Below are 113,950 nucleotides of genomic sequence, written 5' to 3'. Positions count from 1 at the left end.
CAGGTCCGCCGTATTCCTTTAATTGAATAGCTTTCATTTTCTTCTCCTCACTTCCCCTGGAAGACTGGTTTTCTTTTTTCTTTAAAAGCTGCTACACCTTCACGATGATCAGCCGTTTCAATCATCATCGCCTGTGTCAGTCTTTCCTGCTCAAGGATATCCTCCAGCGTGGAACTGAACGCTTGCTCCATGATGCGCTTCATATGCCCAAATGCCTGGACCGGGCCTTGGGCAAGCCGGAATGCATAGGAACGTGCCTCATCTTCCAGTTGGGCGAGGGGAACCGTTTTGTTTACGATTCCATAGGAGCTGGCGGTAACGGCGTCAATTGGTTCGCCGCTGAAGAAAAGTTCCTTTGCCCGCTGTGGCCCGATTAACCTCGGAAGGCAGTAAAGCCCTCCGCCGTCTGAAATGAGACCGACCTGCGCGAAGCTCATAACAAATTGGCTGTCGTCCGCAGCAATAATCATGTCGCAGGCGAGAGCGAGGTTAAAGGCAGCTCCTGCAGCAAAGCCATGGACAGCGGCAATAACAGGCTTAGAGAGATTTTTCATCGTAATCACACACTCGTTCAACTTCCCCAGGTGATCATAAAGCTGCCGGCCCGTCACCTGTCCCATCATTTTTACATCTCCGCCTGCACTGAATGACCGGCCTGCTCCTGATAGGACAATCGCTTTAATTTCTTCATTCGCTTCAGCGTTTTTCAGTGCGTCTGTCAAGCCGAGAATCATTTCCGGACTGAATGAGTTTAAGGATTCAGGGCGGTTTAAGGTTAAGAAAAGCACCGGTCCGTTTTGTTCAGCTAATAAGTGAGTCATTGTGTTCCTCCCTCTATTTATTTTCATCCGTGCTTTGCGTGTCCTATTTAATCAGCCATCCGCCGTCTGCAAGCAAATCCGACCCTGTCATATAAGATGCTTTCTCTGAGGCGGCAAATGCAATGACGTGAGCAATCTCCTCCGCCTTCCCGACGCGTTTCAATGCGGTATTTCTTTCAATGGATGCTGTGAACTGGGGATTCTGCAGCCCTTCTGCGGTTAAGGGGGTTTCGGTAAAACCCGGAGAAACAGAGTTCACCCTGATCCCATAAGGTGCAAGCTCGAGTGCGAGCGCCTTTGTAAAATTAATCACACCAGCCTTCGCTGCACTGTAATGAGGGATGCGGGCTCCCGCCTTGTAGCCGGATAGGGAGGCAACATTAACGATGGCTCTGTCCCTGCTTGTTTCTTTGCTGAAATCAGCCATTAATCCGCCCAGAATTTTACTTGCAAGAAAAACACTTCTCAAGTTAAGGGACAGGACTGAATCCCAATCCTCAAGGGCTGTTTCAAGAATTTTTGAGTGCCCGGAGCCTCCGGCATTGTTCACAAGGACATCGAGACTGCCCAGCCTTTTGGCAAATTCAGCAAGCTTCAGCAAATCGTTTTCATCCGTTACGTCCGCCTGGCAAATGACCGCATTTTCATTCAGTGTTTGTTTATTAATATAGTCAGCGGCTCTTATTAATTTTTCTTCGGTTCGCCCTGCGAGAACGACTTTTGCCCCGCCTTGGGCAAGCTTACAGGCTGTTTCCATCCCAATACCGCTTCCAGCTCCGGTGACGATTGCGGTTTTCCCGTAAAAATCCATATTGCTCCCCCCTTTTCAGTTCACAGTATAAGAGCCCTTCGTCAAAATCGTTTGGGCGATCGAACGGTTGCGCTCCACGGTGTCCAATGTTCCGAGCTGCAGAAAGGCCTCGCTGACTTTTCTCAGCAGATCTGTTTTTCTTTCATCTTGAATGAGCTGGTGAATCAATTGTTTAATTAAGGCTTCTCCTTCTATTAAGGCTTCTCCGGCAGCGGTTTTACACAGTCGGATCATCATTTCAGAGTTCGCTTCACCCTTTTCATTTATTTTTTTCAAGGTGCGCAGGAGCGAGGACTCAGCTGCGAATAGAGCGGCAGCCAAATCCGATAATTTCATGATCGTTTCCTGTTCTTCCGCTAATTTTTCTCCGTACCTTTCATAGGCCAGTCCAAAACAGACAAGCATAGAATTCCGGAGATTTTCAACGATCCTCTCTTCGTTGCCGAGCGGGGTGTCATCCGTTTTCCGGATGTCCTGCAATGCCTGATAGGCCCGGCTGTATATGCTTTTCAAATCAAGCTCTCCTTTTGCCGCTTTTCTGAGAAAATGGGTCGGCAGAAGCAGCCGGTTGATTTCGTTCGTCCCTTCAAAAATCCGGTTAATTCTGGAATCCCTGTACATCTGCTCTATCGGGTATTCCTGAATAAACCCTGCTCCTCCATGGAGCTGAAGGGATTCATCTGCAGCAAAGTCAAGAGTTTCTGATCCATAGACTTTGCAGACGGCACATTCGGCTGCATACTCCATCATTCTGCTTCCAATCTGTTTGTGATCCTCCGAATCGTACAGGTCACCAAGCGCAGCTTCAATCAGTCCAGCCGTTCTGTACTGAATCGACTCCGCTGCAAAAATTCTCGCTGCCATTAGAGCAAGCTTCTCTTTTACTGCCGGAAATTCCGAGATGCTCCGGCCGAACTGGATACGCCCTTTCGTAAATTCAAGAGCCAGCTTTAGAGCATGCTTTGATGCCCCCATACAGGCGGAGCCAAGATTAAACCGCCCCAGGTTCAGGACATTTAATGCAATAACATGGCCTTTCCCTGCCTCGCCAAGAAGATTCTCCTTTGGAATGAGGCAGTCCTCTAATAGAACAGATCTTGTGGAAGAGCCTTTGATCCCCATTTTCTTTTCTTCTGGGCCCAGCGATAATCCAGGAAAGTCCCTCTCTGCAATAAAAGCGGAAAAATACTTCCCGTCAATTTTCGCGTAAATAATGAAGGTGTCTGAAAAAACGGCATTCGTGATGTAAAGTTTAGAGCCGTTCAGCTTATAGTGGGTGCCTTCCTCATTCAAAACCGCAGTCGTTTTCGCTGCTAAAGCATCAGATCCTGAGCCCGGCTCTGTCAGACAATAGGCTCCAATGTATTCCCCAGAGGCAAGCTTTGGGAGGTACTTTTCTTTTTGTTCCCTCGTTCCGAAGTAAGTGATTGGGAGGGTTGCAATGCACGTGTGATTGGAATGGGCAACTCCATAGCCGCTTGTTCTCCCGATCACTTCTCCGACAATTCCTTTCGTCACCTTATCCAGTCCGAGCCCTCCGTATTTTTCGGGGATGCTGTGGGCTAACAGGCCCAGCTCCCCGGCCTTGCGCAGCCGTTCAACGACCAGGCCGAAGTTCTGTTCCTCGATTGCCTCCCGGTACGGATCGATTTCCCGTTCAACAAAAGCGCGCGCAGTCTGGGCCATCATTTTATGTTCACTTGTAAAATCTTCAGGAGTGAATGTACTTTTATAACCCGATGATTCATATAGAAAGCTTCCGCCTTTAATTTTCACTGGTGTCTTTTGCAAATTTCTCACTCTCCCTTCATACAAGTCATGGAACGGCCGTTTAATACAGGCAGTACATGATAAACACTTCTCCTGGCCGCATACTCTGCTTCCTTTTCAAACCCGTATTTCTTAAGCATTTTCCCCACGCGGGAGGACTTGAGAATGTCCGCCTGCTGATCACTATAGCTGCTGTAAAAAAGCTTGGCCGCCAATGCTGCATCCGTTAATTCCCATTGCCCATCCCCTGTCATCAGATGAATAAGACACCCCGCGCCAAGAAAATCTTCAATACAGAACTGGCCGGATGAACCTGAGCAGATAAAAATCAAGGTATCGGCTGAATGCCGCCGTAAGAAATGCCGGGCGGCGGCTTCCGCATTAAGCAGACTCGCTGCATAAACAGCTTTGGCAGGAGCAGAACTGCGAATAGCCACCGTTCCATTCGTTGTTGAAAGCACCGCTGTTTTTCCGGAAACCTGGTCTTTTAATCCAGATGGACCCGGGTCGAGAAAGCCATCAATCGTTCTGCCCTCGTATTCTCCGATCAGCACATACGAACCCTCTTCAAGCCCGGCGGCTGTTTCACGCGCCTCCTGTTCATTCAGTACAGGGATGACTTCTTTTGCTCCATTGTATAAAACACTTGAAATGGTGGTGGTTGCGAGCAGCACATCAAACACAACAGCTGTTTTCCCGGCTATCTTCCCAGGCTCAATGTCTTCTTTTTTCATTAGAACATGAATTTTACCCATGCCTGATGCCTTTAGCGGTGAGCAAGGACTGTTCAATTAACGTGCGGACAAAGGGGGCAAACCTTGCAAACCGTTCATCCTTTGTCTGTCCCTTCTTATAGCGGGAGTAAATTTGCTGGCAGATTACCGCAAGCTTGAAATAGGCAAAGGACAAATAGTAAGGAAATGCGGAAACATCACGTCCGCTTTTTTCAGCATATCGCTGCACAAACTGCTGTCTAGAATAAAACTCAGGCTGAACCGTGATCGAAGGTTTTCCGAAGCCATATTTCAGATCTCCCGGATCGTCCTCCTCCACCCAGTAGCTCATCGCGGCCCCAAGATCAGCGAGCGGATCCCCGATTGTCGCCATTTCCCAGTCAAACAGCCCGGCCATATCTGTTAAATCTTCTGTAAAAAGCGCGTTGTTGAGCTTGTAATCGTAATGGATTACAGAAGGGGCTCCAGACTTAGGCAGATTCTTCTCCAGCCAGTCCGTTACCTCATCTATTTGCGGGATTTCGTCCGTTTTAGAGCGGTGATACCTCTCAATCCAGCCGCTCACCTGGCGTTCAAGAAAGCCCTCCGGCTTACTGAGCTTAATCAGACCGGACGTTTCATACTCAATGGAGTGAAGCTGGACAAGCTTATCTGCCATAAGCTCAGATAAAATCCGCCCTCGCTCCTCTGTTAACTCCATGCCTTCTGGAAGAGAAGAATCAGCCATCACACCTTTTCTTCTCTCCATAAGAAAAAACGGACCGCCTGTGATCGAAGGGTTTTCCTCATATAAATAAGGCTTTGGAGCCTCCGGAAACAGTGGATGCAAAGCTTCCAAAAAGCTGCACTCCCTTTTCATATCATGGGCTTTAGGTGCCACTGGTCCGAGCGGCGGTCTTCTCAGCACCGCTTCCCAGTCTCCCGCTTGCAAAGCATACGTAAGGTTCGAAGCACCTGTGCCGAATTGTTCTATATGCAAAGGCTGTTCCGGAAACCCTGTAAATCTCTCTTTTAAATAATCTTCCAGTCTTTGAACATTTAATTCTTCCCCTTCCCGAACAGGAATGGTATAAGCCATAGGCCATCCTCCTTTCTTATGCGTGAGCTAAACAGGCTTCAAGCTGCCTCCTGAGTTCGTCTGGAATATCTTCGCTTTTTTGGTGAGTAAAGTTATAAAAAACAATCGAGGCTTTTCCTTTTGCAACTGCCTTGCCGTCCTTTGCATCCTCTACCAGGTGTTCAAGGCTGAAGCTTTTTCCGCCCACCTTTGAAATGGTCGTTGCAATCACCAGCTCCTGATTAAAATACGCCTGGCTTAGAAAGTCGCAGGAGGCTGAAGCGAGGATGAATGGCCAGCTGTCGGAGTTCATGGATTGCCCCATTTTTTCAAAAAACTGAACCCTCGCTTCTTCAAAATAAATAAAATAACTTGTATTGTTCACATGCCCCAGTGCATCTGTTTCGCAAAACCTGACTTTGACTTTGATGGTCTCCTCCATTTCATGACCTCCTTTAGCGATGAGTAAATTCCGGTTTTCTTTTTTCAATAAAGGCCTGTACTCCTTCTTTAATGTCTTCCGTCTGAAACACTTCTTCAAAAAGCCCGGCTTCATGCTCAAGACCCTCTTTTAAAGAAACCCCAAGGCCTTCATTCACAGAACGCTTGATTCTTGAAAGAGCGGGCAGCGAATAACGGCTGATTTTTGATGCAAGCTTTACCCCATACTGAAGCCCTTCCCCTTTTGGCACTACTTCATTGACCAGCCCGATGGCTTTCGCCTTTACTGCGTCCACCGGCTCACCCGTAAACATCATTTCTTTTGCCCTTGCTTCGCCAACCGCTCTTGGTAGCCGCTGAGTTCCGCCGCCGCCTGGAAATAACCCCAGTTTTATTTCCGGAAGCCCAATCTGCACATGGTCTTCTGCAATTCTTAAGTCGCACGCCAGGGCCAGCTCGCAGCCGCCGCCAAACGTCAATCCGTTCAGTACGGCAATGACCGGTTTCGGGAAATCATCCAGCTTATTTAATACAGCGTGGGATTCCATGAATTGGGATTTAATCCCTTTTTTCCCGATTAGCTCGGGGAACTCTTTAATATCGGCTCCCGCCATGAATGCGCGGTCCCCGGCTCCTGTAATGATTACACAGATAGTTTCTTCATCTGTTTTCAGCTCGTTAAGGACCTCATCCAGCTCCCGCAGAACGGCCTGGCTCATTACATTTAATGGGGGGTTTTCTATGACCAGAATGGTATATGCCCCCTGTTTTTCCTTTTTAATTACACCCATTACTGCCTCACCTCTTCTTTCGTATAGTCATACCATCCTTTGCCGGTTTTCCTGCCTAAATTTCCTTGTTCCACCTTTTCTTTTATACAGTCGAAAGGCTGATCAGCCGGATCTTTAGTCTCTGCAAATCTCTGCTGCATTACATAATAGCCGACATCAATTCCTGATAAATCCATCAGTTCAAAAGGTCCGGCCGGATGATTCAGCGCCTTTCGGCAAATGGTATCAATATCTTTAAAATCAGCGTAGCCATTTTCATATAAAAACACCGCTTCTTTTTGAAGAGCACCGAGTATCCGGTTTGCAATAAAACCTGATATTTCCTTATTCAACAGCACAGCAGTACGGTTTATCCGTTCGCAAACCTCCATCGTAATCTGCGCCGTTTCATCCGATGTACGGCTGCTTGTGACCACTTCTACACAATCCATAACCAGCGCGGGGTAAAAGAAGTGCATATTAATGATTTTGTCCGGCCTGCTGGCAGCGTCTGCAATTGAAGAATTCATAATCGTGGAGGAATTAGTAGCCAGAATGGCATGAGGCTGAGCATATTCTTCAAGCTGGGCAAAAACCTCACGTTTTACTTCAAGCTTTTCCACTACCGCCTCAATGATAAAGTCCGCTTCACTTGCCGCCTCTTTCAAACTTTCAGTTAACGTCAGATTCGCAAATGCTTTATTCACCTCTTCTTTTGAAAGCCTCCGCTTTTGAACGCGTCTTTCCATCAGCTTTTGAAGGGTATCCTCCGCTTTAGATAAAGCGCTTCCATTGACATCCTGCAAAATTGTACGGTAGCCGCCGAGTGCACAAAGCATCGCAATCTGGTGTCCCATTTGGCCTGCGCCGATAACGGCAATTGTTTGAATCTCATGATTGTTCATCTTCAGCTCTCCTTTTTACTTACTGACCGGTTGGTATGTGCTGCCTTACGGAAGGCTCAACGGCTTTCTGCCAGGCCCTCCAGAAGAATTTTCAAAAAGATTTCAGATACCTTTGAATCGGTTTCCCGCCCTGCCGGATCAAACCAGAAATAACTCCAGTTCGCCATTCCAAGAATTCCGAGAGCCGTTATATCCACCGGCAAATCATTTCTAAATTCACGCCTCTCCATACCTTTTTGAATGATTTCCTCAATTTGTTTCCGGAATAAATCCCGTTTTGAGGCAATCAGGCTAAGGTGAGGCTCGCTTAAATTCCTCATTTCCCTAAAGTAGACTTTAGCACTTAGCCCTTCTTTTTCAATGTCATGAATAAGAAGGTATACGACTTCATACAATTTTTCTTTATATGACTTCTCTGAATCTTCCAAAATGGCTTTTTGCTTTTCCAGCAAGCTGTCGATATAGGATAAATGAATATCCATGAGCAGCTGTTCTTTGCTGGTAAAATAATAGTAAAAGGTCCCTTTTGTCACTTGAAGAGTATTGACGATATCCTGTATGGATGTCTCTTTGAATCCTTTTTCTGCAAAAAGCTGAATACTTGTTTGTCTTATGCGCTCTTTCATTCGTATGTCCTCTCCATCTAGCCGGTTTTGCTCGATTATAGCATAGCCGGTAAAGAATTAGACGTTCTTCGCTGCTTCCTCTCTTAGAGCCCGTCTCAAAATTTTCCCCACATTTGTTTTAGGGAGCTCTGAACGGAATTCCACTTCACGCGGAACTTTAAAGGCTGCCATCTGGTCCCGGCAAAATTCGATAATTTCCTCTGCAGAAGCACTCATTCCCTCTTTGCATACAATAACCGCCTTAACCGTTTCTCCCCTGTATGCATCCGGTACTCCAATAACAACCGCTTCTCTTACGGCTGGATGCTCATAGAGCGCTTCTTCTACATCGCGAGGATAAATGTTGTAGCCGCTCGCAATAATCAAGTCCTTTTTCCGGTCAACGATGGAAAGATAGCCATCCTCGTCCATCCTGGCAAGGTCTCCGGTAAACAGCCAGCCATCCCTTAGTGCAGCAGCCGTCTCTTCCGGCATGTTCCAGTACCCCTTCATAATCTGCGGTCCGGCAATGATCACCTCACCCAATTCACCTCTTGGCAATTCTTCCATTCCTGTTGCAACATCGACAATTTTGTAGGCAGTCTGCGGAAAGCCAATTCCGACACTTCCCGGTTTCCGCTCACCAAAGCTCGGGTTGCAATGGGTGCAGGGTGAAGCCTCTGAAAGGCCATAGCCTTCAAGGATCCTCGCTCCTGTTTTCCGCTCGAATTCTTTAAGCAGTTCAACCGGCATCGGAGCACTGCCGCTGTTGCAGATCCTGATGCTGCTGATTCCGTACTCTTCAGCCCGCGGATGGCTTGTCAGCGCTACGTACATGGTAGGGACTCCAGGGAAAATGGTCGGCTGCTCCTGCTTGATCGTTTGAAGCACTTCTTCAAGATCGAACCTCGGAAGCAGCACCATACAAGAGGCGGTCAGGATGGAAAGGTTCATACAGGAGGTCATGCCAAACACATGAAAAAACGGGATAACCGATAAGCACTTTTCTTCTCCAGGCACAATGTCTTCTTTAAAAAATTCGTAGGATTGATAGACGTTTGCCACAAGATTTTTGTGGGAAAGCATCGCTCCCTTTGAGCGTCCGGTCGTTCCCCCGGTATATTGAAGAACAGCGATGTCATGCTCTGGCTCGATGCTCTCCGGCGTAAGTTTTCCGGCCGTTCCAGACAAAAAAGATTCAAAACTGAAGTCCGCTCCTTCCGGGACGTCGGTATGGCCCGGAGTAAGGGTGACCGTTATAATCTTCTTAAGCTTCGTCTCACTTTTGATGGCCTCTGCTTTTGGATAGAGCATGTCATAGACAATCAGCGTTTCAGCCCCGGAATCTGTCAGGATGTAAGAAAGCTCCCGTTCCATCAGCATCGGATTAATTTGGGTAACCATCCCGCCGGCTGTTAGTGTGCCATAATAAGAAACGACATACTGCGGACAATTCGGCAGCATAATGGCCACCCGGTCTCCCTTTTTCACTCCGCTTTCCTGAAGGGCAGCAGCAAAACGCTCCGCCATTCCGGCAAGTTCCTTATAGGAAACCGTTTTTTGATAAAAAGTGATGGCTGTTTTTTCTCCATGCTCATGAGCCGTTTTTCGGAGCAACTCGTGCACGGGGATGTCAGGGATGTCGCATTGGTGGCTGATCTGTGATGGGTAGTTTGCAAACCATTGGCTATTTTTCTCCATTTTTATCCCTCCTGATATCAGTACGTCAATGTTCCTCCGTCTACAAGCAATGTGCTCGCGGTAACAAAAGAAGCGTCCTCACTTGCTAAGAAGAGGGCTGCCTTCGCTACTTCATCCGCGCTTCCGGGTCTGCCAAGTGCATTTGCTCCAGATATAACCGGCCAGTTTTTCGTATCTTCCTTCCAGTCTTTGATCATATCTGTATCAATGACTCCCGGTGCAATGGCATTAACCCGGACATTTTTCTTCCCATACTCCAGAGCCGCATTTTTAGTGAGCATAATGACGCCGGCTTTGGATGCGTTATAAGGAGCCAGCAGCTTTTTCCCCTTCAAGCCAAGAATGCTGGATGTATTGATTACACTTCCGCCTCCGCTTTCAAGCAATTTTGGAATCCCGTACTTCATGCCGAGGAAGACCCCGGTGAGATTGATGTCAATAACCCTTTGCCATTCCTCGAGAGTCATATCTGCAAGCCTTACACTCTCGTTTCCAACGCCAGCATTATTGAACACGATATGAAGCGAGCCAAAAGCTTCTGAAGCTTCATCCATAAGATTTTGCATCCCTGGTTCAGAAGCGACGCTGGTTTTGATAAAGATGGCTTCACCTCCTTGACTGTGAATGAGGGAGACAGTCTCTTTCCCGCTTTCCTCATTTATATCTGCTACTGCTACCTTCGCCCCTTCCTTTGCAAAAAGCAGTGCGGCAGCCCTTCCAATTCCGGCAGCTCCTCCTGTGATGACCGCCGCTTTCCCTTCTAATCTCATCCCTTCCCCCCGCTTTCTTTATAAAACGTGCGTTCCTCCGTCCACAATCAAGACATCGCCAGTTACGTAATCCGAAGCCTTTGAGGCAAGAAACAGGGCAGCACCTTTTAAATCCTGATCTGTCCCGAACCGCCCAAGCGGCGTTCCCTGCAGAAGGGAGTCCTTGCCCTTTTCTATAATGACCTTAGACATTTTTGTCGGGAAGAAGCCCGGGGCAATCGCGTTAACATTGATGCCGTGCTGGCCCCATTTTGCAGCAAGGTCTTTTGTGAATGTGATGACTGCCCCTTTACTCGTGTTATAGCCGATCGTATCCATAAACCTTGGATCCGCTCCCCCAAGTCCTGCTACAGATGACACGTTAATGATCTTCCCGCTTCTTTGCCGGATCATATAACGGCCCGCTTCCTGTGACATTAAAAACGTTCCTGTTACATTTACGTTCATCACCTTCTGCCAGGCATCAAGGGGCATTTCCTCCGCCGGTGCCCCCCAGGTGGCTCCACTGTTATTGACCAGGATGTCAATAGCCCCGAATCTTTCATAGGCAAGCTGCACCGTTCTTTTTACATCTTCCTGGGAAGTTATATCGCATTCAAGAGCAAGTGCCTGGCAGCCTGTTTCTTTTTCAAGACGAAGCGCCGTCTGTTCGCACGCTTCCTTTTTCCTTGAGCAAAGCACAACATTCGCACCTGCCTCAGCCAATCCTTCCGCAATCTGTTCACCTAAGCCTCTGCCGCCTCCCGTGATGATGGCCGTTTTTCCCTTCAGGTTAAATAATTCATGTACATGCACGCGCTTCACCTCAAACCGTCTGTAAAGAGACGCCGTATTTTTTCAGTTCCATTCTCGCAAGCTGAGCCTTATGCACTTCATCCGGACCGTCAGCAAGTCTTAACGTTCTGGCGTTTGCCCATTGTGCGGCAAGCGGAACGTCCTCTGAAACGCCGGCTGCGCCAAATGCTTGAATGGCACGGTCAATAACCCTTAATGCCATATTAGGAGCCACCACCTTAATCATGGCAATTTCCGGTTTCGCCACCTTGTTCCCGACTGTATCCATCATGTACGCGGCTTTCAGTGTCAAAAGTCTTGCCTGTTCGATATCAATGCGGGATTCGGCAATCCAATCCTGGACAACCCCTTGCTTGGATAATGGCTTCCCAAAGGCTTCCCGCTTTTGTACACGCTTACATAATTCTTCAAGTGAACGCTCTGCTGCCCCAATCAGCCTCATGCAATGGTGAATTCTGCCTGGTCCAAGCCTTCCCTGTGCAATTGCAAATCCTTTTCCTTCTCCCCAAATCATATTGGTGGCTGGAACTCGGACGTTTGTAAAGGAAATTTCCGCGTGTCCGTGCGGGGCATGATCATACCCGAATACAGGAAGGGTCCTCTCCTTTTTCACCCCTGCTGTATCCAGCGGAACAAGAATCATTGACTGCTGCTCATATTTCGGAGCATCCGGATCGTTCTTTCCCATAACAATTGCAATTGTGCAGCGCGGATCTCCAGCACCCGACGACCACCACTTTCTGCCGTTCACAACATACTCATCGCCATCTTTTGTAATGCTGCAGGAAATATTCGTAGCATCAGAGGACGCAGCTTCCGGTTCGGTCATGGAAAAGCAGGAGCGTATCTTTCCTGACAGCAGCGGTTCAAGCCACTGTTTCTTCTGCTCTTCCGTTCCATAGCGCACAAGCACCTCCATATTCCCTGTATCCGGGGCTCCGCAATTAAAGATTTCCGGAGCGATGAGCGATCTTCCCATAATCTCGCATAACGGAGCGTATTCAAGATTTGTAAGACCAGCACCGTATTCGCTGTCTGGCAGAAATAAATTCCACAAATCCCGCTTCTGTGCTTCTTTTTTAAGCATTTCCATCACTTCCGGCACCCTCGTCCAGCGCGATTCCTGCTCATTCAATTGCTCTTCATACCGTTTTTCGTTCGGATAAACCCATTCATCCATAAAATCATTCAGCTTTTTCTGCAAATCCTGGACCTTTTCTGAGTAGGAAAAATTCATAGTGCTGTTCCTCCTTTATTTCCGCTAACTGACCGGTTGGTATGTAACTCCCTCTATCATATACTAAATATTCTAAAATTTACAATAGCAGTTTTGCAGAATCTCATTGAATGGTTTTAAAGCATTGATTTAAAGGACCTTAAAGCTAACGTTTAAAAACCATCATACATACTCCATCTTTAAAAATTCATATGTACCGCCATTTGTATTCTGCGCAAACGTCCCAGAATCCTTAAATCCAACTTTTCTGTAAACTTTTATCGCTCTTTGATTAAAGGCAGCCACTGATAATGTTAATTTCTCGGGATCATAGTTATTTTTCACAAACTCTATGCCGGATTTTAGAAAAGCCACTCCCTCACCTTTGCCGGTAAAGTCCGGTCTCAATCCTAGGCTTATATCAAAAATGTGATCGTTTACTTTATTCAAGCTAAAAAACCCGATCAATTCATTGCAAATAGTAACAGAATACGTGTATTTCCCACGCGTTTCCGCGTTTACAAATCCCTCCAAATCCTCTTTATCCGCTTCCATATCATAAAAAGAATAATCTCCATCATAATGCCAGTTAAAAGCGATTTCCTCTGCTTGTTCCTGGGTCATTATTTCAAACGTATAAGACATCAGTATCCCCTCTAACCCTGCTTCTTTTTGGAAACCTATATTAGATTTCATCTCTTTACAATGGACACACTCGCTATCTTCTTCTGCGCTAAAAGCGCCAGCATCAGACAAGTATAGGCTTGCGGGAAACCGCTGGGTTCCTGCAAGCCTTCATTAAAGAGTTCGTTCAATTCTGTTTCAAATACTCGCTCATCGCACTTTTCACCTTAGGGACAACATAATGGCTGCCGCCCCGCTCCTTAACATCCTCAATCATCATTGCAACGAGCAATCTCGGATTCTCTGTGTTTGAGGCAACAAACCATCCATTTTCCTTTCCTTCTTCCCCTTTTGCCAATTTCAGCTCGGCGGTTCCGGTTTTACCGGCAAGCTCAATCCCTTTCGCCTCGGGTTTATGCCCCGTTCCATAAGGATCGCTGATAACAGCCTTTAAATCTTCCATTATTAGAGCGGCATTTTCAGGCGTTGCGCTTTCTTTTTTCCAATAAGACGGTTCAGCTTTTTCTCTTTTTTCCAAATACGGCTGAATCATGTCTCCCTGATTATGAAAAACTGTATAGGAGGCTGCCGCATGCAGCGGGCTCATCAGCACTTCTCCCTGTCCAAATCCAGAATCTGCCAGCTGGCCTTCGGACTGGATTCCGTTATTGGATACGGATGAGGGCTCGGTCGGAAACGGATAGAAATCAAGCTCTTCTCCAAAGGCAAACCGTTCTTCAAGCTCTGATTCAAAGGTTTCTGCACCGATGGAAAGGGATGCTCTTGCAAAATAAATATTATCTGAAGTGACCAGGGCATCCTTTAAGTTCACCTTTGATAGGCGTTCAGAAACACGCGTCACTTCATAGCTTCCCCAGCCATCCTTAGACCAGGTCAAACCGCTGATGTCTTCCTGCTTTACAGGATCCAGCTTGCCTGTTTCCAGCCCAATCACAGCCGTCAGAGGCTTTATTGCAGATCCAGGTGAATAGAGCTTGTTAAAACGGGCCACAGCCGCTCCCTGTTCTCCATTGTTATAGGCGTCCCATTCTTCTTTCGTCCAGCCAAAAAGAAAGTTGTTCGGGTTATAGGAGGGCATACTGACAAGCGCAAGTGTCTCCCCTGTAAGCGGGTGAATAGCTGCAGCTGTTCCTTTATCCTTTTTCAGTTGGCTGGAAAGGCTTGTCTGCAGGGTGCTATCAATCGTTACGTGCAGATCACGGCCATCCTTTGCAGGTTTTTCTGCAATGACTTCCTCCCCTTCGCTTGTCTGGATCCTCCAGCCTGCTTCCCCGCGCAGTTCATTCTCATACACTTGTTCAAGCCCTCTCGTTCCAATCATTGAGTTAGCGGAGTATCCATCACCCTTTTGCTCTTCCAGCTGTTCAGCCGTTATAGGGCGAACATATCCCACTAAATGCGCTGCATGTTCGCCCAGCGGATAATAGCGCGATTGGACCTCTCTTTTTTGAACCCCGGGCAGTGCCAATAATTCTTTGAGCACTTCTTTATTCGCAGGATCGACTTTAGCAATTGGAACAAAATCGCTTTCCCTGACCCAATCCGCTCCCAGAGCCTGTTCAACATTTTCCTTTGAAACAGGAAGCAGCTCTGTCACTTTTGACAGGACCTCCTCTTTCTTGTCCTTTATTCCCTGCGGAACTATGCCTATTTCATTAACGGCTGCGTTCACTGCCAGACCTTCTCCATTACGGTCAAACAGCTGGCCCCGCTTTGGAGACGAAGAAATGACCCGTACTTCTTCCCCTTCTTTCAGCTGTGGAAAGATAAAAGAAGGGTCCCATTGCACGAACCAATCTTTGCCCTTCTCCTTCTCCTCCTGGACAAGCGATGCTTCATGCTCAAATTCAACCGGGCCCGCCAACGTTTCCATTGAAGCGGAAAATGAGAGCTTTACAGGCTCGCCTTCTTTAACCTCCACTTTTTCCTTCGTTTTATTAACGCTTATTTTCAGCTTTTCCACTCCAAGATCCTCATAAATGGTTTTATACCGCTTTACAAATTCTTCTTCAGAAATTTTTTCTTTGCTGTCAGCTGTCAGCTGATCATACATTTCATTAAATTCCTTATCATTCCACTTTTTTATGTACTGGCTCATTCGTTCTTCAGGTGCCGGCTCGTTTGAACAGCCAGCCAGCAAGAGAAAGAACAAGGTAATCATCCACGCAGCCAATCTCAAGAAAAAAGCCCCCCTGTTATTATTTACCTCATCCATTGTATCATATGGAACGTTTTTACAATGACATTTCGCTTTACCCCTTTGCTGCCGTTTGCAACAAAAAGAAGAGGATGGGACATAACTAAATTAACCATGCTTAAAGACGAATATTATGCTGGTATTTTTTAATTCGTCAGCAATAAAAACAAGATCGTTTCATTGCGCTACGGCCACTCGCTTTCCACGGGGAGGAAGCTGAGCCTCCTCGGCTTCGCCTGCGGGGTCTCAGCCTTTCCTCTATTTCCCGTAGGAGTCGAGTGTCCTCCGCTCCATTCCACTAGTTTTTAAAGAATATGTGTAAGTTCCACAAATCTATTAACAACAAATAAAGACCCGAACTTTTAGACGAAAGATTTTGTAAAAATCTCAGCTAATAGTTCGGGTTTACCTTTAGCTAAAATACTTTTGTCCCAGCCTCTTCTTTCCAATGATTATTTCGCCAGCTCATAAATGGCCTGAGCGTATATGGCTGTAGCCCGAATCAGATCTTCAATTTCAATGTACTCGTCCTTTTGATGAGCAATGTCTGGCCTTCCCGGGAAAAGCGGACCGAACGCGACTCCTGCTTTTAATGAACGGGCATATGTGCCGCCGCCAATCGAGATCAGGCTTGCCTTTTCTCCTGTCTGTTCTTCATAGACACCTGCTAACGTTTTGATAAGCGGGTGGTCGGCTTCCACATAGTGGGACGGCGAGTCGCTGAACAGTGTCAGCTCAGCCCCATCGATGGATTCAAGTGCATTCCTAACCGGTTCCGGGCTGCAAGTGACAGGATAACGCACATTGACTCCGAGCTCGCCCGTCCCTTCCCCGTATTGCATCGTGCCAAGGTTGACGGTCAAGTCTCCGCTTACCTCATCGTTTGTTTCAATGCGGAGCGCTTTGCCTCTAGTATCTTGGTAGAAGTGTTCTTTAATAAAGGCGGCAAATTTTTTCCCGGCACCATCAAGATTAATTGAAGCAAGGAAGGCTGCAAGACTTACACCGGCATTCTTCCCGTTATTTGGCTCCATTGCATGTGCAGAGACCCCCTCAATCTGAAGCTTCGTTACCCCGCTGCCTCTCTTTATGCTGCCCTGTACTCCATCTTTCTTTAGCCAGGCATTGAACTGAGCCTCCAGTTCATCTGCCCCCTTTAGTTCTGCTTCAGCGAAATCAGGGACCATATTAAAGCGGCGTCCGGAAGAGAAAGTTGTAAGCGTCATTGAGGCATCTTCAGCTGAATGCGGGGTTTTGAACCGAAGTTTCGCATCAATAATCCCCTTTTCAGCATGAATGATCGGAAAATCAGCATCTGGAGCAAAGCCAATGTCCGGCATTTTTTCATGTTTGAAATAGTGGTCCACACAGCGCCAGTCGCTCTCTTCATCGGTTCCAATGATCATGCGCACTGTCTTATTCAGGCTGACCCCTGAATCCTTCACGAGCTTCATTGCATGATACGCAGCCATCGTCGGCCCTTTATCATCCAGTGCTCCGCGTGCAAAGATTTTTCCGTCGCGGATTTCCGCCCCGTAAGGATCCGAACTCCATCCGTCTCCTTCCGGAACAACATCTATATGACAAAGAATTCCGACAATCTCATCCCCGCTGCCCATTTCGAGATGACCGGCATACCCATCCAGATTTTTCGAATCAAAGCCATCCTGCTCCCCTTTATTTAAAAGATGCTCGAACGCTTGTTGAATGCCTTCACCAAACGGAGCCCCCTTTTTTCCCCCTTCTTCATCCAATACACTTTTGATTTTCAAAAATTCCTGGGTATCCTGAATAATCTGGTCGCGTCTTTTCTCTGTTTCTTCAATCCAATTAACCATCATAATCCCTCTCTTCTCAGATATGTATGAAAAACCTGTATATATGTTAAGATACCAAACGGGATGCTTGTATGAAAGAATTGCAGAAAAAAACAATCAGACCGCTTGCATTTTTAGCTAAAAACGAATATTATTAATAAGGTTTTGAAATAATGTTCGTATTATTTGGAGGTTTCTCATGTTTAAATTAAAAGAAAACCAGACCACTTTAAAAACAGAAATCATTGCTGGCTTTACGACCTTTCTTACCATGGTTTATATTGTGGTAGTTAATCCGCAAATACTTTCTGCTGCAGGAGTCCCTCCCCAGCAAGTATTTGTCGCAACCATCATCGCATCGATTATCGGAACGCTGTGGATGGCACTATTCGCTAATTATCCGATTGCCATTGCACCGGGGATGGGCCTGAATGCTTACTTTGCTTTCTCCGTTGTAGGAGGACAAGCGAACATCTCTTATGAAGTAGCCTTCGCTTCTGTATTTGTGGCCGGTATCATATTTGTAATTCTGTCTCTTACGCCATTTCGAAAACAGCTTATCGAGGCCATTCCATCAAATTTAAAAAACGGAATCACCGCTGGAATTGGATTGTTTATCGCATTTATCGGACTTCGTACGTCAGGAATCGTCGCAGATCACCCTGAAAACCTTGTATCCCTGGGCGACCTTCACTCCGCACCCGTTGTTTTGACACTTATCGGCCTTGCCATCACACTTGTCCTTATGTCACTGAACGTGAACGGAGCGATTTTCATCGGGATGATCGTTACCGGCCTGATCGCTTATTTCACCGGCCAGCTTGACATTAAAGAGGTGGTAGCTGCCCCTCACCTTCCTGAGGGAATCATCATTAATCCGATAACAGCTTTTGCTGACGTCATTCACTATGGTTTATATGCGGTTGTCTTCTCCTTCCTTCTCGTTACTATTTTTGATACGACCGGAACCATGATTGGAGTAGCGCAGCAGGCAGGTTTAATGAAGGGGAAAGAGCTTCCTAATGCGAGAAAAGCGCTTCTGGCTGATTCATCCGCTACAACAGTTGGAGCCATGTTCGGAACAAGTCCGACGACGGCTTACATCGAGTCTTCTGCCGGTGTGGCAGCCGGAGGGAGAACCGGACTTACAGCATTGGTTGTCGCCATTCTGTTCGCCATATCCTCCTTTTTCTTCCCGCTCGTCAGCGCCGTTTCCGGCATACCAGCCATTACGGCCCCAGCTTTAATCATCGTCGGAAGCTTAATGATGGGCGCAATCGCCAACATCAATTGGGGCGAACTGGACGAAGCTTTTCCAGCCTTTCTCGTGGTCCTGAGCATGCCTCTTACATCAAGCATCGCAACCGGAATTGCGCTCGGATTCATATCCTATCCGCTGATGAAAGCAGCTAAAGGAAAATGGAAAGAGGTTCATCCATTTGTATACATCTTTGCTGTCCTGTTCTTTATTCATCTTGTCGTGATTGGTTCACATTAACTGTAAAAATCATCCTTACAAAAGCCAGCATCTGCTGGCTTTTTATGTTTCTAAAGAACTATCAGCAAGTCGAAAAATAGCAGGTATGAATTCCTTGTTTATTACAGTCATAATTTTCTGAATTCAATACATATAGTAAAGCAAAACCGTGATTTTTATAAGGCAATATGTTAATATTGTGTAAATTCAAGGCTCAAGGTAGAATCTTCTCGCTTGTTTCGTGTAAAATATGATTGTAGCTTCAACTATACCAATTAAATAGGCTAACACAGGGACATCATTAGTGGTTGACATCCTAGATTGCTGCAGGTCTTTAGACCTGTTCGATCAAAAAATAAGGAGTGGTTTTTTGAAACCTTCAACTAACCGTATGCTAAACCGTATCAAATCTGTTTACATGTTCATCATGGAAAGAGGTACCGTTACAACTCAGCAGCTTGTCGACGAATTTGGTATTACACCAAGAACGATTCAGCGTGATTTAAATGTGTTAGCATACAACGAGCTTGTCAAAAGCCCTGCAAGAGGTAAGTGGACGACTACAAAGAAGAAAGTAAAACTCACATCATAAGCAAGAATGGTTGAACACCTATACATAAAAAGGAACCTGTTCTGAACAGGTTCTTTTTTTTACAGCTCTTATCCGTTTTTTTCAGAAAGCAAGCTTTCCGGATCCCCGGCCGTTTATAAAAAATCAGCAGGCTTGCTGTTTCGCAGCACCTCTACCTCTTCATCCGTCAAATCACGGTACTCCCCAGGTTCGAGATCCGCATCCAGCTCTAAATCACCCATCGTCAGCCTTTTTAAAAATGTGACTTTTTTTCCGACCGCCTCAAACATCCTTTTCACCTGATGAAACTTGCCTTCTGTAATGGACACCTTAATTTCAGAAGGATCCCCTCCAGTCAGAATCTCCAGTTTTGCGGGCTTTGTCAGATAGTCATCATCAAGGGTAACTCCTTTTTTAAAGGCAGCCACATCCTCGTCCGTAACGGTTCCATCTATAATCGCAAAATATGTTTTCGCTACATGCTTTTTCGGCGACAGCAGCTGATGGGACAACTGGCCGTCATTTGTAATGACAAGCAGCCCTTCCGTATCTTTATCCAGTCTGCCTACCGGAAACGGATCCCGAACAGCATCCTCCGGCGTTAAAAGATCAATGACCGTCGGCTGGGACAGATCCTCTGTTGCGGAAAGGACACCTGGCGGCTTGTTCATCATCAGATAAATAAACTCTCGGTATTCGATCTTTTCTCCATGAACGGTCACCTCCTGTGTTTCAGGATCTACATGGGTCTTTCCATCCTTAATTACCACTCCGTCTGCAAGAACAGCACCGGTTTTCAGGAGCTGCTTTACCTCTTTCCGGCTGCCATAGCCGATCGTGGAGAGCAATTTATCCATTCTCATGACCATTCACCTCATACTGAAAGGAAAGGCTGTCACGCCTTCCCTTTCTTCCTTCTGTTTAAAAATGAAAAACGCGAGCCAAGGAGCTTTTCCAGCAAATGCGTCTTATGCGAGGTGTAAAGATAAACCGCAGCCCCGCCCCCGACCGTCAAAACAAGCATAAGTGCCGATGAAATTTTGCCCTCTTTAAAATGAATAAAGATCTCAGCGATCGATTGAATACCCGATACAAACACACTCATGACCACCGTAAGCATAAGGATCAGGATCGTCCTCTTGAAAAACTGCCTGAAATGGAAGTGTGCATGCCTCTTTATCATCGCAAAACCGTAAATGATCGAGACAATGAACCCTAGTGCTGTGGCGATGATTGACCCTTGCGCACCTAACCATACGATGAGCGGATAATTCACCGCTGCCTTAATAATAAGTCCTATTGCAAGGCTGATCACTGCGAGCTTTTGCTTGTTGACCCCCTGCAGGATGGCCGCATTCACTGTAAAGTAGCAAAACAGCAATGCAGACGGAGCCTGCCATTGCAGAAGAAGTGCCGCCTCTGAAGAATATCCGAAAAAGAATTCATAAATTGGACCAGCGAGCACCATCATGCCGGCAGCAGCGGGCATAACCAGAAACATGATAATCTGGAATGCCTGGTTAATCTGGCGGTGTACCTGGCGCATTCCCCCTGTTGAAAATGCCCTTGTTATGGATGGAACTAAAGTCAATCCGAACGCGGTCGCAAGTGAAACTAGAATCATTATTAGGGAGCGCCCTTCAAACTGAACGTGGGAAAAGAGAGCTTTTGCTTCCTCATCAGTCTTTCCGATTTCTCTTAAAGCCCCGTACATCGTTCCTTGATCAATAAGCTGATATAGCGGAATCGCTAAGCCGATAAAAATAAATGGCAAGGAATAGGTGAGAAGCTCTTTAAAAAGCTTTCTCATTTTCACATCTGAGGGCGGTACGGTATTTTCCTGCATGGCTTCAAGGCGGTTTTTATACTTTTGCCAATAAACATACAGAACGAGCAGCCCGCCAACTGCACCCACTGCAGCGGCCAAAGTTGCGTATCCTATCGCTTCTACTAAAGGACCTTCAAATTCGATGTAGACAAGGTATACAGATGCAAGCAGAAAAACGATTCGGAAGAGCTGTTCAACCACCTGTGAAACTGAGGTTGGCGCCATCATCTGATGGCCCTGAAAAAAGCCGCGCAAAAGCGCCATAATTGGCACAACAATAAGGGCCACACTCAGCATTTTTATCACGTATTCCACTTCTGCAATAGAACTGGATGGGGTATCTTCTGACCTAAGAGACCATGCTGCAAGCTCAGGAGCGAGCAAATACATCGCAGCAAATGAAGCAAGTCCGGTTAAAAGCATGACGATCATTCCATTGCGGAACATTCTCAGGCTTGTCTGATAATCTCCCATCGCATTGTACTTCGCTACAAATTTTGATACAGCCATTGGAAAACCGGCCGTGGCTATACTTAAGAATATAACGTAAGGGGTATAGCCCATCTGATAGAGTGCCGTCCCCTGAGTGCCTACCAATGCTGTAAACGGAATGATATAAATCATACCGAGCAGCCTGGAAATGTATGTACCAAGCGTTAAAATAAACGTGCCTTTTAGCATTTTATCTGACATATCTTTTATCACCGTTCTTGTGAAATTAGGTTCAACTTTATTAGTTTAACATAAGCAGGCATGGAGAGGAAAAAGTTGTGGAATTTAGCAGTTTTTCTTGAATGCAGATTTCGGCTATAATGAATGAAGGTTAAAAAGAAGGTTGTGACACAATGAAGTACGATGTAATTGTAATTGGGGGCGGTCCTTCGGGACTGATGGCAGCCATCTCGGCCGGAAGCAGGGGTGCGCGCGTACTCCTGCTTGATAAAGGGAGCAAGCTTGGACGTAAGCTCGCCATATCAGGCGGAGGCCGCTGCAATGTAACGAACCGCCTTCCCGTTGAAGAAATCATCAAACACATTCCCGGCAACGGCCGATTTTTATACAGTGCCTTTTCTGAGTTCAGCAACGAGGATATCATCTCTTTCTTCGAGGGACTTGGTGTTGGACTGAAGGAAGAAGATCACGGAAGAATGTTTCCGGTTTCCGACAAAGCCCAGTCAGTTGTCGAATCTCTCCTGAACGAGCTGAAAAGACTGAACGTGCAAATCCGTGTGAACGAGCCGGTTAAACGGATTGACTATGAAAACCAGCAGGTTAAAGGCATCACACTTAAAACTGGTGAATGCATTGAAGCAGACGCTGTTGTAGCTGCGGTAGGAGGGAAGAGCGTCCCCCACACAGGCAGCACCGGGGATGGCTATGCATGGGCGGAAGCTGCGGGCCATACCATTACCGACCTTTTCCCGACTGAGGTTCCTGTTACATCCAGCGAACCATTCATAAAAAACAAATCTCTTCAGGGTCTGGCACTGAGAAGTGTGGCACTAAGTGTCCTGAATCCCAAGGGCAAGACCGTAATCACCCACAAAATGGACATGCTCTTTACCCATTTTGGCATCTCCGGTCCTGCTGTACTGCGGTGCAGCCAATATATCGTGAAAACGATGAAGAAATACAACGCTCAATATGTAAGAGTCACCATCGATGCCCTTCCCGGCCGCAAGGAAGAAGAATTGTTCCAGGAATTGATTAAAGCTGGAAAAGAAGAGCCGAGGAAAGCATTAAAGAACCTGTATAAAGGGCTGCTGCCGGAAAGATACTTGCTTTTCCTCCTTGAGCAGCAGGAAATCGATCCAAGTGAGCCTTATTCACAGACCTCCCATGAAAAACTGAGGGGATTCGCAAGATCATGCAAACAATTTGAATGTAAGGTGGACGGCACCCTTCCGCTGGACAAAGCCTTTGTAACCGGAGGAGGAGTTTCTGTTAAAGAAATCCACCCTAAAGAAATGGCTTCAAAATTTATGCCTGGCCTGTACTTTTGCGGGGAAATTCTGGATATTCACGGTTATACCGGTGGATATAATATTACAGCCGCCCTCATTACAGGGAGGCTTGCTGGCGGTAATGCCGCTGAATACGCATTGTCCAAAGAAGAAAACCCGGTTTAACCTAGACCGGGTTTTTTAGAATCATCCTCTCTCACTCCCCTTGAGAATTGAAAAGCAGGCATGCTGCTCTTCAGGACCGGTATAAAACCATGGCCGAAAAACAGTAGACCTGCTCACCTTCTGCATCACATGAAGCAGCGACGGAGAATTTAATATCCACAAGCTGCTCATCATCCAACTCGGCCAGAAAACAGTTGATTTCTTTTTCTAAATCCTTTTCATGCTCTTCATCAAACAGCACAACTTTCATTCAATCAGCACCACCCTAAATCGCAGGCCTCCCCGTATTGCTGCTGCCCGCCGTTTCGTTCATATAATTTATAGATCCGTCCATTCTCGATGACAAATCCTTCAATTAAATCATATTGCTTGCCCTCTTCGTTTATGACAAGCCAGCCGATGGAATTCTTTCCGCAAAACAATTCAATGAGGTCGTCACTAACCTTCGCTGTTACGCGCCTTGTGATATCGAGCCTATGAAAATCCTCCATCGCCCATCCCCTCCTTAACACAATGTATGAGAGCAGGGGTTATTTATGTTAACGCTTTCATAATTGGCGACTGACTCTTTTTTATAAGGAGACGCTGAGTTTCTCCAAGTACGTTCTAAAATACAGGAATGCAGGTGGTTATAACATAGGATCGCTGTTTACGTATAGCGGATAGATCGTTCATTTGCTTACCTTTTATCAGCGAAAACAGAAACTTGAGAACATCGTATTCAGCGGACATAGAATCTTAAGGGAATATTGACATTCCTCAGCATGCTCCCTTACTTTTTCTTCTTTTTGGACTGGTCTGCTGCCGCTTTACTTTTACTGACACTCTCAAAGGCAACAAGGATTCGGGCATTTTTTTCATCGATGGAGACAATTTCTAAAACTTTTCCTATTCGGCCTTTAATTTTTATATCTTCTCCAATGGCTGGAACTCTTTTCACCATCTGGCTCAGTACGATGCTTTTCCCATCAAAAAAATGAACGGTCATCACCATGATATCACCTGTTTCTTATGAAATGGATACAGAGAAAGCATCTCTGCCTCTCATAAAAATTATCGGTTTGCTGCAGTGTTTAGAACGAAATATTTTGGATTTATGTGTATGCAGCAAAAAGACCATGCACCTGTCACGATGCATGGTCTTTTACCGGTTATTGCTTCGGTACGGTCTCGCCCTTCCATTCAAGCATTCCGCCTGTCATATTGACGACTTTGTAGCCCTGCTCCTGAAGATAGGCCGCCACATTTTCGCTGCGGCGTCCTGAGCGGCAAATAAAGATGTACTCTTTATCCTTATCCAGTTCGCCGGCTCTTGCAGGAATGTCACCCATTTTTATATGTTTTGCTTTTGAGATCATCCCTTCTTCGACTTCTTCATCTTCGCGTACATCAACAAGCTCAATATTCTCTCCATTTTTAAGCTTTTGCTCTACTTCTTCTGCTGAAATTTCTTTAATCATCGTTTAATCAGCTCCCTGTTTTCATCATACTTTTATTATATCAGGCGGGCAGGCGGGTTGCGAATCGCAGGATTATGCAGGAATCCTGCAGGTTACTGGTGAATAGACGTTCTATACAGGAGGGGATGATGTGAGAGAAATAGACAAACGAAACCGTTTGGATAAAAAGCCCTTCAGCTTTCAGATTGCAAAAAATCAGTCAGTTTTTCTATTGTACAAAGGAAAGCAGGTGAAAATAGTAAAGGACGGAGAGGCGGAGAAGTTTTTAGCAAGAATAAATCTAGCTAAGGATGAGCATGAGATTCAGCTGATTCTGGCAAAAGCTACAGGTAACTTTAAACGGGGAAACGAACGCAGGCAATAATATCTATAGTAAAAAAAGCTTGCAGAAGTATCTCTGCAAGCTTCTATCAGGTTATTCAGTTCGCCACAATATTAATCAACTTCCCAGGAACTGCAATCACTTTGCGGATGGTTTTCCCATCAAGCTGTTCTTTCACTTTCTCATCTTGAAGCGCAATCTGTTCCATCTCTTCTTTTGAGGCTTCGGCCGGAACAAGAAGTTTTGCTTTTACCTTGCCGTTAAATTGAACGACTACTTCCACTTCATCTTCCACAAGCTTGGACTCATCATACTGCGGCCATTTTTCGTAGGCAATGGTATCAGAGTGACCAAGTTTTTCCCAAAGCTCTTCTGCAAGGTGGGGAGCGATTGGAGAAAGAAGCTTTACAAAGCCCTCCAAGTATTCTTTAGGAAGCTCCGTCGCTTTATATGCTTCGTTAATGAACACCATCAGCTGGGAAATCGCGGTGTTGAAGCGCAGCCCTTCGATGTTTTCAGTTACTTTCTTCACAGTTTCATGGTAGACCTTCTCTAAAGACGGATTTCCGCTGTTTGTAACCTTCGAAGTCAAGTTTCCGTCATCTTCAATCAGCAATCTCCATACGCGGTCAAGGAAGCGTCTTGCTCCATCCAGCCCTTTTTCAGACCAGGCGATGGAAGCTTCAAGCGGTCCCATGAACATTTCGTAAAGACGAAGCGTATCAGCACCATGGCTTTCCACAACTTCATCCGGATTCACAACGTTGCCCTTTGATTTACTCATTTTTTCATTATTTTCACCAAGGATCATTCCTTGGTTAAACAGCTTTTGAAACGGCTCTTTCGTTGGAACCACGCCGATATCATAAAGAAACTTGTGCCAGAAACGTGCGTATAGAAGGTGGAGCACCGCATGCTCGGCCCCTCCGATGTACGTATCAACCGGCAGCCATTGTTTGATTTTTTCCGGATCCGCTAAATGGTTTTCGTTCGCTGGATCGATGTAGCGCAGGTAATACCAGCAGCTTCCCGCCCATTGCGGCATCGTGTTCGTTTCTCTGCGTCCTTTTTTGCCCGTTTCAGGATCTGTTACATTCACCCATTCTGAAATATTGGCAAGCGGCGATTCACCCGTACCGGATGGTTTGATTTCTGTCGTTTTCGGAAGGACAAGCGGAAGCTGATCTTCAGGAACTGCAGACATGGTGCCGTCCTCCCAATGAATGATTGGAATCGGCTCACCCCAGTAGCGCTGGCGGCTGAATAGCCAGTCACGCAGGCGGTACGTTACCTTCTTTTCGCCTTTGCTGTTTTCTTCCAGCCATTCAATCATTTTTTGAATCGCTTCTTCTTTTCCTAATCCGTTCAGGAATTCCGAGTTTACGTGCTCTCCGTCACCGGAGTAAGCCTCTTTCGATACATCGCCGCCTTGAACGACTTCTTTAATCGGAAGCTCGAATTTCACAGCGAATTCATAATCGCGTTCATCATGGGCAGGCACCGCCATAATCGCCCCGGTACCGTAGCTGATTAGGACGTAATCTGCCACCCAGATCGGCATTTTTTCGCCGCTCACAGGGTTAATGGCATATGCACCCGTGAAGACACCGGTTTTATCCTTTGCGAGATCTGTTCTTTCCAGGTCAGACTTGGATTTCACTTGATTGATATAAGCATCTGCCGCTTCTTTTTGATCCGCTGTTACAATCTTGCTCACCAGCTCATGCTCAGGAGCAAACACCGCATACGTTGCACCGAAAAGAGTGTCCGGTCTTGTCGTGAAAACGGTGAAGCTCTCCTCGTGTCCATCTACTTCAAAATGAACGTGAGCTCCCTCTGAACGGCCAATCCAGTTGCGCTGCATTTCTTTAATGCTTTCCGGCCAGTCTACTTCATCCAAATCTTCTATCAGACGATCTGCATAGGCTGTAATTTTCAGCATCCATTGCTTCATCGGACGGCGTTCGACCGGATGTCCGCCCCGCTCGCTTTTCCCGTCAATGACCTCTTCATTGGCAAGAACGGTTCCAAGTGCCGGACACCAGTTCACGGCTACCTCATCAATATAGGCTAAGCCTTTTTCATAAAGCTTGAGGAAAATCCATTGTGTCCATTTATAGTAGTGAGGATCGGTTGTGTTGACCTCGCGATCCCAGTCATAAGAAAAGCCAAGTGCCTGAATTTGGCGCCTGAAATTGTTAATGTTCTTTTCCGTAAATTCTGCCGGGTCATTTCCTGTATCCAGGGCAAACTGCTCAGCAGGAAGTCCGAATGCATCCCATCCCATCGGATGAAGCACATTGTATCCCTGCATCCGTTTCATCCGGGAAAGAATGTCTGTCGCTGTAAATCCTTCCGGGTGCCCGACATGAAGACCTGCTCCTGACGGATACGGGAACATATCAAGCGCATAAAATTTAGGGCGGTTCGGTTCCTCACCTGTTTTAAATGTCTTGCTGGCAAGCCAATGCTTCTGCCATTTCTGTTCGATTTTCTTATGACTGAAACTCATAAACATCCTCCTTGTTTTCGCTGAACGGACATCGAGTACGCGGCCGTGAAATATAAAAAAAGCTCCGTCCCTGTAAAAAGGGACGAGAGCTTTCTCCCGCGGTACCACCCAAATTAGTGTACACAAACTACACTCGCTTGACATTCGTAACGTGAATGCACGGCAGACACTACTGTTTTCTTTCGCATCTGCAAACTCAAAGGCGAGTTCATGAACATTTGCTGCTGACTTGCACCTTCCGTCAGCTCTCTATGGTGCATCCTGTTCACTACTGCTCCTTATCACCGTTCGACTATTTTCTTCTAAAACCATTTTATAAAAAATTTGAGGGATATGCAAGCTGGTTGCAGCGATTTAGGGAAAGCTTCAATGAGGCACTTCTTATGGTAGAGGCGGCTTGTGACTTGGACAATTTTTGGAAGAGGGAACTTCAGGCTGGTCTTGCTGGGTGGAGAAGGTAAAGCTTCGCAGGACAGCTTCACCGCTGTAGCCGGCGATAATCGATAACAGAATGAGCTGCAGTGACGATTGAGGCTCTGAAGAGATGACGAGCATAATCGCTGCAATGGTTCCGATCACAAGGTCTTCATAAAAACCAAGGTAAATAAACCGTTTCGTCATTCTCGGTTTTTCCAGTCGCCCCCTTTTATTCATGTGGCTTACAATCCCCATTAAACCTCCGATGATACTGGCTACCAAAATTTGAGCTGTCATCACACCACCGATCCTTCTTTTTTATTCTGGCAAAGCAGATAAATAAAAAATACAGATTGGCAGTCCCACGGGGATGGGTAAGGCTTTTTATTTTTATTATATATAACCGGTGGACAAGCCGCCTGATTATTTAGAATTATTTTCCATAAATGCCAAACGAACCAATTTCCCAAAGAAAAAGCCTGAGATGGCAGGATCTCAGGCTTTTTATCCTTCTGCTGTTTTGGAGGATAATTCTTCCTCCACCGGTAAGTTGATTGAGCGGTCGTAGAATAGTGTCAGGAAGAAACTGACAAACAGCAAACCGATCAGAACGGCAAACATCATGGACATGTTGAACGCATCCACCAGGAATCCTCCCAGTAAGGGACCAATCATTCTCCCTGCAGTTGCCATACTGTTTACAAACCCCTGATAAAAGCCTTCTCTCCCCTTTGGAGCCAGCTGATTGGCAATTGTGGGAACAGCAGGCCAAACCAGCATTTCACCGATGGTCAAAATGACCATCGCTGTTAAAAACCCGGTGAATTCCCCGGCAGCTGCCGCTATGGCAAATGAAAACATAAAGATTCCCATTCCAATGAGCATTTGCGCTTTCAGTGATTTGGCAAAACGTTTAACGAATGCCGAAATGAACGGCTGTCCCAGCACAATCATCAATCCGTTGACCGTCCACAGCAGACTGTATTGCTTCAGGTCAATATTCAGCGTTTGCGTATGTGCAGCAATGGTGGACTGCCATTGAACATACGCGACCCAGCATAGGAGGTAGCCTCCTGACAAAACCGACAAGGCTGCAAATTTCGTCCGGTCTTTTTTTTGAGGCTTCTTTGACACAATGGCTGAAGGATGAACGGTTTCGCCTTGAATATTTCGGTAGCCGAGAAATGCCACGAAAAAGAAGACAGCATACAGTAGACCGTTCGCCATGAAAATCCACTGAAACGAAATCGATGCAACCAGCCCACCCAAAGCGGAACCGATGGCTACCCCGGCGTTTTGTGCTACATAAATCGCGTTGAATGACTTTCTTCCGCCTTCAGGCCAGACACTTCCTGCCATAGCATACGTAGCCGGAAATACAATCCCTGATCCAAAACCGACAATCGTAAGCAGGATCACATAGTAAGGCCATCCATGGAAAAACACCATCAGAAGCAATGCAGCGAGCGTGATGGTAATTCCAAGAAGAATCGAACGGTATCCTCCAATCTTGTCAAAAAGGACGCCCCCAGCCAAATTCCCAATTACACTTGCTCCGGCATTCAGCATGAGCACCAGCCCTGCAACCGTCAGCGATTTCCCTAATTCATCGTGAATATATATGGTGTTAAGAGGCCATAAAAAAGAAGCCCCGGTTACATTAATGATCATCCCAATAATGAGAAGCCAAAGGGAACGCGGCATACGAACCCCTCCTTTTACACTGACTTTCGTTCCACTAGAGTAGTTTATGGAATTTCACGATGTTTTTCAACTGCAGAATACTGGTTTTACAAATAGATAATAGTTCTGACAATTGTTTTCGCTTCAAAGCATTATGGCTTGGGATGAATGACAGCTTGGAATACAAAGAGATTACACAATACCCTACTCCTTTATTCCAAGAAAAAAACCCCGTCAATAACGGGGGATAACACCTTATATCTCTCTCCTCAATGCGGATAGAACATCAATGTTAGTCGCCTTAACAGCTGGACGAAGGCCTGATAGAATGGCTACTCCGATGCTGATGGCAGATGCGATCAGGACAAGCGAAAGCGGAATGTAGGAAATCTGCATTTCCAAAGGAGCTCCCCCGCCAGCAGTTGATTGAAGAATCATTGGAACAATCTGATTAGCTGCCCAGCCTATGCCGTAGGAAATCACGACACCGATGATAGAGCCTGCTACTCCAATCCAGGCACTCTCCATTAAAAACAGCCTTCTAATCATCTTCGGCTGCGCTCCGATTGCTTTCATAATTCCAATCTGCTGTGTCCGTTCCGTTACGGCCATCGTCATCGTGTTGAAAATTCCGATGGAAGCAATGAGAACCGCTATGGTACCAACAAAAATCAATCCGATCTTAAAGGCATTGAAAAATAAATTCATGCTTTCAAGCTCTTCCGTAATGGAGTAAACAAGGTAGCCTTTTTCTTTTAATGCCTTTGTAAGGCCGTCTACTTGATCAATGGAAGACGCATAAGCCATCACATTCGAATACGTTATTTCATTCGGGTCGAATTCCGGGTCAACGAGCGGAGCAAGCTCCTTCAGCATATTTTGTCCGATCATCACATTAGTGTCTTCCATGAAATCTCTGGCTGGTTTTTTGGAAACACCTGTTACCGTAAATTCATAGGCCTGTTCTTTTTCATTTTCATCAGTATATACAAACGTTACCTTTTTGTTTAAAAGATCTTCCTTATATCCCTCAGGCTTTTTTGCTCCGTCTTCAGGATTCGAGTTGAATTGCTCAAGCTGGGCCTGTTCCTTTTCAGTATAGAGCTGTGATCCGAAATGATAGCCGACCACAATTTCATTTGGTTTTTCCGGCATCCTTCCCCTGTCCAGTGACAAGCTGGCTTTTTTCTCCTGCTCCATGTCTGTGATAATGGAAAGAAAATTCTGGCCTGTCCTTCCTTCAAACTCTGCTCTGGCCGGAACATTTATGACATTTCTCGTAACAACTGCTTTAACATTTTCAGTATTTTTAATATCATTGATCTGCTTGCTCGTAACTGGCCGAGCCTCTTCATCCTTCTTTTGCAGCCCATTTATCGTTACCTCTGTCAACACTTGCTGCTTTTGAATTTCTTCCGTTACACTGCGCTGAAAACCGAACCCGACGGAAGCGAGAACAATCAGAAACGAGCATCCCATTGTTGTGGCAAGAACCGTCGTAAATACCCGCAGACGGTTTTTCTTAATGTTTTGTCTGACAAAATTGATCTGATCCTTAAGCTTCAACCGGAACACCTCCATTCATTAATACGCCGTCGTGAAGATTGAAGCGTTTACGGCTGATGCCCGCCACTTCATCATCATGCGTAATGATAAAAAACGTAATGCCTTTTTCGCGGTTTAATTCCTGAATGAGTTCAAGAATTTCTTTTTCCGTCTCTGAATCAAGACTGCCTGTCGGTTCGTCTGCCAGGATAATTTGAGGATTCAAAATTAATGCTCTTGCGATACTGACCCGCTGCTGCTGTCCTCCTGAAAGCTCATTCGGATAATGATTCGACTGGTCAAGCAGACCGACACGGCTGAGCATCTCGTTCACCCTGATCTTCCGCTGAGAGGCACTGACCCCTTTTAAAGTAAGAGGCAATGCAATATTTTCGAAGGTTGAGAGACTCGGTATTAGCTGAAAATTTTGAAAAATAAAACCAAAATGGTCAAGTCTGAATTCCGCCCATTTTTTTTCGTTAAATTTGGCCACATCCTGCCCTTGGATAAGGATCTCACCTTCTACCGGCTTCATAAAGCCTGAAATTAAATTGAGCAAAGTTGATTTTCCAGATCCGCTTCGGCCGACAATGGTTGCAATATCGCCTTTTTCAATATCCAGGGAGATCCGGCTGAGCACCGGAATCTCCCGCTCTTTTCCCTTTTTTCCGACAAAAAATGAATGTGAAAGCTCTTTAATACGAATCATAATTCAATTCCTCTCTTATTTCGCTTTTTTATAAATCGTTACATATCCTATTGCTGCGCCAGTTCCTGCCCCTATTAAAATTCCTGTGATATAGCCTGGAATGGATTCCCCGCCGATTGAGTACCCGAATCCTCCAAACCCAAACATTCCGAGCAGAAGCACAATCAGGAAAACAGGCAAGTTGAACGATTTCCATAGAAAGAAATAGCCGTTTCTTTCAGCGGGATGACGCAAAAATGCAGCGTACCCGATTGCCGTGTAAAGGATGGTCAGACAAAGCGGCGTAATGATCCTTTCAATCATAGTCGTGTCATCATACCAAACGATGTTCAATCCGGAAAAATTGATCAGGATATCCGCAAAGCCTTGATTATAAAGAGCAGAGGCATCCATAAACACGTCCAAATTCATGATGCTCACGGATACGATCAATACCGGCAGCAAAAGCATGCTTCCGCCAACCATGCCCTGCGCGAAAGAAGTACCTGTCAGGCATCCGGCTGCAAAAAGAAGAGAATAGATCATTACAGCTGACAAAGTCAGGTATAAATAATACTGAACCGTGCTCTCTAAAACAAAAGCTCCCGTAATATTGAGAGTAACTGAACTCACACAGAATGAAACAATCAAACTTATCACAATTGTAATTGTGCCGACCAGCCACTTGACCCAAAAAATGGCACTTCGTTTAAAAGGCAGAGCCAGTGTGAAATCCATACTGCCTCTTTGTTTTTCTGACCCAAGCATTCCAATTGCCAGAATGAACGGCATAAGCAGGGTCACTCCATTAAAACTTGATTCAAACATGCTAAACTCAAATTTCCCGTTGCCATACTCTAAATAAGAGGAGTACGCATTCATAATCATCCACGGCAAATAAACAATCAACACAGCTGATGCTGTAATCAGGCCGATATATGCCTGCCTGATTTCCTTTAGTATTAGTCCCTTAGCTACCATCTGCGCTTCCCTCCAAACTTTGCAATAAAGACTTCTTCAAGGCTCACAGGGAGTTCATTCCAAATTTTTGGTTCAAGGGATTGAAGCCACGCCCGCTGCTCTTCATTTTTCTTTTCCAGCAAAACGGTATAAAAGACGCCCGTATGATCCAAAACCGGCAATCCCCTCTCTCTGATCTGCAGGTGGCGATCATGCTCGAAAGCAAGCTGAAGCTTCAAATAATCTCCTTTAATATCTTCCATATCCACTAAATCAGACAGCGTATTTCCCTCCAGAAAAGCAATTCGGCTGCATATCCGCTCGATGTCTTCCAACCGGTGGGAAGTAATCACTATGGCTGTATTTCTATGCGCAACTTCATCGATCATCAGCTCGAGCACATCATGGCGTGTCACTGCATCAATCCCATCCGTCGGTTCATCAAGCAAAATGACTTCCGGCCTCATCGCAAACGCGATAATAAGCGAAAACTGCTTTTTCAGCCCCGTAGACAAATCCCGATATTTTTTCGTCTCCGACAAATTATACCGGTTCATCAGCTCATTGGCATAAGTCACATCAAAGTCCGGATACAGCGGCTTTAGAATCCGGATCAGCTGTTTATACGTATAGCGCTCATAAAATCCATTGTGAATCGGAACGTACACAACCTTCTGCTTCACATCCGGATGCTTACTGATCAGCTTTCCGTCATATAGAATTTCTCCTTCATCCGGCAGCAGGATCTGTTCAATTAAACGCAGAAGAGTCGTCTTACCAGACCCATTTCGCCCAAGCAATCCGAAAATCTCTCCGGCTCTAAGAGAAAAAGATACACTCTGCAGGATGCTCTCTCCATTCATCTTCTTAGATAAATTCCGCACTTCAAGCATCTTTATTTCCTCCAACCTCTTTCTTAATCTCATCCAGCCAATCGTGGAGCTGACTCACATCAATTCCTGCATAAGCTGCATCAATAATCAGTGTCTTCAGCTGCTCCTTAAGCATCTCCATCTTCCCCTCATCCAGTTTGATTTTCACATTCTCTGAGACAAAGGTTCCTCTGCCTCTGAGAGTCTCAATAATGCCTTCACGCTCAAGCTCTTTATATGCCTTGCTCACCGTATTCGGATTCGCAATAATGATCGTGGCCAACTCCCGGACCGAGGGAAGTTTATCTCCGGGCTTCAAAGCCCCTTTCAAGCACAGCTCCTTCATACTCTGAACAACCTGTTCATAAATAGGCGTCGAGCTGCGAGGATCAATTTGTATCATGATCTCCCTACTTTCTCCAATTAAATGAACTGTATCTTGTGTACTACACCAACTAATACACTTATTACAATAAACAGATGTGCTGGGATTGTCAATGGCGGGAAGGTATTTTTTCAAAAAAAGGGGGGTGGGCAAGTGGCTTATCCGCTGTATGGATGGTTTTAGGGGTGTAAGTACGCAATCACGGCGGGTTGCAGGTGCCATACGTTTAGTGGCGGTGGGTGCGATTGGGCTCTTTTCTATTTCTTCCTGATATTCTTTGTTTTACCCCCGCTCGCTTTTCTTGGGTTTCCACGCATCCTTGCCTGTCACTGGAGTCCTCACTCTTCTTGTCCGACATTCCACATTCCCCCCTTGTCTGTTTCCGGTTAAAATCGATTTCCCATCAAAAAACAAAATGCCTAACCAAAATGTTTCTTTCAGCTCAAACACGACGCTCTTCCTCCGGCCTCAACAAAAAAACACCCTCAAAATCGGGTGCTTTCCGTCTTTCTCCATCTCTATTCTACTCACGATCCTGCAGGATATCATTTTCGCTTTCAACCAGGACATCTAGATGACCTTTTTCTTCAAGTTCTCTTTGCATTTCCATGGCTTCCGCTTCGCTTCCGAAAGCCGGGCCGTCAAAAACACGTTCCCCTGTTTCCTTGTCCGTGTATTGCACAATGTATGTTCTCATTCAACTCGCCTCCTGGTTTTCTTTTTTCCCTTTTTGAAGGATTAAAAACGCAGAAGAGAATCAGTTTTCAGGATGCTGTTTGGACTTGATGGGCTGGCCTTTTTCGGCATATTTTTGCTTTGCTTTCTTTACTGGGTCCAATTCTTTTGAGAACTCCATTTTGCTTTGTTCCGGAGTTTTCGTTTTTTGCTCGGGATTGTTCTGGTCAGATTTAGTCGCCATCGTGTACCCTCCTTAGTGCCGTTGCAGAATCATTTCATTTTGCAGCTGCTGAAGCTGGAGTCTCATTCTGTACAGCTGCTCTTTTTGCTGGTCGTCGCAGCTTAATGTCAGCTTATTCAGATCATTAACTGCGTTTTCAAGCAAGGATTGCGCTTCGGTGTACTCCAGATCATGGTAGTGCTCTTGCTTTGCACCGCTTTCAAATTGTGCTTTTGCATAGTTGTAAGCTTCTGTGCATTTTTGCATATAATCTTCTACGGATTCCCGAGTAGCCATGTAGATGCCCCTTTCTTCACGTTATTTCGCCTTTATAGGATTTGCCTAAAAAGCAGGTTTAACCCCTAAAAAATTTGTCATTCAAAAAAACGGCATGATAAAATGGCATAATGACAATATTTCTATCAGGAGGCTCATCTGATTTGGTTCAGTCCAACCCTTTTCCGTTTGCAGCGGATACAAAAAGGTATCATACATGGAATTATCATTTGAAAAATACATTTGGCCATAAGGTGTTTAAAGTGGCTTTGGATGGTGGATTTGATTGTCCAAACCGGGATGGAACGGTTGCTTACGGAGGCTGCACGTTCTGCAGTGCTGCAGGTTCCGGTGATTTTGCCGGAAACCGGGCGGATGATTTGAATACACAATTTACAGAAGGTAAATCGAAGATGCATCAAAAGTGGAAAGACGGCAAATATATCGCTTATTTCCAAGCCTATACCAATACTCATGCCCCGCTTGATGTACTCAAAGAAAAATTTGAAACCGTGCTTGGTTTTGATGATGTGGCAGGGTTATCCATTGCTACGAGGCCTGATTGCCTTCCGGATGATGTGGTCGATTATCTTGCTGAATTGAACCAGCGGACGTATTTGTGGGTGGAGCTCGGTCTTCAGACCGTACACGAACGGACTGCTATGCTTATAAACCGCGCCCATGATTACCCTGCTTATGTGGAAGGTGTGAACAAGCTTCGAAAGCATGGGATCCGTGTTTGTACCCATATTATCAACGGACTTCCTCTGGAGGATACCGGGATGATGATGCAGACTGCCCGTGAAGTGGCAAAGCTTGACGTGCAGGGGATTAAAATCCACCTGCTCCACCTGCTGAAAGGGACCCCGATGGTCAAGCAGTTTGAAAAAGGCCTGGTTGAATTTTTATCATTTGATGATTATGTTAAGCTTGTCTGCGATCAGCTTGAGGTGCTTCCGCCGGAAATGATTGTGCACCGGATTACAGGGGACGGTCCAATTGATTTAATGATTGGACCGATGTGGAGTGTGAATAAATGGTCGGTTCTGAATGCGATCGACAGGGAATTGGAGAGGCGCGGAAGCTATCAGGGGAATTTCTTCAATGGGGAAGGAGCAGGCTTGTTATGAAGCTGGCGCGAATCCTTCCATTTTGCCGCGAGCTGCTTGCTTCTGCTGTAGGACCTGGAGATGCAGCTGTTGACGCAACAGCTGGAAATGGCCATGACACTGCCCTTTTAGCTGACTTAGCTGGTGAAAGCGGCAAGGTGTTCAGTTTTGATATACAGGCTGAAGCGATTGCCGCAACTTCAAAGCGGCTTCAGGAACTAAATCTTCATAACCGGGTCACATTGTTTCATAAAGGGCATGAGCATGCGGAACGCTCCATTCCGGAAGTATATCACGGCACCATTGCCGGAGCCGTCTTTAACCTAGGCTATCTGCCGGGAGGAGATAAATCCATTGTTACTTCACCTACCTTTACTATAGAAAGCATTAAACAGCTTCTCAGAATCATGAAACCTGAAGGGATAATCGTTCTTGTGATTTATCACGGTCATCCTGAAGGGAAATTGGAAAAAGAAGAAGTAATGGATTTTGTAAAGAACCTCCCTCAGGATGAGGCTCATGTACTGCAATACCAATTTATAAACCAGAAAAACGATCCCCCCTTCATATGTGCCATTGAAAAACGATGAATAAGAAAGAACTTGCAGATATTTTGGGATAAGACGCTCGAAAGTCTGATTGGTCTTATGAACAGAAAAAAAGTGCTCAGAGCATGCTCCGGGCACTTTTTTCTATTGGTTTTACTGGTATGAGCTATTCAGTCTTTTGAACGGCCTCCTTACGTATTCTGCGCCGTCATTTTTTGAAATGTCCGGTAGGCCCTTCCGTTCAGGTAAAAAAACAGGGAGGTGCCTCCTCCTCTTTTTAACAGGGCTCTCGCCAGTTTGTTCAGCTCTTTTCTGGACGTTACCTTTTGATCGGATAAGTAAACACCGAGCAATCCCCTGTTAATCAGCCTGTGAAATCCTTCATGCGGAATCCCTTCTAAACTGCTGTCAGCTTTTTCAATAAAATGCTTAAGACGGCTCATCATGCTTTCTTCCGTCGGATAATAGCTGCAGAAATTCAAATCTCCTCCTGCCCGGTCTTCTTCCTGATCGATTAAATAATCAAGCAGAATGTGGAGACCTTGGACATAGGGGAAATAGCTATCGCGAATCTGTTTAGCCAGCCCCTGGTCAAATGAGTGCTGAAAGCCGTATGCAGTGAGGCAAAAAATGCCGAGTGTCGATCCGCTGCACGCGGAAAACTCATACCATTCCATTTCAGGCAAGGTGCTCCGATGATGTTCAAACCACGTTTCAAGCCGGGGCACCCGCTCATCTTTTTTAACGTGTTTATGTACCTGAAGGTCACAATAATAGCCGGACAGTTCAAGCAGGGTTTCTTTAATGTTCGGGTAGTCTTCAATCCTGCTGAGAATCCGCTGGCAGGTTTGGACGAGTTCATGCAAATATCCGCCATCATCCTGATCTTCACGGTATGCGTAATAATTTTTCAGCTCTGCTCCGCATGTCAAAGCGTCCGGCATCGATTGATGCAGCATTCTGAAATCGTCCGGATCCAGTGACGTGCTTCTGTCGCACAAATTATCCAAATAATCGCTGATCGTCTGATAAGCTACAATAAATTCAATGCATTCTTTCATCCTGGGACCTGCCAGAATCGCTAAAATGCTCCCGCCTTCACAGTGGAAGGACTTATCATTAATGCTTGCCAGTGCCTGGCTTCTTAGCTCCTTATTTGGAATAGCTTCCGCTTTTGTCTTCCACTCTCCCAAATAGGCATGAACAATGGGAAATACATTCTTATATACTCTTTTCATAAGGGAAAAAGGGGATTTAGGGATGGTCATGTCAATTCACTCCAATTTTCGTTAGGCTGCTCCGGCAGATGATACTCCGTAAAGGACAGGGCCATTCTGAATACTTGATCACGCTCGGGTTCATTGAAAATTTCGTGATAAAATCCTTTCCACTCCTTAAAGGACTTTTCGGAAACGTCCAGACGGTTAAACCAGGATTTCACAGCGAGCTTATCCACTATTTTATCATCACCGCCCTGCATAACAAGAAGCGGAACATCGGGAAACACGTGCTGTTTATTATTTGCCTGAATAACGGCATGGACGAGCTCTCTGTACCACCGGACTGAGACCCTGGTTACATACAGTGAGTCATTTTCATCGATTTCAATAACAGATTTGTTTCGGGTCGCCATTTCAATGCTTAAATTCGATTTCAGCAGAAGAGAGGGCGATACAATATTCAGGCCCCTTGAAACCACATCCAATGCCCGGTTTGGTTTATGCATCAACCCGAGGCAAGGGGAAGACAGAATGACACCGGCCAATTTATGTTCTTTTTCCTGAAGAGCTCTGATCGCAATCAGTCCACCCATACTGTGGCCAAGAAGAAAGAGTGGAAGGCCGTATTTGTCCGCTTCCGTCAGCCAGCTGTTCAGTTCAGCGATATACTCATCAAAGGACTGGATGTGCCCGCGCCTTCTCGTTGAAGTCCCCTGTCCGGGCAGATCTCCCATAATGACGTTGTAGCCGGCACATCTCCACATTTCAATCAGCCATTTATAGCGGCGGTGATGCTCTGCAGCCCCATGGATCATCACAATCGCAGCTTTCGGACGGTCAGCTTCCCATTTCCACATGTGAATTCCTCCATTAATCTCAAATCTTATCCTAGAGTCCTTACAACCCGGTTTCAATTTTATTATAATGTACTTAGATTCCCCTAATTACAGGAAAGGATGTTTAGCAATTGATCTATCCCTACAAAGATTCTATCCCTCAAATAGCCGATTCTGCGTTTATAGCCGATTATGTGACCATTACGGGAGACGTAACGATCGGTAAGCAGTCCAGCGTCTGGTACAACACTGTCATACGGGGGGATGTCGCCCCAACGGTCATTGGAGACCGGGTGAATATCCAGGATCAGTGCTGTCTCCATCAAAGTCCAAATCGTCCGCTTATAATTGAGGATGATGTAACGGTTGGACATCAGGTTATACTCCACAGCTCCATTATCAGAAAAAACGCTCTGATTGGCATGGGCTCCCTGATTTTGGACGGAGCAGAAATCGGCGAGGGGGCTTTTATTGGTGCAGGCAGCCTCGTCCCGCCGGGTAAAAAGATCCCCCCTCATACTCTTGCCTTTGGCAGGCCGGCAAAAATCATACGGCCCCTAGAGGAAGCTGATGTAAAAGATATGGAGAGGATCCGCAGAGAGTATACGGAAAAAGCCCAAATTTACAAGCAGGCTGTCCCGTTAAAAAAATAAGGTAATTCATTTTATCATGGCAGGGCGGCAAGGCAAAAGCCATACCTGCCTGCCATGCTGCAAACGCTGGCCGGAATGGCAGCCGGCTTGGCTGATTGGATAAAAAGCTTTGCTTAGTTTACTAAAAAATTCTGGCTGCTGCTGAAGAACTGGAAGAATTTTTTACTGAACTTAAAGGAAATGAAAAAAAAAGATTGAATTTCTTTACAAATTCTTATTATTAACTAAATATTTCTAAATTAGAATAGTATAAAAGGCGTTTGTAAAGGAGCATCTGTTTATATGAAAACCAAGCTGATTGCAAACATGTATGATTTTGAGTGCAAGCTTTTCCGAAGCCTCAACCGGCACTTCGACAGAAAGTTTCTCAACATGTATTTTCGGAACATCACGCACGCCGGAGGAGCGACTCTGACCATCGTCATGTGCTTAGCTATAATTTTCTTTACTCAGGGTCCGGTCAGGTGGGTAGCCATCGCCAGTGCCGCTTCCCTTGCGATAAGCCATATACCTGTCGCCATTGTTAAAAAAATGTACCCAAGAAAACGCCCTTACATTGCACTGCTCGAAACGAAGGTTCCGGCTAATCCGCTGGAAGATCATTCTTTTCCATCCGGCCATACGACAGCGATATTCTCAGTCATCATTCCATTTCTTCTATTTATGCCGAGTCTTGCACTGGTCCTGATCCCTTTAGGAATCAGCGTGGGACTGTCACGCATTTACCTTGGGCTTCACTATCCTTCTGACGTGCTGGCAGGCTGTCTGCTCGGCACCTCGACCAGCATCATGACCTTTATGCTGGTCAGCAAGTGGTTTCCGAATTTTCTGCAGTTAACCTAATTGATTCGGTTCGACTTTAATGTCTGGAGGGATTCGATGAAAATCGCATTGTTTACCGATACGTATGCCCCCGATGTAAACGGGGTTGCCCGTACATTAAAACGGTTTACAGACTACCTTGAAGCCAATGGCCATGAATATCGTGTGTTTGCACCCGAAAGCACGAAGGAAAGCCTTTTTTCCAGTCACATTCACCGATTTGCGAGCTTTCCTTTTTTCCTGTATCCAGAGTGCCGCGTAGCGTGGCCGAACATGCTCCAGGTAAAAGGTGAGCTTCAAAAATTCCAGCCTGATCTCGTCCATATTGCTACCCCCTTCAATATCGGGTTCTGCGGCATGCATTATGCAAAAAAGCTGAACATACCCATCGTCGGCTCCTATCATACAGATTTTGATCAATACCTCGAATACTATGATCTGCAATTCCTGTCTAAAATTTTGTGGAAGTATATGCACTGGTTTCACAGGCCCTTTAAAAAACTGTTTGTTCCATCCCCCGCTACATTAGATCAGCTTAAATTACAAGGCTTTCCCAATTTGAAGATCTGGGGAAGAGGAGTGGATTGCTCTATGTTTTCTCCAAGCCTTGAAGGCTTTGATGTCCATGAGGAATATGGGATTAAAGAGCCTTTCATTCTCTCCTATGCGGGCCGGCTTGCTCCGGAGAAGGACATCGAAACGCTGATGAAAGTCGCCAAGACACTGCCGGCACACTTGAAAGAAAAGGTCCACTTTTTAATCGTCGGCGATGGCCCTTCTAAGCTTGAAATGATGAAGGATGCACCGGACAACATGACATTTGCGGGATATGTAAGCGGTCGAAACCTGGCAAAGATCTATGCGTCCTCTGATTTATTTGTTTTCCCATCCCCGACTGAGACATTCGGCAATGTTGTATTGGAGTCCCTTGCTTGCGGAACCCCGGTCATTGGAGCGAATTCCGGCGGTGTGAAGAACATTATTTCTGAAGGTAAAAATGGACTGCTTTGCGAGCCCCGGAATCCTGAAGCTTTCATCGGGGCGATTACAAGCCTGCTTGAGAACCATAGTCTGCGAGAGCAAATGTCCAGACACGCCAGGGCTTATGCACTTACTCAAACCTGGAGCCAAATCTTTGACGGATTGCTGAACGAGTATGAAGAAGTGGCTGTTCAGCGTGATGAAGTCCGCTACGCATAATCTCCTCAGCCGTGCTTAAACGGCTGATTTTTTTATATTTATATAGTATGGGGGTGGTTTTCAGTACAAAAGTACAGCTGAAAATGTGCACCCTCATTCCTCAAGGATTTTCTATGCCAAATCAAGTTTTTTACAGACAAAAAAAGGGCTGGATACCAGCCCATCCTTTTACCTGAACCACTTAATATAACGTCCTGCCCATTTCTTCAGCGCTCCATCAAACAGCTTTTCTCTCCAGTAAAGGTCAGCTGCTGATTGGATAGCAGCAGCACGGTTTGGATAGGGGTAGACCATTCCTGAGAGGCTTCTCAGCTTTTTCCCGCTGCTTTTCGCAAAAACGACGGTTTGCATCCAGTCTCCTGCCCCTTGTCCGACTGCATGTGCCCCGAGAATATTCCCTTTTTTGTCCATGATCAATTTAACAAAACCGGTCTCTTCTTCTGTTACGAACCGGTCTACTTCCTCCAGTTTCTTTTTGTAGACGGTTATTTCCTCCCCCTGTTCTTTGGCCTCTTTTTCTGTTAATCCGAGGTGGAACACTTCGGGGCGCGTGTATACATTCCATGGCATGTTTTCATAGGAAATTTTGCTCTTCACTCCAAAGACGGCATTTTGGACAATGGTTTTGCCTTCCTGACCAGCTGCATGAGTGAAGATGTATTCCCCGGTCACGTCGCCAGCTGCGAATATATGCTTTTTGCTTGTCTGAAGGTAGTCATTTACTTTAACATGCCCTTTTTCATTCAGCTCAACTCCTGCGCGTTCCGCATGTAAGCTCTTTGTATTCGGCACGCGGCCCATAGCAAGAAGGATGTCGTCCACTTCAAGCATTTCTTCCCGCCCGCCGCTTTTCAGATGGAGAACCTTGCCCTCACCCGAAAGTGTAACCTTTGCAACCTCTGTGCTCGAAAGGATGTCCAATTCCTTTGACAGCTCCTCAGTCATAAAGTCCCTCACATCATCATCTTCTTTTGAGAGGATTTTACCGGAGCGGTCAATGATTGTAACCCGGCTTCCCATTCTTGCAAAGGCTTGCCCCATTTCCACACCGATTGGCCCGCCTCCGATAATCGCTAATCTATTCGGGAACGCATCCATTGTAAAAATGGTTTCATTTGTCTGAAAACCTGCCTCCTTCAGTCCTTCAATGTCAGGAGAAAGCGGGCTTGAACCAACGGCAATTACGATCCGTTTTCCTTTGAGAATTTGTCCATTTACCTTAACCTTATGAGCCCCGGTAAATTCAGCCTGGCCATGGAAAATATGAACGCCAAGCTCTTCAAAGCGTTCATCTGAATCATGATGCTGGATGGTTTCAACTGCCTTTTGAACAGATTGTTTTATCCCATCAAAATCTACATTCAGTTCAGTCCCGTATTTTAGAGCTGTTTTCTTCCCTGTATAAAATTCATTCGCCTGGTGAATAAGGGCTTTGGATGGGACACAGCCGACATGCAGACAATCGCCTCCCAGTGTTTCACGCTTATCGATTAAAGCGACTTTTGCTCCGAAAGATGCTGCACCGGCTGCAGCCGTAAGTCCTCCTGATCCTCCGCCAATCACAATCAAATCATATTTCATCGTCTCTTCCTCCTATTTCAGTATTCGCTTTGCTTCAAATAAACGCTGAAAAGCGGTGAACATCTCAAGTAAAAAGAAGAGCAAGGTGAACCAGATAAGCTGGCCGCTGAGCAGAATCATCAGCGAAAAAAGGATAAATCCTTCTGTCCTCTCTGCGACTCCAGCTTGATAATAAAAGGACTTGACTCCTTGTTTTTCACTCAGCGCACCAACCGTCAAAAAGATCGTCATGGAGATGATAATGGAGCAGCTTAAGAGAAGCAGCGCCCATTGAGCCTCCGGAAAAGCTGCGGCAAGCCCGAGAATGACACTGATTTCTACGACTCTGTCAAAGGTGATATCAAGAACCGTTCCCCATGCAGAAGGCTTCGTTTTCCTTGCCATCGTTCCGTCCACTGCATCCAAAAAGCCTGACAGCCATAGCACCAGTACTGCAAGCAGAGGCTGACTTAAATAAATAAAAAGACCGGAGGAAACACCAATTAAAAAAGCGATTCCCGTTACCTGATTTGCAGAAAGCTTCCACTTTAGCAGAATGGAAGCTGTTCCTTCGATTACCGGCTGGACATATTTCCTGCCATGCGTATCAAGCATCCTTTTCCACCTCTTCATCCTGACCGGGAAACAGCCGCTTTTTTACTCTCTTTCTAAATAAAAGAGGAAGAAGGGCCATTACCGCAAATATTGCAATCGCGATATAGAGCGTTGACCGATTATCCGCTGTAAAGCTTGAACCCAGAAAGTTATAAGCGAACGTTCCAGGTATAATTCCAAGGATGGTAGCCATTAAAAAGGAAAACCAGCGAATGGAAGCAAGTCCTGCTACATAGCTGATTAAATCAAAATTCACAATGGGAAGAAGGCGAAGAAGGAGAACATATAAAAATCCATTCTTCTCTATTGCTTTTTTCACTGTATCGATTCGGCCGGAATCAGGTATGATTTTTCTTCCAAACTGCTTTGAAAGGAAATAGGCCAGCATGGCTCCGCCAGAAGCGCCGGCGAGCGTATATAGGAAGCCGGATACCGGTCCGAATGCAAGCCCCCCCGCCAGCGAGAGGATGGAGGCAGGGAAAAGAATTACCGGCCGGACGGTGTAGATAAGAATGTAAACAACCGGTCCCGCGGCCCCTAATGATTGAATCCAGTTCTTGATCATTTCCGGGTTCAACTTTAAATAGGTCTGATTAAACCAGAGGAGGAAACTGGCTGCTGCTGCAAGGATCAGCAGTCTTACTGTTTTTTTCAATGTCTGGTGTGCTCCTCTCCTGTTTTGCTTACATACACCGTTTGGCCCTCTGTCAGGGGCTCAGCACTATACAAGGTAATTTGCTGACTTTCAACAGAAATTCTGTAGAAAACGCGGCCGTATTTATACACCTCATTCAAAACGGTTCCTTTCCACCCATCTACCGCAGGCTGCTTTAGGATGTCAAGTTTCAATGAGGGAATAAACTCATGATTGATAATCAATCCGTCGCCGTAAAACGCGGCAGCTGTTTCATTAGCCGGATTCAAATAAATATCGCGCGCTTTCCCTTTTTGAAGAATCTCCCCGCCGTGGAGAATGGCCAGCTCGTCTCCTATCATCGCCGCTTCCTCCATATCATGTGTAACAAAAATCGACGTTATGTTTTGTTCCTTGAGCAGGCTCTTGACCCAAATCCGAAGCTTATCTCTAAGGAGTGGATCCAAACTTGCAAACGGTTCATCAAGGAGGAGGAGCTTTGGATCCATGACAAGGGCCCGTGCCAGCGCAGCCCGCTGCTGTTCACCGCCTGAAAGCTGGTCGGGATAACGGTTTGCAGCGTGCAGCATTTCTGTTTTATCAAGCATTGCCTGCACCTTTTTTCTTCGGGTTTCCTTGTTGATTTTTTTCAGTTTTAATCCATATTCTGCGTTTTCAAAGACCGTCATATGCGGAAACAGAAGGGCCTGCTGAAAAACGAGGACGACCTCTCTTCTTCTTGCCGGAACTGCTGTCACGTTCTTGCCGTTTAAAAAAATCTGTCCGGAATCGAGATGTTCCAATCCCGCCAGGCATTTCAGCAAAGTGGACTTTCCAGTACCCGAAGGGCCGATAAGGGAGAGGATTTCACCTTTTTCCATTGTAAATTGTGTCCGTTCCAGGACTGGCTGAGATTTATATTGCTTTGTCCCGTCAAATGTTAGATAGGGCATTCCATCACCTTCCTTTATAAGCAGCGGTCAACCGGAATAAAGCCTCGAAAACCAGCCAGACTCCAATTGGAATAAGGGCGAACAGGAACGAGAAGGCTGCCATTACAGCTGTATCTGCCTGTTCAAAATAAGGGAAATAAACGAGCGCTAAAGTGAGTACATTTCCCCCGCCTATTAAGCTGGTTAAGATATACTGTCCGAGAGAAATAACAAAAACTAAAAACGCAGATGCTCTAAACGATGATATCAGCAGCGGCAAATGAATGGACCGAAAGATTCTCCACTTTGACGCACCAAGTGTTGCTGCTTGTTCCTCCCAGCTCCGGCCCATCTGCTCGAAGCCTGCCCTGAACATTTTAATTGTATAGGGAAGGGTTGGAAGCAGCTGAATCAGCACCACCCCGCTCCATTCATTTGCAAGTCCGAGGCGGATCAGTGAAATATGGAGTCCCATCGCAACCAGCAGCGCAGGAACTAAGAGCGGTGCAAGCAGGACTGTCTCTGCAATTGCTTTGCCCCTGAAATCTTTAAATGCCAGAGCTTTCGCTGCAGGAATGGCAAGCAGAAAATTCAGCAGCACAACTATGACGCCAATGGCAACCGAAGTCCAGACAGACTGAATCAGCAACGGGTCCTCTGCCAGCACACTCCATGCCCTTAGCGACCAAGCGGATTGAAGCAGATTCTGAGGGTCCCTGTTCAGTATACTGCTCGCTAATAAGGCGGCAATCGGCATAAACACCAATGCTAAATAAATGGTTAAAACAGGTGCCGAGCCTTTCTTTTTAAAAGGCGTTCCGCGAAAGGAGTCATTGCGGATCCTTCTCGTTCTTCCCCATAGAATGTAAAACAGGATCGTCAGAAGCAAAATGAGCACGGTGATAGAAAGCATTGCAGTATAAGCAAGCGGTCGCTGAGACCAGTCACCGTTATAAAACCAGTCGAAAGCAAGGACTGAGATCATTTTTGGATAGGTGATCCCGAGCAGCGCAGGTACTTCATAGGCCGTCAGAATAAAGGCAAATAAGATTAGAAAGATTTCACTTATAACCGGAAAAATCACCGGCCATTCTACTGTTGTAAACACATCCCGCTTTGAACCGCCAAGCGTAATAACCAAGTCACGTCTGCGGCCGTCCATATCCAGGTAGACAGGCAGCAGCATCAGAATGACAAATGGAATTTCTTTCGTCACATACGTAAGAATAATTCCAATTCCCCATTCATCCCGGATCAGGACAGGAAACTGTTCCTTCTCAAGCCAGCCAATCTGCTGAAGAATCTGCGGAATCCATCCTGTCTGGTCAAGCAGCAAAAGAAGCATGTAGCCCCATACAAAATGGGGGAACAGCAGCGGAGACCAGGCAAGCAGCTTAAAAAGAGGGCGCCGCAAAAACGGGGCTATCTTTCTTGTAATCCATAATCCTATGAAAATTGAAAGCAAGGACGAGAAAAAAGCAATGAATAAACTGTAAATAAATGACATTGTAAAGCTTTTATCTCTCCAAACTTCAGCATAAGCATGAAAAGAAAAGGTGGTTTCCTCCCTCAGGCTCTCCAAAACAGCAAAGAGAAGGCCTGAGAGGATCATGATGCCCGCTACAAGCAGTGCGGGCATCACGCCGCCTGGAATTCGTTTATTTTTGAACCACTTCATTCGTCCAGTTCTCCTTTAGCCAGTTCACATATTGTGAATCAATCTCAGGCAGGAATGCATCCTCCAGCTCCTCAGGAGACAATACACTTTTCCCCCGATCGATTTCATCGAAGCTTTCTCTCTGTTCCTCTGTCAGCTTTGAGTAATCAAGCGCTGGACTTTCGCCCCAATATTCAGGGGAAAGCTTTTTAATCTGGGCTTCAGGAGAGAGAAGAAAATCAATGGATACTAAAGCTGCTTCTTTATTCGCGCTGTTTGCCGGGACAGCCAGGAAATGCGTGTTTCCAATAGAACCGGATTCGAGGACAAAGGATCGGGTGGTTTCCGGAAAAACCCCTTTCTCTATTAAGCTTTCTGCTCTCGCCTCATTGTACCCCATGGTCATGGCAACTTCCCCATTTGCATACAGTTTATCCAGCTCGGTTAAATCATTTGGATAAAGCTTTCCTTTTTTCCAAAGATGAGGCTCAAGCTTATTCAAGCTTTCCCATAGCTCCTTGCTTCCTGAATTGGCATATTCCTCATCAAATCCCTTATCAAGAAGCGTTTTTGCGCCCCCTGCCGACTCATAAAACAGATGGCGGATGAAAGCATTCCCGGTAAAGTCCTTCGGATCGGGATAAGTAAACTGTCCTGGATTGTCCTTCGCCCATGACAGCAAATCCTCTATTGTTTCGGGAGGATCCTGCACTTTTTCAGAGTCGTAATGAAACACAAATTGAACCTTCCCCCATGGTGCTTCGTAGCCATCCGTTTTAAGGCCGAAGTCATAGCGGTTTTCGAGGGATTTTGTATCGTAGTATTGTTGATAGTTTGGCAGTTTTTCAGTGATTGGTCCAAAAAGCAGATCATTTTGTTTGGCATTTTTAAAGTTTTCTCCGTTTAGCCAGACAAGATCAATTGTTCCCTCTGCCTGTCCTGCACGCTTTTCCGTTTCAAGCTTCTGTAAAATTTCCGGGGTATCCATTGGGATACGCTCCAGAAGTATGTTTTTCTTTTCTTTCAAGACAGGCTTCACATATTCATCGATATAAGCATTGATCCCGGGGTCTCCCCCCCACATATGGAGCCTGATTTTTTTCCCGCCGGCTGCTTTTTCAATATCCGCCCATCCGGCATTGAGAATATCTGTATTTGCTTTTTCCACATTCGCATTAGAAGAACAGCCTGCCAGCAGCATAATTGATAAAAATAATAACAGGAATCGCTTCATCATATATCCCCTTTTTTGTTCATTTCGACCATGATATGTACCCCAAAAGTCCTACTCCGAATCAAATGATTGCACACGCGTTATTATTAACCGGGCTGGCCCTTCCAGAGCCAGCCTCTAAATCCTACTCAAAATCCTGTATGAATTCTTCATATCCTTCTTTTTCTAAATCTTCTTTCGGTACAAATTTTAAAGCCGCGGAATTCATGCAATAACGCAGTCCTGTCGGCTTCGGTCCATCAGTGAATACATGGCCAAGGTGAGAATCGGCATATTTGCTGCGTATTTCCGTCCTTTTCATGAAGAGAGTGTTATCTTCTTTCTCAATTATATTTTCAGGAACAAGCGGTTTTGTAAAGCTTGGCCAGCCCGTGCCGGAATCGTATTTGTCCTTAGAGCTGAAAAGCGGCTCTCCGGAAACAATGTCGACATAGATTCCTTCGTCTTTTAGATCATGGTATATATTATTAAATGCTCTCTCTGTTCCGTCCTTCTGAGTCACTTTGTATTGCTCAGCTGACAGCGTTTTTTTCAGCTCTGCATCTGAGGGCTTCTTGAAGTCCGCGTAATCAGCTGTTTCATTCGATTCTTTTGAAGCCTGCTCTATTTTTACTTCACGGTCCCCTCCCCATACTTTATCAAGAAACTGATCCCGTCCAGAGTTGCTGCGATAAAATTTGTACTGAACGGAGCTTTTTTTGTAGTAGTCCTGATGGTAATCCTCAGCTTGATAAAACGTGCCTGCTTCTCTGATTTCTGTTACGAGCTTCGAGTCAAACCTTTCCGATTGTTCAAGTTCAGTTTTTGATTTTTCAGCAGCCGCTTTCTGCTCTTCACTATGGTAGAAAACGGCGGATAAATACTGATCCCCTCTGTCTACAAACTGCCCGCCGTCATCTGTAGGATCAATCTGTCTCCAAAATACCTGCAAAAGCTCTTCATATGTGACGAGCGACGGATCATACACGACCTGTACTGCCTCTATGTGTCCAGTTGAACCGGAAGATACATCTTTATAGGAAGGATTTTTTGTTTCTCCACCGGTATACCCGGAGATAACCTCGCTTACCCCTTCAAGCTTTTCAAAAGGGGGTTCCATGCACCAAAAACATCCGCCGGCAAATGTCGCAACCGCCTTTTTCCCATCCGTTCCTTTTTCATCGGTTCCGGCTGCTGCAACCGGCTGTGTTTCATGAGAGCGCTTCGTAAAATATTCACCAATATTCGGCATGACCGCAAATAAAATGGCAGCTGCTCCCGCAATGATCAGAATAGGCATCCACATCTTCATTTTTCATTCTCCTTCCAGTATTAAAGGGATGGTGAACCAAAATTCACTTCCCTTGCCTTCTCTGCTGATAACACCGATTTCTCCACGGTGAAGTCCAATAAATTCCTTTGCAATCGCAAGCCCCAGCCCTGAGCCTCCTAATGCCTGGTTTCTGGATTTTTCAGCCCGGTAGAACCGTTCGAAAATCCTTAACTGGTCGGCTTGCCTGATTCCAGGACCCTCGTCCTTGACCGAAAAAAGGATTTGATCCGCTTTTTTTTCTGCTTTTAAGAGGATTAAGCCCTGGTCCGGCGAATGGCTGACTGCATTTTGAATCAGGTTGGAAAGGACTCTCATGATCTGTTCCCGCACCATGAATACCGGGGGCAACCCTTCTTCAAGCTGGAGTTCCAAGCGAAGCTGCTTTTCCTTTAAAATGAGTTCCAATGGCTGAAGAACGTCCAAAATGAGCTGGTCGGCATACACTGGCTCCGGAAGAAACGGAATCATCTGACTGTCCAGCTGAGACAATTCGAATAGCTCCTGAATCAGCTTGCTTAAACGGACAGCCTCTTTCTTTATGGTGGATAGATACTCTTCCTTCTCCCGCTCATCCCTCACCACTCCGTCTTCCAGCGCTTCAACATAGGAGAGAATGGAAGCTATTGGGGTACGCAAATCGTGAGAAACGTTAGCAATCAGCTCTGTCTTATAAGCCTCGGACTTTTTCACTTCCATAAACATCCGATCCAGTTTTTCAGCCATTTCATTAAAATGACTTCCGAGCTCCTTAATTTCGGCCGGTCCCTTTTCGGAAATCCGGACATTAAAATGACCGTCTGACATTTTCTTTGATTCCGATTTTATTTGGTTGACCGCCTTCATGAGCGGTTCTGTCAGGAAAAAGTGGGCCAGAGAAGAAAGAACCCCTGCTGCAAACGTCATAATTGTTAAAATCAGGATGGAATCATTTGGAATCGACATCTCCACAAAACTGATCAGCAAAAAAATCAAAATCAAGGATGTGCAAAGAAAATTTGCTAAAATCAACAGCGTTCTGATTCTCATAAGATGGAACGCTCCAGCTTGTAGCCAATTCCCCAAACCGTCTTAATAAATTGCGGTTCTGCCGGATTTTTTTCCAGTTTTTCTCTCAGTCTTCTGATGTGAACATTCACCGTGTTCCCATCTCCTGAGAAATCGTATCCCCACACCTTCTGAAGCAGCTGGGATCTTGAAAACACTTGGGAGGGATGACTCGCCAGCAGCCATAGGACATCAAATTCCTTAGCAGTCATTTCCACAAGAACCTCACCTGACTTTACTTCTCTTGCAGATGAATCAATGGTAATCGTTCCGAACGTAATAAAATTCGTTTCAGGCCTCTTACCTTTTGAAACCCGTCTAAGCATGTTCTTTACCCGTAAAACAAGTTCTCTCGGACTGAAGGGCTTTGTCAGATAATCATCTGCTCCCAACGTGAGGCCCAGAATTCGGTCTCTTTCCTGACCAAGGGCTGTCAGCATGATAATTGGGACATCCTCATCCTCCGCCCTGATTTCTTCTGCTGCAATCCACCCGTCTTTTCCGGGCATCATCAGATCCAGAATGATTAAGTCCGGCCGGCCCGAACGCCACTTTTCTACCGCTTCATATCCATTTACTGCTGATTCCACCATGTATCCTTCCCGCTCCAAATACCGTCTGCATACATCAAGGATGGATGGTTCATCATCAACAAGCAAAACCTTCTGCATCAATCCCGGCTCCTTTTACGATCTTTCCTATAACTATATCCCAGCATCGGCATTATGGGTACTAATCATGCTCTCGGCTGTATGAATAGAGTACCCGCTGAAAATTATAAAAGAATAAGCAAAAGATTAAATTTCTATGAATTAATTTTCGAAAAGATCCGCTCCCTAAGAAAACGGATGAAAGCGTAAAAAAGATCAATGCAAAAATTGGCAGCAAAAAGGCCCGAAACCAATTGGTTCCGGGCCTTGCTTTTCGGTTCAGGATCAATGAAGCACTATATCAGATGCAGGCCCATTTATACCTTCTATGAAAGAATGGTACGAAGCGCTTCTGCTTTGTCTGTCTGCTCCCAAGGCAGTTCTACATCTGTACGTCCAAAGTGACCGTAAGCTGCAGTTTGTTTGTAGATTGGACGGCGAAGATCAAGCATTTTGATAATCCCTGCCGGCCGAAGATCAAAGTTTTGGCGCACTGCGTCAACTAGAGCTTCTTCACTTGCTTTGCCTGTGCTGAATGTATTGATCGAAATGGACACAGGCTGGGCAACACCGATCGCATAGGCAAGCTGGACTTCACATTTCTCTGCAAGGCCTGCTGCTACAATGTTTTTAGCCACATAACGGGCAGCATAAGCAGCAGAGCGGTCAACCTTCGTCGCGTCCTTACCGGAAAACGCACCGCCGCCGTGGCGTGCATAACCGCCATACGTATCAACAATGATTTTACGTCCAGTCAAACCAGCATCACCTTGAGGTCCGCCAATAACAAAACGGCCTGTCGGATTTATGAAGTATTTGGTGTTTTCATCGATAAGTTCAGCAGGAACCACCGGCTTAATCACATGCTCTTTCAGGTTGCGCTGAATCTGCTCCAAAGAAATTTCCGGGTGATGCTGGGTGGAAATAACAATGGTATCAACGCGAACCGGTTTATCGTTCTCGTCATACTCAACTGTTACTTGCGTCTTTCCATCCGGGCGAAGGTAAGGCAGAATTTCTTCCTTACGCACTTCTGCCAGTCGGCGGGAAAGCTTATGTGCAAGAGAGATTGGAAGAGGCATAAGTTCTTTTGTCTCATTGCACGCAAATCCGAACATCAAACCCTGGTCCCCAGCACCAATTGCATCAATTTCCTCATCTGTCATGGTTCCTTCACGGGCTTCAAGTGCCTGATCGACACCCATTGCAATATCTGCAGACTGCTCATCAATGGATGTAAGCACTGCACACGTTTCAGCATCAAAACCATACTTGGCCCGTGTATAGCCGATGTCTTTAACTGTTTCACGGACAATTTTCGGAATATCGACGTAAGTTGAAGTTGTAATTTCTCCAGCAACCAGGACAAGACCGGTTGTTACGGATGTTTCGCAGGCAACACGTGCATTCGGATCGTTAGCAAGAATCGCATCCAGGATTGAATCGGAGATTTGGTCACAAATTTTATCCGGGTGTCCCTCCGTTACGGATTCTGAAGTGAATAGATGGCGTTTAACTGACAATGTAATTCCTCCTCTGAATTTTCGGCTGTTCTATTGGCAAGGTTCAGTTATGTACTTCCCCTCTTTGTTTGAGACGGAACTCGTTCCCTTTTCTTATCTTTAGCTTTATGTTAAGAATCTTTCCCTATAAAATCGGAAAAAGATTCCAGACTGCATAAAAAAACCCTTCCTTCTTAATAGAGGAAAGGAGTTATTATTCAGCCTTTCACTCTTATCGCTCAAGGACTACAGCCTTGCGTCAGGTTAGCACCTTTGCATGAGAGAAAACCGAAGTCTTCCGACCTTGCAGGTTGCTGGGCTTCATAGGGCCTGTCCCTCCGCCAGCTCGGGATAAGAGAATCCGTTCAAGGACATATAATACCTCAATTTTCCCGTAAATGTCAACAAAAACTGAAAGGATGTTTTTGAACGAAAAAGCATTTTTGTATGCGCTCTCCCTTAAAACAGAGGTATAATGTTGGTAGAGCTGGACATGGTATGGAATTGAGAGCCATTTCCCGCCTTATCCGGGAGGACTGGCTGCGGATGCCGGCCCGCGAACCTCCGTCCAACAGTTTGACTGGATTTCGGCATATTTTTGCAAACGCATTCAATACCCGGCTGGCGGTACAGGCTTTAAGCGGGTAAATGCCCTTGTCGAAGCGCTCCGCCGGATTTACGGACGCTGCAATCAGCTTCATCTTGTTTACGGGCGGGGACGGCACGGTTTCGAGCGGTTCCTTAATCTATTTTTTCATGACCATACAAGTTCAGCCAGCTCCGCTAAACATTCATTTTTCAGCTGAGCACTGGCAATTCGTAAGGTGGAGCGTAAAATACATTAATTAGTATAGACTATTACCTTAAATGTGTTATACTAATTATAGAAATGACTTTATTACGAGCAAAGGAAGGTATGGGGATGAATTCACTTGCCGCAACAAACGAGCTTTCGCTTTTACTTGAAGGGGAAAATGTTTCATTAAACTTATCAGTACCGCAGCTAGTTGAAAAAATTCTGTCAAGGAACGAAGCCGTTTTAACATCAACCGGTGCCATCCGCGCAACGACCGGTGCCTATACAGGCCGTTCGCCTAAAGATAAATTTATTGTTAAGGAAACGAGCGTTGAAAACAAAATTGATTGGGGCGCTGTTAATCAGCCTATTTCAAGCGATGCTTTTGAAAAGCTTTACCAGAAGGTCCTTTCATACTTAAAACAGCAGAATGAATTGTTTGTTTTTGATGGATATGCCGGAGCCGATGAAAGATACCGTCTGCCCATCAAAGTGGTGAACGAATATGCATGGCATAATCTTTTTGCGAATCAGCTTTTCATAAGACCGGATGGTAAACCGGATCACTCGGGCACGGAGCCCTTCACCATTGTATCTGCTCCAAATTTCAAAGCGGATCCGGCTTTAGACGGCACCAATTCAGAAACCTTCATCATCATTTCCTTCGAAAAAAGAACCATCTTAATTGGTGGAACGGAATATGCCGGAGAAATGAAAAAATCAATTTTTTCCATTATGAATTACTTGCTCCCTGAGTCTGGAATTTTCCCGATGCACTGTTCTGCTAATGTTGGCAGGGAAGGGGACGTAGCATTGTTTTTCGGACTTTCCGGAACAGGCAAAACGACTTTGTCAGCGGATCCGAAACGGAAGCTTATTGGAGATGATGAGCATGGCTGGTCTTCTAGCGGAGTATTTAATATCGAAGGCGGATGCTATGCAAAATGCATTAATCTCTCAGAGGAAAAAGAGCCGCAGATCTTTAATGCGATTCGTTTTGGGTCGGTTCTTGAAAACGTAGTGGTCGATGAAACGACGAGAGAGCCTGATTACGATCATGCTTTTTATACTGAGAATACGAGAGCCGCATATTCACTGGATGCAATGGAGAACATTATTCTCCCAAGTATTGCAGGTCATCCGGATACCATTGTTTTCCTGACAGCGGATGCCTTTGGAGTACTGCCTCCGATCAGCAAGCTGACGAAAGAACAAGCCATGTACCATTTCTTAAGCGGATACACAAGCAAGCTGGCAGGCACGGAACGCGGCATTACCTCGCCGCAGGCAACTTTCTCAACCTGTTTCGGATCACCTTTTCTCCCGCTTCCTGCTCAAGCTTATGCGGAAATGCTCGGACAGAAAATTGAAGCGCACAATGCGGACGTGTATTTAGTCAACACAGGATGGACGGGTGGCGAGTATGGTACCGGCAAAAGAATGAAGCTTGAATATACTAGAGCAATGGTTCAGGCGGCGCTGGAAGGAGAACTGGCTTCCTCTGAAATGTTGATGGATGACATTTTTGGGCTGCGCATTCCGGCTCATGTTCCAGGCGTACCGGATGAGGTACTCATTCCTTCCAGAACGTGGTCAGACAAAGAAGCTTATAAAATGAAAGCAAGACAGCTCGCAGAGAAGTTCAAGCATAATTTCACGAAATTCACTTCCGTCAGACAGGAGATCTCTGATCTGGGAGGTCCTCTCGTTTAAAAATTGATAAGTGATTCCCCTTGTACGCTTCACAGCGTTTAGAGGGGAATTTTTTTTAGGGGCAGATTAATCCCTGCATGCGTCTAAGTCGGCTGCAGCATAGCATCCTGCTTTAACATATGACTCAAGGAAAATTTGCCTTTCCAGCCATACATAAGCTTCGTCATTAAATTCTGCAATAATAAATTTTGAAATTTCTCTTAAAATTTGAGACAATCTGTGGTATCTTATTATTATCTTCTTTAGACGCACACTTGTATATATAAGGAGGACACTATGAAAATACGTCTAGGACTTCTCCCGAAGATTGCGGCAGCGATTATTCTCGGTATTCTGGCAGGAAAAATTATGCCGGAAGAAGTAATCCGTTTTTTCGCAACGTTTAATGGCATTTTCGGGAACTTTATTAATTTTGTAATTCCGCTCATTATTATAGGTTTTATCGCACCTGGAATCGGACAGATAGGGAAAGGTGCGGGACGGCTGCTGGGTCTGTCTGCCGGAGTAGCTTATGGTTCCACCGTAGCTGCGGGTCTCCTTGCTTACTTTGCAGCGTCCATGCTGCTGCCGGGATTCACAGAGGGGTATACCTTAAATAAGATGGGAAACCCTGAGGAATTTCTTCAAAAGCCATTTTTCACAGTGGAAATGCCGCCGTTTATTGATATTGTAGGCGCCCTGTTGCTCGCTTTCACACTTGGAATTGGCATGGCCTCTATTAAAGGAAATGCTCTGAACCATGTCATGGAGGATTTTCGGCAAATCGTTGAAAAGGTAATTGCCGTCGTTATCATTCCCCTTCTCCCATTCCATATTTTCGGAATTTTTTCCAATATGACGTTTGGCGGTCAGGTTGAATCCATTATCTCTGTCTTCGCAAAAGTATTTGCGATGATTATTGCATTGCACCTGATTATGCTCGTCCTGCAGTATTTGGCGGCAGGTGCTGTTTCAAAAGCAAATCCGTTCAGGCTTCTAAAATCCATGATGCCCGCTTATTTTACGGCACTTGGAACGCAATCCTCGGCTGCAACGATTCCGGTTACGCTGGAACATGTAAAGAAAACCGGAAAAGCGGATGATAAAGTAGCGGACTTTACAATTCCGCTTTTTGCAACAATTCATCTTTCGGGGAGCACGATTACTCTCGTAAGCTGCGCGATGGGGGTCATGCTGCTAAGCGGAGCAGAGATCTCTTTTCAAACACTCTTTCCATTTATTCTGATGCTGGGCGTAACCATGATTGCAGCACCCGGTGTTCCTGGAGGTGCTGTAATGGCAGCGCTTGGACCCCTAAAGTCTATACTCGGGTTCGATGCTACCATGGTTTCCCTCATCATCGCGCTATACCTCGCTCAGGACAGCTTTGGAACAGCTGCCAACGTAACAGGAGACGGTGCTTTAGCCATCTTCCTGAGCAAAATCGGAGTGAAAAAGAAAAAGCCCGCTTCAGCGAAGCAAGCTTCTTAATAAGATTTCCGCTCCAGCTTTTAAACAGTGCCATTCACCTAAAACCCCCGGCAAGCACGGGGGTTTTTTCAGATGGTAAAAGGTATAGCATTCAAGAGCATCCTGTTATTAATGAAAGCAGCCAGATACGATTACGTTCAAGTGAGTTAACGGGGGATTAGCGAACTTTGTCGAAAAGTCATTATATCGAAAGTACGGACAATAAAATAAAAGTTAGGACAATAAAAAGAGAGTTAGGACAATAAATCTAAAATTAGGACAATAAATCAGAAGTTCGGACAATATCCTGACCAACCGGCTCCGATTCAGCTTTAAAAACTTCTTATACAGCCATAAGAGTGCCCTTCCAGGAAAGGTTGACTGGTGGATGCGCTCCAATCAGCCCTCCAAGGTGAAAATGAAGCGCTTCCAAGCGCATTTTCCCTTCTATTTATTCACGTTAAGGCTTACCTGGTCCGGCCCACTGACCCATACCCACTCGATCCTTTGTTAATGAAAATAAAAAAAGGCTGCACAAGAAAGCAGCCTTCCCCCATTCTAATTGTTCCCCCTCAGGACTTTCTGGCAGCAGCCCCTTCTTTATCCTTATTCCGGCTGATAAGCAAGAATGTACGTTCCCTGAATAGCTGTTTTCCATTTCACTCCGTTTACAGAAACTGATTCAGCTTGGCCTCTATTAAGCACAATGGTTATACCTTTTAGATGGCCGGCGTTTTTCATGGTGACATTTATGGTTTTTCCCTGTACTTTGCCTGCTGTCACATTCTCTCCAAAATCATAATCCGATCGAACATTTGAAGAAGCCTTAGCTGCTGCGAGCACCCCTTCTGTTTTCTGCTGATGATTTTGGAAAAAATGGTAGGTGCCTGTTTGGCTGTCAGCACGTAAACCGAACTGCCCCACTCTTTTTCCCGTGACGGCAGGAGCATTTTGATCGGTATAAGGCTGAAGGATGGTCACAAATTGTGCTTCCTTTCCTGTCACCCGCTGAAGCATGACTGGAGTCAGCTCTGATGGGCTGCTGGAAGGACCCGGTCCATCCGCAGCAAACACTGAAGATTTTTGAAAAGGAATGGAATAGGTCCGAAGCCCTTTTCCATTTTGATCCCACCTGCTGCTCCATCCAGAATCAATTCCCCCGGCTCCTTTCGGATTTTTCAAATGCTCATACCCATTTCCGTTTCCAATCGCGCTGGAAAGCCGCTGAAGATGTAAGTCTGTCTGATACGCTCCTAATCCGTGAAGGGCAAGATCATATTGATGGGTTCTTGAATCATCTTTTACATAAAACCAGTCCAGCATAAATTCATCTTCCATCCAGTAGCTTCTTTCATAAGCCACTCCTGGATACGCACCGTTTGCCTTGGCATACATGTATTTGAATGCAGGATTACTTGAAAAAATCGGCATTTCTCCCTTTGTTTCACTCTGGGATTTGCCATCAACTGTTACTGTATTATGAGAAACTGTGTGCTTGTACCAGCCCCTGTATAGCGGATGGGTATAACCCGGCGTTCCAAAGTCCGGAGCAAGCAGGGTCCCCGCTCCGTACAGGTCGATGTTCAGCTTATCATAGTGTCCGTGCGAGCCGCCATGATCACCGTAATCCAGCAGAACATACGACTGCTGATCTCTTGAATCAGGATGTCTTAAAATCGCCTGTCCAATGCTTGTCAGATGCAGGCTTTTTGTAGGAATCCCGGCTGCTTCTTCAATGCTGTCACTTCCAAAGAAAAGCGCAAAATCCCCTGTCCGGCTCAGCTTTTCATATTTTGTATGGAGAAACCACGCATATCCCGGATCTTTATATTTCGTATAAGCCAGCTCATAGTCGTTGTAGCCTCGGGATGATGTATAGCCGGTAATGCTGCTGCCATATTTTCCTCCGTCATTATTCGTCGGCTGAATGAAATTCGGGTAGCTGTAAAGCAGCGGAATATCAAACATTTTTTTAAACTTTTCATGGCTGTATAAATCATAGCCCCAGTGGGAGGCTGTTTGAGCCAAAATGCTGAGCGGGGCAAGGGCATAGGTGTGATACGCCATTGACCCTTCCCACCAGAACCCATCCTCCAGAACAGCCTCATCCATTAAATAATAGAAACCTCTTTGCCCATTTACAGCAAATTCGAGCAGCTCCTTCTTGTCTGCTGCTGCTCCAATCATTCCAATGGCGGCATTGTGCCATGCCTGCCAGTTTGATTTACTGTATGGGTTCTGCTTCAAAGTCTCCGCAATCGGAGCAAGTAAATCATCCTCTATTTTCTTTTTTTCTGCCTGCGTAAACGAGGGGCTGCTGTATAGAAGGTCATAGCTTGAAGCAAGATCGACCGCGCTTACAGCTTCATCCAATGACTGATAGTACCATTTTCCGCCTTTCGTTTGCTTTGAAAATCCTTTATACATATCTGCATATTGGAGCAGCAGACCCCGTGCAGCCTTGGAATAGGTTTCGCTGCCGTTTAAGGCATAGGCTGTCGAAAGAATCCGGATTTGGCGGACCCGTTCATTATGCTCGTAGGCAAGCCAGCCGGCTTCAATTTTTTCGCCGTTGTAATTTTTCTTATCACTTGGACAATAGTGCTCTCCATTCTTGTTCTGAAGCGGTGTGCCATCGCTGCACACATACCATGAGGCATAGCCTGCAGGCTTTTTCGGAATCGTTTGATCTAACTTAAGAAATGAGTTTGCTTCGCTTTCCAATCGCTTTAAATAGTTTTTAGCCCATGGCTCTCGAACAGTTCTCGATTTTGCTTTTTGAAGTTCCTGTACCCCGATGAACGAATGCGGTCTTGGTTTGGATAGCTGATTATTCATATTTGGAGTATACCCCGGGGCTGGTGAAGTTGAACCGGTCCGTTTTACTGATTTTATGCGCTCCTCCGGCATGAATTTGTAAGGATTTGCTCTGGACTCTACTAAAGACTTATAAGCGGAAGATTGCAGGAAGGGTTCATTCAGACGTTTCATTGATGGGCTGGAAGCACTGGAAACGGACGTCAGCGGGAGCAGAAGAAGGACAAAAAGAAGAACACCCTTAATGGGATGGGAATTCAATGTGATAACCTCCGAAATTTTTATAAGTATTTCTCACTAGTACTTATCGACTAATACCCTCTAATGTTTCACCAATTTCTAAAAAAATATTAAAAAAAGAAGCCCTGCCAGGACTTCTTAATTTGTGGAATTCAGTTTAATCAGCTTGTATGTAAGAATCGTCTTGCTGGTCTGCCATTCGACTTTCGTAATTACCGCTCTTCCGCTTACATCCCCGTCCTTCGTTTTTTTCACTTCAACCGGAAGATCAAGCGGGTACAGGCGATAACCGTCTTTCTGAAGAACAAATACATTTTCTTCAAGCCTCTTTTCGTTGCCCTTTGTTACAATCATCGTATTCAGCTCAAGGGGCATTCCCATCGCCATCTCTCCTTTATCAAAATCCCATTCCGCCCGGGCACCGCCACGCCCGGCCAATGGAGTTTTCCTTTATTTTAGCATATCAGCCGGACTGCCGCTTCATCCAACTGGTCAGTCTCTGCACCGTTTCCCTGTTTACATGTGGAGGGAAGTAATGGGTGTACTCTTCAAAAAACCATGATTCAACATTAAGGCCAAGCTCTTTTGCCCGCGCTTCAAGCTTAAGTGAATGCTCCAGGGAAACGTTCTGATCCTTCGCTCCATGAATAATGAGAAGGGGAGCTTTCATTTTATCCAGCTCATGAAGCGGAGTCCTCCAGCTGTATTGGTCCGGGTATTTATTCGGACTTCCTCCGATTACTCTTTTCATCATTCTGCGTAAATCCTCCCGTTCTTCATACGTCAGGACCATGTCAGAAACCCCTCCCCATGTAACGACCGAGCATAAATCATTCCGCTCATTTCCAGCAATAAGCGCCATCACCCCGCCTCTGGAAAAGCCAAATGCATGGATTTTCCCTGAATCCGTTTTCGGGTGGCTGGACAGAAGATCAATGGCTGACAAAGCATCCTCGCGATCTTCACCAGCAAAATCTTCATTTCCTTCACCGCCTTGATTTCCTCTATAAAAAGGAGCCATTACGACGAACCCTTCAGAAGCGAATTGAACAATTCTTCCGGGACGGACCATTCCCACCCCTTTAATGCCTCCGCGAAGATACAAAAATCCATCATAGGTCCCTTCTTTTTTAGGCTCTGCAAGAAGCCCTTTTACCTTAAGCCCTGCAGAAATGTAAGTAACAAGCTGCAAATCAATATCAGGGTGGGGAGAAGGGTACTTTTGCCGTTCAATAATTTGTCCGTTACTCATTAAAATCCCTCTTTCATCTTTCATTCAAATTGGGCATTCACACATTTTTCCCGATTTTCATACGTTACTGTTAGAGCAGAAATTTCCGGTATGCGGCCTGTCTGTTCCGCATCCGATCACGAAGGAGGACCCGCTCATGAAAAAATGGTTCATCAGCTTCATGGTGCTTATTTTATTAGCCATACCACTTTCGGCATGTAATCAAAACGCAGTTACGAAGATTCGTGTAGCAGAAGTCACCCGCTCCATCTTTTATGCTCCTCTTTATGTTGCCCTTTCGAAAGGGTTTTTTAAGGAAGAGGGCCTTGAGGTCGACTTGAAGACCACCTTTGGAGGGGATAAAACAATGACGGCCCTTCTATCCGGAGGGACAGATGTTGCGCTTGTGGGCTCTGAAACCTCCATTTATGTTGAGGCTCAAGGCTCAAAGGATTCGGTTATCAACTTCGCCCAGCTTACCCAGACAGACGGCACCTTCCTTGTAGCAAGAGAGAAAACGGATTCATTTGACTGGGAGGATCTTAAGGGAAGCACGTTTCTTGGCCAGCGCAAGGGCGGCATGCCTCAGATGGCCGGTGAGTTTGTATTGAAAAAGCATGGCATTGACCCTCAAAAGGATTTGGAGTTAATTCAGAACATTGACTTTGCGAATATCGCCAACGCCTTTGCATCTGGAACAGGTGATTACGTTCAGCTCTTTGAACCGACAGCCAGTATCTTTGAAAAAGAGGGAAAGGGCACAATTGTTGCATCCTTTGGAACAGAGTCCGGAATGATCCCCTATACAACGTTCATGTCAAAGGAAAGCTATATTAACCAAAACGGGGAGACCGTCCAAAAATTCACCAATGCCATTCAAAAAGCACAAACCTGGGTGGAAGAGCATTCAGCAGCAGAAATTGCTGAATCGATCACCTCTTATTTTGAGGATACAGATCCGTCTTTAATTGAGACGGTTGTAGACCGGTATAAAGAGCAGGGCTCCTTCGCAGTAAACCCGGTCCTTGATGAAGCGGAATGGAAGAATCTCCAGAACATTATGGATGAAGCGGGTGAACTCCCTGAACGCATTGAACATAGCCGTCTTGTAAATACCGAATTCGCCGAAAAGGCTTCGGAAAACTAAGGAGTGTCAACAATGGCTTTCCTTTCCATACAAAACCTGTCGCATTCTTATTTCACAAAAGAAACGATTACTAATGCGTTAGAAGGCGTCAGCCTGACCGTTGAGGAAGGGGAGTTCATCTCCTTCCTTGGCCCAAGCGGATGCGGGAAAACGACTTTATTATCCATTACGGCCGGTTTGCTTTCACCTGCAGAAGGAACGGTATTAATCCGGGGAGAGCCGATTGAGCAGATGCGGAAAAAAATCGGCTATATGCTGCAGCAGGATTATCTTTTCCCATGGAAAACAATAAAAGACAACGTACTGATTGGCTTGAAGACGTTAAACAAACTCACTCCGGACTCAGAAAAAAAAACCATGCATCTGCTGGAGGAAATGGGTCTTAAAGGGGTAGAAGAAAAATACCCCCGTCAGCTGTCAGGCGGTATGCGCCAGCGCGCTGCATTAGTCAGAACCTTGTCAGCAGACCCTGAATTGCTGCTATTGGATGAGCCTTTTTCAGCATTGGACTACCAAACAAAGCTGAGACTCGAAGACCTTGTCCACCAGACCCTTCACGACTTTGGCAAAACTGCATTGCTTGTTACCCATGATATCGGCGAGGCCATTGCAATGAGCGACCGGGTTTTTCTTTTTTCAGCTGGTCCGGGGAAAATCGCCAAATTATTTCCTATTCCCCGGGAAATTCGAGAGCTCTCTCCTTTTGATGCAAGACAGCATCCATTATTTAATGAGCTGTTTCAAACGATATGGAAGGAGCTCGATCAGCTTGAGCAAGAAAAATAAAACCCATTTAGAAGAGCTTCATCACCATTACCTTGACCGGATCAAAAGGGAAAAAATGATTGTCTTGCTTTACCAGCTCCTTATTTTCGCTGCTTTCTTCAGTTTGTGGGAAATCGCCAGCAAGAATGGCTGGATTGATCCGCTGATTTTTAGTGCCCCCTCAAAAATATGGGCCCTGTTCCTGGATAAATGGAGCGATGGGACACTGGCGGCTAATGCGGGTGTAACCATTTTTGAAACGGTGCTCGGATTTATTCTTGGAACGCTGGCCGGGATCATGCTTGCCGCCATTCTTTGGTGGTCTCCAAGATTATCAAGAATCCTTGACCCTTACCTCGTTATTTTAAATGCCATGCCAAAGGTTGCACTTGGCCCCATTTTAATCGTTGCAATAGGACCCGGGTTTTTCTCCATTGTAGCGATGGGAGCCATCATCTCTGTTATCATCACCACAATTGTTGTTTATACTTCCTTTAAAAGCATAGATCCGAATTATTTAAAAGTCATGCAAACCTTCGGAGCAACAAGGTTTCAGCTCTTTAGAGAAGCCGTTCTTCCCTCTTCATTTCCCGTCATGATTTCTACACTTAAAGTAAACGTCGGGCTTTCATGGGTCGGAGTGATCGTGGGAGAATTTCTTGTTTCCTCAAAAGGCTTTGGGTACATGATCATATATGGCTTCCAAGTATTCAACTTTACCCTTGTGTTCTTGAGTCTCTTTCTCATTGCCGTTTTCGCCACAATTATGTACCAGCTCGTAGACTGGCTGGAACGAAAAATCATCAAACACTCTGATTAAAAAGGCTTGCCTCAAACGGCAAGCCTTTTTAATCCTGTATATGCTCCATAATCCGCTTCAGGGACTGCTGCAGCACTTCATCCTTCATAATAAAGCTGAATCGCCTGTCCTGCTGGATATTATCAGGTATTTCGTCCAAAAGAACAGGTCCTTTTGTTTCCATGTAATCATCCAGCTGAATCATTTCGTTTACCGCTGCAAAATAAATGTTTTTAATAATGATTTTCTCTTTACCGGAAACACGGTATTGCCCCATATACTTAAGGGAAGTTACAATCCCGCCCGTTTCCTCTTTTACTTCTCGGATGGCAGCTTCATCTGCTGTTTCATTCATTTCCACCTTGCCTCCGGGAAATTCATACCCCCGGTCTCCATGATCGGTCAGCAGCCATTTGTCCTGGTAGCGGCAGACGACCCAAACATGCTTTGGAAAGTTTGAAAATGGATTTTTTTCAAATGAAAGCTGCACCTGATTATGATAATAATCTTTAAAACGATACATGTGATCCCTCTATTTTCGACTTTTCCAATCCTATCTTATCACAATGGGATTACATTGTATAAGTTCAACTATGTTTGATCTTCAATATTATTCAGAATCTTCTGGTCTTCTATATGCTGTTTCGCTTCAGCATCTCCCAGCTCATGGATCATTTTATAAATGTTTAGATTCGCCTGATCGACTGCATCGTTAGGGTGGTCAAAATGATAAGGCAAGTAAGGAACATGCGTCCTGAAAAATCCTTTCCAATCGGAAGCATACTGCTCATCAAAATAGGATCTTAATTCCACAATCTGATCATCCGTGGCCTCAATCCGGTAATCCCAGACAGATGCATCAGCCAGCTTGGAAATTTCCCCGCTGCCGACGGTCACATAGTAGGTTTTCTTATCTTGATTTTCCATATTCGTCACACCCTCAGGCTTTTCTGCTTATTTTGCAGCCCGCAGCCAGTATTTATGCGGATATTACTTTTTAATTCTGTTTTTCAGCTCATTAAGCGCATCCCGGATAAATTGCGGAACCGGAAGTCCGGAATTGGAAACGTGCGTAATAATGGAGAGCAATTCGAAGAAAATATAAAAAACAACCGTAAAATCTCTGATAGATAACCCTAATGGTATAATCTTGTCCAATAAATTGGCAACAGCAACCATTATTAATACGAGCAGCTTTTTTAAGAGCTCAATTATGATGTCCCGCAATGTTACCTGACCGGTGATTGCTTTGGAGATCGCAAAACTAACGAATCCAATTACCATTAATGCAAAAAGAACATACAGCATTTCCTCCATTTCCCCAAGTAAAAAGGTCAGTACGGTCATACTAAGTGAATAGAGGGCCATAGCATCTGCATCCTTGCTTATGTTAATCATCCTTTCTTAGAAGGTATAGATTATGCTATGGGACGCAGAATCAAAATGTATGGACAGTCATACAGTCCAGTAATAAAAAGGCTAATCTGCAAAAAATCAGGAGGCTTGCAGCATGAATTGGAAGGAATATTTTACAAATGATATTGAAATGAACTTCAGAACGGATACTGTGGACCTGGAGGCAGCCATCGAAAGTTACGTAAACTCGCTGTCAGAGGAGGAGGTACTCCAGCTAACGAAAAGAATAGATGCTGAGGAGCTGCGCGAGGTATTAGCGGAAGCGATGTTAAAAAAACTGGAAAACTTCGAATAAGGCTTTTGTGTTTCTGCGTCAAAAAATAGACAACCGGTGTAAGGAACGAAAGAAAAAACGGAGCCAGCAGGCTCCGCTTCCCCATCATTTTCCGAGATAGGCTTTAAGCATCCAATTATGCTTTTCCAGACTCTGATGAATGGCCAGGAGCATGTCGCCGGTTGTTTCATCCCCAACCTCAGCTGCCAGATCCATGCCTTCCTTCAGCTCATCTGCCACTGTTGTAAAATCGGTGTGCAGCTGCTGCACCATTTGCTCAGCTGTTTCTCCGCCATCTGCTTCCTGTATGGAAGAGAGCTCCAGGCAGCCTTTCATCGTAGCTACTGGTTTTCCTTCCAGGGCAAGCAGTCTTTCAGCCAGCTCATCGACATTGGTTCCTGCCTCATTGTAAAATTCCTCAAATTTTTCGTGAAGGGTGAAAAAGTCTTTTCCGGTTACATACCAATGGTAACTATGTAGCTTCACATACAATACGGTCCAATTTGCTACCTGCTTATTAACTGTGTCTAATAATTTTTGAGACATTGAAATCCTCCTCTAATGATAAGTTAAAATTAAAATTCCCTTTTTATGTTGTCTTCAAACTTGATTCAATATCCGTCTTCAGTGTTAAAATAGAAGAAAGCGCTATACATACACCAAAAGGGGGCTATCCCGTGTACTGGTGGATCCTTGCCATCTGTATTGCCATTGTCTTGATCGTTTTAGCTTTAAGTGTCATTACGACTAACAAAGCCTATAAATTCAAACATACGGTTGACCGGCTTGAGGAAGATCCTTGTACCAAAAGCAAACATCAAAACCCTGATGAATAGCAGGCATCCTCTTCAAACATCGCTGATTAGAACAGGACTCTTCAGCCTGAATTTTTCCAATCAAGTCACCTCTCGGTACGGTTGGTCCATATCCTGGTCCATATCCCTGTCCTGAAAACCTCCGGGCACGCTGATTGCCATCGTTGCCGCAGCCTGCCTGCGGGAGCTCCATGTCCGGCTCCCACCACCTCTTATATCCATTTATCGAAATCAACCATCCTTAAGAAAAGAACGTATTGAAACATTTTGCCTTAAGTAGGCTCCATCAGGTTTTATTTTTAGCAGTCCGGGGAATCTTATCTATACAGTAAGGTGACAAAGGAGAATGCATGATGCTTTGGACCATTATTTCAATACTGTTAGTTGTATGGCTGGTCGGATTAATATTTAAACTGGCAGGCGGAGCAATCAATTTGATTCTTATTATTGTAGCAGCATTGTTTGTCGTTAAATTTGTAAAGCGAAAAAGACTTTAGCTGCCATTGCAAACGGGGGCACTTATTCAACTGGCGCAGCTTCGGGGCTGCAAGGGTGTTTGAGAGGAAGGGCTAACACTGTATAGGTGCTACATAATTGATTTTTATTCTCAGAACCGGCTCAGATCGGTTCTTTCTTCGTTAAATAGACGAAAGGTTTGAAGCCAGAATCCTGCGAGATTTTGCTTTTTATTCTTGATGTAGTACAGAATTTAAATAAACAGCCAATAAGGCTGGTGCCAGCTTAAAATTAGCCGCACCTTAAAAAAATCCTATTTACATAAAAACCGGCAGATTCAATTGGAATCTGCCGGTTTTTGCTTAGCTGTTTGTGCTGCTTAAGGTTTCCGTTAAGATCGGTACAATTTGTTTCTTGCGGGAAACAACCCCTTTTAGAAGGGCTCTGCTGTCTTCCATTTTTACGTTATAGGCAAGCTCAACAGCCGCCGTATCTCTTCCTGCTGCAAGAGCAATCGAATCACTTTCCAGAATATCTGTCACAACAAACAGAAACAGATCCAATCCTTTTTCAGAAACGGCGTTCGCAATGGCCGCTTCTATCTCTTTTTGACGCACAAGGATATCATTAGGATCGACAGCATTGACTTGTGCGATTTCCACACGGCGTGTTCCCATTTGAAATTCTTTAGCATCCAGAGAAATCAGCTCATCCACTGTTTTGCTGCTTAAATCTGCACCTGCTTTAAGCATGTCCAAACCGTAGCTTTCCAGATCTACACCGGCGATTTCAGCAAGTTCTTTCGCTGCTGCAATATCCTGTTCCGTGCAGGTAGGCGATTTGAAAAGAAGAGAATCTGAGATGATTGCTGAAAGCATCAAACCAGCAGTATTCTTTTCAATCTGTATTCCATTCTCTTTATACATCTTATTTAAAATCGTTGTCGTGCATCCAACCGGCTCTGCCCGGTAGTACAAAGGATCGCTTGTTTCAAAGTTGGCAATACGGTGATGATCGATTACTTCAATAACCGTTACTTCCGTAATATCATCAGCGCTTTGCTGACGCTCGTTATGGTCAACAAGGATGACTTCGTTTGCCTCCGCTGAAACCTTTTCCACTAAACGGGGAGCCTGCGTATGAAACGCATCCAGAGCAAATTGAGTCTCACCGTTGATCGCACCCAGACGCACCGGCTCAGCATTCATACCTAGCTTGTTTTTAAGCTCTGCATATGCAATGCTTGAACAAATCGTATCTGTGTCTGGATTTTTATGACCGAATACCAATACTTTTTCCATCGTATCCTGCTCCTTGCTATAAATAGAATTGTTGCAGAGTCAGCTGTTCCTCCCTGCTTTCGAACTCTATTTTATCATATTCCGAACATTTTAACGGCAAAATCAAAAGACCTTAGCTATAGAGACATCTTACAGAAGAAAATAGAGCAGCTAAACTCCCTGTTCACTGCGCTTTAGGTACAATTGCTGTAGGATTTACAGCTTTTTACACATATCCTATAAAGGAAGAGATAAGAAAGGACGATTCAGTTATGAGTTTTGAAAAAATGCTATATTTCATGGTCCATTTAGCCGGCCCGCTCATCTATCTTATTTCAAATTTAGTGTGGGGAATCTTTGGGCTTTCGAAGAACTGGTGGGAGGTTCTTTCCGATCACCTCTCAATCCTAGGGATTTACTATTTAGGGGTAAGCATCCTTTGGATAACCAATTTGGACGCAATCAAAAAGACTGGCAAAGATATAAAAAAAACAGATGGGTAACCGAACCCGCTATTGCAGTTTGAACTAACTAAATCACTCAAATCTGCATCCTGTTTTTTCTAGCGTTTCTTCTTTATTCGAGCATTTCTTTTACGAGCAGTGGACCAGAAAACAATGAGGCTTTATTTTCTAATGGTGTATGAACTAATACAGCGAATCCTATCAGCTGAAAAAGCGCTGCTATATGCATCATCAACGATTTGTGATTTGCTTTGTTTGGATTTTTTGATATTTATGTTATTCCTCAATGTTTAGGACCCGCACGACTCGTCAGAGACCCCACAGCAGATTAAGAATAATTAAGCAGTTGCAGCCCGGAAGCTTACAACTGCTAATATTGGCAGCGTTAATAATTTTCGTACACATAGGGTGTGTCAGGCTGCTTGATTTTTTGAATGTTCGTGATGCTTATGACAGGCAGTTCTTTTCCATTAAAGTCAGCATGAGAAAGAATGCCTTCCACTTCGATCCATTCATCTTTTTTAAATTTTTCCGCTTCCTCATATTCTCCAATCATTCCATAAACCGTGGCATCCGCCACACAGCATGATATGCCAAAGCGGGCAATGGCAAGCTGATGATCAGAAAAACCCGGCTCGCGATACACAAATCCTTTCAGCTTTACTTTCTTGCCTTTATACATTTGGGGATTCTCATCGAGGATGTTGGTCATTTGAATAAAATCATCATCCTTGAACGAAAGAAGCTCTTGCTTTCTCATTTCTTTTTCTTTTTTACTGTAAGCTTTTTCAATCACTTCATCCTCAACGATGACTCCATCAGGATTTGCCTGAAGCATTTCCTCACGGGCTTTTTTCGTTTCTTCCTCCGTGGCTTTTGTTCTTTCTTCCAATTGCTTCATGTAGCCTTCCGGATCCTCCATATATGCCTCTGCAAGGCTTGTATCCTTGCCCTCCTCCGGTTGGCTATTACTTGAAGCTGCTCTTGCAATACCTGATTTAAATCCTCTTTTTTCGGCTACTGAACTGTCAAGGATGACCTCCGGGAACATAAAGCCGGTTAAGACCGGAAAGATAAAAATAAGATAGATGGCGACAGACACCCAAGGCTTTTTAGGGGGACTATGGTCCACTCCGCATCCGCAGGCACTCTTTTCCTGCTTCTTGGAACCGCTCCTCCACATCTGCATCATGCCAAGTATGAGAAACACAAGCATAGCAAAATACATAAACGGGATCATTCGGGGTGCAATAAAGTTCTGGATGTTTCCAGTAATCATCAATTTAAAAATCAGCATAGAAAACCCTGTTAAAATCGTTCCTCTTACAAACAGATGAAATTTAAAATCCTTTTCCTCCATGAGTGCACCTCCTTAAACCATCAATACTTGATAAATTAAAATAACTCCATACACGACCGCTGTAATGACCAGCAACAGGACGAATACAAACTTTGTGCGAAAATAAGCAAGGAGCATGATTGTATTTTTCAAATCAATCATGGGTCCGTAAACTAGAAACGAGAGAATGGCTCCTGCAGAGAACATTCCGCCGAAGGAAGCGGCCACGAAGGCATCTGCTTCGGAGCATAAGGAAAGGATATAGGCAAATGCCATCATAATTACCGGAGACTGCAAGTCATTGGAACCGATTGACTCCAAAACAGACCGGTCAAGGAAGGTCTGAAATAAACTTGCAATCGCAGCTCCGAAGATTAAATATTTTCCCATATCAAAAAACTCGTCGGCTGCATGATATAGAGTTGCTTTAAATCTGCTTGGTTCTACTTCTGAATGATCCCCATGCTCATCAGCAGCAGGGACTGACCTTTTAAGCTGATCTGAGTTCCTGAACACCAAATAAATAATGAGCCCTATCAGCAGGGCTGATATGAATGCCAGTCCCATTCTTCCATAAGCAATTTGAGGGTTGGATTGAAATGCGTAATAGGTAGAAGCAAATACAACAGGATTCAATACAGGCCCGGCCGCCAGAAAGACCATCCCTGTGTGCAGCGGCATCCCTTTTTTAATCAGCCTTCTGACAACGGGCACAATGGCACACTCGCAGACTGGAAAAATAATGCCGAGCAAGGAAGCGGGAAAAAGAGCCAGCAGTGGGTTTTTCGGGATTAGCCGCTGTACGGTTTCCTCGGACACAAAAACTTGAATCAGGGCGGAAACAAATACTCCGAGAATAATAAACGGGATAGCTTCAAGGATAATGCTTAGAAAAATCGTATTGATCGTGAGCATATAGGATGGAATATTCCATGTATCCATATGCACATCCGCAAACAGGAATAAGTAAAGAAAAATTGCAATTAAAATATACGAAGCTAAATCTCTTATCCATGATTTTTTTTGTAGGTTCATTCTATTAATCTCCTAAATCAGTTCTTAGATAAATGATATGAGCATTGTCCACCGGATATGATTGAGCATATACAGTTTAACAAGGATTGTTGAAAAACGGAATAGAATCCGTTAATATAAATCGTAATAATTTCGTTTTATTTCAGGAGGAAGATAGTATGCTAGAATGGACGATTATTGGAGGCGGTATTCAGGGAATTGCAGCCGCGTCGTTTTTAATTGAAAGCAGGAAAGCCTCAGTAGAGGACATCCGGATTATTGACCCTAATTCTGAACCGCTCGCCCATTGGAAAAAATGCACATCGCTCATTTCCATGCCCTTTCTCAGGTCTCCATCTGTTCATCACCTAGAGTGCGATCCATTTGGACTGCTGAAATACGCTAAAGAAAAGGAGAGCTCCGGTTTATTCTACGGCCGCTACAAGAGGCCTGCGTTAAATTTATTTAATGAGCATTCTGATCAGCTAATTGAATCAGCCGGACTGCAATCCAGCTGGATTCAAGATCGGGCGAAGTCAATTGTCCGTGATGGCCAAAAATGGCGAATCACTGTCGAATCCGGTCAGTTTTATGACTCTAAAAATGTGATTCTGGCTATTGGGATTGGAGAACAGCCCGCACTGCCGAAATGGGCTGAAGACTATGCCTGTAGCTGCACAGAGCAGGTGTATCACATCTTTAACGATCATCTGCCCCCTCTCCATCAACTAAAGGGTCCCATTACAGTGATTGGCGGAGGGATTACCGCAGCCCACCTCCTAATTAAGCTTGCCGGGCTTTACCCGGGGAACATTCATCAAATCATCCGGCATAAGCACCGGATCATGGATTTCGACAGTGATCCAGCCTGGATCGGGGAAAAAAACCAAGCCCCTTTCCGAAAAATCCGCTGCTATTCAGAGCGCCGCAGAAAAATTAAAGAGGCGAGACACAAGGGCTCGATGTCAAGAGAACTCTCACTGAAGCTGCGCCGGCTCGAAGCGGAAAAGAAACTAAGCGTTGCTTACGGAAATCCTTCTTCTATCGATAAAGTGAACAGCCACTTATACAGGATTAGCTTTTTTGATCAGGAACCTTCCGTTCAGGCAGGGACAATATTGTTCGCTACTGGCTTTGAGAACAAAATTCCAGGAGCGGATTTACTGGCTCCGTTAATAAAGAATGAAAACCTCCCATGCGCAGAATGCGGCTTTCCGATCGTCACAGAGAAGCTCGAATGGGCTCCCTCCCTCTATGTCATGGGCGCGCTTGCTGAGCTTGAAATTGGTCCTATCTCAAGAAACATAGCCGGTGCAAGGCAGGCAGCAGAGAGAATTATTTCGAGTAACTAAAAGAAATTGCCGGGGAGATAGATGGAGCTTTACTATGTTAAACAGACGAGGAAACTTATATATGATTGACCGTTAGGGAAGGTGTGGAAGCATTAGTAGGGCAGTAAAAACATGGACAGGTGCAATGCCAGTCTCCTGCCTTTTTAACGCGAAGCGGGTCAGCCTCTATTAAAAAGTGCTCAGAGCATAGTTAGCTCTGAGCACTTTTTTCCGTGTTCCGTTCCCCATAGAGTTCCCGTTTTTCATCTATCCATTTGGAACGGCTTTTATATCCAGCAGAGAAACTGCAGTTTTGAAGGAGTATTCTCCAAATTGGAATAATCAATCCATTTATAGGATTGTCTCTTTTCTTCCATCCGCTCCGTTATTTTATCCTCAATCATATGCATCAGTTTAAGAGTATCCTCTATGCTCATGTTGAAATGAGCAGCAGCCTGATGATGCGGTGAATAGCGAGTCAGAAGGCCCATAAACTCTTCCTTTGTGTGACTTTGCCGTGCAAGCTCGTCTTCAGCCCTTACAATATATTGATAGACATCCTTTTCTTTCTCTGGAAGTGACGCAACAATGGTGCGGACGAGAATCTCCATTACGTGTTCATTCATCCAATGCTTCCTCTCCTTACCAGCTGGCTTTTTTAACACCCGGAATCTGGCCTTTATGGGCGAGCTCACGGAAGGCAATCCTCGACATATCGAATTTTCTCATGTATCCCCTTGGCCTTCCTGTCAACTCGCAGCGGTTGTGCAGCCTGGAAGGTGAAGAGTCTCTCGGCAGCTTGCGCAGACCCTCGGTGTCTCCCTTTTCCTTCAGCTCTTTTCTGATCTCTGCATACTTAGCCACCATTGCTTCCCGTTTCTTTTCTTTCACTACTTTTGATTTTTTCGCCATAGCAGATCTTTCCTCCTGTTTTTAAATCGTAATAATTACGTTTTATTATTAAAACATATTCCCTAGATCTTATCAAGCAAAGGAAAGAATCTAAATCGTCATATTGCAGAATGTAAGGGACAATTAAAATTTCAGCCAGCGCAGAAAAAGAAAAACCCCGCAAATGCGGAGTCAATGATGGTGATGGTGTTCTGATTCTGTCTGCTCTTCCTCATGTTCTTCTGCCTGTCCAATTGTAAACGACGCTTTGGGCATAACATGCATGTCTTTAGCTGTCACATGAGTTTGCACATAATATGTACCATCGTGGTCAAACGTTTTATCGATTTTATAAATCCCTTTCCCGTCATGCGGCGCCTTAATCATTTCACTATCTTCTTTTGACCCGGACTCCCAGATTTCAAATTCCACGATGCTCGCATCCTGTACGATATCCCCACCTTGTGTGACCCTTACCTTAAGTTCATGGGATTCTCCTGCTTCCATCTTCTCAGGAATCATAATCTCAGCTTCCACCATTTCAGGAACATCTGACGCTTTGCCTCCCTGACAGCCTGTAAAAAAAATAACGGCCGCCGCAATTACGAAAAAATGAGTTAGCTTCTTCAAGGCCATCACATCCTTATATTCATTTTCTTCTATTATAAAGGACATTGTAAGCGGTTTCTATATCATATAAAAAAAACTGACAGCACGATGCTGTCAGCAGGATTACCCAAATACCTTTTCTAGCTCTTTTTTATCCTGATCCAGCCAGAATTTCATTAAGCGCTTGGCTCCGCTTAAATCATGGAGCTTTGCCTGTCCGCACTGCTTTTCGTTTGCAGCCGGAATCTCTTCTGTATCCATTGCAGCTTTCAGGGTATCCTCAAGCAAATCAATGATTTCTGTAACGGCTGGCTCACCGCTTACCACAAGATAATACCCGGTTTGGCAGCCCATTGGGGAAATGTCAATAATATCGAAGTGGTCATATTTTTCCGCATGATCACGGATATTAAACGCCAGAAGGTGCTCGAGTGTATGGATGGTATCCGGCTTCATTGCCTGTTTATTAGGCTGACAGAAACGGATATCGAATTTATTAACCAAACCGTCCGATCCGACTTTATGAACGCCGCAATGTCTTACATATGGAGCTTTTACGGCATTATGATCAAGCTCAAAACTTTCTACTGAAGGCATTATCTCTCACTCCTCTATGATTTACTGACTATATTGTAACAATTCCGATTAAAGCCATCAACATTATTGGCCTTTTGGCCGAAACAGTTTCTTTTGCTTTTTTATTCGGATTCGCTTAAATTTATTACATATAACAGGAGGGTTCAAAATGAAAAACCTTTTTTTAAGCTTCATCCGTTTTTATCAAAAATTTATCTCCCCGCTCACTCCGCCTTCATGCCGTTTTTATCCTACCTGCTCCAATTATGGATTGGAGGCCATTCAAAAGCATGGAGCCATTAAAGGCAGCTGGATGACCATTATGAGGATTCTGCGCTGCAATCCTATGCATCCTGGCGGGTTTGATCCGGTCCCTGAGAAGAAGCAGAAGCATAGCCATTGATTACTTCATCCAGTTTTCCTGTTCCCGGATCAATAACCAGCCCGTGAACCGGTACACCTTCCGGAAGCAGCGGGTGATTTTTTATCGCTTCTACGCTGTGAGTGACACTGTCCTCTACTTTTTCAAATCCCTTCAGCCATTCCTCCAGGTGTACACCAGAGTATCGCAGCATATCAATTTTCTCTGCTGATACCCCTCTTGCCTCTGCTTTTTCCAAAAATGAACCGGCATCCAGCTTGCTCATTCCGCAGTCATGATGTCCGACTACACAAATTTCATCTGCCCCGAGCTCATAGACGGCAACGAGCAGACTTCTCATGATGCCGCCAAAGGGGTGGGCCACAACTGCACCTGCACTTTTGACGATCTTTACATCACCGTTTTTAAAATTCATCGCTTGAGGAAGCAGTTCGACCAGCCTTGTATCCATACATGTAAGGATGACCATTTTTTTATCCGGAAACTTGCTCGTTTGAAATTCCTTGTATTTTTCTGTTTCAACGAAAGTGTGATTATGCTCTAAAATTTGATCTAAAAGCTTCAAGATTCCCGTCTCCTTTATTTGCAGTTTCTTATAATATAGCATACCCCTTGCATGATATGCCCCTGTGAAGTATGATATTTAATAAATCGTAACGATTACTATTTAAACGCTGGGAGCTATGAATAATGAACTTAATTCCTGTTACAGTCATAAGCGGATATCTTGGTTCAGGGAAGACCACTCTTTTAAAACATATTCTTCAAAACCTTGAAGGCAAAAAGATTGCTGTCATTGTCAATGATATGGCCGAGATCAATATAGACGCCAGTTTGATAAAGAAAGGAGGGTTTACCCGCACGGATGAAAAACTTGTTGAAATGAAGAACGGGTGTATATGCTGTACGCTGAGAGAAGATCTCCTTATTGAAGTAAAAAAGCTGGTACGGGATGGAGAGATCGATTACATTGTAATTGAATCCTCTGGAATTAGCGAGCCTGTTCCCGTGGCCCAGACTTTTTCATATTTTGATGAGGAAACTGGTATTGATCTTTCAGAGGATTGCAGGCTGGATACGATGGTAACCGTTGTAGACGGAAGCCGTTTTTGGGATGACTATGCATCAGGAGAAAGCCTGCTTGACCGGGAGCAAGGCACGGATGAATCAGATGACAGAGAGATAATTGATCTTTTGATTGACCAGATGGAATTTGCAAATGTCGTAATATTGAATAAGACGGATCAGTTAGGAAAAGAAGAGCAAATGGAACTATCCAGTCTTTTGCAAAAATTGAATCCCGGAGCCAAAGTTATTCCTTCCAGCTTTAGCCGTGTACCGCTTTCTGAAGTAATAGACACCGGACGATTCCATTTTGAAGAAGCCAGCCAGCAAGCTGGCTGGATAAAGGAATTGAACGGGGATCATACCCCGGAAACCGAGGAATATGGCATTTCCTCAATGGTTTACAGAAGAAATAAGCCTTTTCATCCAACAAGGCTGATGAACTGGCTTGAAGAATGGCCTGTTGAAATCGTAAGAGCGAAGGGTTTTTTCTGGCTTGCTTCACGCAATACAACGGCTGGGCTGCTATCCCAGGCAGGAAAATCTCTTATGATCCAGGGAGCAGGAGAATGGGTTGCAGAATATCCAGAGGAAGAAAAACAGCAGGTCCTGAATGAGGATCCAGCGCTTTTTAACAGATGGGATGAGAATTTTGGAGATCGATTGACCGAATTAGTATTTATCGGAATTAAAATGAACCCGGAAAAATTGGCTAAAACACTGGACACATGTCTTTTGACAGAGAAGGAAATGCACTCCGATTGGACAAAATTTGATGATCCTTTACCCGAGTTTATTACAGAGGGCTGATTTTCCCAAAAGGGTAGTATAAACTATCTTTTAAAAGCAAGTGCATTCCTTTTTTTAGTCATTTAAGGGATCTCTGGCAATTCATGAAAAATTAACAGTTCTCAAATCGTAATCTTTACGATATAATGACTGAAGATGATAACCTGAGAGGAGAAAACAATGAAAAAGTTAGCTTTTGCCTTAAGTTTGATGCTTGCTGGAGCAGCATTCCTCGCTGGATGCTCAGCCGGAGAAGATTCAACTCAAGGAAGTAATGATAAATTGAAAGTCTTCACAACAATCTTCCCGATTGAGGATTTCACAAAGAAAATCGGCGGTGATTTGGTAGAAGTGGAAAGTGTCTATCCACCGAATGCTGACGCTCATTCCTTTGAACCAACGACAAAAACAATGGTTAAAATTGCTGAAAGTGATGCATTTATTTATACAGGTGCAGGAATTGAAGGATTTGCTGATAAAGCAGCCGAAACGTTAAAAAATGAAAACACCGAAATCGTAAAAGCAGCAGAAGGCATCAGCCTTATTGAGGCAAAATCCCATTCCCATGAGGAAGAAGCCCATACTGAAGAGGAGCATAGCCACGAAGAAGAAGCTCATTCCGAAGAGGGCCACAGCCACGAAGAAGAAGCTCATTCTGAAGAGGGCCATAGCCATGAAGAAGAAGCTCATTCTGAAGAGGGCCATAGCCATGGTGACCAGGATCCCCATTTATGGCTTGATCCTAGGCGTTCCATTGAAATGGGAGAAACCATCAAAGATGCTCTTATTAAAAAAGACCCTGAACATAAAGAGACGTATGAGAAAAACTTCGCTTCTCTAAAATCTGAATTAGAAAAGCTGGATAAGGAATTTCAAACCACTCTAGCCGATACGGCAAAAAAAGAAATTCTTGTTTCTCATGCAGCTTACGGGTACTGGCAGGATCGATACGATATTGAACAAATAAGCGTAATGGGCCTTTCCCCTACACAGGAACCGTCCCAAAAACAAATCAGCACCATTATTGAAGAAGCTAAAGCACACAACATCCAGCATGTAATTTTCGAAAATAACGTCAGCAGCAAAATCTCTAAAATCGTACAGAACGAAATCGGAGCCGAACCTCTGACAATCAGCAATCTTGAATCCATTACAGATAAAGACAAGAAAAACAATGAGGATTATTTCAGCTTAATGAGGAAAAATCTGGACACTCTGAAAACTGCCCTTCAATAGTGAAAAACGCCGATTCCCGGCGTTTTTTTATTGGTAAACATTGGCCATTGGGGCTATCGTCTCAATATTTCTGCGGTTCACCGCAATTCCGCATATGGCTCTCCCTTGCAAGATGTCGAAAAAAATGATTGGTTTTATTAGGTTGGATAGGGCTATTACCATTTGCCGATTTGTGCTAATCCCTTCTATTACAACTATTTCATACACAATTATTATTCTAGTAAATTTTAGCGTTGGTATAGTCCGGAGTATAAATGAGAAGGATTATCGCTGCAACCGCCCTGTTAGCCCCATTAATCTTAGTTAAAATTTCGTTATTTTCCCACTTCAAAATTTTACCTATGTTAGGTGATCTTCCGTTTGCATCGTATTTCCTAGTAATTATTGCTTTATATGAGTCACAGTGATCATTTTGAATTTTTAGAAAATTTTTCAATGTATTTTCTCTCAAATGGTGCTACGATTCTATTTGTAATACTCAATTTTATATTTTGAGAGGGGAATTCATTTGAACAAAAAGTTTGCTGCAATAGTGATTGGTACCGCTTTAACATTCAGCTCCGCTTTGCCTTCCGCCTCTGCACAATCCGCCCCAAAGGAAAAGGCACTTCAGGAAAAAGCACAGCTCGTTCAGCAGCAATGGTTAAAAGACAAAGGAAGTCCTTCCTTCAGCTCTGGAAAATTGTCAGCTGCCAAGGTTACAAAAGAAGCAGAAGCCAGAAACTTTCTTAAGCAGCATAAAGCAGGAATAATCGATCCTGCCAATGAACTGACTCTTGTAAGCAGCGAAACAGATGAGCTGGGAATGACTCATTATAAGTATGTCCAATCTGTAAATGGTGTGCCTGTTGATGGGGCTGTTTATATTGTTCATGCTGACAAGAACGGCAACGTCGTTGCTGCCAATGGTTCCCTTCACGAAAATATTAAAGCTCAAGTTAAATCAACTAAAGCAAAGATTTCAACCAGCAAAGCCATTCAGCTGGCTTGGAAGTCTGTAAAACTCGAAAAAAAGGATACAGAGATTGCTGGACAGAAAATACAGCCTGGACCTGTAAAGAAAAAAAGCGCTGAAAACACAGTGGAAAAAAGCGAGCTCCTCCTTTACAAAAAGAACGGACATTTTCACTTAGCCCACAAAGTACAGCTTCAGTTCATTAAGCCTTACGGAGCGAACTGGCAAATCTATGTGGATGCTAAAACCGGAAAGGTCATTGATTCCTATAACGCGGTCACAGATGCTGCTACGACCGGAACAGGAACGGGAGTGCTCGGAGACTCAAAGTCGCTGAAAACTTATTTCTCCAACAATACGTACTATCTTTATGACACAACGAAGACAGCACTTGTCGAAACGTTTACTGCAAATAACGGCTCCAGTCTTCCCGGCTACTATTCAGTAGACAGCAATAACGCGTTTACGGCTACCAACCAGCGAGCTGATGTCGACGCCCACTTCTATGCCGGAAAAACCTTCGACTATTATAAAAACACTCATGGCCGCAACAGTTATGATAATGCAGGAGGAACCATTCGTTCTACCGTTCACTACGGAAACCGCTATAACAACGCATTCTGGAATGGCTCCCAAATGGTATATGGAGATGGAGATGGAACAACTTTCCGTGCTCTGTCCGGAGCACTTGATGTGGTAGCCCATGAACTTACTCATGCTGTAACAGAGAGAACGGCGAACCTGCAGTATCAGAATCAATCAGGGGCACTGAACGAATCCATGTCTGATGTGTTCGGCTATTTCCTGGATCCTGACTTCCTTCTCGGAGAAGATGTTTATACTCCTAATCGAAGCGGAGACGCACTGCGCAGCCTGTCTAATCCTGAAGCATACGGCCAGCCAAGCCACTTCAGTGATTATGTCTACACTTCTTCTGATAACGGGGGCGTTCATACAAACAGCGGCATTCCGAACAAAGCATTTTACTACACCGTTCAATCCATTGGAAAATCGGCATCTGAGAAAATTTACTACCGTGCTCTGACGAGATACCTTACCCCGACAAGCAGCTTCAGCGCTGCCCGTGCAGCTCTCCTGCAATCAGCGGCTGATTTGTACGGCAGCGGCAGCAGCACATACAACAGTGTCGCAAGCGCATGGAGCCAGGTGGGAGTAAACTAATAATCAAAAAGCACACTTCCTGTTCGGGAAGTGTGCTTTTGATTACTGTGAGCCTCTTACTCTGCTTCACTCTTCATATTGTATTTCTTCCTGAAGCGCTCAGCCCGGCCGCCTTTATCTGCAAACTTCTGTCTGCCCGTATAGAACGGATGGGTATCTGCGGTCGTTTCCATTTTAATCAAAGGGTAGATGTTGCCATCCTCCCATTCGACTGTTTCGCTGGAGCCTTTTGTTGAACCGCTCAAAAATTTAAATCCGCTATTAACGTCCATATAGACGACTTTTTGATAATTTGGATGGATATTGGGTTTCATTTAGCATTCTCCTTTCAAGGCAAAACGTAACGTTTACGATTTAAATTATATCAAAGACGCTTATGGCTGTCAATTTTGCAGGCTCATCTGCTCAGGTGCTTCATACCTGAGGTCCTTGGTTAATAGCTACTGATCTTTATATGCAGCAGGATAATCATCTTGAAGCATGAAGCATAGTGAATGAATAGGAAAGACATGAGACCTTTACAGAAACCAGGCAGCCCTAATTTTAATTTTTTTTTGAGAGCATTTGATGATAAATTACCAATACATTTTAAAAAAAGCATCGGGCTTTTGCCGGATGCTTTTTTATTATCCTATTTTTTCTTTCTCATGCTGATTGCAATTACAATCACGGCAAGAACAAGGATACCTCCTATAATTGGCAGCAGGAAGGAGGACTGACCTTGTTCATTATCAGAAGAAGTTTCCTTCTCGGTGCTTTCTCCTTTCTGCAGCTCCTCGTCATCAGGTGGGGCTGTCTCTTCCTTCGGTTCTTTCTCCTCAGGGGTTTGTTCTCTTTCTTCGTCAGCAGCTTCCTCTCTTTGTACAGTAAAACTCAACGAGTCTTTTATGACATGAGTATCTGCACCAACGATATCCCAATTCACGCTATAGGAACCATTCTCCAGATTCTCAGGTACAGTTCCGCTTAGTGTATCCCCCTCAATACTGATATTCTCCACAGGGATGTCCTTCTCACCTTCATAAAGAAATGTAAATGTACTTGATTCTTCAATTTCCGTATTAAATTTAAGGGTTATTTCAGAAAGCGGGCCTGTAACGGTCTCCCCTGCTTTTGGGGATGAACTCTCAAGCTTCGAATGGGCGCTTGCCTGCTGATTATTTACCATCAGCGCAATTAGTAATAGCATTATTATTTTTTTCAATGTAAGCATCTCCTTTTGTAATTTGCCAGGATGTCAGTTAACTAAGCATGTAATCGTTTATTCCCTTTTAATGATAAACCGTTCGATTTGAAAAACAGCAGGAATGAATATTCCCACTAGCGGCAGAATGATACTTGCCCAGACAATTCATACTGTGATACCTAAGCTGTACTTAAGCTGTAACGGAAAAACCTTACATAGTCTATCAGCAGACTTTCCCAGCTCAGGAAATATCCACTTTACCATTTGCTTTTGAATGGTGATGCTTATGATTTTCATGTGAATCCTTTGCATCCGAGCAAGCTGCTGCTGTTAATAGCAGGAGGATGCAAAAAGCCCCAAGAACTGTTCTGTTCATTCGCCGTCCTCCTTTAAAAGAGCTTATGGGTAAACTGCTTATCCGACTCCCATTATAGACAAGCTGTCCATAGCAGCAATGACTCTAAAGAGTGATTATTTTGAAGTTAACCGCTAAATCTTGAACAAAATGATAAAATATAAGTATCTTTGCGGAAAAAGGTGAGAATTTGACTTATAAACAAATTAAGTGGCTGATTCTTATTCTTCCAACCGTCACCATCGGCTTATGGGAGTATATCAGACATGCATTTCTGCTGCCCTATCTATCAATGGACATGGGAAATATTCTTACTCCCGTTATTGTGTTTGCCATTACTATAATCTTTTTATTAAAGCTATTTTCAATGCTTGAAGGGATTCAGGAAGAGTTAAAGTTTGAAAAAGCAAGGAAAGCCGCACTCATCGAGAGGGAAAACCTGGCGAGAGAGCTGCACGATGGCGTAGCCCAGTCCTTATTTTTACTTTCAGTCAAACTAAATAAAGCAGGCAAAAAATCATCTGTTGAAACGAACCCTGAGTTCCTCGAAGCGAAACAGACATTAAAAAAAATATATGAGGACACCCGGCAAGCCATTGAAAATCTTAAACAGCTTCCAGACCCCGATATGTTCAGCTGGAAAGAAACCATTCACCTTTATTTGTCGGAGCTCGAAAAAAACCAATCCATGAAAGTCCATTTCAAGTGGGGGATTTCAGACGATACGCTTTCAGCCAAAGAAAAGATCGAATTGTTTGCTTGTATTAAAGAAGCCGTTACAAACGTAATCAAACATGCGGAAACAAGTGAGGTTTGGATAAATGGCTCGGAATCCGCAGGCGGATGGACTTGTGTAATCCGGGATAACGGCATTGGACCTCAACAGGATATCAATACCGCTAAAGGATATGGACTGCAGATTATTGAAAGCCGAGCCAGGGAAATGAATTGGGTCTTTTCCATCGATCGAATCAATGAGGAAACTTTATTTAAGCTAAAGAAGGTGAACTAGCCAATGCAGCCCTTTCGAATATTGGTTGTAGACGACCACAGTCATGCTAGAGAAGGAATTCGGATTATATTAGAGGAATACAGCGATTTTGTTATTGTTGGAGAAGCGCAAAACGGTAAAGAAGCTATTGCTCTTACGGAAGAATTAATGCCCGATATTATTCTCATGGATATCCAAATGCCTGAGATGGATGGCCTTGAGGCAACAAAGCGGATAAAAATAAAATTCCCTTATGTCAAAATTGTCATGATCACCGTTTCAGATGATGTAACCGACTTATTTGATGCCTTAAAACAGGGAGCTCAGGGATACTTGTTAAAAAACATACAATCCCAGGATTGGTATGAATATCTTAGAGCGTTTGCACTGGATGAAGTGCCGATGTCCAAAGAAATTGCTTTTCGGATCCTAAAGGAATTCCCACAGTCAGAACCCGAGATGAACCAGCATCTCACTCCATTGTCTTCTAGAGAATTAGAGGTGCTTCAGCTGGTAGCTAAAGGTATGTCCAATAAAGACGTATCCGAAGCATTATTTATTTCAGAGCATACGGTTAAAAGCCACCTCAAAAATATACTAGGGAAACTTCATTTGGAAAACAGAGTTCAGTTAGCGAACTATGCATTCCAGCGGGGATTGATCCGTTAAAAAAATTAGCATCCGGTTATACCGGGTGCTTTTTATTTTTCTCCACTTTAGATATCGGCCTAACCCTTTGCCGTTTTTCAGCAGATTCTGCCCGTTCCGGATTTCAAAACTTTTTAAGGAATAACGTTTGGTAAAAAGCGGATAATAAGGAAAGGAAATTAGAAGGAAAGGCGGATTTTTTCATGACGGATTTAGTGTTTGCCAGATCCCTTTTCGGTACAACGATGGGATTTCACATTATCTTTGCTACGCTTGGTGTCGGACTCCCATTAATGATCCTGTTTGCTGAGATTATGTTTCAGCGAACAAAAGACATTGATTATTCCATTATGGCTAAGCGGTGGACAAAGGGTCAGGCAGTGCTGCTTGGAGTGGCGATTCCTACCGGGACCATTGCCGGTGTTCAGCTCTCTCTTTTATGGCCTGGATTTATGGAGGTCATCGGCAAGGTCATGTCCCTTCCATTTCAGATTGAGATTTATGCTTTTTTTATTGAAGCACTGTTTATGTCGATTTATGTATATGCCTACGATAAAATTGGCCCTAAAACCAGAATATTAAGTGTGTTTTTTATCTTTCTTGGCGCTACCGCCTCAGCGGTCCTGATTACAAATGTCCACGCATTTGAAGGAACACCGGCTGGCTTTCGGATTCAAAACGGTGAGATTGTCGATGTCGATCCGTGGGCTGCTTTTTTTAATCCAAGCTTTCTCGTCTCGGCTGCCCACGTTGCTTTTTCGGCATTCATGACCGGAGCCTTTATGATCACAACGATTGCTGCATTTAAGATGCTGAAAAACCGGAAAAACGACCGGTTGTTTGCGTTTCACCGCAAAGCCTTTATCATGAGCCTGCTGATTGGTCTTATTACTTCCTTTTTGACGGCCATTAACGGCCATGAATCAGCTCAAATGCTCCACGAGTATCAGCCTGAAAAGCTGGCAGCAGCGGAAGGGCTGTTTGAAACCCAAAAGTATGCCGGCCTGACCATCGGAGGCTTTACGGACCGGGAAACACAGGAAGTTAAATATGGGATAGAGATCCCGTGGGCCCTCAGTTTCCTCTCGGGCAACAGCTTTGACACTGAGGTAAAGGGGTTAAATGATTTTCCTGAGGATTATTGGCCGCCGCTTTTCGTCCACACGCTTTTCAACGCCATGGTTTTGATTGGAAGTGCCTTAATCGGAGTCTCCCTTTTCGGGCTGGTGTGGAAACGATTTGTCAAAAAACCTTTTCCTAAATGGTTTTTATGGATATGTGTTCCGGCCGGGCCTCTATCTCTCCTCTCGATTGAATTCGGATGGATATTTGCCTGTACAGGCCGTCAGCCTTGGGTCATCTACCGCCTTCTGCGAACATCAGAGGTCGTGACAAAATCCGGACAAATTGGAACGCTGTTTTTCGCATTTACGATTGTATATGCCATATTAGGCGCTGCTGTTCTTCTTGTCCTGCTTTACTACTTTAAGCGGAATCCTGTTGAAAAGGATCTGGAGGCCGCAGCCCGGGGAGATTCTGATAAAGGAAATGGTGTAGATGTTTACTGAGGTGCTTATACAAGGAGGCTGCACATAAATGGGCGTATCCGCTGATGCTTTGCTCGCAATAACCGTCTTATGGGGGTTTATCTTTATCTACGCGGTCATGGGGACCATGGATTTCGGTGCTGGATTTTGGTCTATGATTTATCTGAATCAGTCCAAAACAAAAGCGACCAATATTGCAAACCGATATTTAAGCCCGACTTGGGAAGTAACGAATGTATTTATCGTAGCAATCGTTGTAGCGGTATTCAGCTTTTTCCCCGGAGCAGCATTTATTTTAGGGACTGTTCTTTTAATTCCGGGAAGCCTGATCCTGCTGCTTTTGGCCATTCGAAGCGGTTTCCTCGTCTTTTCGCATATAGCAAAGGATTACGAACGGGCTCTTACCTATATTTCAGGTATTTCTGGTTTTATCATACCGGCTTTGCTGATTTCCATCCTCCCGATTACCCACGGGAAATACATTAAAGTAGTGGACGGAGCCCATCAGCTTCAGCTTGGAACCGTTTTGACAAGCCCAAATGTACTTGCGTTTATCGGCTTTGCGATCAGCAGTACATTGTTTCTTTCATCCCTGTTGCTTGCTGATTATTCCAGGAACCTTGCAGGAGAGGAAAAAGCCTATGAGGTATACAGAAGAGATGCATTGATTACCGGACCCATCTCACTTGTTATGGCCTTCCTGATCATGGTGACTCTCCGCACAGAAGCCAGCTGGATTTATACAAATATGATGGAATACATGCCTGCACTGATAGGTTCTGTCGTCATGTTTTTAGTTGCGGGAGCTGCCCTTTTTATCCCCGCCAAAAACCGGCATACACTCGGCAGACCCCGGGTGGCCATGGTAGCTGTCCTCCTTCAGTATTTTCTTGCCAGCTATGCCTATGGCAACGCGCATCTGCCTTATATGATCTATCCGGATATTACATTGGATGCCGGATTTACACACCCTAACACATTTCGGGCGTTGTTTATAAGTTACATTGTGGGATTTGCCATTCTCTTTCCAGGTTTTATCTTCTTTTGGAATCTTTTCATGAAAAACCCTAAAACAGCCAATAAAAATGAATCATGAAACCAAGTATGAAGTGACAGAGCCCAGTTAAAAATAAAAAGAAACCGAAGGAGGAATCAAAATGGCGGATCAGAAAGTACAATGTGAAGTAAACAACTGCACGTATTGGGGCCAGGGGAACAACTGTACAGCTGATGCTATATACGTGGTGAGCCACACAGGCAAGCATGCAAGCAGAAGCGAAGAGACCGACTGCAAAACCTTTAAGCCGCAGAGTCTTTAATTAAGAAAAGACTTGAAATTGAAAACCCCCGGCGCTCCGGGGGTTTTCATCGTGAAACATCAGGTAGGCTGACAGGCATGCACAAATGTGGAGCGGGCTTAGAACGGACGGATCGAACAAGCTTAACTGGCCAATCGGGGCAAAGCCTTTACACCCCTGCCAGATCCTTTCAGCCATGTTACGCAGCGGCCTTTTTGTTTTTCCCAAGCCTTCTTTGGTTTTGCCTTTTCGTAAGCAGGCCGTGGGAAGGCGAAAAGATAAAGGCAAGGGCAAAGAAGATGCCAGTCATAACAGCCATCGCCCCTGCTATCGAAACGTTCATGGCGAGGGCTGCATAATAGCCGATAATAGCGGAGGCTGCTCCAATCACCGAGCTGATCACCAGCATATTCAATAGCTTTTCCGTCAGCAGGTAGGCCGTGGAAGCCGGTACAATGATCATGGCCACGACAAGGATCGCCCCTACACTGTCAAAGGATGCCACCGTTGTAATCGAGAGCATTCCCATTTGCAGATAATGAATGACCAGGACAGGAATTCCTATGGCAGCCGCCATTTGCGGATCAAACGAAGTGATCTTAAATTCTTTATAGCAAAAGAAAATAATCAGCAGGTTCAGAACAAATACAAAACCAAGCATCCAAACGGCGGAAGGACCGAGATTCATGCCGTTCCATTCAAAGAGGTCCCAGGGAACAAAGGTAATATCCCCCATCAGTGCATGCTGCACATCCAGGTGAACATTGCCGCCGTAAACGGAGAGCAAGATGACCCCAACAGCAAACAGCGAAGTGAACACCACACCAATCGAAGCATCGGATTGCACTCCTTTTCCGTTTAACAGCTGGACAAGAAACGCAGTAAGCAGCCCAACAATTGCTGCTCCTATAAGCATAGCAGGGCCATCAATAAATCCTGTTACAAAATACGCGCCCACGATTCCAAGCAGCACGGTATGGCTGATGGCATCAGCAAGCATTGCCATTTTACGCAAAACAAGAAAACAGCCGATCATCGAACAGGTGATTCCAACAAGAGACCCCGTTATCAAGATCCAGGCTTCATAGCTCATTGAACAAGACCTCCCTGCTTCGCATGGACTCGAGCCTTACCTGGCAATAAAGATGGCATACGCTTATGTTTGTTTAACAGGATGGATAACCTTGCTTTTAACTCACCGGATAAATCGCCGGCGTCTACATCCTCTTTATTTAACAGCTGGACGTTCGCCAGTTCCATTTCATGCATTAAATACATCTCATACATGCGCTGGTTTAATACTAAATCATAGGCTACACCGAGTCCCTGCTCAGTCAGCTTCCATGCATCCCCCTGCTGTATAACCCATTCTTTCTTTTCGAAATCGTTTAAGACGGCTTCAAGCAGGCCAGAAGAAACCGGCCGTTTTTTTACCAGGTCCTCCTTGGTAAACTGAGCTTCCTTATTGCTTAATTCAGCTTTTTCCATTAAATCATACAAGGATAATAGAACGTGCTCCATGGCTGTCGCCTTTCTTACCTTAAGCTTTTTGTAAAGAATAGAAATCAATCCGCGCTTTGGAGCGAAAATTAGAGAAACAAGGAACAGGAAGGTTGCCGCCATAATAATAAGCGGTCCAGTTGGCATCCCTTCCGTTATCGTGCTCAAAAATGTTCCGGCAATGCCTGAGATACCTCCAATAACACCGGACAAGACCGTCATAACATGCAGTTTTTCGGTCCAATACCGTGCAGCTATAGAAGGGGTAATCAGCATGGCTGCCATCAGCACGACGCCCACCGTCTGCAAGCCAATCACGACCGCACTTACAATCAGGGTCATTAAGAGCCCATTTAGAAAAGAGACCGGCAGACCCGCGCCTTTAGCAAATTGCGGATCGAACGTAAGCAGTTTAAATTCTTTAAAGAATAGAAACGTCAAAAGGAGAAGGGTAGCAGAAGCAATGGAAATCAGCCGGACGTCTTCTCCAACCATCGATGCAGCCTGCCCGAAAATAAAGTCATCAAGACCGCTCTGGCTCCCGGATGACCCTTGCTGAATATACGTAAGAAGCACAATTCCGAAGCCGAAAAATACAGAAAGCACAAGACCCAATGCAGAGTCTTCCTTGATTCTGGAGTGACGTACGATCGTCTGGATCATCCAGGTAGCAATCAGGCCGGCAATGGCTGCACCAGCCAGGAACCAAAGCAGAGACTTTTGGCCATAGAGAAGAAAGGCAATGCATACACCCGGGAGAGCAGCATGAGCCATTGCATCCCCTATTAAGCTCTGTTTACGCAATAGAGCGAAGCTTCCGAGTACACCGCTTGCCGTTCCAAGCAGAAGCGTCCCGAAAAGTACCCATTGTGTATTCGGGTCCTGAAGCTGATAAAGCAATTCATTCAACATGCTCAGCACCCCTGACTTCATGAACTGCTGCAGGAGCGGATTTATCCTTTAAAAAAGCAAGTCGTCCGCCATACGTTTTTTGCAGATTCTCTACCGTAAACGTTTTATCAGTCGGACCATATGCGATCTTTCTCATATTGAGCAGCAGCACCCAGTCAAAATACTCATCCACCGTCTGCAAGTCATGATGGACGACAAGTACCGTTTTCCCTCTGTTTTTCAAGTCGTTCAGCAGAGCAATGATGGCTTTCTCAGTTGCTGCATCAACACCGACAAACGGTTCATCCATAAAGTACACATCTGCATCCTGCGCAAGAGCCCTGGCCAGGAATACACGCTGCTGCTGCCCCCCGGATAACTGGCTGATCTGTCTGTCTGCATAATCAAGCATGCCTACTTTATCCAGGCTTTCTTTTGCAAGATCTACATCCTTCTTTCCAGGCCGTTTAAACCATCCGACATGACCATACCGCCCCATCAGTACCACATCCAGAGCATTCGTCGGGAAATCCCAATCCACCGAACCTCTTTGCGGGACATATCCTACAAGCTTCCGCTGCTTGCTGTATTCTTTTCCATAAATTTCAACCTGTCCGGACGCAGCCGGAATCAATCCTAAGATCGCTTTAATCAATGTTGATTTTCCAGCCCCATTCGGCCCGATAATTCCAATTAGTTTTCCTTTTGGCACTTCAAAGGACACTTCCTGAAGAACAGGTTTTTTATGATATGCGACTGTCAAATTTTCAATTTTAACCGGATTCAACTATATGCCCTCCCAGATTTAATGGATGTTTGGAGCCTGCCGCTCCAGATCGCAATATCTCTATTTTAAAGAAGATACAATCGCATCAACATTATGCTTAAACATCCCCAGATACGTTCCTTCCTCCGTTCCTTTCTTGCCCATCGCATCGGAATAAAGCTCTCCGCCAATTTCTACCTCATGTCCTTTTTCCCTGGAACCCTGAACAACGGCATTAATGGATTTCTCGGATATGCTGCTTTCCACAAATACTGCCTTAATGTTTCGTTCCGAAAGCACGCCGACAAGCTTCTGCACATCCTTTAGCCCATATTCAGAATCTGTACTTAGTCCCTGAAGCCCCATAACCTCCAGCCCATATTCCTCTCCAAAATACTGGAATGCATCATGAGCCGTTACAAGCACCCTGCTTTCTTCGGGGATGGCGGCAATCTGTTCTCTCGCGTAAGCATCCATTTCCTCGAGCTTTTTCTTATAAGCTTCTGCGTTTTTCTTAAACTCGTCTTTATGCTCAGGCATTTCCTTGCTAAGTTCAGCCTCAACTTTATCCGTCACTTGAATCCAATTCGGAATGCTGAACCAGACATGCGGATCATGAGCATTAGCACTGCCCTCCACCTTTAAAATTCTCTCAGCATCAATGGACTCTGCAACAGGGATTACCGGCTTGGTTTTCGAAACCTTTTCAAAAACCTCTCCCATCTTCCCTTCCAGATGAAGACCGTTATACATGATCATATCCGCCTGGTTCAGCTTTTGGATGTCCCCCTGGGATGCTTTATACAAGTGGGGGTCTACTCCCGGACCCATCAAAGAATCAACCTGCACTTTATCTCCTGCCACATTTTTCACCAAATCCTCAAGCTGGGCAATCGTTGTTGTCACCTTAAGCTTTCCGTTTTCCTGAGTTCCAGCTGAACTCGAACAAGCTGAAAGGAGTCCAAACACGATAACTACTGCTGCAATCCATAATCTTTTCATTTTACCAATTCCCCCTTAATGAAGTTGATGTTCGTAAGCAGCCTCTTTACTGGACTCTTTTAATCTATGTGGATTTTATAGAAAAGTACCACAGTGTTAGTCCAAAGAATAAAATTAACATAAGTTTAAAAATATTGCCCTCACGCAAAACTTTAACTCATGTATAATATAGTTGTCAACGGTGAAAGTTCGACAAGGACAAGGATTCTTTATTTCCCCCGCCAGCAGATCTGCTGTTCCTCCATACAAAAAAACACCAGCTGATTCAGCTGATGTAAATGGATGAGCGCAAAGGGAGTTTGAATTAGTTTGAAGTGTGCTTTTGGATGAGAATCTCCATTTCATTTTCCGGAAGATCCGTAAGTTTTTGGATGGTTTCGTGGGAAACACAGTGTTTGAGCAGCAGATGGGCTATAAAAATTTTTCTTTCATGCGGATCGTTTGCTGATGATTCTGGGCCAGTGATCATTATGGGTTCATTCCTCCTTTCTCTGCCAGTATAAATTAGCAGGCAGTTAACGGGCAAAAGACGGTTATGCCTTTTCCCGGGTAAGTTTTCGTATTTATCTTAGAAAAAAAATAAAACCTCCAGGCAGGAGGCTATTTTTTAAATATAAAACGCTGTTTTGTGTATTTCTTTAATTTTCCCCGGTCAATATCAAATCCTATTCCAGGTCCTTCAGGAACTGCCACCTTACCGTTGTGAATGGTGACCTCCGGGTAAATAAGATCTTCTTTCCAGTATCTTGAAGAGGCTGAGATGTCTCCCGGAATCGTAAAGTTTGAAAGGGACGCTGCAGCGATATTATGCGCTCTCGAAATACCGGTTTCAAGCATTCCTCCGCACCAAACGGGAATCCCATTCGCAGCACATAGATCATGAATTTTTTTTGTTTCGGTTAAGCCCCCTACTCTTCCAGGCTTAATGTTGATCACTTTACAGCTTCCCAGTTTTATGGCCTTCCGGGCATCCTCTGCAGATTCAATGCTTTCATCAAGGCAAATCGGAGTTTGAAGCATCTGCTGAAGAACGGCATGGTCCACGATATCGTCTGCTGCAAGCGGCTGTTCGATCATCATCAGTCCGAATTCATCCAGAGCCTTTAATTGTTCCGCCTGATCGAGCGTGTAGGCTGAATTGGCATCTGCCATCAATGATACATCCGGATAATAGCGGCGGATTTGCTTTATAAGCTGATAATCATGACCGGGCTTGATCTTTATTTTCAATCGTTTATACCCTGAAGCAAGAGCCTGCTCAATCGCTTCCAGCATTTCAGGCAGGGGAGCAAGTCCAACAACGATTCCTGCATCAACCGACTTTCGTACTCCTCCCAGCAGGCTTGATAAGGACCTGCCCTGCTGCTTTCCATACAAATCCCACATCGCCATTTCAATGGATGCCTTGGCCATCCTGTTTCTCTTTAGACCTGAAAAAGAAGAGGCTGTATCTTCCGGATGCTGATAGTGCCGGCCAAAACTTATAGGAATCAAAAACTCACTGAGCATGTGCAGACTTGTCCGTACGGTTTCTTCTGTATACCATGGTGATGAGAAAGCAACACCCTCTCCCCATCCGACCGTACCGTCCTCGTCTTCTGCCTCCACCAGGATGCTCTCCCGGTTTTCCACTTTTCCGATACTCGATTCAAAGGGCTTTACGAGCTGCATTTCGGTTAGATGGAGGGTAACTTTTTTTAAACGAATCATAGCTCCTTCCCCTTCAGCAGATGTCTTTGGAGTTTGCGGGATGCGTTTCTTGGCAGCGCGTCCGTAAAGATGATTTTCTTTGGGACTTTATATTTTGCAAGCCGCTCTGAACAGAATTGAAGTAATTCATTTCCAGAAATGTCCTGAGAGACTGCAACATAAGCATGCGGAACTTGTCCCCATCTGTCGTCAGCCACTCCGGTGACACCTGCTTCGAGCACTAAAGGGTGTTCTTGAAGCACAGATTCGATTTCAGCAGGATAGATGTTCTCTCCTCCGGAAATGATGAGATCGGAGCGCCTGTCCATCATGAACAGGAACCCTTCTTCATCGATCCTGCCAATGTCTCCCGTCTTTAGCCAACCTTGATGCATAGCCTTCCGGGTGGCCTCTTCATTGTTCCAATACCCCTTCATGACATTTGGTCCTTTCACCATAATTTCACCTGGCACATTCACACCGGCTTCATCTCCGGACCCATCCACCACTTTAATGCGGCATGGAAAAAGAGGCTTTCCGGCAGATCCTGACTTTTGAAGGGCATATTCAGGCGGCAAAGTCGCAAATTGGGAAGAGGTTTCTGTCATCCCGTATGTCTGGAATACAGGGATGTTTTTATCCTTACAGCGGGATAGCAAGGATGCGGGTGCCGGACCTCCGCCTAAAAGCATGCATCTGAATGTTTCAGGATAGGTGCCGCCGTTCAAATCCTGTACAAGTGCAGCAAGCATGGTGCTTACTGCAGATACGATGCTTACCTTTTCCTTTAAAATCGATTGATTGACGGTTTTCGCGTCGAATTGTTCGTGCAGCTGAACCGTTATTCCGTAGATTACACTTCTAAAAAGAATCGACAGGCCGCTGATGTGAAAGAGGGGTACAGCTGCCAGCCATTTATCTTCTGTATGCAAGCCCAAATTCAAAGCGGATCCGACAGCGCTCCAGTAATGGTTGCCAAAGGTTTGCATAACCCCTTTAGGTTTACCGGTTGTACCTGACGTGTACATGATGACGGCTGTTTCAGCAAGATCAAATTCTGTTTCAAATTCCACTGGCAGCCGGAAGATTGGTTCAGCCTGTACTGCAGTAAATGTTTTAATGTCCATTTCTTGGACCTGTCCGGAAAATTCTGCACCTGTTATCAGAAGGGCAGCCCCGGAGTCTTTGATTTGGTAGTGCATTTCGCTTGCTGAGAGGCGTGTATTAAGCAAAACAGCTGCTCCTCCGCAGTAAAAGACAGCATGAATCATATGAACCATTTCACTGCTGTTTTTCATTAGAATGGCTACCCGGTCCCCTTTTTTCACTCCAAAGCTCATTAGTGCTCCGGCTCTCTTTAGCGCCATCTCATGCATTTCTTTAAAGGTTAATGCATTCTCCTTTGTTTCCAGGCCTATGCGTTCCGGCGTCAGATAAGCCCGCTGCATTAGCCAGTTTGGAATAATCGCCAGATCAGTCATACGTTTTCCTCCTTCTCTTGCGGTATACAAAGACAGGCAGCCCCGATTGGCTGCCTGCTAAACTTCTGTTTAAGGAAAACGGGGAAATTGCTTGAAGTCAGGGCTGCGTTTGTCTTTAAATGCATCTCTTCCTTCCTTCGCTTCATCCGTTGTGTAATATAAAAGAGTGGCGTCCCCGGCAAATTGCTGAATTCCTGCAAGGCCGTCTGTATCGGCATTGAATGCAGCTTTAAGGAAACGGATCGCTGTCGGGCTTTTTTCGAGAATTTCTTCGCACCATTGAACGGTTTCTTTTTCAAGCTGTTCAAGAGGCACTACCGTGTTGACCAGACCCATATCCATTGCTTCCTGAGCACCGTATTGGCGGCACAGGTACCAAATTTCCCGTGCTTTTTTATGACCGACGATGCGGGCAAGATAGCCTGAACCGTAACCGGCGTCAAAGCTTCCAACCTTTGGACCTGTTTGGCCAAATACCGCGTTTTCCGCCGCAATCGTTAAATCGCAGACGATATGAAGGACGTGTCCGCCGCCAATTGCATACCCTGCTACCATTGCGATAACCGGCTTTGGAGTTACACGGATCAGCCTTTGCAAATCGAGAACGTTCAGGCGTGGAATTTGATCCTCACCTACATATCCGCCGTGGCCGCGTACCTTCTGGTCTCCGCCTGAACAAAAAGCCTTTTCTCCCGCCCCTGTAAGAATGATGACTCCAATGTTTGAATCATCTCTTGCATAAGCAAAAGCGTCAATTAGCTCAGTTACCGTTTTAGGACGGAATGCATTATGTACTTCCGGACGGTTGATGGTAATTTTCGCGATTCCATTGTACGTTTCATAAAGAATGTCTTCATAGTTGCGTTCTGCAACCCATTCAAATGCTGACATATTGAAATACCTCCCTATTGTTTTAGAAACCCATCTACTATTGTACCAAATATTCGCGGCTGTTCCACATGGATCGCATGGCCTGTGCGTTGAATTTCGATGTGCTCGCTGTGCTCAAGCAAATGGTGCATCTCTTTGCCAATCTCACAAAACTTCTCGTCCCATTCTCCCGTTAGTATCAGGACAGGAATCTTACATTTTTTCAAATGAGGCCACCAATTTGGCTGTACTCCCGTGCCCATGCCGGTCAGACTGCCGGCGAGTCCTTCCGCTGTATGGGAAAGGCGCTGCCGGCGGATGGCTTCCTGCTTTACGCTTCCAAGACTTTTCTGGCTGAAGAAAAGAGGGGTATTCTCCCACTTGTCAACAAATGCCCGGACGCCGTCCTCCAGTATGCTTTTTGCCAGTATGCGGTCACTTTCAGCCCGGCTGTCCCGATCCCTGCTATTTTTGATACCGGGTGAAGCACTTTCGAGTATTAATTTTTTCACCCGCCCCGGATTGTACATTGCAAAGGATAATGCCGTTCTTCCCCCCATGGAATACCCGGCGATATTTACTTTCTCCACATTCAATCCTTCTAGGAGAACGGTTAAATCACAGCAGACCTCCTCCATTGAAAACCGGGACTGATCATAAGGGATCTCTGTATTTCCATGGCCAATCAAATCTACCAAAATCAGCTTGTAATCGCCCAGAAAAGGAACCGTTTCCTTCCAGTCAGATGAGGAACCGGTAAACCCATGCAAAAGGAGAAGCGGTTCTCCCTCTCCGATTATCTCGATGTAATAGCGGATGCCTCTTATACCTTTATACATTTTTTATATCTTTCATTATTTCCTGGGAAACAGATTGCAGCAGATCCCGATGAATTTTGACACGTGTATGCCGGTTTGTCGGAACTTCAATAATATGAAGTCCCTTCTTGTTAATAAACTCCTTAAACGAAGATCTGAATTCGCTCCAGCTTTTCACTCTTATAAAATCTGCTTCATAAAGCTGGGCTGCTTTTTCATAATCCAACCCAATAGGAGTGCCAAAAAGCGTTTCGAAGTGCGTTTCATCGGAAGATTGAGGCAAAAATGAAAATATACCTCCCCCATCATTGTTCAGAAGCACAATCGTCATGGAAACACGATTCAGTTTCGCAGCGAGAAGCCCATTTAAATCATGGTACATCGACAGATCCCCAATCACAAGAACAGTCGGGGACTGAGAAGCCGCCGCCGCTCCAAGGCTTGATGAAACGACTCCGTCAATCCCATTCGCTCCCCGATTTGCATAAAGAGTAATATTTTTTTCGGTTACCTTAAAGTAGGAATCGGCATCTCTAATCGGCATGCTGTTTCCTACGAAAAGCTGAGAATCTTCTGGCATAAGCCCGCTTAACTCAACAAATATTTTCCCCTCAAAAAGATCGCCGCCCTCCTGGATTGACGGGAGGTGTTCTCTGAAAATGTCATTGGCTTTTTTCCACAGGGCTGCATATTCATTGGTGCTATTCCCTTCAATCTGATCCGTCAGCTGCCGGCAAAAGTCAGCTTCGCTCACCGAATATATTTCGGCGGCTGTAAGTGCAGGATCCCTCCACTTTCCGTTCTGATCGGCAACAACCTGATAAATTTCAGGTGAATTTTTGAGCATAAGAAAAAGAGGTTTTGAGACCGGCATTGAACCAAGCCGGATTACCATCTCAGGCTCTAACACAGTTCTCAGCTCTTCCCGGCTCAGAATGGAGGTGAAGTGTTCTATAATCATTTCCTTGTCGTGTTTTCCCGCGCGCATGTTTGAAAGCGGATCTGCTAAAACAGGGAAGCCAGAAGAAGCAGCCAGCATGGCAACAGCCTTTCTGCTTTCCGGATCAGAAAGTTCCCCGCAGACGATCAATCCCTTTTTCACAGTGCTGATTAACCGGGCCAGTCTTTTCATATCGGCTTCAGCAGCCATGGGCACGATTTGTGCTTTTACAGAATGCTTCGTTTTCCTTCCCTCACTGCCCCATAAATGAGGAAGCTTAAGGTTTGGAAGGAGCGGTTCTCTGAAAGGGAAATTAAGGTGTACAGGCCCCTTGGGAATGGCTGATGCATGTCCGGCTGCCCTGCTTGCAAGCGTTCTTGCGTATCGATGCATTTCCGGCTGGTCTTCTGGGATCGCTGCATCCACAAACCACTTTGCATATTTACCGTACAGATCAATTTGATCAATCGCCTGCGGTGCGCCTGTATCTCTCAGTTCGTGCGGCCGATCCGCTGTAAGCACAACTAATGGCACGCTGGAATAATGAGCTTCTATAATCGCCGGAAAATAATTGGCGGCAGCCGTTCCCGATGTACAAAGCAGCGCGACCGGTCTTTTAAGGCGTTTGGCCATTCCAAGTGCATAAAAACCTGCCGATCTTTCATCGATCTGCAGATGCGTATGGACGGAGGGATGCTCGGCAAGTAAAATCGCAAAGGGCGTTGACCGGGAGCCGGGGCTGATAACAGCATCTGTTACTCCCTGTGCCGATAATTCATCAATAAACTCTGCAGCGTAGCGGGTTAATGAATCAGATCCTGTCATACTTAAGGCCTCCTAAAGCTGAAAGCATCGGCCTTAGCTTAATTTTTGTTTCTTCGTATTCAAGCTCTGGATCCGAATCTTTAACAATTCCGCAGCCTGCATATAAAACAGCCGTACGATCCTCTACAAGACCGGAACGGATTGCTACTGCGAATTCCCCATTGCCTTTTGAATCAAACCATCCTACAGGGGCTGCATACCAGCCTCTGTCCATCGGTTCAATTTTGCGGATCATCTCCACTGCCTCCGCCTGGGGCAAGCCCCCAAGAGCAGGTGTTGGATGCAATCTCCTTACAATTTCCAGAAGAGAGGATTCTTTTTTTAAACGACCATTTATCGGTGTATACAAATGCTGAACATTTTTCGTTTTATAGATTCCAGGAGCGTCCGGACAATCAAGAGAAGAGCAATAATTCTCAAGTGCACCTTTAATCATTTTGACGACATATGCATGCTCTTCCAGGTTTTTATGATCATTGAGAAGCTCCTGCTCGAGCCGCTGATCCTCTTTCTTAGAGGACCCGCGCCTGATCGTGCCTGCCATACAGGCAGAGTGTACGTGCTGGTCTTTCATTTTAACAAGACGCTCAGGTGTCGCACCGATAAAGCTGGAAGATCCGTTCTCGAAACTAAACCGGAAGGAGGACTGCTGGTCGCTCACCAGCGTATGCAGTGCACTGAGCCTGTCAAATCCCTCATCCGAATGGAGAGTGACCTCTCTCGCCAAAACCACCTTGTCAAGCTCCCCTCTCCGGATAGCTGCGGTCGCTTTTGAGATGGATTGAAGCCATTCTTCTGTATGATGCTCATTCAGCTCAAAAGGAGCCGGCGTTCCGGCACCTTCCGCCTTTGATTGGCTCAGGTTTTTTATATAAAGTGCTTTTTGTATAAAATCAGCCTCTGCTTCTTCTGCTGTCTCCTCAGGAAGAATAACCTTGCTGATTGTGACTTCTGGCTCCCGGCCTTTTTTCCAGGATCCCAGGAAAACGGGAAGCACAAAACGGCCTTCCTTGTAAGGCTTCCAGCGGAGATTTTCGTTTTTCAAAGGGTCAAAGGAAAATCCGCCCATTAAAACCGGTCCGGGCTTATCTCTGGAACCCGGGTAATCTGTATATTTTTTAAAGCGCTTCCATTCCGTTTCAATCTCACTAAATCTTGCACTGGACTGCTCTGCTGTTTCAATGATCCATTCATTTCCAGCTCCAACCATTGCTCCCTCTGAATCAGGCGACATCCAAAACGTTCTCTCGCCAGCATAAAGATCCTCTGCTGCAGCATAAAAATGAAGGGGGGTCATATTCGAAATTGGAATGGTCCGGCTGACAATAACCTTTTGTCCTTCCCGGGCTTCATTCACAGCTAAGGCTAAAGTCTGCCTGAATGTTTTGCGCATTGTGGTAATCACCTGGCATACCCCCGTATTCCGTAAAATCGCTTTTTCTAACATACACCCGCTTCAATGGTGTGTCAATAGAATGAAACAGGCATTTTCTGCTTCTTATCCTTATTATAATACGTTTTTCAATTTCAATAAATCGGAAACACTTCTCACGCTCTCCATTGCACTCCAGATTGACAGTAGGTACCTATTTAACTAAACTTAACAGGAAGAGAATTGACTTCTATTGTGAACTAAAGGAGAGAAAAGAAATGCACCCTGATACACAAACGCATTCGGCTCCTTCCGTAGAACCTGATAAGAATTGGCGGATTTGGTGGATGCTCATGAGGCCTCACACCTTGACGGCAGCCTTTATTCCGGTTGCAATTGGAACAGTAATGGCCATGAAGGAAGGATCATTCAATGTATGGCTGTTCGCAGCTATGCTTGCTGCGTCGGTGCTCATACAGGCAGCGACGAATATGTTTAACGAGTACTTTGATTACAAAAGAGGCTTGGACAATGAAAACTCTGTAGGAATTGGCGGAGCCATCGTCCGAAATGGAGTAAAACCTAAGACCGTCCTCACACTTGCCTTTATCTTCTTCGGAATCTCGACCTTGCTTGGTGTATATATTTGTCTGGAATCCAGCTGGTGGATCGCTGTCATCGGCACCCTGTGCATGATTGCCGGCTACCTTTATACAGGCGGACCGCTGCCGATCGCATATACTCCATTTGGAGAACTGACAGCCGGTCTTTTTATGGGCGTAGTCATCATATTAATTTCATTTTACATTCAGACAGGTACCGTAAGCATGAACGCATTTTTAATCTCATTGCCCGTTTCCCTGTTGGTAGGGGCGATTCTTCTTTCCAATAACATCAGGGACCTGGATGGGGATAAAGAAAACGGCCGCAAAACATTGGCTATTTTAATGGGCCGCAAAAAAGCAATTGATTTTCTTGCCATCATTTTTATTTGCTCTTACATCTTCATTATTGCGTTTATTCTTGCAGGTACGGCCTCTTTATGGAGTCTTTTGGTTTTCCTGAGCGTTCCAAAATCTGTTTTTGCTGTAAAAGCATTCAGAGGAAAAAGCCGTCCGATTGAAATGATGCCTGCAATGGTGGCAACAGCGCAAACGAATACTCAATTTGGCCTGCTGCTCGCAGCCGGATTGCTGATCAGCTACCTCGTTTCGTAACACGGTCTTCCGGACCGTGTTTTTTTTATTTTCTTGTTCATACTAAGCAGAGCATAAAACAAATAAAGGGAGGAATACCCCCTATGCTTACAGATCAGCAGCTGACTGCTTTTCAGGAACAGCTTCAAAAGTCAAAGGAAGAGCTTGAGCAGCGCTTTAAGGAAAATGGACATTTCGGTCTTGAGGCAGGACACCCGCATGATACAGTGGGAGAATTGTCCAGTTATGATAATCATCCCGGAGATGAAGGAACTGAGCTTTATGAACGCGAGAAGGATGTTGCATTGAACGAGCACGCCGAAGAAGAATGGAGGGATCTTAACCGCGCCCTCAAAGCTATGGAAAACGGAACGTATGGAACGTGCGAAGTGTGCGGAAAGGATATTCCTGTGGAGCGGCTGGAAGCCATCCCGTCTGCTGTCACATGCAAGGAGCACTCCCCAAATCAGTCCGTCTCTTTCGACCGCCCGATTGAAGAAGAAGTATTAGCCCCTCCATTCGGGAAATTTGTTTATGATGGCTCTGAAGCTTTTGATGCGGAGGATGCCTATCAGGAAACAGCCCGCTTCGGTTCATCAGAATCTCCATCAGATTTCGAATATCCGATGGAGAACTACAATGACGCGTATATTGAATCAGAAGACAACATCGGTTACGCAGAAGATTACGAAAACTTTGCAGGAACAGATATTGAAGGGAAAAATCTGACGGTCTATCCAAATAAACAGCATGAAAAGTACGAAGATGAATTAGACGAATGGGGAATTATGACCGCTTTCGGCGATCTGCCTGCATCCGAAAAAGAGCCATATTCAGAGAAATAAAGGAAAACAGAAAGCCTTCTAAATGAGGAACAATATTCGGGGTCGGAGGAATGCTCCAGCCCCTTTTTTCTGCCTGTCCGGGAGCGGAGCAGAGATCTTGTGCGGCTCTGGCAAAGCTTCCCGGCAGCTAAAGTATAAAAGAAATTTACCATTGGGCTTCGTACACCCTTCATGCATAAGCTATTTGAGCCTATCCTAACGTTTGAATGGTACTGCAATGGTGAAAAGGAATGAGTAAGTTATAAAGGAGGGATATCTATGGTTCGTTCCATTTTCATTTTTGTTTTTACATATGCACTATTTTCGATCAGCGGATTCCTGTTTCAAGTAGATCAAAGCTGGTATGATTCATTAAATAAGCCGGAATGGACTCCTGCTGGAGGTACAATCGGCTTAATTTGGGCCTTCCTGTTTGCACTTATTGCAGCATCCATCACATTGATTGACCGTAAAGCTGGGTTAGGAAAGCTTTCAGGCTTTTTTTGGGCCACCCTGATTGTGAATTACCTTTCCAATCAGCTGTTCAGCTTCTTTCAATTTGCTCAAAAGAATCTTTTAGCTGCCGCGGTAGACTGTGCCGTGGTGGCAATTTCAGCTTTGGTGCTTGCCGTTCTTGTATACAGGATCCGAAAAATAGCGGGTATTCTGCTTATTCCATATGTTTTATGGACGTTCTTTGCTCTCTATTTATCCTATTTGTTTTATTCGATGAACGTTTAATCTCATGCCTGGCTGAGTTTGAAAAGCTTTTTGTTCGCAGTAAAGCCTTTTTCCAGGCGCTCACGGGCTATAGGAAGGGTGCTGCGCCTGCGCGGCGTGTTCCGTCTCAATCAGCCTGCCCCATTCTGTTAGAACAAAACAACACTGGCATAGAAACCCCCCGGTGCTCCCGGGGGGTTTCCATTTCTGCATTTTTTCCTATCCGGATTTTTCAGACAGCCCCCTTGTCATTAGCAAGAGATCCGTTAGCTTAATTCCCATTCTACTAAATAAGGATAAGGATTAATGGCTTCAAATTCAGCGTCATACAACCCGAAATGCAAATGGGAAACAAATTTTCCGCTCGTTCCTTCCGGTCCATATCCAGTATCCCCTACATATCCGATCAGCTGGCCCCTTTTTATTTCGGAACCTGCGTCAATCCCGTCTGCATACTTTGAAAGATGGGCGTAATAAGCGTTAAACCCATCTGGCGTCTTAACGGTCAGCCTCCATCCTCCAAGCTCGTTCCAGCCTTTACGGGCAATGCTTCCATCTGTAGCTGCATATACAGGAGTTCCCTCCTCGGCAAATATGTCCGTGCCTTCATGAACTCTTGCTCCGCCATATTCTCTGGATTTTCCCCAAGTGTCTACAAATGGATGATAGGTTCCTTCTTCCAGAGGAAATATACCTGTATCAAGGGCCGAACGTTTCTCCTCTGTCTTAACTTGAAGCTCCTGACCGGCATAAATGACGTCAGATTGGAGATTATTCAAGGTTTTGAGCGAGGCAGCCGTTGTATGGTACTGTAGAGAAATCCCGCTTAGTGTTTCTCCGCTTTGAACCTTATGTACCAAAGTTCCTTTTACAGACATGTCTTCCCCTAAATCTATTGATTGTCCAGTATAAATCGTATCATCAGAAAGGTTATTGCGCTGCATTAATTCATCGATCGAGCGCTGATGCTCGGCTGCAAGTTCTGAAAGGGTATCCCCTTCTTTTACTGTTATTGTGCTTTCTGCGGATGCCGGCAGCGTAACCGCACCTGCAGAAAGGGCTGCAGCCAAAGCCATTGGAATATATCTTTTTTTCATGTAACCGCATTCTTCCTCGTTGTAATTGGATGACACCTATCACATGAGAGGATTCGATGCTGACAAACCGTTTACATCGCAGTTAAAAAAATTCAATAAAATCGAACTACAAACAAGTGATTTTTCCCAGTTATCGGGGAGTTCCGTCCGGCAGTAATCCTCAACTAATTTCATGCCTTCTCACTAGATTTTGGATAGCTGCTTTGCGATGATTAAAACATCCCCTTTAAACCTCTTACATAAAAAAGTGCTTCCCAGCAGGAAGCACCCCTTATACTTAAATTGGTTTGATTCTCCATATTCCTTCAGCATATTCCTTAATGGTCCGGTCACTTGAAAACGAACCTGAATAAGCAATATTCAGAAGGGACTTTTCCTGCCATTCCCCTTTATTGATAAAGGTCCGCTCTACCCTTTCCTGTGCTTCTGCATAGGAGGAAAAATCTTTTAGTACAAAATACTGATCATTATGAGCAAGCAGCGAATCGAAGATGGCTTCAAACTCTCCCTCTGTTTCGTGAAAAAAGCCATTAACAAGCTGGTCTACTGCCTGGCGAATTCTTGCATCATGATGGTAATACTCAGTTGAACGATAGCCGCCGTTTTCATAATAATCGAGAACCTGCTCGGCTGTCAGGCCAAACGTGAAGATATTGGACGGCCCGACGGATTCCAGTATTTCCACATTTGCCCCGTCCAGGGTTCCAATTGTCAGAGCCCCGTTCATCATGAACTTCATATTTCCGGTTCCTGAAGCCTCCTTAGAAGCTGTGGAGATCTGCTCGCTCACATCCGCTGCAGGAAAAATGGATTCGGCCAGTGACACACGGTAATTTTCCATAAAGACAACCTTTACCATCTGTGAAACTTTCGGATCTGAATTCACCTTTTCTGCTAAGGCATTAATGAGTTTAATGACCTTTTTAGCATAGTAATAGCCAGGCGAGGCTTTTGCCCCAAAGATGAATGTACGCGGATAAACAGTGAAATTGGAATCTTCTCTAATTCTGTTGTAAAGATACATAATATGAAGTACATTCAGCAGCTGCCTCTTGTAGGCATGCAGCCGCTTCACCTGTACATCAAAAATAGAAGATGGATCTATTTTTAAAGAGGATTGCTCAAAGATTTTATGGGCCAGAATCTCTTTACGGGCCTGTTTGATTTGGGCATTCTTTTCCTTCATTCCCTCGTCATATATGAACCGTTTCAGCTGGATCAGGGATTCAGGCTCTTTGATCCACCGGCTGCCGATTGCTTCTGTAATTGCATCAGACAGCTCAGGGTTTGCTTTTAAAAGCCATCTTCTATGGGCAATTCCATTTGTTTTATTATTGAATTTTTCTGGTTCAAACTCATAGAACCGCTTCATTTCACGCATCTTTAAAATATCGGAATGGATTTTAGCCACACCGTTTACACTATGGCTTCCAGCTATCGCAAGATGCGCCATTTTCACAAGACCGTGAGCAAGAATGGCCATATGCTCAATCCTGTTCCAATCGCCCGGGTACCTCTCCCACAATGCTTTGCAATAGCGCTCATTTATTTCTTCAACAATTTGATAAATCCTTGGCAGAAGAGGCTTAAACAAGTAAATCGGCCATTTTTCCAGCGCTTCGGATAAAGTTGTATGGTTCGTGTAGGAGATCGTATGGGTCGTTATATGCCAGGCTTCCTTCCATTCCAGATGCTCTTCATCCAAAAGGATCCTCATTAGTTCAGGAATGGCTAATACTGGATGAGTGTCATTAATATGCAAAGCAACTCTTTCATGAAAATCATGAAGGCTTCCATTCTTTTTCCGATAGGAACGGATGATGCTTTGAATACTGGCGGAAACAAGGAAATACTGCTGCTTCAGCCTTAAAATTTTCCCTTCATCATGCGTATCATCGGGATACAGAAACTCAGAAACCGCTTCTGTTTCACGTTTGTATGTAAGCAGGTCCCGGTGCAGAGGAGGATGATGTGCAGGCTCTGCACTCCAGAGTCTCAGCGTATTAACGGTATTCGTTTCATATCCAATAACAGGCATATCATAAGGCACGGCAACGATTGTTTCTGCCGAAGTATGAGTAAACTCCAGCTTGCCATCTGTTTCCCGGCTCTCAATGGTTCCCCAGAACAAAATGTCCACCGCCTGATCCGGTTTTCGCACTTCCCATATGTTTCCATGGCGCAGCCATTGTTCAGGATACTCTACTTGATAGCCGTCTGCTATTTTCTGGTCAAACAAACCGTGCTTATATCGAATGCCGCAGCCATGACCCGGCAGATCCAAAGAGGCCAGAGAGTCCAGGAAGCAGGCGGCAAGACGTCCAAGCCCGCCGTTTCCAAGCCCGGCATCCGCTTCTGATTCTTCAATTGCGGACAAATTTATGCCAAGCTCCTCCAGGCCTTTTTCAACCACTTCACGAATTCCGAGGTTTAAAAGGTTTTGTCCCATCAGTTTACCCAGCAAAAATTCGATGGATAAGTAATAAACCTGCTTGTTGTTAGCTGAACGGTTTTTCTCGTTTGTCTGGATCCAGTTTGCACTGATGTATTCTCTGACCATAAGGCCTAAAGTGTTGTATTGATCCCTGCTGGATGACTCTCTGAACGTTTTGCCATAGGTCATTTCCAGCCTTTTAAGAAAATTCTTCTGAAAAGACTCTTTACTTGAGAACAATACTCCCACTTCCCATCAGATCAGAATAGAGCTCATAATACTGGCTGGCTGATTTAGCCCAGCTGTAATCCTGGCTCATGGCATTTATGACAAGATCATTCCATAATTCTTTGTCCTCTCTGTAGACCGTGACTGCTCGCCTGATGGTATGCATCATATCATGTGCATTAAAATTCCGGAATGAAAATCCATTGCCTTCTCCGGTAGCTTCGTTATAGGAAAGGACCGTATCGTTTAATCCGCCCGTCTCCCTGACTACTGGAATAGCCCCGTACCTTAGGGCAATCAGCTGACCCAGCCCGCATGGCTCGAACCGAGAAGGCATGAGAAAAATGTCAGCCCCTGCGTAAACCTTGTGTGCTAAGGGCTCATCAAAGCCTATGTGAGCTTTCACCCTTTCAGGATACTTATATTCCATATGCCTGAAATAGTTTTCAAATTCCTCTTCTCCCGTGCCAAGGATGATCCACTGCGTATCTTCATTTACCATCTCCTCCATAACATGCCGGACGAGATCAAGCCCCTTTTGTCTTGTCAGCCTTGTAACCATCGTAATCAGCGGAACATCCGGACGCTCGGGAAGCCCAAACAATTGTTGAAGTGCTGCTTTATTTTCCTGCTTCTTTTCTATTTCGGCGACATCGTATGAGGCTTCAATTAAGGAATCATTGGCAGGATTGTATACTGTGTCATCGATTCCATTAAGAATGCCGTGCAGGGAATCCCCTTTAGACCGCAGCAGACCGTCCATCCGTTCACCGTAATATGGAGTCTGAATTTCATCCATATAAGTCGGACTCACGGTTGTAATGGCGGAAGAAGAGATAATGGCTGCCTTCATAAAATTTACACATTGATAGAATTCCAGTTTGTCCGCAGTAAAATCTTCATGCCCGAGATTCAGGAGATCATAGATGATCTCCTGAGGAAAAATACCCTGAAACTCAAGGTTGTGAATCGTAAAAACGGTTCTGATTTCAGAATAGAACGGATCGGCTGCATACACTTCGTTTAAGAAGTAAGAGACCATTCCGGTGTGCCAATCATGGCTGTGAATAAGGTCCGGCTGAAAATCAATGGCCTTCACTGCCTCCAGAACGCCTCTTGAAAAAAATGAAAACCTTTCCCCATCGTCGTAATGCCCGTAAAGAGAATCCCGGTTAAAATAGTATTCATTGTCCAGGAAATAGTACGTTACACCATCCAACTCGTATTCTTCAATTCCGCAAAACTGCGAACGCCACCCGACAGCCACTTGAACTTCCTTGATCTTAGTCATTTCCGCTTTGTATTTTTCCGGAATCTGGCCGTATTTCGGCATCATGACTCTTACATCAGACCCCATCCGTTTGAGTTCCTTCGGCAATGCTCCGGCTACATCAGCAAGACCTCCCGATTTGACGAAGGGCACACATTCTGCTACGGCAAATAAAATTTTCACGACTTGATCAGCACTCCTTGAACCGAACCTTTTCGAAGCACAATTGGATGCTCCTTTGTTCCTTTAAGAACTTCATGACTGCCGATTTTGACGTCTTTATCCAAAATTACATTTTCCAGCACACAATTTTCTGCTATGGAAGATTTCTGCATAATAATCCCGTTTTTGATGACGGTATCTTTGCCTATGTGGACCGCCCTGAATATAATTGAGTTTTCAACATGCCCTTCAATCCGGCTGCCATTCGCAATCATTGAGTTGCGGACATAGGAAGACTTCAAATATTTTGTTGGCGGCTCATCTTTGACTTTTGTATAGACAGGCGCTGCCTTTGGAAACAGCTCTTTCCAAACATCCGGCTTTAATAAATCCAGGCTGTATCGGAAATACGATTCGATTGAATCGATAACAGAAGCATAACCCGTAAAAGAGTAATCGCAGATGTTAAGCTGAGATCTTCCTTCAGTGACTACCTGATTTAACGTTTTAAGCCCCCGCTCATCGTAGGTAGAAATCAAATCCTTTAACAGAGAAGTTTTGAGCACATACATTTGGAGGGATTTCCCATCCTTTGTGATTTCCGTTACATCACAGCCCATTTCCATATGATGCTTGAGCACCTTGCAGAAATCGATGTTGCAGACCGTATGGCTGTTTGCAATTACCGCGTATTCCTGCCTGCTTCTTTTAAAATAGTCAAAGTGATCTTTAAATTGCCTGAATGAACCGAACTCGTCATACTCATCATGAAGATGTGGAGATGGAAAAAAGAACAAGCCATCACGCTTGCGGTTTAAGTCCCATTCCTTTCCTGATCCAAGATGATCCATAAGTGACCGGTACTGGTATTTAGGGAAGATAGCCACACTGTCCACTCCTGAATTCACCATATTGGATAGGACAAAATCGATTAATCTGTAGCGTCCTCCAAACGGAATAGCGGCCATAGACCGGTTTTGTATTAAATCATCAATATTCTGACTATGCGCCGTAGCATCTATTATTCCAAGCAGGGTATTGTTCATGCTTACCCACCTCTTCCTTTTGTAGTATGTGCCGTTTATTCAGTGACTTCCGCATCGCGGAGGGCCACTTGCTGCTGTCTGATATAGTCCGGAGTAACAAGGAGGACTTCATCGAGTTCTGTATTGGAGCGGATCATCGTACCATCTTCAATCGTCATGCCCTCAGGTACAATGGCATTCTCAATGTATACGTTGTCCCCAATAACCGCATCTGGCATAATAACACAATTCTTTAAAAATGAATCCTTTCCAACCGTTACACCCTGGAAAAGGACGGAATGCTGAATGGTTCCATATACTACGCATCCTTCATTGACAAGAGAATCTGTTACTTCAGCTTCTTCTGAAATGTATTGTGGCGGCTGGTTCGGATTAACTGAATAAATTCTCCAGTCCTGGCTGAACAGGTTAAGCTCGGAATCCTCTTTTAAAAGATCCATGTTTGCATCCCAAAGGCTTTTCACTGTACCTACGTCCTTCCAGTAGCCTTTAAACGGATAGGCAACAAGCTTCTTTTTCTCTTCAATAAGGAGGGGAATGACGTCTTTCCCAAAGTCATTGCTGGAATATGGATTTCTTTCATCCATCTCTAAATATTCTTGAAGGATAGACCATTTAAAAATATAGACGCCCATTGAAGCAAGATTATTTTTAGGATTTTGAGGCTTTTCATCAAAATCAACGACATCCAGCTGTTCATTTGTATTCATTATTCCAAAGCGGTTTGCTTCTTCCCAGGGAACCTCAATTACTGAAATGGAGACATCCGCGTTTCTTTCAATGTGGTAATCCAGCATTTCTGAATAATCCATCTTATAAATGTGATCTCCTGAAAGAATTAATACATATTCAGGATCATACTGCTCCAGATAGTTCAGATTCTGATATATAGCACTTGCAGTGCCCTTATACCATTTTACTTCGGAGGATTCAGCGTATGGCGGCAGTACTGTAACCCCTCCATTTTTTCGGTCTAAATCCCATGCACTTCCGATTCCAATATAAGAGTGAAGAACGAGCGGCTGATACTGGGTAAGTACCCCTACTGTGTCAATGCCGGAGTTCGTGCAGTTGCTGAGCGGAAAATCGATAATTCTGTATTTCCCTCCAAATGGTACAGCCGGCTTTGCCAGATTCTTTGTTAAAGAACTAAGACGGCTGCCCTTTCCCCCTGCCAGAAGCATTGCTACGCATTTCTTTTTCATTGTTGTTCTCCTTTCTCTTTTTAATGGCTCTCAACAAGCTAAAACCAAATGGCGGCACCGTCATTTTAATGCTGTACGGCTGGCCATGAAGTTCCTCAGCTTCGGCTTTCATTTCTTTTCCGTTTATTTGTCCGGATCCACCGAACGAAGGATCATCGCTGTTTAAGATTTCTACATATCTTGTATCAGCAGGCACCCCGATTTTGTAATCGTGGTACACATCGCTTCTGAAGTTGCAAACGGCAATCAGCAGTTCTCCATCCTTTAATCCTCTTCGTATAAATGAGTAGATGCTTTGACCCGCATTATCAGCATCAATCCATTCAAACCCTTCTGGAGAGTGATCCAATTCGTAAAGCGGCCGCTGCTTTTTGTAAATACTCATCATCTCTTTAAAATAGACCCTTGTTTTTCTATGAAGCTCATAATCTTCTAAAAACCAATCAAGCTCCTCCAAATCCTTCCATTCATCAAACTGACCGAATTCGGATCCCATGAAAAGAAGCTTCTTGCCTGGATGGGCGAGCATATATCCCATTAACAGCCTTAGCTGAGCAAACTTTTGCCAATAGTCCCCCGGCATCTTATTTAACAGCGATTTTTTGCCGTGTACCACTTCATCATGGGAGAAAGGAAGAATGAAATTTTCATTGAAGGCATACATAAGGGAAAACGTCATTTTGTGATGAATATCGCTGCGGGCATGCTGATCTGTCTCCATATACTCCAGGACGTCATTCATCCAGCCCATATTCCACTTGTATTGAAATCCAAGTCCTCCCTCGGAAACAGGTGCGGTTACCAAAGGCCAATCCGTAGAATCCTCCGCTATCATCAGTGCGTGAGGGTCGAATTCATGAACCTTTTCATTCAGCTTTTTTATAAAGCTTACCGCGTATGGATTCTCAGCATCTGAATCGGAATTTGGCCAGTACAGCATATTAGCTACGGCATCAACCCGGAAGCCGTCAATATGATATTTCTCCAGCCAGAACAAGGCGTTGGAGATTAGAAAGCTATGTACTTCCGGCTTGCCCAGATCAAAATTGGCTGTACCCCAAACTACATTTTCTCTGTCACTGTAATTGCTGTATTCGTAAACCGGCTCTCCATCAAACATATAAAGGCCGTGTGCATCCTTGCAAAAATGGCCGGGTACCCAGTCCATAATGACGCCCAAATCGTTTTGATGACATAGGTCAATCAGTTCCATAAACTCTTCAGGTTTGCCATACCTGCTGGTAGCTGCAAAGTACCCTGTTCCCTGGTACCCCCAGGACCTGTCAAAAGGATGTTCAATCACCGGCATTAATTCTATATGCGTGAAACCGTGTTCAATAACGTACGGTATCAATTCATCCGCAATTTCCTTATACGTATAAAAACTTCCATCGTCCTTCTTTTTCCATGATGCAAGATTTAGTTCATATATAAAAAACGGCTTTTGATAAACAGTCTTTGCCTTCTTTTTCTTTTGCCACTTCTGATCATTCCAGGTATAGCCGTCAATATTGGCGATTACCGAAGCAGTGTTCGGTTTTACTTCAGAATAAAAAGCAAAAGGGTCTGCCTTGAGCAGTCTTGATCCATTTCTGGTGATCAGCTCATATTTATACACATCACCTTGCTTTAAATCAGGGAAAAAACCAGACCATATTCCTTCTCTGCTCACCTTTTCAAGTGAATATCCGCTTCCCTTCCACTTATTAAAGTCTCCGGCTATCCTGACATCCTTCGCATGCGGCGCCCAAACAGTAAATTGGACTCCATTTACCCCGTTAATTGCTTTTAAATGGGCCCCGAATTGTTCATAGCTCTTAAACAGATTTCCTTCATGAAACAAATGAACTTCAAAATCTGTAGGACTGGCAATCATCCAGAATGAACCCTCCTTTGCTAATTAGAGTGTATCTCAATCTATATACCCCTATTTCTCTTTCTTAATTCACTAATAAGTGAAAAATCCCTTTTGTGCAAACGCTTTTATATTTTGACATAATCCTACAAACTCCATGTACTCTCATTATAAACATTATTTTTCAAAACAATTGCTGGAAAAGAATAGAAAAAATAGAAAGAAAGTTCGCGAATAATAAAGTCTCTTTTATAACGCACAGTTATAAGTATTATTTTACAAACATATGAAAGTGCAAATAATGTCGAAGAATATCGTATTTTTTTCCAGTCTCCGATGAGAAATCAGCTGATATCGCAGAGCAAACAGAGAAGGATAGTCAAAAATTCGTTGCAACTTTATGAAATTTGTATTATAGTTCTAAAAACTAGTTACCGGGCTAAGGGGTGATCTGATGCTAAAGTTAGTGGAGCCTGACGAGAGGTATAGAGAAGAATATATGGATTTCTACAGGGATTGGATTCACTCCGGTGAAAAAGTTGTCCCATGGGTCGTTTCTGAAGACCCTTCTGATTTTTTTGATTATATACAAGAATTAAAGGCACAGAAACTGGAAGAAAACGCCCCGGAAAATTTTGTTCCTCACTCCACCTATTGGCTGCTGACCGAATCAGGGAAACTGGTTGGAGCTGCAAATGTAAGGCACAGGCTAAATGAGTATTTAAGGATACGCGGGGGCCATATTGGCTATGGAATCAGGCCATCAGAAAGAAAAAAAGGATATGCAACTGCCATTCTGTCGATGACTTTGGAGAGGATCAAAAAGCTGGGGTTATCCGAAGTGTTGGTTACGTGCGATAAGGACAACATCGCTTCGGAAAAAACAATTCTAAAGAACGGTGGAGTCTTCGAAGCAGAGTTCATAGAAGAGGACGGTAATGCAATAAAGCGCTTCTGGATCCAAAATAAATAAAAAACGCTGCGATTGCAGCGTTTTTTATTTATGACCCGTACGGGATTCGAACCCGTGTTACCGCCGTGAAAGGGCGGTGTCTTAACCGCTTGACCAACGGGCCGTATTAATAATAGATGGCGGAGAAGGAGGGATTTGAACCCTCGCGCCGCTTACACGACCTACACCCTTAGCAGGGGCGCCTCTTCAGCCACTTGAGTACTTCCCCGCAAATATAGAGAGGATCTGTGAAAAAAATCCACAAACCTGACTGATGCCTATAAGTATGATGGCTCCGCAGGCAGGACTCGAACCTGCGACCGATCGGTTAACAGCCGATAGCTCTACCACTGAGCTACTGCGGAACAAAATAAATGGGCCTGAATGGACTCGAACCATCGACCTCACGCTTATCAGGCGTGCGCTCTAACCAGCTGAGCTACAGGCCCATATTCAATGGAATTGGAATTGGAGCGGGTGATGGGAATCGAACCCACTACATCAGCTTGGAAGGCTGAGGTTTTACCAGTAAACTACACCCGCATTCTATGGGGCGACTGATGGGAATCGAACCCACGAATGTCGGAACCACAATCCGATGCGTTAACCACTTCGCCACAATCGCCATAAAAAAATGGTGGCTCGGGACGGAATCGAACCGCCGACACATGGATTTTCAGTCCATTGCTCTACCGACTGAGCTACCGAGCCATCTAGCTTCGGCTTTCACTAAGCTTAAATCTCATCGTCAGCTCCCCCGTTCCCATCCACTCGTATCTAGATACGGAGCGGTGTTCACTAGGTCGCTTCCCTGAATTTCTTGCTTATTAAAACCCTCTAGCATTTAATATAGATTATCTTATGTATCAAGAAAACGTAAATGGCGGTCCGGACGGGACTCGAACCCGCGACCTCCTGCGTGACAGGCAGGCATTCTAACCAACTGAACTACCGGACCATTTTGGTTGCGGGGACAGGATTTGAACCTGCGACCTTCGGGTTATGAGCCCGACGAGCTACCAGACTGCTCCACCCCGCGATAATAAAAAGTATTAAGTTTAGCTATGCTCATTGTTTGTAGACTGTCCTCGCCTCAGGAAGCAAAATCAAGCAGTGTCTCGGCGAGTACAACTCGAAGCTTATTCGTGGAAGCAGCGCTCGTTGCTCCACCCCGCGATAATAAAAAGTATTAAGTTTAGCTATGCTCATTGCCTGCAGAAAATGGAGGAGGAAGAGGGATTCGAACCCCCGCGGGGTTTGACCCCCCTGTCGGTTTTCAAGACCGATCCCTTCAGCCAGACTTGGGTATTCCTCCGTGCAAGGGAAATGGTGGACCTTGTAGGACTCGAACCTACGACCGGACGGTTATGAGCCGTCTGCTCTAACCAGCTGAGCTAAAGGTCCCTGTATGGTAGCGGCGGAGGGGATCGAACCCACGACCTCACGGGTATGAACCGTACGCTCTAGCCAGCTGAGCTACGCCGCCATATAGGTTATTATAATTGGTGGAGCCTAGCGGGATCGAACCGCTGACCTCCTGCGTGCAAGGCAGGCGCTCTCCCAGCTGAGCTAAGGCCCCAATTATGTAAAATGGTCGGGAAGACAGGATTCGAACCTGCGACCCCTTGGTCCCAAACCAAGTGCTCTACCAAGCTGAGCTACTTCCCGAAATATAATGGCGCGCCCGAGAGGAGTCGAACCCCTAACCTTTTGATCCGTAGTCAAACGCTCTATCCAATTGAGCTACGGGCGCTTAATAAAAGTGCCGAGGACCGGGATCGAACCGGTACGGTAGTCACCTACCGCAGGATTTTAAGTCCTGTGCGTCTGCCAATTCCGCCACCCCGGCGCTGTAAAAATGGAGCGGAAGACGGGATTCGAACCCGCGACCCCCACCTTGGCAAGGTGGTGTTCTACCACTGAACTACTTCCGCGTAAACATGGTGCGGATGAAGGGAGTCGAACCCCCACGCCCGAAGGCGCCAGATCCTAAGTCTGGTGCGTCTGCCAATTCCGCCACATCCGCTTACTGTATAAAAATCGAATGGTGAGCCATGAAGGACTCGAACCTTCGACCCTCTGATTAAAAGTCAGATGCTCTACCGACTGAGCTAATGGCTCCTTATATTACCTACACCCAGAGCATGTAAGACGCCCCAATCTCAGAAAGCTTATTCAAGCAGCAGCTCCATTTGGGCGCTGATGCTTCGCTTCGAAGATCACTCGATCGTGCTCTGCCGACTGAGCTAATGGGTCATTCATTTACACTCTCTCAGGTTATACAATACCCTGTGAATGGTGCCGGCAAGAGGACTTGAACCCCCAACCTACTGATTACAAGTCAGTTGCTCTACCAATTGAGCTACACCGGCCAAGTACGAATTACCGAAGTATAGGATGGTGGAGGATGACGGGATCGAACCGCCGACCCTCTGCTTGTAAGGCAGATGCTCTCCCAGCTGAGCTAATCCTCCATATAGTTTCGGCTTGCGATGAGCGGCGCATTGCGTTGTCGTCTTCACTCGTTCGCATCCTCACGCACTCATGTGCGCTCCGGGGCTCTCTCCTTCGGCTCCTAGCACTGCTTGCTCCTCCCAACCCTCTTACGTTCACTTTGTTGGGTGATGCTTTCGGCTTGTGATGAGCGGCGCATTGCGTTGTCGCTTTCAGTCGTTCGCATCCTCACACACGGATGTGCGATCCGGGGCTTACTCCTTCGGCTGCTGGCATTGCCTGCTGTTCACAAACCTCTTAAAAGAAAAAGATACGCCTGGCGGCGTCCTACTCTCACAGGGGGAAACCCCCAACTACCATTGGCGCTGAAGAGCTTAACTTCCGTGTTCGGTATGGGAACGGGTGTGACCTCTTCGCCATAGTCACCAGACATATTCATTCTTTTAAAAAAGAGACAAGATTTATTATAGGTTGATTTCAGAAAAAATCAAGACTTTTTTTAATCTTTTTGCTCTTTCAAAACTAGATAACGATTGGTTCACGAGTCAAACGCCTTACGTAATTTGGTTAAGTCCTCGACCGATTAGTATCCGTCAGCTGCACATGTCGCCACGCTTCCACCTCGGACCTATCAACCTGGTCATCTTCCAGGGGTCTTACTTCAAAGAATGGGAAATCTCATCTTGAGGGG

113 protein-coding genes, 21 tRNA genes, 2 rRNA genes, 1 riboswitch and 1 other annotated feature (1 of these 138 cut by a window edge) are annotated in these 113,950 nt (G+C 45.0%); of the genes, 32 read left to right on the top strand and 104 right to left on the bottom strand.

From position 1 onward, the window contains the following. The 17 genes from ACQCV8_RS05140 to pepV form a co-directional block, all read right to left on the bottom strand. A protein-coding gene (locus ACQCV8_RS05140) for a quinone oxidoreductase family protein (protein ID WP_426843490.1) crosses the window boundary here: on the bottom strand, positions 1–37 show its 5' portion. The gene continues 947 nt to the left of window position 1, outside the view; 37 of the gene's 984 nt are visible here — the first part of the coding sequence; its start codon is at positions 35–37; the stop codon falls past the left edge of the window. 10 nt (positions 38–47) lie between these two features. Continuing rightward, entirely contained in the window at positions 48–821 is a 774-nt protein-coding gene (locus ACQCV8_RS05135) for an enoyl-CoA hydratase/isomerase family protein (RefSeq protein WP_426843489.1), read from the bottom strand. Between the two features lie 43 nt (positions 822–864). Beyond that, entirely contained in the window at positions 865–1,632 is a 768-nt protein-coding gene (locus ACQCV8_RS05130) for an SDR family NAD(P)-dependent oxidoreductase (protein WP_426843488.1), read from the bottom strand. 15 nt (positions 1,633–1,647) lie between these two features. Then, positions 1,648–3,423, bottom strand: coding sequence for an acyl-CoA dehydrogenase family protein (locus ACQCV8_RS05125; RefSeq protein ID WP_426843487.1), 1,776 nt, complete (start codon positions 3,421–3,423; stop codon positions 1,648–1,650). 5 nt (positions 3,424–3,428) lie between these two features. Beyond that, complete coding sequence (locus ACQCV8_RS05120) at positions 3,429–4,157, bottom strand: 2-phosphosulfolactate phosphatase (RefSeq protein ID WP_426843486.1); 729 nt, start codon at positions 4,155–4,157, stop codon at positions 3,429–3,431. Continuing rightward, positions 4,150–5,214 (bottom strand): phosphotransferase family protein, encoded by a 1,065-nt coding sequence (locus tag ACQCV8_RS05115; protein ID WP_426843485.1) that lies wholly within the window; start codon positions 5,212–5,214, stop codon positions 4,150–4,152. Before ACQCV8_RS05115 ends, ACQCV8_RS05120 begins: the two co-directional genes overlap by 8 nt. A 16-nt stretch (positions 5,215–5,230) precedes the next feature. Further along, positions 5,231–5,635, bottom strand: coding sequence for an acyl-CoA thioesterase (locus ACQCV8_RS05110; protein WP_426843484.1), 405 nt, complete (start codon positions 5,633–5,635; stop codon positions 5,231–5,233). A gap of 13 nt (positions 5,636–5,648) precedes the next feature. Beyond that, the gene (locus ACQCV8_RS05105) at positions 5,649–6,425 is read right to left on the bottom strand and encodes an enoyl-CoA hydratase (protein ID WP_426843483.1); all 777 of its coding nucleotides are present in this window, start codon (positions 6,423–6,425) and stop codon (positions 5,649–5,651) included. Then, entirely contained in the window at positions 6,425–7,309 is an 885-nt protein-coding gene (locus ACQCV8_RS05100) for a 3-hydroxyacyl-CoA dehydrogenase family protein (RefSeq protein WP_426843482.1), read from the bottom strand. The genes ACQCV8_RS05105 and ACQCV8_RS05100 overlap by 1 nt, the downstream gene beginning before the upstream one ends. Positions 7,310–7,365: 56 nt before the next feature. Further along, positions 7,366–7,935, bottom strand: coding sequence for a TetR/AcrR family transcriptional regulator (locus ACQCV8_RS05095; RefSeq protein ID WP_426843481.1), 570 nt, complete (start codon positions 7,933–7,935; stop codon positions 7,366–7,368). A gap of 57 nt (positions 7,936–7,992) precedes the next feature. Continuing rightward, positions 7,993–9,615, bottom strand: a complete 1,623-nt coding sequence (locus ACQCV8_RS05090; protein WP_426843480.1) for a long-chain-fatty-acid--CoA ligase — start codon at positions 9,613–9,615, stop codon at positions 7,993–7,995. Positions 9,616–9,632: 17 nt separating this feature from the next. Next, a complete protein-coding gene (locus tag ACQCV8_RS05085; RefSeq protein WP_426843479.1) occupies positions 9,633–10,385 on the bottom strand; it encodes an SDR family NAD(P)-dependent oxidoreductase in 753 nt (250 codons plus the stop codon). A gap of 18 nt (positions 10,386–10,403) precedes the next feature. Continuing rightward, positions 10,404–11,180, bottom strand: a complete 777-nt coding sequence (locus tag ACQCV8_RS05080; protein ID WP_426843478.1) for an SDR family oxidoreductase — start codon at positions 11,178–11,180, stop codon at positions 10,404–10,406. Positions 11,181–11,190: 10 nt separating this feature from the next. Beyond that, complete coding sequence (locus tag ACQCV8_RS05075) at positions 11,191–12,417, bottom strand: acyl-CoA dehydrogenase (RefSeq protein WP_426843477.1); 1,227 nt, start codon at positions 12,415–12,417, stop codon at positions 11,191–11,193. Between the two features lie 162 nt (positions 12,418–12,579). Further along, positions 12,580–13,041, bottom strand: a complete 462-nt coding sequence (locus ACQCV8_RS05070) for a GNAT family N-acetyltransferase (RefSeq protein ID WP_426843795.1) — start codon at positions 13,039–13,041, stop codon at positions 12,580–12,582. 166 nt (positions 13,042–13,207) lie between these two features. Then, on the bottom strand, positions 13,208–15,220 hold the full coding sequence (locus tag ACQCV8_RS05065; protein ID WP_426843476.1) for a penicillin-binding transpeptidase domain-containing protein: 2,013 nt from the start codon (positions 15,218–15,220) through the stop codon (positions 13,208–13,210). Positions 15,221–15,690: 470 nt separating this feature from the next. Then, the gene (gene pepV, locus ACQCV8_RS05060; protein WP_426843475.1) at positions 15,691–17,079 is read right to left on the bottom strand and encodes a dipeptidase PepV; all 1,389 of its coding nucleotides are present in this window, start codon (positions 17,077–17,079) and stop codon (positions 15,691–15,693) included. Between the two features lie 175 nt (positions 17,080–17,254). Here pepV and ACQCV8_RS05055 point away from each other — a divergent pair, with 175 nt between their 5' ends. Both ACQCV8_RS05055 and ACQCV8_RS05050 read left to right on the top strand, forming a co-directional pair. Then, positions 17,255–18,553, top strand: a complete 1,299-nt coding sequence (locus ACQCV8_RS05055; RefSeq protein ID WP_426843474.1) for an NCS2 family permease — start codon at positions 17,255–17,257, stop codon at positions 18,551–18,553. 349 nt (positions 18,554–18,902) lie between these two features. Continuing rightward, positions 18,903–19,124: a DeoR family transcriptional regulator gene (locus ACQCV8_RS05050; RefSeq protein WP_426843473.1), complete on the top strand. Its 222-nt coding sequence runs from the start codon at positions 18,903–18,905 to the stop codon at positions 19,122–19,124. Between the two features lie 113 nt (positions 19,125–19,237). Here ACQCV8_RS05050 and ACQCV8_RS05045 read toward each other — a convergent pair whose 3' ends face one another. Beyond that, positions 19,238–19,966, bottom strand: a complete 729-nt coding sequence (locus tag ACQCV8_RS05045; RefSeq protein ID WP_426843472.1) for a pseudouridine synthase — start codon at positions 19,964–19,966, stop codon at positions 19,238–19,240. A gap of 32 nt (positions 19,967–19,998) precedes the next feature. Then, positions 19,999–21,624 (bottom strand): putative polysaccharide biosynthesis protein, encoded by a 1,626-nt coding sequence (locus tag ACQCV8_RS05040; RefSeq protein ID WP_426843471.1) that lies wholly within the window; start codon positions 21,622–21,624, stop codon positions 19,999–20,001. Between the two features lie 152 nt (positions 21,625–21,776). On the opposite strand from ACQCV8_RS05040, the gene ACQCV8_RS05035 reads away from it, so the two are divergent. Then, positions 21,777–23,060, top strand: coding sequence for an NAD(P)/FAD-dependent oxidoreductase (locus ACQCV8_RS05035; protein ID WP_426843470.1), 1,284 nt, complete (start codon positions 21,777–21,779; stop codon positions 23,058–23,060). Positions 23,061–23,130: 70 nt separating this feature from the next. Here the strand turns inward: ACQCV8_RS05035 and ACQCV8_RS05030 are convergent, their stop codons facing one another. From ACQCV8_RS05030 to ACQCV8_RS05015, 4 genes are all read right to left on the bottom strand, one after another. Then, positions 23,131–23,310, bottom strand: a complete 180-nt coding sequence (locus ACQCV8_RS05030; protein WP_426843469.1) for a sporulation protein Cse60 — start codon at positions 23,308–23,310, stop codon at positions 23,131–23,133. A gap of 4 nt (positions 23,311–23,314) precedes the next feature. Further along, positions 23,315–23,551: a DUF2553 family protein gene (locus ACQCV8_RS05025; protein ID WP_426843468.1), complete on the bottom strand. Its 237-nt coding sequence runs from the start codon at positions 23,549–23,551 to the stop codon at positions 23,315–23,317. Positions 23,552–23,832: 281 nt separating this feature from the next. After that, complete coding sequence (locus tag ACQCV8_RS05020) at positions 23,833–24,048, bottom strand: hypothetical protein (protein ID WP_426843467.1); 216 nt, start codon at positions 24,046–24,048, stop codon at positions 23,833–23,835. A 163-nt stretch (positions 24,049–24,211) separates the two neighbouring features. Next, complete coding sequence (locus tag ACQCV8_RS05015) at positions 24,212–24,520, bottom strand: rhodanese-like domain-containing protein (RefSeq protein ID WP_426843466.1); 309 nt, start codon at positions 24,518–24,520, stop codon at positions 24,212–24,214. Between the two features lie 130 nt (positions 24,521–24,650). Here ACQCV8_RS05015 and ACQCV8_RS05010 point away from each other — a divergent pair, with 130 nt between their 5' ends. After that, positions 24,651–24,884: a hypothetical protein gene (locus ACQCV8_RS05010; RefSeq protein WP_426843465.1), complete on the top strand. Its 234-nt coding sequence runs from the start codon at positions 24,651–24,653 to the stop codon at positions 24,882–24,884. 55 nt (positions 24,885–24,939) lie between these two features. On the opposite strand, the gene leuS is transcribed toward ACQCV8_RS05010, so the two are convergent. The 11 genes from leuS to ACQCV8_RS04955 all read right to left on the bottom strand — a co-directional run bounded on the left by leuS (position 24,940) and on the right by ACQCV8_RS04955 (position 35,099). Further along, positions 24,940–27,354 carry a leucine--tRNA ligase gene (leuS, locus tag ACQCV8_RS05005; RefSeq protein ID WP_426843464.1) on the bottom strand — a complete coding sequence of 805 codons (2,415 nt, stop codon included), beginning with the start codon at positions 27,352–27,354 and terminating at the stop codon, positions 24,940–24,942. Positions 27,355–27,429: 75 nt separating this feature from the next. After that, positions 27,430–27,648 (bottom strand) — a binding site (T-box leader). A gap of 87 nt (positions 27,649–27,735) precedes the next feature. After that, on the bottom strand, positions 27,736–28,068 hold the full coding sequence (locus ACQCV8_RS05000; RefSeq protein ID WP_426843794.1) for a DUF4257 domain-containing protein: 333 nt from the start codon (positions 28,066–28,068) through the stop codon (positions 27,736–27,738). A 207-nt stretch (positions 28,069–28,275) separates the two neighbouring features. Further along, on the bottom strand, positions 28,276–29,475 hold the full coding sequence (locus ACQCV8_RS04995) for an MDR family MFS transporter (protein WP_426843463.1): 1,200 nt from the start codon (positions 29,473–29,475) through the stop codon (positions 28,276–28,278). Between the two features lie 234 nt (positions 29,476–29,709). Next, positions 29,710–31,020 carry an ABC transporter permease gene (locus tag ACQCV8_RS04990; protein WP_426843462.1) on the bottom strand — a complete coding sequence of 437 codons (1,311 nt, stop codon included), beginning with the start codon at positions 31,018–31,020 and terminating at the stop codon, positions 29,710–29,712. After that, positions 31,010–31,708 (bottom strand): ABC transporter ATP-binding protein, encoded by a 699-nt coding sequence (locus ACQCV8_RS04985; RefSeq protein WP_426843461.1) that lies wholly within the window; start codon positions 31,706–31,708, stop codon positions 31,010–31,012. Before ACQCV8_RS04985 ends, ACQCV8_RS04990 begins: the two co-directional genes overlap by 11 nt. Positions 31,709–31,723: 15 nt before the next feature. Beyond that, entirely contained in the window at positions 31,724–32,668 is a 945-nt protein-coding gene (locus tag ACQCV8_RS04980) for an ABC transporter permease subunit (RefSeq protein WP_426843460.1), read from the bottom strand. After that, the gene (locus tag ACQCV8_RS04975; RefSeq protein WP_426843459.1) at positions 32,662–33,540 is read right to left on the bottom strand and encodes an ABC transporter ATP-binding protein; all 879 of its coding nucleotides are present in this window, start codon (positions 33,538–33,540) and stop codon (positions 32,662–32,664) included. The genes ACQCV8_RS04980 and ACQCV8_RS04975 overlap by 7 nt, the downstream gene beginning before the upstream one ends. Further along, positions 33,533–33,922, bottom strand: coding sequence for a GntR family transcriptional regulator (locus ACQCV8_RS04970; RefSeq protein ID WP_426843458.1), 390 nt, complete (start codon positions 33,920–33,922; stop codon positions 33,533–33,535). Before ACQCV8_RS04970 ends, ACQCV8_RS04975 begins: the two co-directional genes overlap by 8 nt. 505 nt (positions 33,923–34,427) lie before the next feature. After that, a complete protein-coding gene (locus ACQCV8_RS04965) occupies positions 34,428–34,601 on the bottom strand; it encodes a hypothetical protein (protein ID WP_426843457.1) in 174 nt (57 codons plus the stop codon). A 60-nt stretch (positions 34,602–34,661) separates the two neighbouring features. After that, entirely contained in the window at positions 34,662–34,823 is a 162-nt protein-coding gene (locus ACQCV8_RS04960) for a glycogen biosynthesis protein GlgD (RefSeq protein ID WP_426843456.1), read from the bottom strand. A gap of 12 nt (positions 34,824–34,835) precedes the next feature. Further along, complete coding sequence (locus tag ACQCV8_RS04955) at positions 34,836–35,099, bottom strand: YtzC family protein (protein WP_426843455.1); 264 nt, start codon at positions 35,097–35,099, stop codon at positions 34,836–34,838. Between the two features lie 143 nt (positions 35,100–35,242). On the opposite strand from ACQCV8_RS04955, the gene ACQCV8_RS04950 reads away from it, so the two are divergent. Both ACQCV8_RS04950 and ACQCV8_RS04945 read left to right on the top strand, forming a co-directional pair. Beyond that, positions 35,243–36,208 (top strand): TIGR01212 family radical SAM protein, encoded by a 966-nt coding sequence (locus tag ACQCV8_RS04950; RefSeq protein WP_426843454.1) that lies wholly within the window; start codon positions 35,243–35,245, stop codon positions 36,206–36,208. Then, a complete protein-coding gene (locus ACQCV8_RS04945) occupies positions 36,205–36,777 on the top strand; it encodes a class I SAM-dependent methyltransferase (protein ID WP_426843453.1) in 573 nt (190 codons plus the stop codon). Before ACQCV8_RS04950 ends, ACQCV8_RS04945 begins: the two co-directional genes overlap by 4 nt. 149 nt (positions 36,778–36,926) lie before the next feature. Here ACQCV8_RS04945 and ACQCV8_RS04940 read toward each other — a convergent pair whose 3' ends face one another. Continuing rightward, positions 36,927–38,003 carry a tetraprenyl-beta-curcumene synthase family protein gene (locus ACQCV8_RS04940; protein WP_426843452.1) on the bottom strand — a complete coding sequence of 359 codons (1,077 nt, stop codon included), beginning with the start codon at positions 38,001–38,003 and terminating at the stop codon, positions 36,927–36,929. Next, a complete protein-coding gene (locus ACQCV8_RS04935; protein ID WP_426843451.1) occupies positions 38,000–38,812 on the bottom strand; it encodes an alpha/beta hydrolase in 813 nt (270 codons plus the stop codon). Before ACQCV8_RS04935 ends, ACQCV8_RS04940 begins: the two co-directional genes overlap by 4 nt. Before the next feature lie 110 nt (positions 38,813–38,922). On the opposite strand from ACQCV8_RS04935, the gene ACQCV8_RS04930 reads away from it, so the two are divergent. The 3 genes from ACQCV8_RS04930 to ACQCV8_RS04920 all read left to right on the top strand — a co-directional run bounded on the left by ACQCV8_RS04930 (position 38,923) and on the right by ACQCV8_RS04920 (position 41,466). Continuing rightward, entirely contained in the window at positions 38,923–39,444 is a 522-nt protein-coding gene (locus ACQCV8_RS04930; protein ID WP_426843450.1) for a gamma carbonic anhydrase family protein, read from the top strand. A 282-nt stretch (positions 39,445–39,726) separates the two neighbouring features. Then, positions 39,727–40,287, top strand: coding sequence for a phosphatase PAP2 family protein (locus tag ACQCV8_RS04925; RefSeq protein WP_426843449.1), 561 nt, complete (start codon positions 39,727–39,729; stop codon positions 40,285–40,287). A 36-nt stretch (positions 40,288–40,323) separates the two neighbouring features. Next, complete coding sequence (locus tag ACQCV8_RS04920) at positions 40,324–41,466, top strand: glycosyltransferase family 4 protein (RefSeq protein ID WP_426843448.1); 1,143 nt, start codon at positions 40,324–40,326, stop codon at positions 41,464–41,466. A 168-nt stretch (positions 41,467–41,634) separates the two neighbouring features. On the opposite strand, the gene ACQCV8_RS04915 is transcribed toward ACQCV8_RS04920, so the two are convergent. The 10 genes from ACQCV8_RS04915 to metK form a co-directional block, all read right to left on the bottom strand. Beyond that, on the bottom strand, positions 41,635–43,047 hold the full coding sequence (locus ACQCV8_RS04915; protein WP_426843447.1) for a dihydrolipoyl dehydrogenase family protein: 1,413 nt from the start codon (positions 43,045–43,047) through the stop codon (positions 41,635–41,637). A 12-nt stretch (positions 43,048–43,059) separates the two neighbouring features. Continuing rightward, positions 43,060–43,641 (bottom strand): CDP-alcohol phosphatidyltransferase family protein, encoded by a 582-nt coding sequence (locus tag ACQCV8_RS04910; protein ID WP_426843446.1) that lies wholly within the window; start codon positions 43,639–43,641, stop codon positions 43,060–43,062. Beyond that, positions 43,634–44,296: a TVP38/TMEM64 family protein gene (locus ACQCV8_RS04905; RefSeq protein ID WP_426843445.1), complete on the bottom strand. Its 663-nt coding sequence runs from the start codon at positions 44,294–44,296 to the stop codon at positions 43,634–43,636. Before ACQCV8_RS04905 ends, ACQCV8_RS04910 begins: the two co-directional genes overlap by 8 nt. Next, a complete protein-coding gene (locus ACQCV8_RS04900; protein WP_426843444.1) occupies positions 44,293–45,228 on the bottom strand; it encodes an ABC transporter ATP-binding protein in 936 nt (311 codons plus the stop codon). The genes ACQCV8_RS04905 and ACQCV8_RS04900 overlap by 4 nt, the downstream gene beginning before the upstream one ends. A gap of 4 nt (positions 45,229–45,232) precedes the next feature. Continuing rightward, on the bottom strand, positions 45,233–46,885 hold the full coding sequence (locus ACQCV8_RS04895; protein ID WP_426843443.1) for an ABC transporter permease: 1,653 nt from the start codon (positions 46,883–46,885) through the stop codon (positions 45,233–45,235). Beyond that, entirely contained in the window at positions 46,866–48,101 is a 1,236-nt protein-coding gene (locus ACQCV8_RS04890) for an ABC transporter substrate-binding protein (RefSeq protein WP_426843442.1), read from the bottom strand. Before ACQCV8_RS04890 ends, ACQCV8_RS04895 begins: the two co-directional genes overlap by 20 nt. A 121-nt stretch (positions 48,102–48,222) precedes the next feature. Beyond that, positions 48,223–49,389 (bottom strand): peptide-methionine (R)-S-oxide reductase MsrB, encoded by a 1,167-nt coding sequence (gene msrB, locus ACQCV8_RS04885; protein WP_426843441.1) that lies wholly within the window; start codon positions 49,387–49,389, stop codon positions 48,223–48,225. A gap of 3 nt (positions 49,390–49,392) precedes the next feature. Then, entirely contained in the window at positions 49,393–50,436 is a 1,044-nt protein-coding gene (locus tag ACQCV8_RS04880; protein ID WP_426843440.1) for a sensor histidine kinase, read from the bottom strand. After that, the gene (locus ACQCV8_RS04875) at positions 50,433–51,128 is read right to left on the bottom strand and encodes a response regulator transcription factor (protein ID WP_426843439.1); all 696 of its coding nucleotides are present in this window, start codon (positions 51,126–51,128) and stop codon (positions 50,433–50,435) included. Before ACQCV8_RS04875 ends, ACQCV8_RS04880 begins: the two co-directional genes overlap by 4 nt. Before the next feature lie 302 nt (positions 51,129–51,430). After that, positions 51,431–52,627 (bottom strand): methionine adenosyltransferase, encoded by a 1,197-nt coding sequence (gene metK / locus ACQCV8_RS04870; RefSeq protein WP_426843438.1) that lies wholly within the window; start codon positions 52,625–52,627, stop codon positions 51,431–51,433. Positions 52,628–52,835: 208 nt separating this feature from the next. Next, positions 52,836–52,964: riboswitch (SAM riboswitch) on the bottom strand. A gap of 564 nt (positions 52,965–53,528) precedes the next feature. Between metK and pckA the strand changes: the two genes are divergently transcribed. Beyond that, positions 53,529–55,115 carry a phosphoenolpyruvate carboxykinase (ATP) gene (pckA, locus tag ACQCV8_RS04865; RefSeq protein ID WP_426843437.1) on the top strand — a complete coding sequence of 529 codons (1,587 nt, stop codon included), beginning with the start codon at positions 53,529–53,531 and terminating at the stop codon, positions 55,113–55,115. 276 nt (positions 55,116–55,391) lie between these two features. Next, a complete protein-coding gene (locus ACQCV8_RS04860; protein WP_426843436.1) occupies positions 55,392–56,585 on the top strand; it encodes a dicarboxylate/amino acid:cation symporter in 1,194 nt (397 codons plus the stop codon). A 585-nt stretch (positions 56,586–57,170) separates the two neighbouring features. On the opposite strand, the gene ACQCV8_RS04855 is transcribed toward ACQCV8_RS04860, so the two are convergent. The 3 genes from ACQCV8_RS04855 to ACQCV8_RS04845 all read right to left on the bottom strand — a co-directional run bounded on the left by ACQCV8_RS04855 (position 57,171) and on the right by ACQCV8_RS04845 (position 60,873). After that, on the bottom strand, positions 57,171–59,642 hold the full coding sequence (locus ACQCV8_RS04855; RefSeq protein ID WP_426843435.1) for a heparinase II/III domain-containing protein: 2,472 nt from the start codon (positions 59,640–59,642) through the stop codon (positions 57,171–57,173). Between the two features lie 117 nt (positions 59,643–59,759). After that, positions 59,760–60,002, bottom strand: coding sequence for a DUF2584 domain-containing protein (locus ACQCV8_RS04850; RefSeq protein WP_426843434.1), 243 nt, complete (start codon positions 60,000–60,002; stop codon positions 59,760–59,762). 82 nt (positions 60,003–60,084) lie between these two features. After that, on the bottom strand, positions 60,085–60,873 hold the full coding sequence (locus tag ACQCV8_RS04845) for an alpha/beta hydrolase family protein (protein WP_426843433.1): 789 nt from the start codon (positions 60,871–60,873) through the stop codon (positions 60,085–60,087). Between the two features lie 136 nt (positions 60,874–61,009). Here ACQCV8_RS04845 and ACQCV8_RS04840 point away from each other — a divergent pair, with 136 nt between their 5' ends. Genes ACQCV8_RS04840 through ACQCV8_RS04830 form a run of 3 tightly spaced genes read left to right on the top strand, consistent with a single transcriptional unit; the run spans position 61,010 to position 63,584 of the window. Next, the gene (locus ACQCV8_RS04840; protein ID WP_426843432.1) at positions 61,010–61,999 is read left to right on the top strand and encodes an ABC transporter substrate-binding protein; all 990 of its coding nucleotides are present in this window, start codon (positions 61,010–61,012) and stop codon (positions 61,997–61,999) included. A 12-nt stretch (positions 62,000–62,011) separates the two neighbouring features. Beyond that, the gene (locus ACQCV8_RS04835) at positions 62,012–62,785 is read left to right on the top strand and encodes an ABC transporter ATP-binding protein (protein ID WP_426843431.1); all 774 of its coding nucleotides are present in this window, start codon (positions 62,012–62,014) and stop codon (positions 62,783–62,785) included. Next, entirely contained in the window at positions 62,730–63,584 is an 855-nt protein-coding gene (locus ACQCV8_RS04830; protein ID WP_426843793.1) for an ABC transporter permease, read from the top strand. Before ACQCV8_RS04835 ends, ACQCV8_RS04830 begins: the two co-directional genes overlap by 56 nt. A 28-nt stretch (positions 63,585–63,612) precedes the next feature. On the opposite strand, the gene ytkD is transcribed toward ACQCV8_RS04830, so the two are convergent. The 3 genes from ytkD to ACQCV8_RS04815 all read right to left on the bottom strand — a co-directional run bounded on the left by ytkD (position 63,613) and on the right by ACQCV8_RS04815 (position 64,931). Continuing rightward, the gene (ytkD, locus tag ACQCV8_RS04825) at positions 63,613–64,086 is read right to left on the bottom strand and encodes an RNA deprotection pyrophosphohydrolase (RefSeq protein ID WP_426843430.1); all 474 of its coding nucleotides are present in this window, start codon (positions 64,084–64,086) and stop codon (positions 63,613–63,615) included. 68 nt (positions 64,087–64,154) lie between these two features. Further along, positions 64,155–64,490, bottom strand: coding sequence for a hydrolase (locus tag ACQCV8_RS04820; protein ID WP_426843429.1), 336 nt, complete (start codon positions 64,488–64,490; stop codon positions 64,155–64,157). Between the two features lie 63 nt (positions 64,491–64,553). Next, entirely contained in the window at positions 64,554–64,931 is a 378-nt protein-coding gene (locus ACQCV8_RS04815) for a phage holin family protein (RefSeq protein WP_426843428.1), read from the bottom strand. Positions 64,932–65,073: 142 nt separating this feature from the next. Here ACQCV8_RS04815 and ACQCV8_RS04810 point away from each other — a divergent pair, with 142 nt between their 5' ends. Then, a complete protein-coding gene (locus tag ACQCV8_RS04810) occupies positions 65,074–65,274 on the top strand; it encodes a hypothetical protein (RefSeq protein WP_426843426.1) in 201 nt (66 codons plus the stop codon). Positions 65,275–65,358: 84 nt separating this feature from the next. Here the strand turns inward: ACQCV8_RS04810 and ACQCV8_RS04805 are convergent, their stop codons facing one another. Continuing rightward, positions 65,359–65,799: a Dps family protein gene (locus ACQCV8_RS04805; protein ID WP_426843425.1), complete on the bottom strand. Its 441-nt coding sequence runs from the start codon at positions 65,797–65,799 to the stop codon at positions 65,359–65,361. Between the two features lie 131 nt (positions 65,800–65,930). On the opposite strand from ACQCV8_RS04805, the gene ytzI reads away from it, so the two are divergent. Together ytzI and ACQCV8_RS04795 are read left to right on the top strand one after the other, a co-directional pair. Beyond that, on the top strand, positions 65,931–66,089 hold the full coding sequence (gene ytzI, locus ACQCV8_RS04800; protein ID WP_426843424.1) for a YtzI protein: 159 nt from the start codon (positions 65,931–65,933) through the stop codon (positions 66,087–66,089). 332 nt (positions 66,090–66,421) lie between these two features. Then, complete coding sequence (locus tag ACQCV8_RS04795) at positions 66,422–66,565, top strand: lmo0937 family membrane protein (protein ID WP_426843423.1); 144 nt, start codon at positions 66,422–66,424, stop codon at positions 66,563–66,565. Between the two features lie 321 nt (positions 66,566–66,886). Here the strand turns inward: ACQCV8_RS04795 and ACQCV8_RS04790 are convergent, their stop codons facing one another. Beyond that, complete coding sequence (locus ACQCV8_RS04790; protein ID WP_426843421.1) at positions 66,887–67,825, bottom strand: manganese-dependent inorganic pyrophosphatase; 939 nt, start codon at positions 67,823–67,825, stop codon at positions 66,887–66,889. Positions 67,826–68,076: 251 nt separating this feature from the next. Between ACQCV8_RS04790 and ACQCV8_RS04785 the strand changes: the two genes are divergently transcribed. Then, positions 68,077–68,307, top strand: a complete 231-nt coding sequence (locus tag ACQCV8_RS04785; protein WP_426843420.1) for a hypothetical protein — start codon at positions 68,077–68,079, stop codon at positions 68,305–68,307. 346 nt (positions 68,308–68,653) lie between these two features. Here the strand turns inward: ACQCV8_RS04785 and ACQCV8_RS04780 are convergent, their stop codons facing one another. Further along, on the bottom strand, positions 68,654–69,628 hold the full coding sequence (locus tag ACQCV8_RS04780; protein WP_426843418.1) for a TIGR03943 family putative permease subunit: 975 nt from the start codon (positions 69,626–69,628) through the stop codon (positions 68,654–68,656). Positions 69,629–69,640: 12 nt separating this feature from the next. Next, complete coding sequence (locus ACQCV8_RS04775; protein ID WP_426843417.1) at positions 69,641–70,642, bottom strand: permease; 1,002 nt, start codon at positions 70,640–70,642, stop codon at positions 69,641–69,643. A 158-nt stretch (positions 70,643–70,800) separates the two neighbouring features. Between ACQCV8_RS04775 and ACQCV8_RS04770 the strand changes: the two genes are divergently transcribed. Continuing rightward, the gene (locus tag ACQCV8_RS04770) at positions 70,801–71,973 is read left to right on the top strand and encodes an FAD/NAD(P)-binding protein (RefSeq protein ID WP_426843416.1); all 1,173 of its coding nucleotides are present in this window, start codon (positions 70,801–70,803) and stop codon (positions 71,971–71,973) included. A gap of 266 nt (positions 71,974–72,239) precedes the next feature. On the opposite strand, the gene ACQCV8_RS04765 is transcribed toward ACQCV8_RS04770, so the two are convergent. From ACQCV8_RS04765 to ACQCV8_RS04750, 4 genes are all read right to left on the bottom strand, one after another. Next, positions 72,240–72,578: a hypothetical protein gene (locus tag ACQCV8_RS04765; protein ID WP_426843415.1), complete on the bottom strand. Its 339-nt coding sequence runs from the start codon at positions 72,576–72,578 to the stop codon at positions 72,240–72,242. A gap of 16 nt (positions 72,579–72,594) precedes the next feature. Beyond that, positions 72,595–72,864, bottom strand: a complete 270-nt coding sequence (gene rpsN / locus ACQCV8_RS04760) for a 30S ribosomal protein S14 (protein WP_426843414.1) — start codon at positions 72,862–72,864, stop codon at positions 72,595–72,597. Between the two features lie 171 nt (positions 72,865–73,035). Then, positions 73,036–73,473, bottom strand: a complete 438-nt coding sequence (locus ACQCV8_RS04755; protein WP_426843413.1) for a FixH family protein — start codon at positions 73,471–73,473, stop codon at positions 73,036–73,038. 102 nt (positions 73,474–73,575) lie between these two features. Then, complete coding sequence (locus ACQCV8_RS04750) at positions 73,576–74,049, bottom strand: S-ribosylhomocysteine lyase (RefSeq protein ID WP_426843412.1); 474 nt, start codon at positions 74,047–74,049, stop codon at positions 73,576–73,578. 148 nt (positions 74,050–74,197) lie between these two features. Between ACQCV8_RS04750 and yidD the strand changes: the two genes are divergently transcribed. Next, the gene (yidD, locus tag ACQCV8_RS04745) at positions 74,198–74,431 is read left to right on the top strand and encodes a membrane protein insertion efficiency factor YidD (RefSeq protein WP_426843411.1); all 234 of its coding nucleotides are present in this window, start codon (positions 74,198–74,200) and stop codon (positions 74,429–74,431) included. Here the strand turns inward: yidD and ACQCV8_RS04740 are convergent. Beyond that, positions 74,373–74,975: a beta-class carbonic anhydrase gene (locus ACQCV8_RS04740; protein ID WP_426843410.1), complete on the bottom strand. Its 603-nt coding sequence runs from the start codon at positions 74,973–74,975 to the stop codon at positions 74,373–74,375. The two genes, yidD and ACQCV8_RS04740, sit on opposite strands and share 59 nt — an antisense overlap. Positions 74,976–75,100: 125 nt before the next feature. Here ACQCV8_RS04740 and ACQCV8_RS04735 point away from each other — a divergent pair, with 125 nt between their 5' ends. The 3 genes from ACQCV8_RS04735 to ACQCV8_RS04725 all read left to right on the top strand — a co-directional run bounded on the left by ACQCV8_RS04735 (position 75,101) and on the right by ACQCV8_RS04725 (position 79,637). Beyond that, complete coding sequence (locus ACQCV8_RS04735; protein WP_426843409.1) at positions 75,101–76,285, top strand: GTP-binding protein; 1,185 nt, start codon at positions 75,101–75,103, stop codon at positions 76,283–76,285. Between the two features lie 159 nt (positions 76,286–76,444). Next, positions 76,445–77,500, top strand: coding sequence for a metal ABC transporter solute-binding protein, Zn/Mn family (locus ACQCV8_RS04730; RefSeq protein ID WP_426843408.1), 1,056 nt, complete (start codon positions 76,445–76,447; stop codon positions 77,498–77,500). Positions 77,501–78,008: 508 nt separating this feature from the next. Continuing rightward, complete coding sequence (locus tag ACQCV8_RS04725) at positions 78,009–79,637, top strand: M4 family metallopeptidase (protein WP_426843407.1); 1,629 nt, start codon at positions 78,009–78,011, stop codon at positions 79,635–79,637. 56 nt (positions 79,638–79,693) lie between these two features. Here the strand turns inward: ACQCV8_RS04725 and ACQCV8_RS04720 are convergent, their stop codons facing one another. From ACQCV8_RS04720 to ACQCV8_RS04710, 3 genes are all read right to left on the bottom strand, one after another. Next, entirely contained in the window at positions 79,694–79,951 is a 258-nt protein-coding gene (locus ACQCV8_RS04720) for a type B 50S ribosomal protein L31 (protein ID WP_426843406.1), read from the bottom strand. A gap of 317 nt (positions 79,952–80,268) precedes the next feature. Beyond that, positions 80,269–80,841 carry a copper resistance CopC family protein gene (locus ACQCV8_RS04715; protein WP_426843405.1) on the bottom strand — a complete coding sequence of 191 codons (573 nt, stop codon included), beginning with the start codon at positions 80,839–80,841 and terminating at the stop codon, positions 80,269–80,271. Positions 80,842–81,064: 223 nt separating this feature from the next. Then, positions 81,065–81,199 (bottom strand): hypothetical protein, encoded by a 135-nt coding sequence (locus ACQCV8_RS04710; protein WP_426843404.1) that lies wholly within the window; start codon positions 81,197–81,199, stop codon positions 81,065–81,067. A 169-nt stretch (positions 81,200–81,368) separates the two neighbouring features. On the opposite strand from ACQCV8_RS04710, the gene ACQCV8_RS04705 reads away from it, so the two are divergent. From ACQCV8_RS04705 to ACQCV8_RS04685, 5 genes are all read left to right on the top strand, one after another. Continuing rightward, positions 81,369–82,190 carry a sensor histidine kinase gene (locus tag ACQCV8_RS04705; protein WP_426843403.1) on the top strand — a complete coding sequence of 274 codons (822 nt, stop codon included), beginning with the start codon at positions 81,369–81,371 and terminating at the stop codon, positions 82,188–82,190. A gap of 3 nt (positions 82,191–82,193) precedes the next feature. Beyond that, positions 82,194–82,838: a response regulator gene (locus tag ACQCV8_RS04700; protein WP_426843402.1), complete on the top strand. Its 645-nt coding sequence runs from the start codon at positions 82,194–82,196 to the stop codon at positions 82,836–82,838. 182 nt (positions 82,839–83,020) lie between these two features. Beyond that, positions 83,021–84,385 carry a cytochrome ubiquinol oxidase subunit I gene (locus ACQCV8_RS04695; protein ID WP_426843401.1) on the top strand — a complete coding sequence of 455 codons (1,365 nt, stop codon included), beginning with the start codon at positions 83,021–83,023 and terminating at the stop codon, positions 84,383–84,385. 28 nt (positions 84,386–84,413) lie between these two features. After that, complete coding sequence (locus ACQCV8_RS04690; RefSeq protein ID WP_426843400.1) at positions 84,414–85,460, top strand: cytochrome d ubiquinol oxidase subunit II; 1,047 nt, start codon at positions 84,414–84,416, stop codon at positions 85,458–85,460. A gap of 61 nt (positions 85,461–85,521) precedes the next feature. Next, positions 85,522–85,683 carry a DUF1540 domain-containing protein gene (locus ACQCV8_RS04685; RefSeq protein WP_426843399.1) on the top strand — a complete coding sequence of 54 codons (162 nt, stop codon included), beginning with the start codon at positions 85,522–85,524 and terminating at the stop codon, positions 85,681–85,683. A gap of 178 nt (positions 85,684–85,861) precedes the next feature. On the opposite strand, the gene ACQCV8_RS04680 is transcribed toward ACQCV8_RS04685, so the two are convergent. The 11 genes from ACQCV8_RS04680 to ACQCV8_RS04630 all read right to left on the bottom strand — a co-directional run bounded on the left by ACQCV8_RS04680 (position 85,862) and on the right by ACQCV8_RS04630 (position 97,849). Continuing rightward, a complete protein-coding gene (locus ACQCV8_RS04680) occupies positions 85,862–86,755 on the bottom strand; it encodes a metal ABC transporter permease (RefSeq protein WP_426843398.1) in 894 nt (297 codons plus the stop codon). Continuing rightward, entirely contained in the window at positions 86,752–88,074 is a 1,323-nt protein-coding gene (locus ACQCV8_RS04675; RefSeq protein ID WP_426843397.1) for an iron chelate uptake ABC transporter family permease subunit, read from the bottom strand. Before ACQCV8_RS04675 ends, ACQCV8_RS04680 begins: the two co-directional genes overlap by 4 nt. Further along, entirely contained in the window at positions 88,064–88,840 is a 777-nt protein-coding gene (locus ACQCV8_RS04670; RefSeq protein WP_426843396.1) for a metal ABC transporter ATP-binding protein, read from the bottom strand. Before ACQCV8_RS04670 ends, ACQCV8_RS04675 begins: the two co-directional genes overlap by 11 nt. A gap of 60 nt (positions 88,841–88,900) precedes the next feature. After that, positions 88,901–89,821 carry a metal ABC transporter solute-binding protein, Zn/Mn family gene (locus ACQCV8_RS04665; protein ID WP_426843395.1) on the bottom strand — a complete coding sequence of 307 codons (921 nt, stop codon included), beginning with the start codon at positions 89,819–89,821 and terminating at the stop codon, positions 88,901–88,903. 304 nt (positions 89,822–90,125) lie between these two features. Next, positions 90,126–90,290 carry a hypothetical protein gene (locus tag ACQCV8_RS04660; RefSeq protein WP_426843394.1) on the bottom strand — a complete coding sequence of 55 codons (165 nt, stop codon included), beginning with the start codon at positions 90,288–90,290 and terminating at the stop codon, positions 90,126–90,128. 131 nt (positions 90,291–90,421) lie between these two features. Then, positions 90,422–91,528: an o-succinylbenzoate synthase gene (gene menC / locus ACQCV8_RS04655; RefSeq protein ID WP_426843792.1), complete on the bottom strand. Its 1,107-nt coding sequence runs from the start codon at positions 91,526–91,528 to the stop codon at positions 90,422–90,424. Beyond that, entirely contained in the window at positions 91,528–92,991 is a 1,464-nt protein-coding gene (locus tag ACQCV8_RS04650; RefSeq protein WP_426843393.1) for an o-succinylbenzoate--CoA ligase, read from the bottom strand. Before ACQCV8_RS04650 ends, menC begins: the two co-directional genes overlap by 1 nt. Before the next feature lie 69 nt (positions 92,992–93,060). After that, positions 93,061–93,882, bottom strand: a complete 822-nt coding sequence (gene menB, locus ACQCV8_RS04645) for a 1,4-dihydroxy-2-naphthoyl-CoA synthase (protein ID WP_426843392.1) — start codon at positions 93,880–93,882, stop codon at positions 93,061–93,063. A gap of 14 nt (positions 93,883–93,896) precedes the next feature. Further along, positions 93,897–94,700 (bottom strand): 2-succinyl-6-hydroxy-2,4-cyclohexadiene-1-carboxylate synthase, encoded by an 804-nt coding sequence (gene menH / locus ACQCV8_RS04640; protein WP_426843391.1) that lies wholly within the window; start codon positions 94,698–94,700, stop codon positions 93,897–93,899. Beyond that, complete coding sequence (gene menD / locus ACQCV8_RS04635) at positions 94,693–96,444, bottom strand: 2-succinyl-5-enolpyruvyl-6-hydroxy-3-cyclohexene-1-carboxylic-acid synthase (RefSeq protein WP_426843390.1); 1,752 nt, start codon at positions 96,442–96,444, stop codon at positions 94,693–94,695. The genes menH and menD overlap by 8 nt, the downstream gene beginning before the upstream one ends. Beyond that, complete coding sequence (locus ACQCV8_RS04630) at positions 96,431–97,849, bottom strand: isochorismate synthase (protein WP_426843389.1); 1,419 nt, start codon at positions 97,847–97,849, stop codon at positions 96,431–96,433. Before ACQCV8_RS04630 ends, menD begins: the two co-directional genes overlap by 14 nt. Before the next feature lie 245 nt (positions 97,850–98,094). On the opposite strand from ACQCV8_RS04630, the gene ACQCV8_RS04625 reads away from it, so the two are divergent. The 3 genes from ACQCV8_RS04625 (at position 98,095) to ACQCV8_RS04615 (ending at position 100,577) form a co-directional block, all read left to right on the top strand. After that, the gene (locus ACQCV8_RS04625; RefSeq protein ID WP_426843388.1) at positions 98,095–99,033 is read left to right on the top strand and encodes a 1,4-dihydroxy-2-naphthoate polyprenyltransferase; all 939 of its coding nucleotides are present in this window, start codon (positions 98,095–98,097) and stop codon (positions 99,031–99,033) included. An 83-nt stretch (positions 99,034–99,116) separates the two neighbouring features. Beyond that, positions 99,117–99,857 carry a yteA family sporulation protein gene (locus ACQCV8_RS04620; RefSeq protein WP_426843387.1) on the top strand — a complete coding sequence of 247 codons (741 nt, stop codon included), beginning with the start codon at positions 99,117–99,119 and terminating at the stop codon, positions 99,855–99,857. 258 nt (positions 99,858–100,115) lie between these two features. After that, the gene (locus ACQCV8_RS04615; protein WP_426843386.1) at positions 100,116–100,577 is read left to right on the top strand and encodes a TspO/MBR family protein; all 462 of its coding nucleotides are present in this window, start codon (positions 100,116–100,118) and stop codon (positions 100,575–100,577) included. A gap of 245 nt (positions 100,578–100,822) precedes the next feature. Here ACQCV8_RS04615 and ACQCV8_RS04610 read toward each other — a convergent pair whose 3' ends face one another. From ACQCV8_RS04610 to glgB, 6 genes are all read right to left on the bottom strand, one after another. Then, on the bottom strand, positions 100,823–101,653 hold the full coding sequence (locus ACQCV8_RS04610) for a LysM peptidoglycan-binding domain-containing protein (RefSeq protein WP_426843385.1): 831 nt from the start codon (positions 101,651–101,653) through the stop codon (positions 100,823–100,825). A 277-nt stretch (positions 101,654–101,930) separates the two neighbouring features. After that, positions 101,931–104,327: a glycogen/starch/alpha-glucan phosphorylase gene (locus ACQCV8_RS04605; RefSeq protein WP_426843384.1), complete on the bottom strand. Its 2,397-nt coding sequence runs from the start codon at positions 104,325–104,327 to the stop codon at positions 101,931–101,933. Further along, the gene (gene glgA / locus ACQCV8_RS04600; protein WP_426843383.1) at positions 104,314–105,768 is read right to left on the bottom strand and encodes a glycogen synthase GlgA; all 1,455 of its coding nucleotides are present in this window, start codon (positions 105,766–105,768) and stop codon (positions 104,314–104,316) included. The genes ACQCV8_RS04605 and glgA overlap by 14 nt, the downstream gene beginning before the upstream one ends. Continuing rightward, on the bottom strand, positions 105,765–106,793 hold the full coding sequence (locus ACQCV8_RS04595; RefSeq protein WP_426843382.1) for a sugar phosphate nucleotidyltransferase: 1,029 nt from the start codon (positions 106,791–106,793) through the stop codon (positions 105,765–105,767). The genes glgA and ACQCV8_RS04595 overlap by 4 nt, the downstream gene beginning before the upstream one ends. A 35-nt stretch (positions 106,794–106,828) precedes the next feature. Then, the gene (locus ACQCV8_RS04590) at positions 106,829–107,998 is read right to left on the bottom strand and encodes a glucose-1-phosphate adenylyltransferase (RefSeq protein ID WP_426843381.1); all 1,170 of its coding nucleotides are present in this window, start codon (positions 107,996–107,998) and stop codon (positions 106,829–106,831) included. After that, entirely contained in the window at positions 107,943–109,874 is a 1,932-nt protein-coding gene (gene glgB / locus ACQCV8_RS04585; RefSeq protein ID WP_426843380.1) for a 1,4-alpha-glucan branching enzyme, read from the bottom strand. The genes ACQCV8_RS04590 and glgB overlap by 56 nt, the downstream gene beginning before the upstream one ends. Before the next feature lie 433 nt (positions 109,875–110,307). Between glgB and ACQCV8_RS04580 the strand changes: the two genes are divergently transcribed. Then, positions 110,308–110,826 (top strand): GNAT family N-acetyltransferase, encoded by a 519-nt coding sequence (locus ACQCV8_RS04580; RefSeq protein WP_426843379.1) that lies wholly within the window; start codon positions 110,308–110,310, stop codon positions 110,824–110,826. A gap of 31 nt (positions 110,827–110,857) precedes the next feature. Here the strand turns inward: ACQCV8_RS04580 and ACQCV8_RS04575 are convergent. The 23 genes from ACQCV8_RS04575 to ACQCV8_RS04465 form a co-directional block, all read right to left on the bottom strand. Continuing rightward, positions 110,858–110,929, bottom strand: a tRNA-Glu gene (locus ACQCV8_RS04575). Positions 110,930–110,943: 14 nt separating this feature from the next. After that, a tRNA-Ser gene (locus ACQCV8_RS04570) sits at positions 110,944–111,034 on the bottom strand. Positions 111,035–111,095: 61 nt separating this feature from the next. After that, positions 111,096–111,170, bottom strand: a tRNA-Asn gene (locus ACQCV8_RS04565). Positions 111,171–111,180: 10 nt separating this feature from the next. Beyond that, positions 111,181–111,254: transfer RNA gene (locus ACQCV8_RS04560), tRNA-Ile, on the bottom strand. 20 nt (positions 111,255–111,274) lie between these two features. Next, positions 111,275–111,348 (bottom strand) — tRNA-Gly (locus ACQCV8_RS04555). Between the two features lie 6 nt (positions 111,349–111,354). Then, a tRNA-His gene (locus ACQCV8_RS04550) sits at positions 111,355–111,430 on the bottom strand. 10 nt (positions 111,431–111,440) lie between these two features. Then, positions 111,441–111,516: transfer RNA gene (locus ACQCV8_RS04545), tRNA-Phe, on the bottom strand. Positions 111,517–111,686: 170 nt separating this feature from the next. Continuing rightward, positions 111,687–111,763: transfer RNA gene (locus ACQCV8_RS04540), tRNA-Asp, on the bottom strand. A 4-nt stretch (positions 111,764–111,767) separates the two neighbouring features. After that, positions 111,768–111,844: transfer RNA gene (locus ACQCV8_RS04535), tRNA-Met, on the bottom strand. A gap of 183 nt (positions 111,845–112,027) precedes the next feature. Further along, positions 112,028–112,120, bottom strand: a tRNA-Ser gene (locus ACQCV8_RS04530). 12 nt (positions 112,121–112,132) lie between these two features. After that, positions 112,133–112,209, bottom strand: a tRNA-Ile gene (locus ACQCV8_RS04525). Between the two features lie 5 nt (positions 112,210–112,214). Further along, positions 112,215–112,291 (bottom strand) — tRNA-Met (locus ACQCV8_RS04520). Between the two features lie 17 nt (positions 112,292–112,308). Beyond that, positions 112,309–112,384, bottom strand: a tRNA-Ala gene (locus ACQCV8_RS04515). A 12-nt stretch (positions 112,385–112,396) separates the two neighbouring features. Next, positions 112,397–112,473, bottom strand: a tRNA-Pro gene (locus ACQCV8_RS04510). 8 nt (positions 112,474–112,481) lie between these two features. Then, positions 112,482–112,558: transfer RNA gene (locus ACQCV8_RS04505), tRNA-Arg, on the bottom strand. 10 nt (positions 112,559–112,568) lie between these two features. Next, a tRNA-Leu gene (locus ACQCV8_RS04500) sits at positions 112,569–112,654 on the bottom strand. Between the two features lie 10 nt (positions 112,655–112,664). Beyond that, positions 112,665–112,739 (bottom strand) — tRNA-Gly (locus ACQCV8_RS04495). 7 nt (positions 112,740–112,746) lie between these two features. Continuing rightward, a tRNA-Leu gene (locus ACQCV8_RS04490) sits at positions 112,747–112,831 on the bottom strand. Positions 112,832–112,850: 19 nt separating this feature from the next. Further along, positions 112,851–112,926, bottom strand: a tRNA-Lys gene (locus tag ACQCV8_RS04485). Positions 112,927–113,101: 175 nt separating this feature from the next. Further along, a tRNA-Thr gene (locus ACQCV8_RS04480) sits at positions 113,102–113,177 on the bottom strand. A 26-nt stretch (positions 113,178–113,203) separates the two neighbouring features. After that, positions 113,204–113,279: transfer RNA gene (locus ACQCV8_RS04475), tRNA-Val, on the bottom strand. Between the two features lie 294 nt (positions 113,280–113,573). Next, positions 113,574–113,689: ribosomal RNA gene (rrf, locus tag ACQCV8_RS04470) — 5S ribosomal RNA — on the bottom strand. A gap of 133 nt (positions 113,690–113,822) precedes the next feature. After that, positions 113,823–113,950: ribosomal RNA gene (locus tag ACQCV8_RS04465) — 23S ribosomal RNA — on the bottom strand; the annotation flags it as partial.

This window comes from Metabacillus sp. 84, from assembly GCF_050107715.1.
In the GTDB taxonomy this organism is placed as follows: Bacteria; Bacillota; Bacilli; order Bacillales; family Bacillaceae; genus Metabacillus_B.
The sequence above is the reverse complement of the archived record's forward strand: the minus strand, read 5'-3'. Positions and strand labels throughout refer to the sequence as shown.

Bases quoted from the DNA above. Each gene is read 5' to 3' on its own strand.
- menB (WP_426843392.1), bottom strand. From the start codon at position 93,882: ATGTCAGCATTTGAATGGGTTGCAGAACGCAACTATGAAGACATTCTT.
- ACQCV8_RS04880 (WP_426843440.1), bottom strand. From the start codon at position 50,436: ATGAGAATCAGAACGCTGTTGATTTTAGCAAATTTTCTTTGCACATCC.
- ACQCV8_RS04820 (WP_426843429.1), bottom strand. From the start codon at position 64,490: ATGGAAAATCAAGATAAGAAAACCTACTATGTGACCGTCGGCAGCGGG.
- ACQCV8_RS04730 (WP_426843408.1), top strand. From the start codon at position 76,445: ATGAAAAAGTTAGCTTTTGCCTTAAGTTTGATGCTTGCTGGAGCAGCA.
- ACQCV8_RS04805 (WP_426843425.1), bottom strand. From the start codon at position 65,799: ATGTCTCAAAAATTATTAGACACAGTTAATAAGCAGGTAGCAAATTGG.
- ACQCV8_RS04850 (WP_426843434.1), bottom strand. From the start codon at position 60,002: ATGGGAATGCCCCTTGAGCTGAATACGATGATTGTAACAAAGGGCAAC.
- ACQCV8_RS04735 (WP_426843409.1), top strand. From the start codon at position 75,101: ATGAACTTAATTCCTGTTACAGTCATAAGCGGATATCTTGGTTCAGGG.
- ACQCV8_RS04995 (WP_426843463.1), bottom strand. From the start codon at position 29,475: ATGCCGCGTTCCCTTTGGCTTCTCATTATTGGGATGATCATTAATGTA.
- ytkD (WP_426843430.1), bottom strand. From the start codon at position 64,086: ATGTATCGTTTTAAAGATTATTATCATAATCAGGTGCAGCTTTCATTT.
- ACQCV8_RS04895 (WP_426843443.1), bottom strand. From the start codon at position 46,885: ATGAAGTGGTTCAAAAATAAACGAATTCCAGGCGGCGTGATGCCCGCA.
- ACQCV8_RS04690 (WP_426843400.1), top strand. From the start codon at position 84,414: ATGGGCGTATCCGCTGATGCTTTGCTCGCAATAACCGTCTTATGGGGG.
- ACQCV8_RS04915 (WP_426843447.1), bottom strand. From the start codon at position 43,047: ATGAAATATGATTTGATTGTGATTGGCGGAGGATCAGGAGGACTTACG.
- ACQCV8_RS05100 (WP_426843482.1), bottom strand. From the start codon at position 7,309: ATGAACAATCATGAGATTCAAACAATTGCCGTTATCGGCGCAGGCCAA.
- ACQCV8_RS05075 (WP_426843477.1), bottom strand. From the start codon at position 12,417: ATGAATTTTTCCTACTCAGAAAAGGTCCAGGATTTGCAGAAAAAGCTG.
- ACQCV8_RS05040 (WP_426843471.1), bottom strand. From the start codon at position 21,624: ATGTCAGATAAAATGCTAAAAGGCACGTTTATTTTAACGCTTGGTACA.
- ACQCV8_RS04845 (WP_426843433.1), bottom strand. From the start codon at position 60,873: ATGAGTAACGGACAAATTATTGAACGGCAAAAGTACCCTTCTCCCCAC.
- menH (WP_426843391.1), bottom strand. From the start codon at position 94,700: ATGTATAAAGGTATAAGAGGCATCCGCTATTACATCGAGATAATCGGA.
- ACQCV8_RS04900 (WP_426843444.1), bottom strand. From the start codon at position 45,228: ATGCCCTATCTAACATTTGACGGGACAAAGCAATATAAATCTCAGCCA.
- pepV (WP_426843475.1), bottom strand. From the start codon at position 17,079: ATGATGGTTAATTGGATTGAAGAAACAGAGAAAAGACGCGACCAGATT.
- ACQCV8_RS05120 (WP_426843486.1), bottom strand. From the start codon at position 4,157: ATGGGTAAAATTCATGTTCTAATGAAAAAAGAAGACATTGAGCCTGGG.
- ACQCV8_RS04890 (WP_426843442.1), bottom strand. From the start codon at position 48,101: ATGATGAAGCGATTCCTGTTATTATTTTTATCAATTATGCTGCTGGCA.
- ACQCV8_RS05115 (WP_426843485.1), bottom strand. From the start codon at position 5,214: ATGGCTTATACCATTCCTGTTCGGGAAGGGGAAGAATTAAATGTTCAA.
- ACQCV8_RS04985 (WP_426843461.1), bottom strand. From the start codon at position 31,708: ATGATTCGTATTAAAGAGCTTTCACATTCATTTTTTGTCGGAAAAAAG.
- ACQCV8_RS05025 (WP_426843468.1), bottom strand. From the start codon at position 23,551: ATGGAGGATTTTCATAGGCTCGATATCACAAGGCGCGTAACAGCGAAG.
- ACQCV8_RS04980 (WP_426843460.1), bottom strand. From the start codon at position 32,668: ATGGTAGCTAAGGGACTAATACTAAAGGAAATCAGGCAGGCATATATC.
- ACQCV8_RS04955 (WP_426843455.1), bottom strand. From the start codon at position 35,099: ATGGCTACTCGGGAATCCGTAGAAGATTATATGCAAAAATGCACAGAA.
- ACQCV8_RS04765 (WP_426843415.1), bottom strand. From the start codon at position 72,578: ATGAATGAACACGTAATGGAGATTCTCGTCCGCACCATTGTTGCGTCA.
- ACQCV8_RS05030 (WP_426843469.1), bottom strand. From the start codon at position 23,310: ATGAAAGTTGTGCTGTTTGATGAAGAGCATGAAAAGGATTTAGAAAAA.
- ACQCV8_RS05020 (WP_426843467.1), bottom strand. From the start codon at position 24,048: ATGACCGTTCATTTTTTTGATGGGAAAAGCATCGTACTGAGCCAGATG.
- msrB (WP_426843441.1), bottom strand. From the start codon at position 49,389: ATGAAGATGTGGATGCCTATTCTGATCATTGCGGGAGCAGCTGCCATT.
- ACQCV8_RS05045 (WP_426843472.1), bottom strand. From the start codon at position 19,966: ATGAGAATGGATAAATTGCTCTCCACGATCGGCTATGGCAGCCGGAAA.
- ACQCV8_RS04860 (WP_426843436.1), top strand. From the start codon at position 55,392: ATGAAAATACGTCTAGGACTTCTCCCGAAGATTGCGGCAGCGATTATT.
- yidD (WP_426843411.1), top strand. From the start codon at position 74,198: ATGAAAAACCTTTTTTTAAGCTTCATCCGTTTTTATCAAAAATTTATC.
- ACQCV8_RS04780 (WP_426843418.1), bottom strand. From the start codon at position 69,628: ATGGAGGAAAAGGATTTTAAATTTCATCTGTTTGTAAGAGGAACGATT.
- ACQCV8_RS04710 (WP_426843404.1), bottom strand. From the start codon at position 81,199: ATGAACAGAACAGTTCTTGGGGCTTTTTGCATCCTCCTGCTATTAACA.
- ACQCV8_RS04750 (WP_426843412.1), bottom strand. From the start codon at position 74,049: ATGCCTTCAGTAGAAAGTTTTGAGCTTGATCATAATGCCGTAAAAGCT.
- ACQCV8_RS04680 (WP_426843398.1), bottom strand. From the start codon at position 86,755: ATGAGCTATGAAGCCTGGATCTTGATAACGGGGTCTCTTGTTGGAATC.
- ACQCV8_RS04660 (WP_426843394.1), bottom strand. From the start codon at position 90,290: ATGATCACTGGCCCAGAATCATCAGCAAACGATCCGCATGAAAGAAAA.
- menD (WP_426843390.1), bottom strand. From the start codon at position 96,444: ATGACAGGATCTGATTCATTAACCCGCTACGCTGCAGAGTTTATTGAT.
- ACQCV8_RS04790 (WP_426843421.1), bottom strand. From the start codon at position 67,825: ATGGAAAAAGTATTGGTATTCGGTCATAAAAATCCAGACACAGATACG.
- ACQCV8_RS04970 (WP_426843458.1), bottom strand. From the start codon at position 33,922: ATGATACAAATTGATCCTCGCAGCTCGACGCCTATTTATGAACAGGTT.
- ACQCV8_RS05090 (WP_426843480.1), bottom strand. From the start codon at position 9,615: ATGGAGAAAAATAGCCAATGGTTTGCAAACTACCCATCACAGATCAGC.
- ACQCV8_RS04795 (WP_426843423.1), top strand. From the start codon at position 66,422: ATGCTTTGGACCATTATTTCAATACTGTTAGTTGTATGGCTGGTCGGA.
- glgB (WP_426843380.1), bottom strand. From the start codon at position 109,874: ATGATTGCCAGTCCTACAGATTTTGAAGTTCATTTGTTTCATGAAGGA.
- ACQCV8_RS05055 (WP_426843474.1), top strand. From the start codon at position 17,255: ATGTTTAAATTAAAAGAAAACCAGACCACTTTAAAAACAGAAATCATT.
- ACQCV8_RS05110 (WP_426843484.1), bottom strand. From the start codon at position 5,635: ATGGAGGAGACCATCAAAGTCAAAGTCAGGTTTTGCGAAACAGATGCA.
- ACQCV8_RS04695 (WP_426843401.1), top strand. From the start codon at position 83,021: ATGACGGATTTAGTGTTTGCCAGATCCCTTTTCGGTACAACGATGGGA.
- ACQCV8_RS04920 (WP_426843448.1), top strand. From the start codon at position 40,324: ATGAAAATCGCATTGTTTACCGATACGTATGCCCCCGATGTAAACGGG.
- ACQCV8_RS05000 (WP_426843794.1), bottom strand. From the start codon at position 28,068: ATGACAGCTCAAATTTTGGTAGCCAGTATCATCGGAGGTTTAATGGGG.
- ACQCV8_RS04830 (WP_426843793.1), top strand. From the start codon at position 62,730: ATGAGCTGTTTCAAACGATATGGAAGGAGCTCGATCAGCTTGAGCAAG.
- ACQCV8_RS04965 (WP_426843457.1), bottom strand. From the start codon at position 34,601: ATGAGAACATACATTGTGCAATACACGGACAAGGAAACAGGGGAACGT.
- ACQCV8_RS05135 (WP_426843489.1), bottom strand. From the start codon at position 821: ATGACTCACTTATTAGCTGAACAAAACGGACCGGTGCTTTTCTTAACC.
- ACQCV8_RS05085 (WP_426843479.1), bottom strand. From the start codon at position 10,385: ATGAGATTAGAAGGGAAAGCGGCGGTCATCACAGGAGGAGCTGCCGGA.
- ACQCV8_RS04910 (WP_426843446.1), bottom strand. From the start codon at position 43,641: ATGCTTGATACGCATGGCAGGAAATATGTCCAGCCGGTAATCGAAGGA.
- ACQCV8_RS04665 (WP_426843395.1), bottom strand. From the start codon at position 89,821: ATGAAAAGATTATGGATTGCAGCAGTAGTTATCGTGTTTGGACTCCTT.
- ACQCV8_RS04770 (WP_426843416.1), top strand. From the start codon at position 70,801: ATGCTAGAATGGACGATTATTGGAGGCGGTATTCAGGGAATTGCAGCC.
- ACQCV8_RS05070 (WP_426843795.1), bottom strand. From the start codon at position 13,041: ATGTCTTATACGTTTGAAATAATGACCCAGGAACAAGCAGAGGAAATC.
- ACQCV8_RS04835 (WP_426843431.1), top strand. From the start codon at position 62,012: ATGGCTTTCCTTTCCATACAAAACCTGTCGCATTCTTATTTCACAAAA.
- ACQCV8_RS04615 (WP_426843386.1), top strand. From the start codon at position 100,116: ATGGTTCGTTCCATTTTCATTTTTGTTTTTACATATGCACTATTTTCG.
- rpsN (WP_426843414.1), bottom strand. From the start codon at position 72,864: ATGGCGAAAAAATCAAAAGTAGTGAAAGAAAAGAAACGGGAAGCAATG.
- ACQCV8_RS05035 (WP_426843470.1), top strand. From the start codon at position 21,777: ATGAAGTACGATGTAATTGTAATTGGGGGCGGTCCTTCGGGACTGATG.
- ACQCV8_RS04625 (WP_426843388.1), top strand. From the start codon at position 98,095: ATGCACCCTGATACACAAACGCATTCGGCTCCTTCCGTAGAACCTGAT.
- ACQCV8_RS04935 (WP_426843451.1), bottom strand. From the start codon at position 38,812: ATGTGGAAATGGGAAGCTGACCGTCCGAAAGCTGCGATTGTGATGATC.
- ACQCV8_RS04945 (WP_426843453.1), top strand. From the start codon at position 36,205: ATGAAGCTGGCGCGAATCCTTCCATTTTGCCGCGAGCTGCTTGCTTCT.
- ACQCV8_RS04940 (WP_426843452.1), bottom strand. From the start codon at position 38,003: ATGACCATCCCTAAATCCCCTTTTTCCCTTATGAAAAGAGTATATAAG.
- ACQCV8_RS04610 (WP_426843385.1), bottom strand. From the start codon at position 101,653: ATGAAAAAAAGATATATTCCAATGGCTTTGGCTGCAGCCCTTTCTGCA.
- ACQCV8_RS04590 (WP_426843381.1), bottom strand. From the start codon at position 107,998: ATGAAAAAGAAATGCGTAGCAATGCTTCTGGCAGGGGGAAAGGGCAGC.
- ACQCV8_RS05095 (WP_426843481.1), bottom strand. From the start codon at position 7,935: ATGAAAGAGCGCATAAGACAAACAAGTATTCAGCTTTTTGCAGAAAAA.
- ACQCV8_RS04620 (WP_426843387.1), top strand. From the start codon at position 99,117: ATGCTTACAGATCAGCAGCTGACTGCTTTTCAGGAACAGCTTCAAAAG.
- ACQCV8_RS04775 (WP_426843417.1), bottom strand. From the start codon at position 70,642: ATGAACCTACAAAAAAAATCATGGATAAGAGATTTAGCTTCGTATATT.
- ACQCV8_RS04650 (WP_426843393.1), bottom strand. From the start codon at position 92,991: ATGACTGATCTGGCGATTATTCCAAACTGGCTAATGCAGCGGGCTTAT.
- leuS (WP_426843464.1), bottom strand. From the start codon at position 27,354: ATGAGTTTCAGTCATAAGAAAATCGAACAGAAATGGCAGAAGCATTGG.
- ACQCV8_RS04700 (WP_426843402.1), top strand. From the start codon at position 82,194: ATGCAGCCCTTTCGAATATTGGTTGTAGACGACCACAGTCATGCTAGA.
- ACQCV8_RS04675 (WP_426843397.1), bottom strand. From the start codon at position 88,074: ATGTTGAATGAATTGCTTTATCAGCTTCAGGACCCGAATACACAATGG.
- ACQCV8_RS04925 (WP_426843449.1), top strand. From the start codon at position 39,727: ATGAAAACCAAGCTGATTGCAAACATGTATGATTTTGAGTGCAAGCTT.
- ACQCV8_RS04840 (WP_426843432.1), top strand. From the start codon at position 61,010: ATGAAAAAATGGTTCATCAGCTTCATGGTGCTTATTTTATTAGCCATA.
- ACQCV8_RS04720 (WP_426843406.1), bottom strand. From the start codon at position 79,951: ATGAAACCCAATATCCATCCAAATTATCAAAAAGTCGTCTATATGGAC.
- ACQCV8_RS05130 (WP_426843488.1), bottom strand. From the start codon at position 1,632: ATGGATTTTTACGGGAAAACCGCAATCGTCACCGGAGCTGGAAGCGGT.
- ACQCV8_RS04685 (WP_426843399.1), top strand. From the start codon at position 85,522: ATGGCGGATCAGAAAGTACAATGTGAAGTAAACAACTGCACGTATTGG.
- pckA (WP_426843437.1), top strand. From the start codon at position 53,529: ATGAATTCACTTGCCGCAACAAACGAGCTTTCGCTTTTACTTGAAGGG.
- ACQCV8_RS04815 (WP_426843428.1), bottom strand. From the start codon at position 64,931: ATGGCCCTCTATTCACTTAGTATGACCGTACTGACCTTTTTACTTGGG.
- ACQCV8_RS05015 (WP_426843466.1), bottom strand. From the start codon at position 24,520: ATGATTAAAGAAATTTCAGCAGAAGAAGTAGAGCAAAAGCTTAAAAAT.
- ACQCV8_RS04785 (WP_426843420.1), top strand. From the start codon at position 68,077: ATGAGTTTTGAAAAAATGCTATATTTCATGGTCCATTTAGCCGGCCCG.
- ACQCV8_RS04975 (WP_426843459.1), bottom strand. From the start codon at position 33,540: ATGCTTGAAGTGCGGAATTTATCTAAGAAGATGAATGGAGAGAGCATC.
- ACQCV8_RS04960 (WP_426843456.1), bottom strand. From the start codon at position 34,823: ATGGCGACTAAATCTGACCAGAACAATCCCGAGCAAAAAACGAAAACT.
- ACQCV8_RS04580 (WP_426843379.1), top strand. From the start codon at position 110,308: ATGCTAAAGTTAGTGGAGCCTGACGAGAGGTATAGAGAAGAATATATG.
- ACQCV8_RS05105 (WP_426843483.1), bottom strand. From the start codon at position 6,425: ATGGGTGTAATTAAAAAGGAAAAACAGGGGGCATATACCATTCTGGTC.
- ACQCV8_RS04595 (WP_426843382.1), bottom strand. From the start codon at position 106,793: ATGAACAATACCCTGCTTGGAATAATAGATGCTACGGCGCATAGTCAG.
- ACQCV8_RS04810 (WP_426843426.1), top strand. From the start codon at position 65,074: ATGAATTGGAAGGAATATTTTACAAATGATATTGAAATGAACTTCAGA.